Origin of the sequence: Methylobacterium sp. 13MFTsu3.1M2 (assembly GCF_900112625.1) — a bacterium.
GTDB lineage: Bacteria > Pseudomonadota > Alphaproteobacteria > Rhizobiales > Beijerinckiaceae > Methylobacterium.
In genome coordinates this window covers 1-109,709 of record NZ_FOMM01000004.1, presented here as the reverse complement: position 1 = coordinate 109,709, position 109,709 = coordinate 1, and the positions used below count along the sequence as shown (strand labels likewise).

General features: G+C 72.1%; 110 protein-coding genes and 1 tRNA gene. 56 read left to right on the top strand and 55 right to left on the bottom strand.

The genetic code is table 11. The annotated features are described in order from the left end of the window. Positions 1-81: 81 nt before the first annotated feature. On the bottom strand, positions 82-738 hold the full coding sequence (locus BM314_RS03885; RefSeq protein WP_010686946.1) for an alpha/beta hydrolase: 657 nt from the start codon (positions 736-738) through the stop codon (positions 82-84). 273 nt (positions 739-1,011) lie between these two features. Here BM314_RS03885 and BM314_RS03880 point away from each other — a divergent pair, with 273 nt between their 5' ends. The 12 genes from BM314_RS03880 (at position 1,012) to BM314_RS03825 (ending at position 11,570) form a co-directional block, all read left to right on the top strand. Further along, on the top strand, positions 1,012-2,181 hold the full coding sequence (locus BM314_RS03880) for a cysteine desulfurase family protein (RefSeq protein WP_091976990.1): 1,170 nt from the start codon (positions 1,012-1,014) through the stop codon (positions 2,179-2,181). 68 nt (positions 2,182-2,249) lie between these two features. Further along, positions 2,250-3,719, top strand: a complete 1,470-nt coding sequence (gene sufB, locus BM314_RS03875) for a Fe-S cluster assembly protein SufB (protein WP_091976988.1) — start codon at positions 2,250-2,252, stop codon at positions 3,717-3,719. Between the two features lie 25 nt (positions 3,720-3,744). Beyond that, complete coding sequence (locus BM314_RS03870; protein ID WP_020093413.1) at positions 3,745-3,984, top strand: hypothetical protein; 240 nt, start codon at positions 3,745-3,747, stop codon at positions 3,982-3,984. A gap of 15 nt (positions 3,985-3,999) precedes the next feature. Beyond that, the gene (gene sufC, locus BM314_RS03865) at positions 4,000-4,752 is read left to right on the top strand and encodes a Fe-S cluster assembly ATPase SufC (RefSeq protein ID WP_020093412.1); all 753 of its coding nucleotides are present in this window, start codon (positions 4,000-4,002) and stop codon (positions 4,750-4,752) included. Between the two features lie 3 nt (positions 4,753-4,755). Continuing rightward, complete coding sequence (locus BM314_RS03860) at positions 4,756-6,078, top strand: SufB/SufD family protein (RefSeq protein WP_091976986.1); 1,323 nt, start codon at positions 4,756-4,758, stop codon at positions 6,076-6,078. Between the two features lie 199 nt (positions 6,079-6,277). After that, entirely contained in the window at positions 6,278-7,522 is a 1,245-nt protein-coding gene (locus tag BM314_RS03855) for a cysteine desulfurase (protein ID WP_091976985.1), read from the top strand. 50 nt (positions 7,523-7,572) lie between these two features. Continuing rightward, complete coding sequence (locus tag BM314_RS03850) at positions 7,573-7,956, top strand: SUF system Fe-S cluster assembly protein (protein WP_020093409.1); 384 nt, start codon at positions 7,573-7,575, stop codon at positions 7,954-7,956. Positions 7,957-8,217: 261 nt separating this feature from the next. Next, on the top strand, positions 8,218-8,535 hold the full coding sequence (locus BM314_RS03845) for a hypothetical protein (RefSeq protein WP_244539834.1): 318 nt from the start codon (positions 8,218-8,220) through the stop codon (positions 8,533-8,535). A 300-nt stretch (positions 8,536-8,835) separates the two neighbouring features. Further along, positions 8,836-9,162 carry a hypothetical protein gene (locus BM314_RS03840; protein WP_042673770.1) on the top strand — a complete coding sequence of 109 codons (327 nt, stop codon included), beginning with the start codon at positions 8,836-8,838 and terminating at the stop codon, positions 9,160-9,162. A 273-nt stretch (positions 9,163-9,435) separates the two neighbouring features. Continuing rightward, positions 9,436-9,687 (top strand): hypothetical protein, encoded by a 252-nt coding sequence (locus BM314_RS03835; RefSeq protein ID WP_056525243.1) that lies wholly within the window; start codon positions 9,436-9,438, stop codon positions 9,685-9,687. 171 nt (positions 9,688-9,858) lie between these two features. Then, positions 9,859-10,794 carry an ABC transporter ATP-binding protein gene (locus BM314_RS03830; RefSeq protein ID WP_091977141.1) on the top strand — a complete coding sequence of 312 codons (936 nt, stop codon included), beginning with the start codon at positions 9,859-9,861 and terminating at the stop codon, positions 10,792-10,794. Between the two features lie 14 nt (positions 10,795-10,808). Then, entirely contained in the window at positions 10,809-11,570 is a 762-nt protein-coding gene (locus tag BM314_RS03825; RefSeq protein ID WP_091977140.1) for an ABC transporter permease, read from the top strand. Positions 11,571-11,574: 4 nt separating this feature from the next. Here BM314_RS03825 and BM314_RS03820 read toward each other — a convergent pair whose 3' ends face one another. After that, positions 11,575-12,339, bottom strand: a complete 765-nt coding sequence (locus tag BM314_RS03820; protein ID WP_091679936.1) for an alpha/beta fold hydrolase — start codon at positions 12,337-12,339, stop codon at positions 11,575-11,577. A 116-nt stretch (positions 12,340-12,455) separates the two neighbouring features. On the opposite strand from BM314_RS03820, the gene BM314_RS03815 reads away from it, so the two are divergent. Continuing rightward, positions 12,456-13,298, top strand: a complete 843-nt coding sequence (locus BM314_RS03815; protein ID WP_020093401.1) for an FkbM family methyltransferase — start codon at positions 12,456-12,458, stop codon at positions 13,296-13,298. On the opposite strand, the gene sfsA is transcribed toward BM314_RS03815, so the two are convergent. Then, the gene (gene sfsA / locus BM314_RS03810) at positions 13,285-13,998 is read right to left on the bottom strand and encodes a DNA/RNA nuclease SfsA (protein ID WP_091976982.1); all 714 of its coding nucleotides are present in this window, start codon (positions 13,996-13,998) and stop codon (positions 13,285-13,287) included. The two genes, BM314_RS03815 and sfsA, sit on opposite strands and share 14 nt — an antisense overlap. 77 nt (positions 13,999-14,075) lie before the next feature. On the opposite strand from sfsA, the gene BM314_RS03805 reads away from it, so the two are divergent. Together BM314_RS03805 and BM314_RS03800 are read left to right on the top strand one after the other, a co-directional pair. Beyond that, positions 14,076-14,816 (top strand): competence/damage-inducible protein A, encoded by a 741-nt coding sequence (locus BM314_RS03805; RefSeq protein WP_020093399.1) that lies wholly within the window; start codon positions 14,076-14,078, stop codon positions 14,814-14,816. Positions 14,817-14,859: 43 nt separating this feature from the next. After that, a complete protein-coding gene (locus tag BM314_RS03800; RefSeq protein ID WP_091976981.1) occupies positions 14,860-15,729 on the top strand; it encodes a formate/nitrite transporter family protein in 870 nt (289 codons plus the stop codon). Between the two features lie 79 nt (positions 15,730-15,808). On the opposite strand, the gene BM314_RS03795 is transcribed toward BM314_RS03800, so the two are convergent. The 8 genes from BM314_RS03795 to BM314_RS03760 form a co-directional block, all read right to left on the bottom strand. Continuing rightward, positions 15,809-17,089, bottom strand: a complete 1,281-nt coding sequence (locus BM314_RS03795) for an NAD(P)/FAD-dependent oxidoreductase (RefSeq protein WP_091976979.1) — start codon at positions 17,087-17,089, stop codon at positions 15,809-15,811. Positions 17,090-17,303: 214 nt separating this feature from the next. Continuing rightward, positions 17,304-17,789 carry a F0F1 ATP synthase subunit B family protein gene (locus tag BM314_RS03790; RefSeq protein WP_170855147.1) on the bottom strand — a complete coding sequence of 162 codons (486 nt, stop codon included), beginning with the start codon at positions 17,787-17,789 and terminating at the stop codon, positions 17,304-17,306. A gap of 15 nt (positions 17,790-17,804) precedes the next feature. Further along, the gene (locus tag BM314_RS03785) at positions 17,805-18,383 is read right to left on the bottom strand and encodes a F0F1 ATP synthase subunit B family protein (protein ID WP_020093395.1); all 579 of its coding nucleotides are present in this window, start codon (positions 18,381-18,383) and stop codon (positions 17,805-17,807) included. A 144-nt stretch (positions 18,384-18,527) separates the two neighbouring features. Next, positions 18,528-18,755: a F0F1 ATP synthase subunit C gene (locus BM314_RS03780; protein ID WP_007566773.1), complete on the bottom strand. Its 228-nt coding sequence runs from the start codon at positions 18,753-18,755 to the stop codon at positions 18,528-18,530. Between the two features lie 66 nt (positions 18,756-18,821). Next, positions 18,822-19,577, bottom strand: a complete 756-nt coding sequence (locus BM314_RS03775; RefSeq protein ID WP_020093394.1) for a F0F1 ATP synthase subunit A — start codon at positions 19,575-19,577, stop codon at positions 18,822-18,824. Between the two features lie 74 nt (positions 19,578-19,651). After that, positions 19,652-20,026: an AtpZ/AtpI family protein gene (locus BM314_RS03770; RefSeq protein WP_056525259.1), complete on the bottom strand. Its 375-nt coding sequence runs from the start codon at positions 20,024-20,026 to the stop codon at positions 19,652-19,654. Positions 20,027-20,217: 191 nt separating this feature from the next. Further along, complete coding sequence (locus BM314_RS03765) at positions 20,218-20,862, bottom strand: DsbA family protein (protein WP_020093392.1); 645 nt, start codon at positions 20,860-20,862, stop codon at positions 20,218-20,220. A gap of 89 nt (positions 20,863-20,951) precedes the next feature. Further along, positions 20,952-21,434 carry a DUF721 domain-containing protein gene (locus BM314_RS03760; RefSeq protein ID WP_020093391.1) on the bottom strand — a complete coding sequence of 161 codons (483 nt, stop codon included), beginning with the start codon at positions 21,432-21,434 and terminating at the stop codon, positions 20,952-20,954. 133 nt (positions 21,435-21,567) lie between these two features. Between BM314_RS03760 and mutY the strand changes: the two genes are divergently transcribed. Then, positions 21,568-22,911 carry an A/G-specific adenine glycosylase gene (gene mutY, locus BM314_RS03755; RefSeq protein ID WP_091977138.1) on the top strand — a complete coding sequence of 448 codons (1,344 nt, stop codon included), beginning with the start codon at positions 21,568-21,570 and terminating at the stop codon, positions 22,909-22,911. 105 nt (positions 22,912-23,016) lie between these two features. Here the strand turns inward: mutY and BM314_RS03750 are convergent, their stop codons facing one another. Next, a complete protein-coding gene (locus tag BM314_RS03750) occupies positions 23,017-24,207 on the bottom strand; it encodes a site-specific DNA-methyltransferase (RefSeq protein WP_280142531.1) in 1,191 nt (396 codons plus the stop codon). Positions 24,208-24,793: 586 nt separating this feature from the next. Here BM314_RS03750 and BM314_RS03745 point away from each other — a divergent pair. The 5 genes from BM314_RS03745 (at position 24,794) to BM314_RS03725 (ending at position 29,313) form a co-directional block, all read left to right on the top strand. Beyond that, entirely contained in the window at positions 24,794-25,144 is a 351-nt protein-coding gene (locus tag BM314_RS03745; RefSeq protein ID WP_020093388.1) for a septal ring lytic transglycosylase RlpA family protein, read from the top strand. Positions 25,145-25,268: 124 nt separating this feature from the next. Next, positions 25,269-25,583, top strand: coding sequence for a polyhydroxyalkanoic acid system family protein (locus BM314_RS03740; RefSeq protein WP_020093387.1), 315 nt, complete (start codon positions 25,269-25,271; stop codon positions 25,581-25,583). Positions 25,584-25,663: 80 nt separating this feature from the next. Beyond that, the gene (locus tag BM314_RS03735; RefSeq protein ID WP_026604965.1) at positions 25,664-25,900 is read left to right on the top strand and encodes a hypothetical protein; all 237 of its coding nucleotides are present in this window, start codon (positions 25,664-25,666) and stop codon (positions 25,898-25,900) included. 66 nt (positions 25,901-25,966) lie between these two features. Then, a complete protein-coding gene (locus BM314_RS03730; protein WP_091976977.1) occupies positions 25,967-27,769 on the top strand; it encodes an ATP-binding cassette domain-containing protein in 1,803 nt (600 codons plus the stop codon). Positions 27,770-27,813: 44 nt separating this feature from the next. Next, positions 27,814-29,313, top strand: a complete 1,500-nt coding sequence (locus BM314_RS03725; protein ID WP_091976976.1) for a carboxypeptidase M32 — start codon at positions 27,814-27,816, stop codon at positions 29,311-29,313. A gap of 47 nt (positions 29,314-29,360) precedes the next feature. On the opposite strand, the gene BM314_RS03720 is transcribed toward BM314_RS03725, so the two are convergent. Together BM314_RS03720 and BM314_RS03715 are read right to left on the bottom strand one after the other, a co-directional pair. Then, entirely contained in the window at positions 29,361-32,837 is a 3,477-nt protein-coding gene (locus BM314_RS03720) for a YhaN family protein (protein ID WP_091976974.1), read from the bottom strand. 22 nt (positions 32,838-32,859) lie between these two features. Beyond that, positions 32,860-34,098: a metallophosphoesterase family protein gene (locus BM314_RS03715; protein WP_091976973.1), complete on the bottom strand. Its 1,239-nt coding sequence runs from the start codon at positions 34,096-34,098 to the stop codon at positions 32,860-32,862. 263 nt (positions 34,099-34,361) lie between these two features. On the opposite strand from BM314_RS03715, the gene BM314_RS03710 reads away from it, so the two are divergent. Beyond that, positions 34,362-35,147: an endonuclease/exonuclease/phosphatase family protein gene (locus BM314_RS03710; protein ID WP_170862974.1), complete on the top strand. Its 786-nt coding sequence runs from the start codon at positions 34,362-34,364 to the stop codon at positions 35,145-35,147. On the opposite strand, the gene BM314_RS03705 is transcribed toward BM314_RS03710, so the two are convergent. The 4 genes from BM314_RS03705 to BM314_RS03690 form a co-directional block, all read right to left on the bottom strand. Continuing rightward, positions 35,065-36,501 (bottom strand): phospholipase D-like domain-containing protein, encoded by a 1,437-nt coding sequence (locus tag BM314_RS03705; RefSeq protein ID WP_020093380.1) that lies wholly within the window; start codon positions 36,499-36,501, stop codon positions 35,065-35,067. The two genes, BM314_RS03710 and BM314_RS03705, sit on opposite strands and share 83 nt — an antisense overlap. Positions 36,502-36,566: 65 nt before the next feature. Further along, positions 36,567-36,887 carry a hypothetical protein gene (locus BM314_RS03700; RefSeq protein WP_091976971.1) on the bottom strand — a complete coding sequence of 107 codons (321 nt, stop codon included), beginning with the start codon at positions 36,885-36,887 and terminating at the stop codon, positions 36,567-36,569. Between the two features lie 140 nt (positions 36,888-37,027). Then, complete coding sequence (locus BM314_RS03695; protein ID WP_091976970.1) at positions 37,028-37,840, bottom strand: enoyl-CoA hydratase; 813 nt, start codon at positions 37,838-37,840, stop codon at positions 37,028-37,030. A 118-nt stretch (positions 37,841-37,958) separates the two neighbouring features. Next, complete coding sequence (locus BM314_RS03690; protein WP_091976969.1) at positions 37,959-38,429, bottom strand: AMP-dependent synthetase; 471 nt, start codon at positions 38,427-38,429, stop codon at positions 37,959-37,961. Between the two features lie 285 nt (positions 38,430-38,714). Here BM314_RS03690 and BM314_RS03685 point away from each other — a divergent pair, with 285 nt between their 5' ends. Then, positions 38,715-39,128: a hypothetical protein gene (locus BM314_RS03685; protein ID WP_091976968.1), complete on the top strand. Its 414-nt coding sequence runs from the start codon at positions 38,715-38,717 to the stop codon at positions 39,126-39,128. A 25-nt stretch (positions 39,129-39,153) separates the two neighbouring features. On the opposite strand, the gene BM314_RS03680 is transcribed toward BM314_RS03685, so the two are convergent. After that, entirely contained in the window at positions 39,154-39,843 is a 690-nt protein-coding gene (locus BM314_RS03680) for a uracil-DNA glycosylase (RefSeq protein WP_091976967.1), read from the bottom strand. A 292-nt stretch (positions 39,844-40,135) separates the two neighbouring features. Between BM314_RS03680 and hemH the strand changes: the two genes are divergently transcribed. Further along, positions 40,136-41,218 carry a ferrochelatase gene (hemH, locus tag BM314_RS03675; RefSeq protein ID WP_020093374.1) on the top strand — a complete coding sequence of 361 codons (1,083 nt, stop codon included), beginning with the start codon at positions 40,136-40,138 and terminating at the stop codon, positions 41,216-41,218. Positions 41,219-41,311: 93 nt separating this feature from the next. Next, positions 41,312-41,470: a hypothetical protein gene (locus tag BM314_RS30465; RefSeq protein ID WP_020093373.1), complete on the top strand. Its 159-nt coding sequence runs from the start codon at positions 41,312-41,314 to the stop codon at positions 41,468-41,470. Between the two features lie 46 nt (positions 41,471-41,516). On the opposite strand, the gene BM314_RS03670 is transcribed toward BM314_RS30465, so the two are convergent. Beyond that, on the bottom strand, positions 41,517-42,440 hold the full coding sequence (locus BM314_RS03670; RefSeq protein ID WP_091976966.1) for a peptidylprolyl isomerase: 924 nt from the start codon (positions 42,438-42,440) through the stop codon (positions 41,517-41,519). 261 nt (positions 42,441-42,701) lie between these two features. On the opposite strand from BM314_RS03670, the gene secA reads away from it, so the two are divergent. The 7 genes from secA (at position 42,702) to BM314_RS03635 (ending at position 54,852) form a co-directional block, all read left to right on the top strand. Next, positions 42,702-45,593 (top strand): preprotein translocase subunit SecA, encoded by a 2,892-nt coding sequence (gene secA / locus BM314_RS03665; RefSeq protein WP_091977136.1) that lies wholly within the window; start codon positions 42,702-42,704, stop codon positions 45,591-45,593. Positions 45,594-45,600: 7 nt separating this feature from the next. Continuing rightward, entirely contained in the window at positions 45,601-46,272 is a 672-nt protein-coding gene (gene bioD, locus BM314_RS03660; protein ID WP_091976964.1) for a dethiobiotin synthase, read from the top strand. A gap of 114 nt (positions 46,273-46,386) precedes the next feature. Further along, positions 46,387-48,330, top strand: coding sequence for a potassium transporter Kup (locus BM314_RS03655; RefSeq protein ID WP_091976962.1), 1,944 nt, complete (start codon positions 46,387-46,389; stop codon positions 48,328-48,330). Between the two features lie 307 nt (positions 48,331-48,637). Then, entirely contained in the window at positions 48,638-49,042 is a 405-nt protein-coding gene (locus BM314_RS03650) for a hypothetical protein (RefSeq protein ID WP_056525297.1), read from the top strand. 158 nt (positions 49,043-49,200) lie between these two features. Beyond that, positions 49,201-50,601: an adenosylhomocysteinase gene (gene ahcY, locus BM314_RS03645; protein WP_012317745.1), complete on the top strand. Its 1,401-nt coding sequence runs from the start codon at positions 49,201-49,203 to the stop codon at positions 50,599-50,601. A 371-nt stretch (positions 50,602-50,972) separates the two neighbouring features. Continuing rightward, positions 50,973-53,582: a sensor histidine kinase gene (locus tag BM314_RS03640; RefSeq protein ID WP_091976961.1), complete on the top strand. Its 2,610-nt coding sequence runs from the start codon at positions 50,973-50,975 to the stop codon at positions 53,580-53,582. 37 nt (positions 53,583-53,619) lie between these two features. Further along, positions 53,620-54,852, top strand: coding sequence for an MFS transporter (locus BM314_RS03635; protein ID WP_091976959.1), 1,233 nt, complete (start codon positions 53,620-53,622; stop codon positions 54,850-54,852). 219 nt (positions 54,853-55,071) lie between these two features. Here the strand turns inward: BM314_RS03635 and tolB are convergent, their stop codons facing one another. The 4 genes from tolB to tolQ form a co-directional block, all read right to left on the bottom strand. Continuing rightward, entirely contained in the window at positions 55,072-56,409 is a 1,338-nt protein-coding gene (tolB, locus tag BM314_RS03630; RefSeq protein WP_091976958.1) for a Tol-Pal system beta propeller repeat protein TolB, read from the bottom strand. Between the two features lie 66 nt (positions 56,410-56,475). Beyond that, the gene (gene tolA / locus BM314_RS03625) at positions 56,476-57,840 is read right to left on the bottom strand and encodes a cell envelope integrity protein TolA (RefSeq protein WP_091976956.1); all 1,365 of its coding nucleotides are present in this window, start codon (positions 57,838-57,840) and stop codon (positions 56,476-56,478) included. Between the two features lie 9 nt (positions 57,841-57,849). Then, on the bottom strand, positions 57,850-58,296 hold the full coding sequence (locus tag BM314_RS03620) for an ExbD/TolR family protein (RefSeq protein ID WP_020093363.1): 447 nt from the start codon (positions 58,294-58,296) through the stop codon (positions 57,850-57,852). A gap of 27 nt (positions 58,297-58,323) precedes the next feature. Further along, on the bottom strand, positions 58,324-59,040 hold the full coding sequence (gene tolQ / locus BM314_RS03615; protein ID WP_012317751.1) for a protein TolQ: 717 nt from the start codon (positions 59,038-59,040) through the stop codon (positions 58,324-58,326). Positions 59,041-59,348: 308 nt separating this feature from the next. Between tolQ and BM314_RS03610 the strand changes: the two genes are divergently transcribed. Further along, entirely contained in the window at positions 59,349-60,137 is a 789-nt protein-coding gene (locus BM314_RS03610) for an HpcH/HpaI aldolase family protein (protein WP_020093362.1), read from the top strand. Positions 60,138-60,140: 3 nt separating this feature from the next. Here BM314_RS03610 and ybgC read toward each other — a convergent pair whose 3' ends face one another. From ybgC to ruvB, 3 genes are all read right to left on the bottom strand, one after another. Next, a complete protein-coding gene (gene ybgC / locus BM314_RS03605) occupies positions 60,141-60,593 on the bottom strand; it encodes a tol-pal system-associated acyl-CoA thioesterase (RefSeq protein WP_042669272.1) in 453 nt (150 codons plus the stop codon). 90 nt (positions 60,594-60,683) lie between these two features. Continuing rightward, positions 60,684-61,409, bottom strand: a complete 726-nt coding sequence (locus BM314_RS03600) for a DUF4142 domain-containing protein (RefSeq protein ID WP_042669273.1) — start codon at positions 61,407-61,409, stop codon at positions 60,684-60,686. A gap of 366 nt (positions 61,410-61,775) precedes the next feature. After that, positions 61,776-62,831 carry a Holliday junction branch migration DNA helicase RuvB gene (gene ruvB, locus BM314_RS03595; protein WP_091976954.1) on the bottom strand — a complete coding sequence of 352 codons (1,056 nt, stop codon included), beginning with the start codon at positions 62,829-62,831 and terminating at the stop codon, positions 61,776-61,778. A 319-nt stretch (positions 62,832-63,150) separates the two neighbouring features. On the opposite strand from ruvB, the gene BM314_RS03590 reads away from it, so the two are divergent. Next, entirely contained in the window at positions 63,151-63,381 is a 231-nt protein-coding gene (locus tag BM314_RS03590) for a hypothetical protein (RefSeq protein ID WP_026605348.1), read from the top strand. 149 nt (positions 63,382-63,530) lie between these two features. Next, entirely contained in the window at positions 63,531-63,920 is a 390-nt protein-coding gene (locus BM314_RS03585; protein ID WP_091976952.1) for a hypothetical protein, read from the top strand. Here the strand turns inward: BM314_RS03585 and BM314_RS03580 are convergent. After that, positions 63,892-64,248 carry a hypothetical protein gene (locus BM314_RS03580; RefSeq protein ID WP_091976950.1) on the bottom strand — a complete coding sequence of 119 codons (357 nt, stop codon included), beginning with the start codon at positions 64,246-64,248 and terminating at the stop codon, positions 63,892-63,894. The two genes, BM314_RS03585 and BM314_RS03580, sit on opposite strands and share 29 nt — an antisense overlap. A 74-nt stretch (positions 64,249-64,322) precedes the next feature. On the opposite strand from BM314_RS03580, the gene BM314_RS03575 reads away from it, so the two are divergent. Together BM314_RS03575 and BM314_RS03570 are read left to right on the top strand one after the other, a co-directional pair. Beyond that, on the top strand, positions 64,323-65,219 hold the full coding sequence (locus BM314_RS03575) for a GGDEF domain-containing protein (RefSeq protein WP_091976949.1): 897 nt from the start codon (positions 64,323-64,325) through the stop codon (positions 65,217-65,219). 212 nt (positions 65,220-65,431) lie between these two features. Next, positions 65,432-66,118, top strand: a complete 687-nt coding sequence (locus BM314_RS03570) for a LuxR C-terminal-related transcriptional regulator (protein WP_091679872.1) — start codon at positions 65,432-65,434, stop codon at positions 66,116-66,118. 35 nt (positions 66,119-66,153) lie between these two features. Here the strand turns inward: BM314_RS03570 and BM314_RS03565 are convergent, their stop codons facing one another. Further along, positions 66,154-67,365, bottom strand: coding sequence for a DNA topoisomerase IB (locus BM314_RS03565; RefSeq protein ID WP_091976947.1), 1,212 nt, complete (start codon positions 67,363-67,365; stop codon positions 66,154-66,156). 137 nt (positions 67,366-67,502) lie between these two features. Between BM314_RS03565 and BM314_RS03560 the strand changes: the two genes are divergently transcribed. From BM314_RS03560 to BM314_RS03545, 4 genes are all read left to right on the top strand, one after another. Next, positions 67,503-68,666 (top strand): glycosyltransferase, encoded by a 1,164-nt coding sequence (locus tag BM314_RS03560; protein ID WP_091976946.1) that lies wholly within the window; start codon positions 67,503-67,505, stop codon positions 68,664-68,666. 2 nt (positions 68,667-68,668) lie between these two features. Beyond that, entirely contained in the window at positions 68,669-69,328 is a 660-nt protein-coding gene (locus BM314_RS03555; RefSeq protein ID WP_020095846.1) for a class I SAM-dependent methyltransferase, read from the top strand. Between the two features lie 184 nt (positions 69,329-69,512). Continuing rightward, a complete protein-coding gene (locus BM314_RS03550; RefSeq protein ID WP_020095845.1) occupies positions 69,513-70,079 on the top strand; it encodes an NAD(P)H-dependent oxidoreductase in 567 nt (188 codons plus the stop codon). A gap of 67 nt (positions 70,080-70,146) precedes the next feature. Then, positions 70,147-70,761 (top strand): cytochrome b, encoded by a 615-nt coding sequence (locus tag BM314_RS03545; protein ID WP_091976944.1) that lies wholly within the window; start codon positions 70,147-70,149, stop codon positions 70,759-70,761. Positions 70,762-70,803: 42 nt separating this feature from the next. Here BM314_RS03545 and BM314_RS03540 read toward each other — a convergent pair whose 3' ends face one another. Both BM314_RS03540 and BM314_RS03535 read right to left on the bottom strand, forming a co-directional pair. Then, on the bottom strand, positions 70,804-71,715 hold the full coding sequence (locus BM314_RS03540) for an AprI/Inh family metalloprotease inhibitor (protein ID WP_091976943.1): 912 nt from the start codon (positions 71,713-71,715) through the stop codon (positions 70,804-70,806). After that, entirely contained in the window at positions 71,712-72,677 is a 966-nt protein-coding gene (locus tag BM314_RS03535) for a 2-hydroxyacid dehydrogenase (RefSeq protein WP_091976941.1), read from the bottom strand. Before BM314_RS03535 ends, BM314_RS03540 begins: the two co-directional genes overlap by 4 nt. A 244-nt stretch (positions 72,678-72,921) precedes the next feature. On the opposite strand from BM314_RS03535, the gene leuC reads away from it, so the two are divergent. Both leuC and BM314_RS03525 read left to right on the top strand, forming a co-directional pair. After that, positions 72,922-74,334, top strand: coding sequence for a 3-isopropylmalate dehydratase large subunit (leuC, locus tag BM314_RS03530; RefSeq protein ID WP_091976939.1), 1,413 nt, complete (start codon positions 72,922-72,924; stop codon positions 74,332-74,334). Positions 74,335-74,401: 67 nt separating this feature from the next. Continuing rightward, a tRNA-Leu gene (locus BM314_RS03525) sits at positions 74,402-74,486 on the top strand. A 466-nt stretch (positions 74,487-74,952) separates the two neighbouring features. Here BM314_RS03525 and BM314_RS31240 read toward each other — a convergent pair. From BM314_RS31240 to BM314_RS03510, 4 genes are all read right to left on the bottom strand, one after another. Continuing rightward, entirely contained in the window at positions 74,953-75,087 is a 135-nt protein-coding gene (locus BM314_RS31240; RefSeq protein ID WP_267965754.1) for a hypothetical protein, read from the bottom strand. Between the two features lie 158 nt (positions 75,088-75,245). After that, positions 75,246-75,461 carry a hypothetical protein gene (locus BM314_RS03520; protein ID WP_012317770.1) on the bottom strand — a complete coding sequence of 72 codons (216 nt, stop codon included), beginning with the start codon at positions 75,459-75,461 and terminating at the stop codon, positions 75,246-75,248. 4 nt (positions 75,462-75,465) lie between these two features. Continuing rightward, entirely contained in the window at positions 75,466-75,867 is a 402-nt protein-coding gene (locus BM314_RS03515) for a thiol-disulfide oxidoreductase DCC family protein (RefSeq protein ID WP_091976938.1), read from the bottom strand. A 21-nt stretch (positions 75,868-75,888) separates the two neighbouring features. Beyond that, positions 75,889-76,350, bottom strand: coding sequence for a cupredoxin domain-containing protein (locus tag BM314_RS03510; protein ID WP_020095838.1), 462 nt, complete (start codon positions 76,348-76,350; stop codon positions 75,889-75,891). 211 nt (positions 76,351-76,561) lie between these two features. Between BM314_RS03510 and BM314_RS03505 the strand changes: the two genes are divergently transcribed. Next, the gene (locus BM314_RS03505) at positions 76,562-77,617 is read left to right on the top strand and encodes a zinc ribbon domain-containing protein (protein ID WP_056525360.1); all 1,056 of its coding nucleotides are present in this window, start codon (positions 76,562-76,564) and stop codon (positions 77,615-77,617) included. Between the two features lie 25 nt (positions 77,618-77,642). Here the strand turns inward: BM314_RS03505 and BM314_RS03500 are convergent, their stop codons facing one another. Further along, positions 77,643-78,722, bottom strand: coding sequence for a tartrate dehydrogenase (locus tag BM314_RS03500; protein WP_056525363.1), 1,080 nt, complete (start codon positions 78,720-78,722; stop codon positions 77,643-77,645). A 151-nt stretch (positions 78,723-78,873) separates the two neighbouring features. On the opposite strand from BM314_RS03500, the gene BM314_RS03495 reads away from it, so the two are divergent. From BM314_RS03495 to BM314_RS03480, 4 genes are all read left to right on the top strand, one after another. Continuing rightward, a complete protein-coding gene (locus BM314_RS03495) occupies positions 78,874-79,608 on the top strand; it encodes a response regulator (RefSeq protein ID WP_091976936.1) in 735 nt (244 codons plus the stop codon). After that, complete coding sequence (locus BM314_RS03490; protein ID WP_091976935.1) at positions 79,608-80,981, top strand: sensor histidine kinase; 1,374 nt, start codon at positions 79,608-79,610, stop codon at positions 80,979-80,981. The genes BM314_RS03495 and BM314_RS03490 overlap by 1 nt, the downstream gene beginning before the upstream one ends. 181 nt (positions 80,982-81,162) lie before the next feature. After that, a complete protein-coding gene (locus BM314_RS03485) occupies positions 81,163-81,426 on the top strand; it encodes a GCG_CRPN prefix-to-repeats domain-containing protein (RefSeq protein WP_042673859.1) in 264 nt (87 codons plus the stop codon). A gap of 84 nt (positions 81,427-81,510) precedes the next feature. Continuing rightward, on the top strand, positions 81,511-81,864 hold the full coding sequence (locus tag BM314_RS03480) for a GCG_CRPN prefix-to-repeats domain-containing protein (protein ID WP_091976933.1): 354 nt from the start codon (positions 81,511-81,513) through the stop codon (positions 81,862-81,864). Between the two features lie 30 nt (positions 81,865-81,894). Here the strand turns inward: BM314_RS03480 and BM314_RS03475 are convergent, their stop codons facing one another. The 4 genes from BM314_RS03475 to BM314_RS03460 form a co-directional block, all read right to left on the bottom strand. Next, positions 81,895-82,881 carry an inorganic phosphate transporter gene (locus tag BM314_RS03475; protein WP_091976931.1) on the bottom strand — a complete coding sequence of 329 codons (987 nt, stop codon included), beginning with the start codon at positions 82,879-82,881 and terminating at the stop codon, positions 81,895-81,897. A 15-nt stretch (positions 82,882-82,896) separates the two neighbouring features. Further along, positions 82,897-83,538: a DUF47 domain-containing protein gene (locus BM314_RS03470; RefSeq protein ID WP_042673855.1), complete on the bottom strand. Its 642-nt coding sequence runs from the start codon at positions 83,536-83,538 to the stop codon at positions 82,897-82,899. A gap of 133 nt (positions 83,539-83,671) precedes the next feature. Then, entirely contained in the window at positions 83,672-83,929 is a 258-nt protein-coding gene (locus tag BM314_RS03465; protein ID WP_042673854.1) for a hypothetical protein, read from the bottom strand. Positions 83,930-84,035: 106 nt separating this feature from the next. Then, positions 84,036-84,248, bottom strand: coding sequence for a hypothetical protein (locus BM314_RS03460; RefSeq protein WP_020095828.1), 213 nt, complete (start codon positions 84,246-84,248; stop codon positions 84,036-84,038). Between the two features lie 242 nt (positions 84,249-84,490). Here BM314_RS03460 and BM314_RS03455 point away from each other — a divergent pair, with 242 nt between their 5' ends. Further along, positions 84,491-84,703, top strand: coding sequence for a hypothetical protein (locus BM314_RS03455; protein ID WP_091976929.1), 213 nt, complete (start codon positions 84,491-84,493; stop codon positions 84,701-84,703). 425 nt (positions 84,704-85,128) lie between these two features. Beyond that, entirely contained in the window at positions 85,129-85,320 is a 192-nt protein-coding gene (locus tag BM314_RS03450) for a hypothetical protein (protein ID WP_020095826.1), read from the top strand. Positions 85,321-85,380: 60 nt separating this feature from the next. Here the strand turns inward: BM314_RS03450 and BM314_RS03445 are convergent, their stop codons facing one another. Beyond that, on the bottom strand, positions 85,381-86,097 hold the full coding sequence (locus BM314_RS03445; RefSeq protein WP_091976928.1) for a cache domain-containing protein: 717 nt from the start codon (positions 86,095-86,097) through the stop codon (positions 85,381-85,383). Positions 86,098-86,210: 113 nt separating this feature from the next. Further along, complete coding sequence (murI, locus tag BM314_RS03440; protein ID WP_091976926.1) at positions 86,211-87,086, bottom strand: glutamate racemase; 876 nt, start codon at positions 87,084-87,086, stop codon at positions 86,211-86,213. Between the two features lie 294 nt (positions 87,087-87,380). Between murI and egtB the strand changes: the two genes are divergently transcribed. The 3 genes from egtB to BM314_RS03425 are packed head-to-tail and all read left to right on the top strand — an operon-like array spanning position 87,381 to position 90,734. Further along, positions 87,381-88,649 (top strand): ergothioneine biosynthesis protein EgtB, encoded by a 1,269-nt coding sequence (gene egtB / locus BM314_RS03435; protein ID WP_091976924.1) that lies wholly within the window; start codon positions 87,381-87,383, stop codon positions 88,647-88,649. Positions 88,650-88,667: 18 nt separating this feature from the next. Then, entirely contained in the window at positions 88,668-89,642 is a 975-nt protein-coding gene (gene egtD, locus BM314_RS03430) for an L-histidine N(alpha)-methyltransferase (protein WP_091679825.1), read from the top strand. Between the two features lie 27 nt (positions 89,643-89,669). After that, entirely contained in the window at positions 89,670-90,734 is a 1,065-nt protein-coding gene (locus BM314_RS03425) for an adenylate/guanylate cyclase domain-containing protein (protein ID WP_091976922.1), read from the top strand. Between the two features lie 61 nt (positions 90,735-90,795). Here BM314_RS03425 and BM314_RS03420 read toward each other — a convergent pair whose 3' ends face one another. The 5 genes from BM314_RS03420 to BM314_RS03400 all read right to left on the bottom strand — a co-directional run bounded on the left by BM314_RS03420 (position 90,796) and on the right by BM314_RS03400 (position 95,997). Then, the gene (locus BM314_RS03420) at positions 90,796-92,094 is read right to left on the bottom strand and encodes a flavin monoamine oxidase family protein (RefSeq protein WP_091976921.1); all 1,299 of its coding nucleotides are present in this window, start codon (positions 92,092-92,094) and stop codon (positions 90,796-90,798) included. 64 nt (positions 92,095-92,158) lie between these two features. After that, on the bottom strand, positions 92,159-92,443 hold the full coding sequence (locus BM314_RS03415; protein WP_020095819.1) for a hypothetical protein: 285 nt from the start codon (positions 92,441-92,443) through the stop codon (positions 92,159-92,161). Between the two features lie 92 nt (positions 92,444-92,535). Beyond that, positions 92,536-95,022, bottom strand: coding sequence for an ATP-dependent Clp protease ATP-binding subunit ClpA (clpA, locus tag BM314_RS03410; protein WP_091976920.1), 2,487 nt, complete (start codon positions 95,020-95,022; stop codon positions 92,536-92,538). A gap of 38 nt (positions 95,023-95,060) precedes the next feature. Further along, positions 95,061-95,447 carry an ATP-dependent Clp protease adapter ClpS gene (gene clpS, locus BM314_RS03405; protein WP_026605344.1) on the bottom strand — a complete coding sequence of 129 codons (387 nt, stop codon included), beginning with the start codon at positions 95,445-95,447 and terminating at the stop codon, positions 95,061-95,063. Positions 95,448-95,652: 205 nt separating this feature from the next. Continuing rightward, positions 95,653-95,997, bottom strand: a complete 345-nt coding sequence (locus BM314_RS03400) for a phasin family protein (RefSeq protein WP_020095815.1) — start codon at positions 95,995-95,997, stop codon at positions 95,653-95,655. 338 nt (positions 95,998-96,335) lie between these two features. Here BM314_RS03400 and BM314_RS03395 point away from each other — a divergent pair, with 338 nt between their 5' ends. Next, positions 96,336-97,802, top strand: a complete 1,467-nt coding sequence (locus BM314_RS03395; RefSeq protein WP_091976918.1) for a D-alanyl-D-alanine carboxypeptidase — start codon at positions 96,336-96,338, stop codon at positions 97,800-97,802. Positions 97,803-97,940: 138 nt separating this feature from the next. On the opposite strand, the gene BM314_RS03390 is transcribed toward BM314_RS03395, so the two are convergent. Genes BM314_RS03390 through BM314_RS03380 form a run of 3 tightly spaced genes read right to left on the bottom strand, consistent with a single transcriptional unit; the run spans position 97,941 to position 100,081 of the window. Continuing rightward, positions 97,941-98,702: a J domain-containing protein gene (locus tag BM314_RS03390; protein ID WP_091976916.1), complete on the bottom strand. Its 762-nt coding sequence runs from the start codon at positions 98,700-98,702 to the stop codon at positions 97,941-97,943. 3 nt (positions 98,703-98,705) lie between these two features. Continuing rightward, entirely contained in the window at positions 98,706-98,954 is a 249-nt protein-coding gene (locus BM314_RS03385; RefSeq protein ID WP_020095812.1) for a hypothetical protein, read from the bottom strand. Next, complete coding sequence (locus tag BM314_RS03380; RefSeq protein ID WP_026605342.1) at positions 98,951-100,081, bottom strand: S1C family serine protease; 1,131 nt, start codon at positions 100,079-100,081, stop codon at positions 98,951-98,953. Before BM314_RS03380 ends, BM314_RS03385 begins: the two co-directional genes overlap by 4 nt. Positions 100,082-100,492: 411 nt before the next feature. Between BM314_RS03380 and BM314_RS03375 the strand changes: the two genes are divergently transcribed. Further along, positions 100,493-100,708 carry a hypothetical protein gene (locus tag BM314_RS03375; protein WP_020095810.1) on the top strand — a complete coding sequence of 72 codons (216 nt, stop codon included), beginning with the start codon at positions 100,493-100,495 and terminating at the stop codon, positions 100,706-100,708. Positions 100,709-100,778: 70 nt separating this feature from the next. On the opposite strand, the gene BM314_RS03370 is transcribed toward BM314_RS03375, so the two are convergent. Next, positions 100,779-104,216: an SbcC/MukB-like Walker B domain-containing protein gene (locus BM314_RS03370; protein ID WP_091976914.1), complete on the bottom strand. Its 3,438-nt coding sequence runs from the start codon at positions 104,214-104,216 to the stop codon at positions 100,779-100,781. Between the two features lie 176 nt (positions 104,217-104,392). On the opposite strand from BM314_RS03370, the gene BM314_RS03365 reads away from it, so the two are divergent. Next, positions 104,393-106,069, top strand: coding sequence for a methyl-accepting chemotaxis protein (locus BM314_RS03365; RefSeq protein WP_020095808.1), 1,677 nt, complete (start codon positions 104,393-104,395; stop codon positions 106,067-106,069). 169 nt (positions 106,070-106,238) lie between these two features. Here BM314_RS03365 and BM314_RS03360 read toward each other — a convergent pair whose 3' ends face one another. The 4 genes from BM314_RS03360 to BM314_RS30460 form a co-directional block, all read right to left on the bottom strand. Continuing rightward, the gene (locus tag BM314_RS03360) at positions 106,239-106,865 is read right to left on the bottom strand and encodes a DUF4194 domain-containing protein (RefSeq protein ID WP_020095807.1); all 627 of its coding nucleotides are present in this window, start codon (positions 106,863-106,865) and stop codon (positions 106,239-106,241) included. Continuing rightward, positions 106,858-108,228 (bottom strand): Wadjet anti-phage system protein JetA family protein, encoded by a 1,371-nt coding sequence (locus BM314_RS03355; protein WP_091976913.1) that lies wholly within the window; start codon positions 108,226-108,228, stop codon positions 106,858-106,860. The genes BM314_RS03360 and BM314_RS03355 overlap by 8 nt, the downstream gene beginning before the upstream one ends. A gap of 36 nt (positions 108,229-108,264) precedes the next feature. Further along, entirely contained in the window at positions 108,265-108,681 is a 417-nt protein-coding gene (locus tag BM314_RS03350) for an FKBP-type peptidyl-prolyl cis-trans isomerase (RefSeq protein WP_026605341.1), read from the bottom strand. A gap of 143 nt (positions 108,682-108,824) precedes the next feature. Continuing rightward, on the bottom strand, positions 108,825-109,709 hold an 885-nt coding region (locus BM314_RS30460; RefSeq protein ID WP_244539833.1), incomplete at its 5' end, for a methyl-accepting chemotaxis protein.

Genomic DNA, 109,709 nt, shown 5'->3' with positions numbered 1-109,709 from the left:
CCTGCGAAGGTGCGTCTCAATTCCGAAACCCGCGCCCTATTCCTCCGGGGCTCCCCCCGTCAAGGCGCGGGGCCGGATCCGTCAGGCCGCCTCCTCGCGCTTGCCGAGGCGCTTGTCGAGGTAGGTGTCGACCGTCTGGGTCAGTTCCTCGACCTTGCCGTCGAAGAAATGGTTGGCGCCCTCGACCATCTGGTGCTCGATGATGACGCCCTTCTGGGTCTTCACCTTCTCGATCACCGGCATGACCTCGCGGGCGGGCGCGACCCGGTCCTCGGAGCCGTGCACGAACAGGCCGGAGGAGGGGCAGGGGGCCAGGAAGGTGAAGTCGTAGCGGTTCGCCATGGCGGCGATGGAGATGAATCCCTCGATCTCGGGGCGGCGCATCAGGAGCTGCATGCCGATCCACGAGCCGAAGGACACGCCCGCGATCCAGCAGGACTTCGCCTCCGGGTTGACCGACTGAACCCAGTCGAGGGCGGCCGCAGCGTCCGACAGCTCGCCCGAGCCGTGGTCGAACGAGCCCTGGCTGCGCCCGACTCCGCGGAAATTGAAGCGCAGGGCCGCGAAACCGCGATTGGCGAACGTGTAAAACAGGTTGTACACGATCTGATTGTTCATCGTGCCCCCGAACTGGGGGTGCGGGTGCAGGATGATGGCGATCGGCGCGCCGCGCTTCTTGGGGGCTTGGTAACGGCCTTCCAGGCGGCCGGCCGGGCCGGTGAAGATCACTTCGGGCATCGCTCGTCTCTCGCTCCGGAGATCGCCCGCCGGGCGATCGGCCCGGCGGCGCAGCAGCCTTGACTCGTCGCGCGCGCACCATAAAAGCAGTCTTAGAACAGTTCTAGGCGATTAGAACTGTTCTAAACAACCCGTCCGAAGCACCGCGTTGGCTGCCACGCCGACCGTGCCGGGTCGGCGGGATCTCATTGTCTCGGCGCGCCTTAGCACGGCGAGCCGGCGCGCGGGCAAGGAATTGTGACGCGCCGCAGCAGAGGGCTTAACGGAACGCGGATGAGCCGGGCACGCGCCTATCTCGACTACAACGCTACGGCGCCGGTCCGCCCGGACGTCGCGGAGGCGGTCGCGCGCGCGCTCACGCTCCCCGGGAACCCGTCCTCGATCCACGCGGAGGGACGGGCGGCCCGGGCCGCCCTAGAAGCGGCCCGCACCCAGGTGGCGGCGCTCGTGAACGCCCGGCCCGAGCAGGTCGTCTTCACCAGCGGCGGGACCGAGGCGGCGAACGCGGTCCTGTCCGGCGCCCTCCGTCGCGGCGGCGCGGCGGCCCCGTCGCGACTGCTCTACTCCGCCACGGAGCATCCCTGCGTCGCGGTCGGTCACCGGTTCCCGGACGCGGCCGTCGAGGAAGTCCCGGTCACCGCCGACGGCGTGGTCGATCTCGTCGCCCTGGAGGCGCGCCTGGGTGCTCTCGCCGACGAGACCCTGCTCCTCTCGGTCCACGCCGCCAACAACGAGACCGGCGCGGTGCAGCCGCTGGCCGAGATCGTCGGCCTAGCGCGGGCGCACGGCCGGACCCTGGTCCACAGCGACGCCGTGCAGGCCGTCGGCAAGATCCCACTCGACATGGCGGCGCTCGGCCTCGACGCGCTGACCCTCTCGGGCCACAAGTTCGCGGCGCCCAAGGGGGTCGGCGCGCTGGTCCTGGCCGAGGGCGTCAGCCTGGAGAGCGCCTTCCTGCGCGGGGGCGGCCAGGAGCGGCGGCTGCGCTGCGGCACCGAGTGCCTGCCGGCCATCGTCGGCATGGGCGAGGCTGCCCGGATCGCCCGCGCGGCGCTCGACGCGGAGGCCACGCGCCTCTCCGCCCTCCGGGACCGGATCGAGGCCGGCATGCGCACCATGGCGCCGGACGCGGTGGTGTTCGCCGCCGGAGCGCCGCGCCTTCCCAACACCCTGAGTTTCTCGGTCCCGGGGCTCGACGCGCCCTCGGCCCTGATCGCCCTCGACCTCGCCGGCGTGGCGGTGTCGTCGGGCTCGGCCTGCTCGTCGGGCAAGGTCGCCCGCTCGGCGACGCTCGCCGCGATGGGCGTCGGTTCCGACCTCGCCGGGGGGGCGCTGCGCGTCAGCCTCGGCTGGAACACGGTGGACGAGGAGGTGGCATGCTTCCTCGACGCCTTCGAACGGGTCTTGGAGACCCTATATAGACGGCGAGGCCAGGCGGCCTGAGCGCCGCCCCCCCGCTTTCCGACAGACGCTTCCCGGCCCTTGACGCCGGAGATGCCTAGGAGACGCTGATGCCTGCTGTGCAGGAAACCATTGATCGGGTCCGCTCGATCGACCTCGACCAGTACAAGTACGGGTTCGAGACCACGATCGAGATGGAGAAGTCCGAGAAGGGCATCTCCGAGGACGTCGTCCGCTTCATCTCGGCCAAGAAGAACGAGCCCGCGTGGCTGCTGGAGTGGCGCCTCGACGCCTACCGGCGCTGGCTGACCATGAAGGAGCCGGAGTGGGCCCGCGTCTCCTACGACAAGGTCGACTACAACGACATCTACTACTACGCGGCGCCCAAGCGCCCGGCGGCGCTGTCGCTCGACGAGATCGACCCCGAGATCCTCAAGACCTACGAGAAGCTCGGCATCCCGCTGCGCGAGGTCGAGGTGCTGGAGGGCATCGCGCCGGAGCGCCGCGTCGCGGTCGACGCCGTGTTCGACTCGGTCTCGGTGGCCACCACCTTCAAGAAGGAGCTGGAGAAGGCCGGCGTGATCTTCATGCCGATCTCCGAGGCCGTGCGCGAGCACCCCGAGCTGGTGCAGAAGTACCTCGGCTCGGTCGTGCCGGTAACCGACAACTTCTTCGCGACGCTGAACTCGGCCGTCTTCTCCGACGGGTCGTTCGTCTACATCCCCCCGGGCGTGCGCTGCCCGATGGAGCTGTCGACCTACTTCCGCATCAACGAGCGCGACACCGGCCAGTTCGAGCGCACGCTGATCATCGCTGACAAGGGCTCCTACGTCTCGTATCTCGAGGGCTGCACCGCCCCGAAGCGCGACGACAACCAGCTCCACGCCGCGGTGGTCGAGCTCGTCGCCCTGGACGATGCCGAGATCAAGTACTCGACCGTTCAGAACTGGTACCCGGGCGACAACGAGGGCAAGGGCGGCATCTACAACTTCGTGACGAAGCGCGGCGACTGCCGCGGCGCCCGCTCGAAGATCTCGTGGACGCAGGTCGAGACTGGCTCGGCGATCACCTGGAAGTACCCGTCCTGCATCCTGCGCGGCGACGATTCCCGCGGCGAATTCTACTCGATCGCGGTGTCGAACGGCATGCAGCAGGTCGATTCCGGCACCAAGATGATCCATCTCGGCAAGAACACGACGAGCCGGATCATCTCGAAGGGCATCTCGGCCGGCCGGTCGCAGAACACCTACCGGGGCCTCGTCTCGGCACACCGGAAGGCCAAGGGCGCGCGCAACTTCACGAACTGCGACTCCCTGCTGATCGGCGATCAGTGCGGCGCGCACACCGTGCCCTACATCGAGTCGAAGAACGCCTCGGCGGTGTTCGAGCACGAGGCGACGACCTCGAAGATCTCCGAGGAGCAGAAGTTCTACTGCCAGCAGCGCGGCCTCTCCGAGGAGGAGGCGACCGCGCTCATCGTCAACGGCTTCGTGCGGGACGTGCTGCAGCAGCTGCCGATGGAGTTCGCCGTCGAGGCTCAGAAGCTGATCTCGATCAGCCTGGAAGGCTCGGTGGGCTGACCACCTGGGCGGATACGACGACGACGTGCTGCGCGCGGCCCATCGGCACAGCGCGCGACACGCCGACGAGGTCAGGAGCAGCGTTCTGTGCGGATGCTTCTTCTGCCTCGAGGTTTTCGCGCCGGACGAGATCGCGGGCTGGATCGCCGATGAGGGCACCGCCCTCTGTCCCCGGTGCGGCATCGACGCGGTGATCGGCGACCTCTCCGGCTATCCGGCCGGGAGCGCCGCGTTCCTGCGGGCGATGCGGGACGAATGGTTTTGAAGGACTTGGACTGACATGCTGGAAATCAAGAACCTCGTCGTGCAGATCGAGGACAACCGCATCCTGAACGGCCTCAACCTGACCGTGAACGACGGCGAGGTCGCGGCGATCATGGGCCCGAACGGCTCGGGCAAGTCGACCCTCTCCTACGTCATCGCCGGAAAGGAGGATTACGAGGTTCTCGACGGCGAGATCCTGCTCGACGGGCAGAACGTTCTGGAGATGGCCGCCGACGAGCGCGCAGCGGCCGGCATCTTCCTGGCCTTCCAGTACCCGCTGGAGATCCCCGGCGTCGGCACCATGACCTTCCTCAAGGCCTGCCTGAACGCGCAGCGCAAGGCGCGCGGCGAGGCCGAGCTGTCGACCCCGGACTTCATCCGCGCGGTGAACGGCGCGGCCGACAAGCTCGAGATCAACAAGGAGATGCTCAAGCGCGCTCTCAACGTCGGCTTCTCCGGCGGCGAGAAGAAGCGCATGGAGATCCTCCAGATGGCGCTGCTGCAACCGAAGTTCTGCGTGCTCGACGAGACCGATTCCGGCCTCGACATCGACGCCCTGCGCATCGTCTCCGAGGGCGTGAACGCGCTCCGCGACCAGGGCCGCTCGTTCCTGGTGATCACCCACTACCAGCGCCTGCTCAACCACATCGTGCCCGACACCGTGCACGTCATGTCGAAGGGCCAGATCGTGAAGACCGGCGGCAAGGAGCTCGCCCTCGAGCTCGAGGCCTCCGGCTACGCCGAGTACCGCACCGGGGAGGCGGCCTGAGCCATGGCCGACGTCACCAACCTCCGCTCCCCCGCCGAGGCCGGCCTGTCGAAGCTGTTCGAGTCGGCCCGCCAGAGCTTCGCCAGCGAGAAGGCGATCGCCCGCGAGGAGGCCTTCCGCTTCTTCGAGGCGACCGGCCTGCCGAGCCGGCGGGTCGAGGCCTTCAAGTACACGGACCTGCGCGCCACCATCACGGAGGCCGCGCCCCCGGCCGAGGCGCCGAGCCTGGACCTTGCCAAGGCGGCCGTCGCCGGGGCGAAGGGCTTCGCCGGCATCGAGGCCGCGCGCCTGACCTTCGTGAACGGCCATCTCGTCCGCGAGCTGTCGGATCTCGACCGGATCCCCGAGGGGGTCACGGTCGTCCCGATGTCCGAGGCGCTGACGAAGGCGCATGTCGACCTGAAGCAGCTCGCGCCGGTGGCGCAGGCCCGGGAGAACCCGGTCTACCAGCTCAACACCGCCTTCCTGGCGGACGGCGCGCTGATCACGGTGGCGCCCGGCGCGAAGCCGGCGGGGCCGCTGCACCTGCGCTTCGTGGGCGCCGGGAACACGCCGTTCTCGACGGCGACCCGCGTGCTCGTCCAGATCGGCGAGGGCGCGGAGTTCGGTCTCCTGGAGAGCCACGAGGGTCCGGACGGGCTCACCTGCCAGCCGAACGACGCCCTCGACGTGGTGGTCGGCCCCAAGGCCGCCTTCCGGCACACCCGCCTGAACACGGAGGGCGACGCCACCATCGCGCTCTCGACCCTGTCGCTGAAGGTCGAGGCCGAGGGTCAGGTCGAGACCGTCAACCTCGTGACCGGGGCGGTGCTGTCGCGTCACCAGATCTTCGTCCACGTCGCGGGTGAGGACACCAACGTCGTGGTCAACGGCGCTGCCATGCTGCGCAAGGGCCAGCTCGCCGACTCGACGCTGCTCGCCGATCACGCCGCTGTCGGCGGCGTCGGCCGCGAGCAGTTCAAGTGGATCATCGACGGCGACGCCACCGGCGTGTTCCAGGGCAAGATCATCGTCCGTCAGGCTGCCCAGCAGACCGACGGCAAGATGAAGTCCGACTGCCTCCTCCTCACCGACGAGGGGCAGATGATGAACAAGCCGGAGCTGGAGATCTTCGCCGACGACGTCGCCTGCGGCCACGGCGCCACCTGCGGCGCGCCGGACGAGGACCTGCTGTTCTACCTGATGGCCCGCGGCCTGCCGCGCGCGACCGCCGAGAGCCTGCTCGTCCAGGCCTTCGTCGGCGAGGCCGTCGAGGCGGTCACGCACGAGGGCGCCCGCGCGGCGCTCATCGGCGAGATCGAGGCCTGGCTCCAGGCGCGCGGCTGATCGGACCCGGCCGGTCCGCTCCGCGGACCGGCCCTTCTCGATGCCTGATCCCGGCCTGAGGCCACCGCGGCAGCGCGCCTCGGGGCGGGGTCCAGGAATCGCAACGCCAGCCGGAGGCCTTCGAGGCCTCCGCTTCGCTCCGGCACCTCAGGATGAGGGCTGTTCCCGGGATCGGCGAAGTCTTCGGAAGGTCGCGACCATGAACGCACCCGTCCTCACCCCCGCCTACGACGTCGCGGCGATCCGGAAGGATTTCCCGATCCTGGCGCAGCAGGTCTACGGCAAGCCGCTCGTCTACCTCGACAACGCCGCCTCGGCGCAGAAGCCCCGGCAGGTGATCGACGCGATGGTCTCCTGCATGGAGACCGGCTACGCCAACGTCCACCGCGGCCTGCACTACATGGCGAACGCCGCCACCGAGGGCTTCGAGGGCGCGCGCGAGACCACGCGCCAGTTCCTCAACGCCGCCTCGACGGACGAGATCATCTTCACCCGCAACGCCACCGAGGCCTACAACCTCGTGGCCTCGTCGATGGGCTGGGCCGGCCTGATCGGGGAGGGGGACGAGATCATCCTCTCGATCATGGAGCACCACTCCAACATCGTGCCCTGGCACTTCCTGCGCGAGCGCCGGGGCGCCGTGATCAAGTGGGCCCCGGTGGACGACCAGGGCAATTTCCTGGTCGAGGAATACGAGAAGCTGTTCTCGCCGCGGACCAAGATGGTGGCGATCACCCACATGTCGAACGTGCTCGGCACGGTGACGCCCGCCGCCGAGATCGTGCGCATCGCCCATGCCCACGGCGTGCCGGTCCTGCTCGACGGTGCGCAGAGCGCGGTGCACCAGCCCGTCGACGTGCGGGCGCTCGATTGCGACTTCTTCGTCTTCACCGGCCACAAGGTCTACGGCCCGACCGGGATCGGCGTGCTCTACGGCAAGAAGGAATGGCTGGAGCGCCTGCCGCCCTACCAGGGCGGCGGCGAGATGATCCGGACGGTCAGCGAGGACGCGATCACCTACAACGATCCGCCCCACCGGTTCGAGGCCGGCACCCCGGCCATCATCGAGGCGGTCGGTCTCGGCGCCGCGCTCGAGTACATGATGAATCTCGGGCGCGACGCGATCGCCGCCCACGAGGCGAAGCTCACGGCCTACGCGCAGGAGCGCCTCGGCGCGATGAATTCCCTGCGCCTCATCGGCACCGCACCGGGCAAGGGCGGCGTGATCGCCTTCGAGATGAAGGGCGCGCACGCCCACGACATCGCCACGGTGATCGACCGGCAGGGCGTGGCGGTGCGGGCCGGGACCCACTGCGCGATGCCGCTGCTCAACCGCTTCGGCGTCACCTCGACCTGCCGCGCCTCGTTCGGGCTTTACAACACGACCGCCGAGATCGATGCCCTTGCCGAGGCGCTCGGCAGAGCAGAGATGCTGTTCACCTGATACTGGGATGAGGCTGGTCCCGCCCGCGCGGGCCCGGGGAGAGTGAAGCGATGAGCACCGACGCCACCATCACGGGCGGCAAGAACGCCCCCGACGTCGCCGGCGACTCGACGATCCCGCAGGCGGAACTGGACCGCCTGACCGACGACATCGTCGCGGCGCTGAAGACGGTCTACGATCCCGAGATTCCGGCCGACATCTACGAGCTCGGCCTGATCTACAAGGTCGATATCGGCGACGATCGCGTCGTCGCGATCGACATGACCCTCACGGCGCCCGGCTGCCCGGTCGCGGGCGAGATGCCCGGCTGGGTCGAGAACGCGGTGTCCGCCGTGCCGGGGGTCCAGTCCTGCGCGGTGACCATGGTCTTCGACCCGCCGTGGGACCAGAGCCGCATGTCCGACGAGGCCCGCGTCGCCCTCGACATGTGGTAGCGCCCCCGTGGAGCGTCACGGCTTCCCGAAGGGACTCCCGGGCGCGACGCGCGGACCCTGCGCGGCGCCCGATTATCGTTGCACGGGAAAGGCTCGCACCGCGCCCCGGTCGCGGGCGGCGAGTGTCGACGCCGGCGCGATCTGCGGACTTCTACGAAGCCGTTAAGGCCCCGCTAACCATGACCCCGCAGATCGGTGGCGGCCGCCGCGAGGGCGGCCTCTCCTCGATACAGTTGGTGGAAGCGGATGGCTGCGGGCTACGTGGTCGCGGCGTTCTTGGAGGCGGCCGGGCTGGCCGGCCTCGTGATCGCCGTGCTCAAGATGCGGACGGAGCGGCGGGCGCGGGCCGCGGACTTGCGGAGCTTCCTTCGCTCCGGACAGATCCCGATTGTCGAGATCGGGGGGACGCGCCGTCCCGCGGACGCTGCCGCGCGGCTGATCGCCGTCCCGTACACGACCGGCCGGGGCGGTGCTCCGGAGGCTCGTCCGTCGGCCGCCCGCGCGGCGCTCGGACGCGCCTTCACGTCCGGGGGCGCGGTGCCGCGCGCCGGGTTGATTGGCGCGATCAGCGCAGGATGACGTCGAGGCCGCTGCCGAGCAGGACCACGGCGCTGAGCGTCAGCATGAACTTCAGGTCTTCGAGACGGGCGCTCATGATCGATCCTCGATGTTCGGCTGGTTGGCCGCCGTTCCGATGACCGATGATCACCAGATTAACGAATTTTTCGCGAGTCCTTTCAGGATCCGTTAGGGATTTACCGACGGTTTCCCTTTGCTAACGTTACCGATGTGTTAAGGCGCCTTCCGGAGCCGTCGGCTCATTCTGGTCCGGCGGGGCGGCACGATCTGCGCCGGCCGGAACTCACGAAGGTTCGAGCCATGTCTCCACGTCCGCGCACGACCTTCGGGCGGGCCGTCGACTGGATGTTTCGCGACAGGACCACCGGCGCGATCACCGTGGCGCAGTGGCCGAACCTGCCGCTCTGGCTCTTCGCGGGCCTGAGCCTCGCGGCTTGGCTGGCCCGGGACAGGGGAGAGCTGGCCCCCTGGCTGCCGGCCTCCTCTCTGTCCTTCGGGGCCGATATCGCGCTGACATGGTGGGCGATCGACGAGCTCCTGCGCGGCGTGAATCCCTGGCGCCGGATCCTCGGTGCAGCGACCCTGATCGGCCTGGCCGCGCTGATCACGCTTCGGCGAGCGGCCTAGTGACGGAACCATGCTACCGGCAATTGTATTTCTGGATGTTGATTCGGAACGGAGGCTGAACCGACTTCGCCGATTACAGATGAGCGGCACAAGATCTCGGTCCGGGGTGGCTGTCCGCGCGTTCTGGACAGTGCGGCCCTGCCAAGCTGATACCATAACGGTAGGTTGCACCCGCCGAGAAAGTGTGGATGGTCGTGCCGCGCGCCGCGTGAGCAGCGTCTGTGGGCATCCCGTGCATCCGAGCTCGGCCGAAGGACTGGTTTCGAAGAGATCATGACGGACGCGGGCGGATTCGATCTCGACGGCACGGCGAACTCCGCTCACGAGCGGGAAGTGCTGCTTCGCCAGATCGCCCACGCGCTGAACGTCCCGGTCTCGATCTTCCGCGGGCCGCCGGGGTCCCCGGCAGCCGGCGGCCCGAGCGCCGCGGAATGCGCCGCCCTGCTGACCGCCTTCTCGCGCATCGAGGATCCGGAACTCCGCAAGGAGTGCCTCGCGCTGGCGGAGCGCCTCGGCCGCCGGTGAGCCGCGGGCGCCCTCGCGGTGCGGTGGCGCACACGGGCTCGGTCAGCGCCGGTCATTCACCATGCTATAGGGGCGCCCGCCGCCGGAGGCGTCCCGCTCGGCCGGCCCCTCGCGTGTCCGGTGCCTGAGCATGGCTGCCGGACCCGTGCACGCTCCCGCTCGCACCAGGCTCTGATGCCGATCATCTCCATCTCGAAGCTGTCGAAGACCTACACGTCCGGCTTCACAGCCCTGCGTGACATCGACCTCGCCATCGAGCGCGGCGAGATCTTCGCGCTGCTCGGTCCGAACGGAGCGGGCAAATCCACGCTCATCAACATCGTCTGCGGGATCGTCACCGCGAGTGCGGGGACCGTCCTGGTCGACGGCCACGATATCGCGGCGGATTACCGCGCCGCGCGCCGGGCCATCGGGCTCGTCCCGCAGGAACTCACCACCGACGCCTTCGAGACGGTGCTGAATACCGTGAGCTTCTCCCGTGGCCTGTTCGGGCTGCGGCCGGATCCCGGGCATATCGAGCGGATCCTCCGGGCGCTGTCCCTCTGGGACAAGCGCGACAGCCGGCTGATGACCCTGTCGGGCGGCATGAAGCGGCGGGTGCTCATCGCCAAGGCGCTGTCGCACGAGCCCCGGGTGCTGTTCCTCGACGAGCCCACGGCGGGCGTCGACGTGGAGCTGCGCCAGGACATGTGGCGCCTCGTGCGCGACCTGCGCCAGCAGGGCGTCACCGTCATCCTCACCACCCACTATATCGAGGAGGCCGAGGAGATGGCTGACCGCATCGGCGTGATCCGCCGGGGCGAGATCATCCTCGTGGAGGAGAAGGCCGCGCTGATGCGCAAGCTCGGGCGCAAGCAGCTGACGCTCCACCTCCAGCAGCCGATCGCCGCGGTACCGCCGGAACTCGCCGATTACGGCCTGGCGCTCGGCGAGGAGGGGACCGAGCTGGTCTACACCTACGACACCCGCGCCGAGCGCACCGGCATCACGGGGCTCCTGACCGGCCTCGCCGCGGCGGGCATCCGATTCAACGACCTCCACACCGAGCAGAGCTCGCTGGAGGACATCTTCGTCGGCCTCGTGCGCGAGGAGAGGGCACAGCCATGAGCGCGGCGTTCAGCATGAACTGGCCGGCGGTCCGGGCCATCTACCTGTTCGAGATGGGCCGCTTCTGGCGCACCGCCGGGCAGAGCATCCTGGCCCCGGTCATCTCGACGACCCTGTACTTCGTGGTGTTCGGCGCGGCGATCGGCTCCCGGGTCTCGGCGGTCGACGATGTGCCCTACGGGCTCTTCATCGTGCCCGGCCTGATCATGCTCTCGCTGCTGACGCAGAGCATCTCCAACGCCTCGTTCGGCATCTACTTCCCGCGCTTCGCCGGCACGATCTACGAGATCCTGTCGGCGCCGATCTCGCCGCTGGAGGTGGTGCTGGGCTTCGTCGGCGCCGCGGCCTCGAAGTCGATCCTGATCGGGCTGATCATCCTGGCCACCTCGGCCCTGTTCGTGCCGCTGCGGATCGACCACCCGCTCTGGATGATCGGGTTCCTGCTGCTCACCGCGGTGACGTTCAGCCTGTTCGGCTTCGTCATCGGCCTGTGGGCGGACGGGTTCGAGAAGCTGCAGCTGGTCCCGCTCCTCGTCGTGACCCCGCTCACCTTCCTGGGCGGCAGCTTCTACGCGATCAGCATGCTGCCGCCGTTCTGGCACGCGGTGAGCCTGCTGAACCCGGTCGTGTACCTGATCAGCGGGTTCCGCTGGGCGTTCTTCGGCAAGGCGGACGTGAACATCGCGGTCAGCCTCGGCATGACCGCGCTGTTCCTGGTGATCTGCCTCGGCCTCGTGACCTACATCTTCCGCACGGGCTACCGGCTGAAGAGCTGAGGCCTCAGGGCTGCGCGGCCAGGAAGGCCAGCACCCCGTCCCGGTGCGGCTTGGCGCCGACCGCCGTGGAGTGGTCCTTGCCCTCGATCTCGAGGGCCCGGGCGTCCGGGATCAGGGCGGCGAGGGCCGGTCCCGAGCCCGCGACCGTGTCGAGGGTCCCGACCGAGACCAGGACCGGCACCTCGATCTGCGCGAGCTCGCCCCGGCTGAGCGTCTGGCGCGAGCCGCGCATGCAGGCGGCGAGCGCCCGCAGGTCGCTCCGGGTCTGCTCGGCGAACATCCGGAAGGCGGCCGCCGTGGGGTTGGGCGCGGGCGTCCCGGCGGGCGCCTCCAGGGCCTCGGCGATGCCGGAGGGCAGGCCCTTGCCCTCGATCAGGTGCATCCCGAGGCCGCCGATCAGGGCCGAGCGCACCCGGTCCGCGTGGTCGAGCGCGAGATGCGCGGTGATCCGCCCGCCCATCGAGTAGCCCATGACGTGGGCGCGCCCGATCCCGAGGTGGTCGAGGAGCCGGACCGCGTCGCCGGCCATGGCCTCGGAGCTGTAGGCGGCCGGATCGTAGAGCTTCTCGCTCTCGCCGTGGCCGCGGTTGTCCAGCGCGATCGCGCGGTAGCCGGCCTGGGTCAGGGCCTTCACCCACTGGGTGTTGACCCAGTTGACCGCGTGGTTCGACGCGAATCCGTGGATCAGCAGGATCGGCTTGCCCGGACCGTCCGCCGGCGGGACGTCGATATAGGCGATCCGCACGCCGTCGGAATTGAAGGTCTCCATGCCGCGCAACCTGTGTTCATCAAGCTCGGCCACGGCTTAGACCACCCGGGCGCGCGGGAGCAACGCGGATCGATCCGCTTGCGGGTCGGAGCGCCGGCTGGCAAACCGCCCCGGTCATGACGGACACGCAGCCCTACGGCACCTACGAACCGTCCGGCCTCGTGGCGGCGATCACCCGCCGCACGAACCGGATCCCGGCCGAGTCCTGGTACGGGCGGCGCCTCGCGCTGTTCCTGCGCCGGATCGCGATCGCGCGCCTCGGGGGCAAGCCCCTCGACGTGACCCGCTACGGCGCGCGGATGCGGCTGCACCCGTACAACAACAACTGCGAGAAGAAGGTGCTCTTCACCCCGCAATTCTTCGATCCGGAGGAGCGGGCGCTGCTGCAGGAGCGCCTGCCGCGGGACTGCGTGTTCCTCGACATCGGCGCCAATGTCGGCGCCTACGCCCTCTGCGTGGCCGCGTTCTCGGGGCCGGGGGCGCGGATCGTCGCCGTCGAGCCGCAGCCGGACGTGTTCGACCGCCTGACCTACAACATCGCCCAGAACCCGTTCCACACCGTCAAGGCGGTCGCCTGCGCGGTGGCCGACAAGGCCGGCGAGCTGACCCTGTTCATCGATCCGCGCAACCGCGGCGAGTCGAGCCTGCGCATCGTCGGCACCAACGAGGGCGCGCGGATCACCGTGCCGGCGGTGACGCTCCTCGACCTGCTGCGCAGCGAGGGCCTCGACCGCGTCGACGCCATCAAGCTCGACGTCGAGGGCGCCGAGGACCTGATCCTCGAGCCGTTCCTCCGCGAGGCGCCGGACGCGCTGCTGCCACGGATCCTGCTGGTCGAGAACGGCACCGGCCAGTGGCAGCTCGACCTGCTGCGGCATCTGGGACGCTACGGCTACCGCGAGATCGCGCGCTCGCGTCTCAACCTGATGTTCGAGCGCGGCGCCGTCAGGCCGGCGTGATCACCGGGATCTCCTCGGCGATGGCGACGCCCTCCGGCGCGACGGCGCAGCGATAGGCGCGGACCGCGACGCCCGCCGCACGCGCCTCGCGGAACGCCCGGTCGAAGGCGGGATCGATGTCCCGGGCGACGTCGAAGGCCTCGGCCCGCATCTGCACGACGATGACCACCAGCGCGCGACCGCCCTCGGCCACGACCTGCGCCAGGTCGCGCATGTGCCGGGCGCTGCGGGCCGCCTTGCAGTCCGGGAACTCGGCCAGGCCCGCCCGCCGCATCAGGTGGCAGTTCTTGACCTCGACGTGGCATGGCCCCGTAGCCGCGCCGCTCGCGAGGAAGTCGACCCGGCTGGCCGCGGCGTAGCGCACCTCGGGCCTCAGCGCGTCGTGGCCGTCGAGCGCCGCGATCGCGCCGGCCTGGAAGGCCTCGGCCACGAGCGCGTTCGGCCGCATCGTGTTGATGCCGACCCACTGCGCCCCGCCGGGGAGGTCGGCCTCCATTAGCTCCCAGGTGAGCGGCAGCTTGCGCGCGGGGTTGCTCGAGCGCGACAGCAGCACGCGCGCGCCCGGCGTATTGAGCCCGAGCATGGCTCCGGGATTGGGGCAGTGAACGGTGACGCGGCCGTCATCGGTGTCGATATCGGCGAGGAAGCGCTTGTAGCGCTGTACGAGCCGTCCCGGCACCAGCGACGCGGCGAACTGCATGGGATCCTCGGGGTTCACGTAGTCGCGGGCCGCGGTCGCGCTATCTGCCTGCAGGACCCGACCGACGCCAGAGTTCCATGAGCCAGCCTTCCGAATCCGTCACCGCCGCGATCCTCGTCATCGGCGACGAGATCCTCTCGGGTCGCACCAAGGACAAGAACATCGGCACCATCGCCGACTTCCTCACCGCCGCCGGGATCGACCTGCGCGAGGTGCGGATCGTGCCCGACGAGGCGGCCATGATCGTCGAGGCGGTCAACGCCCTGCGCGCCCGCTACACCTACCTGTTCACCACCGGCGGGATCGGCCCGACCCACGACGACATCACCGCCGACTGCGTGGCCGAGGCCTTCGGGGTCGGCATCGACGTCGACGAGCGCGCCCGGGCGATGCTGCTCGAGCGGCACAAACCCGAGGATCTCAACGAGGCCCGCCTGCGCATGGCGCGGATCCCGTTCGGGGCCGACCTGATCGCCAATCCCGTCTCGAAGGCACCGGGCTTCCGCATCGGCAACGTCCACGTGATGGCCGGCGTGCCCAGCATCATGCAGGCCATGCTGGACTCGATCGCCCCGACGCTGACGGGCGGCGCCGCGATGCTGTCCGAGACGATCGAGGCGGCCGGCCTCCCGGAGGGCAGCTACGCGGGCGGCCTCGGCGAGATCGCGAGGGCGCGGCAAGCCGTCTCCATCGGCTCGTACCCGGCGATCACGCCGGAGGGCTTCCGCAACCGGATCGTCGTGCGCAGCCGGGACCCGGAGGCCCTCGCCGAGGCGCGCGGCGCCGTCGAGGCCCTGCTGGCGCGGCTCTCGGCCTGACTCGTCCCGTCCGATCGATCGTGTTGCGTAGCGGAGCTGTCGGATGGTGCGGGATAGGGACAAGCGGGCCGACCCCGAGACGCGCCGGGACGAACTGCTGAAGGAAGTCTCCGAGATCGGCCGGCCCGACGCCTACGTCCTGCACGAGGTCATCCGGCTCGAGGGCGACGAGGAGCTGCGCCGCCACGGCCTCGCGCTGTTCCTCTCGGCCTTCGCGGCCGGGCTCAGCATCGCCCTGTCGCTGATCGTGCCGGGCGTGCTGCGAAGCCATCTCCCGGAGACGGACTGGGCCAAGATCGTCGGCTCGATGGGCTACGCGGTCGGGTTCCTGGTCGTCGTCCTCGGGCGCCAGCAGCTCTTCACCGAGAACACCATCACGCCGATCCTGCCGCTCCTGCACGACCGCTCCGTGAAGACGGCGCTCCGCGTCGTCAGGCTCTGGACGATCGTGCTGTCGGGCAACATCCTGGGCACGCTCGCGATCGCGACGGTGCTGGCCTATTCGGGCGCCTTCGAGCCGCCGGTCCTCAGGGCCTTCGCGGAGATCAGCCACGACGCCATCGCGCACGGGTTCTGGGCGACCTTCGTCAAGGCCGTCTTCGCCGGATGGATGATCGCCCTGATGGTCTGGTTCCTGCCGGCCACCGCCAGCGCGGCGCCGTTCGTGATCCTCCTGATGACGTGGCTGGTCGCGCTCTGCAGCCTCGCCCACATCGTGGCCGGCTCCGTCGAGGCCTTCTACCTCGTGGTCACGGGTGCCGCGTCGCTGCACGATTACGCGGTGAAGTTCTTCCTGCCGACGCTGCTCGGCAACACGTTCGGCGGCGTGGCGCTGGTGGCGGTGCTGAACTACGGGCAGGTCGCCCCCGAGGTCGAGGAGACCAAGGCGGTCGAGGGCGAGCGTCCGGACTGAGACCGAGATCTTGGGCCGAGGACCGGGCAGCCGGGCGGCACCGCGCGTCGCCCGCGACGCCGGATACGCGCCGACCGCCTCAGTCGAGCCGCACCGGCGGGCTGATCAAGTGGTCGAGATCGTCGAGGACCCACGTCATCGTCCCGCGCAGCGGCCCGTAGAGCCCGATCTGGTGCTGCCGGTAGAGGAGGTCGTGCGTCAGCCGCGCCGAGAGCCCGTTCAGGCGCCCGCCGCCGAACGTGTAGCGGCCGAGCGTGCCCCAGCCGTTGAAATCCGCGAGCGAGACGATCGCGCCCTTCTCGGCGTAGTGGAACGGAGGCAGGTCCGCGTCGGGCGCATCCCCGCGGGCCAGCGCGCGGCCGAGATGGCGCGCGAGATGCTGCGCCTGCTGGCGTGCGGCCTGCGCGGTTGCCGGAACGGGGTGGCCGGTCCGGGAGTCGGTGAGGCTGGCGCAGTCGCCGAGGGCGATGATGGCCGGATCCCGGGTCGTTCGCAGGTCCGGGCGGACGACGAGCTGCCCGGCCCGCGAGCGCTCCAGGCCGTCGAGGCCGGCGAGCACGTCCGGCGCCTTGACGCCGGCGGCCCAGACCTTCAGCCCGGCCGGGATGCGGCGGCCGTCCTTCAGGATGAACCCGTCCGCGTCCGCGGCCGTCACCGTCGCGCCGGTCCGGACCTCCACGTCGAGATCCGACAGGGTGCGGGCGGCGGCGCGCGACACCTTTTCGGGGAAGGCCGGCAACAGGCGCGGCCCGCTCTCGATCAGCGTCAGGCGCAGGCGCCCCGGCAGGTCGGGCGAGCCGTAGGCCGCGAAGAGGTTGATGGCGTGCTTGAGCTCGGCGGCCAGCTCGACGCCGGTCGCACCGCCGCCCACGATGGCGATCTCCAGCAGGCCGCCGCCGTCGAGCCGGGCCAGGAGATGGCACCGCAGCTGTTCGTGGAAGTGCTCGGCCTCGGTCAGGTCGTCGATGGTCAGGCAATGCTCGGCCACGCCCGGCGTGCCGAAATCGTTGGCGCGGCTGCCGATGGCGAGCACCAGCAGGTCGTAGGCGCGCTCCACTTCCGGAACCCCCTCCGCGGCCTCGACCGCGAGCCGGACGCGCCTGGCCGCCCGGTCGATGCCCACGAGGGCGCCGGGCTGGAATCGGAAGCCGTTGCGGCGCGCCTGGGCGAAGAGATCCACCTTCTGCCGGTCGGCCCGGGCCGTACCCGCCGCGAAGGTGTGCAGCATCGGCTTCCAGACGTGCGAGAGGCTGCGATCGGCGAGGGTGACGTCGGCCCGGCCGCCGCGTCCGAGGCTGGTCGCCACCTCGATCCCGGCGACGCCGCCGCCGACGATCACGATCCGTGGTCTCTCCGCCATGACGTCTCCGCATCCTCACGGGTCGGGAACGCCGGTCACGGCCTCGATGTTCGCCGCGGCGCGCGCCGATCCCGCCCGGCGTCGGAAGCGCGTCCTGCGCGGCCCGTCCCCCGATCCCGCGCCGGGCGGGATCGCGTCGGCCGACAGGGGCCGTCGACCATGAAAAAAGCCGCCCGGAGGCGGCTTTCGTGAACGTCGCGCTGCCGCGTCCGGATCAGGAGCGCATGCGGGTCCGCACCTCGCCGAGGCTCGCGCGGATCAGGTTCTGGGCGGCGTCACCCTGCATCCGCTCGCGCAGGATCGTCTCCGAGACCTTCACGGCGGCCTCCGCGGCGGCGGCGCGGACCTGAGCCTCGGCCTGGGCTTCCGCCTGGGCGATCTTCGTCTCGGCGGCCTTGGTGCGGCGGGCGAGGAAATCGTCCAGCTTGCGGTGGCCTTCCTCGGCGGCGCGCTGGGCCTCCTCGCGGGCACCGGCGACGATCGACTCGGCCTCCTTCTCGGCCTCGGCGCGGCGGCGCTTGTAGTCGGCCAGCACGGCGGCGGCCTCCTCGCGCAGGCGCTTGGCCTCGTCGAGCTCGTGGCGGACGCGGTTGGCGCGCCCGTCCAGGCCCTTGAGCATCGTCGAGAAGGCGCCGGCCTTCCAGGCGATGCCCATGAAGATGACGAACGCGACGGCGACCCAGAATTCGGCTTCGAGCAGCATCGTGGGATCCCGTCAGTGTGCGGTGGCGTCGAGGGCGCGGTCGAGGCTCGTCCGGTCCGGGGCCTGCCCGGTCAGACGCTCGACGATGGCCGACGCGGCCTCACCCGCGATCGAGCGGACGTTGCCCATGGCGGCCTCGGTCCGCGTGCGGATCGTCGCCTCGGAGGCGGAGAGCTTGGCGTTCAGCTCGTCCTCCAGCGCCTTGCGCTTGGTCTCGGCCTCAGCGGCCAGTTCGTTCCGGGTGGTCTGCGCGATGTCGCGCGCCTTGCCCTGGGCGTCCCGGAGGGCGGTCTCGAAGGCCACGCCGGCGGCATCCGCCTCGGCCTTCATCGCCTGCGCCTGGTCCAGGTCGGCACGCAGGCGCTCGGCGCGGGCGTGCAGGATCGACTGGATCCGCGGCAGCGCGATCTTGTCCATCAGGTAGTAGAGGAGGCCGAAGGCCAGGGCGAGCCAGATCAGCTGCGCCAGGAAGCCCGAGGTCTCGAAGGGCGGGAAGGCGCCGGAATGCGCTTCCGTATGCTCGACATGGCCCGGCACGACCTGCGTGTCGGCGCCCGGGGGCGGCGTGGTGAGGGGATTGGGCTGCGCCATGAGACCGCTACACTGACACCGTTCGCTGAGGCCACCGCCGGCGCGGTGACGGACGAAGGCGGACGCCCCGTCGCGGGAGCGTCCACCCGTTCATCGGGCCGGGGCCCGGGAGGAGACCGCGGGGACCGCGGCCTCCGGCGCCGATCAGACGGCGAAGAGCAGCAGCAGCGCGATCAGCAGCGAGAAGATGCCGAGCGCCTCGGTGAGGGCGAAGCCCAGGAGCAGGGTGGCGCGCTGGCCGTCGGCCGCGGACGGGTTGCGAAGGGCGCCGGCGAGGAACTGACCGAACAGGTTGCCGAGGCCGATGCCCGCACCCGCCATGCCGAGGCAGGCGAGGCCGGCGCCGATGTACTTCGCAGCGACGGGATCCATGGTAACTCCTGAGGTCTCTTCAGATCGAAACGTGCGGTGACGTTTGCGGCGGGTGGAGCCGGCCGATCAGTGGCCGGGGTGAAGGGCGTCGTTGAGGTAGATCGCCGTCAGCGTCGCGAAGACGTAGGCCTGAAGCGCCGCAACGAGGAACTCGAGAGCGGTCAGCGCGATCGTCAGGAACAGCGGGAGCGGCGATAGCACGCTCCAGGCGCCCGCGAGAAGGAGCTGGACCACGAAGAACGCGAAGATCTTCATCGCGATGTGGCCGGCCAGCATGTTGGCGAACAGACGGACCGACAGGCTGATCGGGCGCGAGATGAACGAGATCACCTCGATCGGGACCAGGATCGCGAGGAGCGGCTTCGGCACGCCCGACGGCACGAACAGGCCGAAGAAGTGGGTGCCGTGCTTCATCACGCCGAAGATCACCACGGTGGAGATCACCAGCGCGGCGAGGCCGAAGGTGATGATCAGGTGGCTGGTCACCGCGAAGGCGTAGGGGATCATGCCGAACAGGTTCAGGACGAGCACGAACATGAACAGCGAGAACACGAGCGGCATGAACCGCTTGCCGCCGTCGCCCGTCGCCTGGTGCACGGTGTCGGCGATGAATTCGTAGAAGATCTCGGCCAGCGACTGCATGCGGCCCGGAACGACCGAGCGGGACGCGGTCGCGACGATGGTGATGAGCGCGATCACGCCGACGGCGGCGAACATGTAGAGGGCCGACTGCGTGAACGCGAGCTGCTGGTGGCCGATATGGCCCAGCGACACGAGCGGCTTCAGCTCGAACTGATGGATCGGGTCGATCGTGACCGCCATTCCCGCTTCCGCCCTTCTTGTCCGGCGCGCCGACGGGTGTCGGCCGCCCCACATTCCCCACTGACCGGCGCGCCTTATGGCTCCTGCCGATCGCGCCGTCCCGGACGCGCGCCGGCGAAACCCGACGCCCGCATCACGTTGTAGACCCCCGCGACGAACCCCAGCATCAGGAGGACGATCAGGCCCCAGGGCTTCGTCCCGAAGACATGATCGACGATCCAGCCGAGTATGCCCCCCGCGATCACGCCCGCGACGAACTCCGTGGAGAGCGTCATGGCCTGGCCCAGCGAGGATGGCCCGCCGTCCCGAGGGCGCGTGGAATGACCGGGAGCAGCCTGCGGCCGCTTCCGTTCGATCTGCGTCTCGAGACGTCTGAGCCTCGCGGAGAGTTCGCTGTCCGTCGGCGTCTGCTCGGTCCCTCTCCCGTCCCTCGGATCGTCGCCGTTCACGGCTCAAAACTCATCGGGCGGGAGGCTGTGGAACCGGCTGGACACCCCCAGCAAGCGGGGCGCACCATAGTTTCGCCTATCTTGAGTGTCAAGGCGAACCCCATACACCGTAAGTAATTGATTTTAGTTTGGTATTCCAACTTTGTGCGATGCGCCGGAGCCGCGCCGCGCGCGAGGCCCCGGCGGGTCGATCAGGCGCCGATGATCGGCTTGATCACCTTCTCCATACCCTCGACGGTCATCTCGCCGGTGTAGCGCTCGCCGTTGATGAAGAAGGTCGGGGTCGAATCCACCTTGAAGACGTCGAGGCCGCGCTGCTTCACGGCGTTGACCGCGCTGTAGATCTTCTGGTCCTTCAGGCAGGCCTCGAAGGTCTGCTTGTTGTAGCCCGCCTGCCGGAGCATCTGCTCCAGCGCGTCCACGGGCTTCGGCGTGAAGGCCCAGGCCGCCTGCTGATCGAACAGCAGGTCGGTGATCGGGTAGTACTTGGCATCGCCCTGGCAGCGCGCCAGCATGAAGGCCGCCGTCGCCAGCGGGTCGAGGGGGAATTCGCGGAGCGTGAACCGCACCTTGCCGGTGTCGATGTAGCGCTCCTTCAGGGTCGGCCACGTGGTCCGGTGGAAGGCCGCGCAGTGCGAGCAGGTCATCGAGGCGTACTCGATGATCGTGCACTTGGCGTCCGCCGGGCCGAGCCAGACATCGCCGAGGGGTCCCGGCTGCAGCAGGGCCGCCATCTCGGAATTCTGCGCCCGGGCGGGACGTCCGAGATACGGCAGGGCGAGGCCGGCGCCGAGGGCGAGGCCGGAGAACTTGAGAGCGTCGCGTCGCGTCGTCATCGGGCAGGCTCCGCCGGATTGATCAGTCGTGGCGTCCGGATGCCGGTACTCGGGCGCGACCGTCCTGGCAAGGTGACCGAATCGACCGTTCACCGCTCCGGGCGCGTCGCCACGGCGGCGGTGCCGAGGCGGTCGAGGGCCGCGCGCAGGCCGTCATCGGCGATTCCCGCCACGGCGCGCTGGACCTCGACGGCGGCGGCCGGATCGACCCGCGCGCGGGCGGGCGCCCGGCCGGCGCGCCCGACCCGGTCCTGCTGCAGCACGATCCGGGAGACGCAGGCCCAGCCGTAATGGGCGTTGATCCGCTGGATCACCACCGGCGCGAGATGCTGCAACTCGAGCGCGAAGACACCCTCGACGCGCACGACCAGCGTGCCGGATTCGGGCGCGGCGGACTCGCTCCGGCGGCGCTTCGGCCATTCCAGCTTGGACGGGCGGCAGTAGCGGGCCAGCCGCTCGCCGACGATCTCCGGCCACGCGGCCAGGATGTCGGTCGAGGCGAAGCCCTGCGCCGCGAAGGCCGGCCCGATGCAACTCTCGATCAGTTCGGCCAGCGGTTTGACGCGCGCCATGGTGGTTCCGGCCCCGTGGATCCGCGAAGGTTAGCGCAGGATGGTTGACGAAGGGAGCGCGCGCCGGCGCTTTCGCCGCCCTATGATCGCCGCGGCGCTCCGGCTATGCAGCGCGACCCCTGTCGACCTGCCCATGCCGCCTCGCCCAGCCACGGATCCTGAAGCCGGTCCCGGACCGCGCGCCGACGACCTGCTCGCCTGGTACGACCGGCATCGGCGGGTGCTGCCCTGGCGGGCGCTCGCCGGCGCGGTCCCCGATCCCTACCGGGTCTGGCTGTCCGAGGTGATGCTGCAGCAGACCACCATCGCGGCGGTGCGGCCGTATTTCGAGCGCTTCCTGACGCGCTTCCCCGACATCTTCGCCCTGGCCGAGGCCCCCGAGGAGGCGGTGATGTCGGCCTGGGCCGGCCTCGGCTACTACTCCCGCGCGCGCAATCTGCACGCCTGCGCGAAGGCGGTCGCGGCGGCCGGCGGCCGCTTCCCTGATACCGCCGAGGGCCTGCGCAAGCTCCCGGGAATCGGCGCCTACACGGCCGGCGCGATCGCCGCGATCGCGTTCGACCGGCCGGAGGCCGCCGTCGACGGCAATGTCGAGCGGGTCCTGAGCCGGGCCTACGCGGTGGAGGCCCCGCTCCCGGGCAGCCGGCCGGAGATCCGCCGCCTGACGCAGGCGCTCGTCCCGCAGCAGCGGCCGGGCGACTTCGCCCAGGCGCTCATGGACCTCGGCGCGACGATCTGCACGCCCAAGCGCCCCGCCTGCGCGCTCTGCCCGTGGATGCGGCCCTGCCGGGCGCGGTCGCTGGGCACGCAGGAGACCTTCCCGCGCAAGATCAGGGTCGCCAAGGGTGCGCTCCGCCGCGGCGCCGCCTTCGTGGCGATCCGCAGCGGCGACGAGGCGGTGCTGCTGCGGACCCGCGCCCCCGAGGGGCTGCTCGGCAACATGGCCGAGCCGCCGGTCAGCGCCTGGGAGCCGGATTACGACGTGGCCGCCGCCCTGCTGGACGCGCCCCTCGACGCGCGGTGGAAGCGGCTCCCGGGCCTCGTCCGCCACGGCTTCACGCATTTTCCCCTGGAGCTGACGGTGTTCGTGGCCCGCGTCGCGCTGGCGACGCCGGCTCCGGCCGGCATGCGCTTCACGCCGCGCGGCGCCCTCGCGGACGAACCGCTGCCCGGCCTCATGCGCAAGGTCCTGGCGCACGCCTTCGACCCGAAGCCGGAGCCCGAGAAGAAGCCGCGCGGGCGCCCGAGGAAGGAACCGCCGCCGATGCCGCTGCTGGCGGCGATGGAGCCACCGGTCTCGATGCCGGATCCGGACCCGCGCCCGCGCGTGCGCGCCGTCCCGAAGCCGCAGCCGAAGGCGGCGCCGGTGCCGCCGCAGGAGACGGACGAACTGTTCGACGGGGAGGTCGAGCCATCGCCCGCACCGGCGCGGGCCCGGTCATCGCCGCGGCGGCCGGGGCCGGCCCGGAAGCGGTAGCCGACCGTCATCGCGAGCGCAGCGAAGCGACCCAGGGCAGCGCGACATCTGTCTGCGTGCCGCTGCTGGTCTGCTTCGCTCCGCTCGCAAAGACGGTGTGCTGGCTCAGCCGTTGGCCATCGCCTGCCGGAGACCGGCCCGGTAGCTGTCGATCACCACCGGCTTGCCGCCGCGCTCCACGTGCCAGAACGTCCAGCCGTTGCAGGCCGGCAGGCCCTGCACGAGCGCGCCGATCTTGTGGATCGAGCCGATGACGAGGCCGTTGTCGAGCTGGCCGTCCGGGCGCACCGTGGCGCGGAACCGGCGGCGCTCGTCGGTCACGGTCTCGCCGGGGCGGATGTGGCCCGCCTCGATCACCGACAGGAACGGCACCCGCGGCTCGGCGCGCTTGGTCGGTGCCACCATGAGGGCGGCCCTCGACAGGGTCTCCACGGCGGCGATCCGCTCCCGGGCCGCCTCGGCGTAGGTCGCCTCGCGCTCGATGCCGATGAAGCGGCGGCCGAGGCGCTTGGCGACGGCGCCGGTCGTGCCGGTGCCGAAGAACGGGTCGAGCACCACGTCGCCGGGATTGGTCGCCGCGAGCAGCGTCCGGGCGAGCAGAGCCTCTGGCTTCTGGGTCGGGTGGACCTTGCGGCCCTCCGCATCCTTCAGCCGCTCCTCGCCGGTGCAGAGGGGGATGAACCAGTCCGAGCGCATCTGGAGGTCCTCGTTGCCCCCTTTCAGCGCCTCGTAATGGAAGGTGTAGCCCTTCGAGTCGGCCGAGCGCGAGGCCCAGATCAGGGTCTCGTGGGCGTTGGTGAAGCGCTTGCCGCGGAAGTTCGGCATCGGGTTGGCCTTGCGCCAGACGATGTCGTTGAGGATCCAGTAACCGAGATCCTGCAACGCGCTCCCGACCCGGAAGATGTTGTGGTACGACCCGATCACCCAGAGGGTCGCGTTCGGCTTCATCACGCGGCGGCAGGCGGCGAGCCAGTCCCGGGTGAAGGTGTCGTAGGCCTCGAAGGTCGCGAACTTGTCCCAGTCGTCGTCGACCGCGTCGACGCGGCTCTGGTCCGGGCGCAGGAGGCCGGCGTCGCCGAGCTGAAGGTTGTAGGGCGGGTCGGCGAACACGCAGTCGACGCTCGACGCCGGCAAGGCGTTCATGGCCGCGATGCAGTCCCCGACGAGTACCTGGTCGAGGGGCAGAGAACGCTGGGTGGGTACGAGACCCATCCGTGGCGCCGACGCGGGCCGCCCGGCACGCGAGACCTGTTTCCGGGCGACGGCGTCGGCAGCCACGGTACGCGGGGAAGCCATGGCAAACACCGGTTACGCGACTGACCGGCAGACCATGCGCCGGGTACGGTAAAGGTCACGTTGTCGATTTCGCGTCCGGCGCGTCCCGTTCTGGGGCTGCAGATTTTGCCGACCGGGCGCCCGGACAATCCTCCGACAGATTAAGCAACCGTTACCCGGCCGCGCCGCGCCGCCGGGATCGGGCGACAACACTCTATCCCTGCGGGTCGCGCGCGGCCGCGGCAGCCTGTGCTTGGGAAGCAGCCGCGCACGACAATCATCGTCGTGCCAGGGGCGCCGGGCGGGTCGCGCTTCCACCTCAGCGGGACGCAGGGTCACGCTCCGCGCAAGGCTTAAGAATGATGTCCTATTTTGCATCCTCCCCAACGGAGGCGAGCAGTTCTTGCTGAATACGCAGAACCACACGCCAATGCATCACCCGCAACAAGAGCGGAAATAAACTGAAATAAGCCGCCATGTAATGGGGATGACCAGCGCGAAATCGGCCAAAATGTGACCCCGACAGCCAGAAAAAGCCTGCCATATTCCGGCCCGTTTCGGGCACGACTGGCGCCGCCCCGACAAAAACAATGGGAATGCGTCGAGAATGTCGTTCGGTTTCGGTAAGCTCGTTGTCTCGCTTGGAATGCTGTCCACCGTCGTCGGGACCAGCCTCCCGGCCGCCGCCCAGAGCGGAGCGGCCTCCTGGTACGGGAGCGGCCATCGCACCGCCAACGGCGAGCGTTTCAACCCCAACGGACTGACCGCCGCCCATCGCAGCCTGCCGTTCGGCACCCGGGTCCGCGTCGAGAACAAGCGGACCGGCCGCTCGATCGTCGTGCGCATCAACGACCGCGGTCCGTTCGTGCGCGGCCGCATCATCGACCTGTCGCGCGGCTCCGCCCGCGCCCTCGGCATGGGCGGCGTCAGCTACGTGTCGCTGCAGGTCGTGCACTGACCCTTCACCGGCATCGAGCGCCCCGGCGCGCCTCCGCCCCGCGCGGGCGGGGCGGCCTCCGGGGCGTTGTCTGCCGGACCCGGACGCACCATCTGCTGCCGGGTTCAGCTCGGATCACCCGCCCATGCCCAAGCCCCTCATCGTCGACATCCCGCACGACCTCGGCCGCGACGAGGCCAAACGGCGCCTGGAGCACGGCACGGATCAGGCGCGGGCCCTCCTCGCCAAGAGCGGAATCACGGTGGACCAGCTCGCCTGGACGGGCGACCGGCTCGATTTCGGCGTGTCCGCGGTGGCGCAGAAGATCGCCGGCACGATCGACGTGGGCGCGGAGAGCGTGCGCCTCGAGGTGAAGCTGCCGTTCCTCCTCGCCCTGTTCGCCGAGAAGATCCAGAAGGTGGCGAGCAAGGAGGGCAACCTCCTGCTGACGAAGAAGTAGCCCTCCGGAACCGGATCCGCCGCACTCTGTTTCCGCGGGACCGGTGCCGCTGTGCACCACCGGTCTCGCGGAGGATGACGGTGCCCGATTTCACGCTCGCCGACCCGGGGCAGGTCCCCGAGGTGCCGCCGCAGCCGACGCCGGTGCCGGACCGCCCCTACGATCCGCCGCAGGCGCCGACCCAGCCGCCCGGGCCGGAGATCCCCGGGAACACCCCGGCGGAGGCGCCGGGCATCCAGCCGCCCGAGATCCCCGTCAACGATCCGGGCGTGCCCGAGATCAGCCCGCCGACGGGACCGGCCAACCCGATCGCCTGACCGGGCGCCGACCGACGGGGGCGGCTCTGTTTGAACAGGCCGCCCCGCACTGCCATAAGCCGGCCCATGGCCGCTCCCCCGCTTCTCACCCTCCAGGACGTCGCGCTCACCTTCGGCGGCACGCCGCTGATCACGGGCGCGAGCCTCGCCATCGCGCCGGGCGAGCGCACCTGCCTCGTCGGCCGGAACGGGTCGGGGAAGTCGACGCTCATGAAGATCGCCGCGGGCCTCACGGAGCCCGACCGGGGCCGGCGCTTCGTCCAGCCCGGCACGACGATCCGCTACCTCGCACAGGAGCCCGATTTCACGGGCTTCGCCACCACCCTGGATTTCGTCGAGGCCGGCCTGCCGCCGGGCGAATCGACCCACCGTGCCCGCTACCTGCTGGAGAGCCTCGGCCTGACCGGCGCGGAGGATCCGAGCAAGCTCTCCGGCGGAGAGGGGCGCCGCACCGCGCTGGCGCAGGCGCTCGCCCCCGAGCCCGACGTGCTGCTCCTCGACGAGCCCACCAACCATCTCGACCTGCCGGCGATCGAGTGGCTCGAGACCGAGCTGAAGGGCACCCGCGCGGCCCTCGTGCTGATCAGCCACGACCGGCGATTCCTCTCGGCGCTGTCGCGGGCCACGATCTGGCTCGACCGCGGCGAGACCCGCCGGATCGACCAGGGTTTCTCCAGCTTCGAGGCGTGGCGCGACGCCTTCTTCGAGGAGGAGGAGCGGGACCAGCACAAGCTCGACCGCAAGATCGCCGCCGAGGAGCACTGGCTGCGCTACGGCGTCACCGCGCGGCGCAAGCGCAACGTCCGCCGCCTCGGCAACCTGCACGAACTCCGGCAGAACCGCCGCGAGGTGCGCCGCCCCGTGGGCAGCGTCAGCATGCAGGCCTCGGACGCCGAATCTTCCGGGAGCCTCGTCGTCGAGGCCCGGGACATCGCGAAGAGCTACGGCGAGCGCAGGATCGTCGACGGGCTGTCCCTGCGGGTGATGCGGGGCGACCGGCTCGGCATCGTCGGGGCGAACGGCGCGGGCAAGAGCACCCTGATCAACCTGCTGATGGGCCGGCTCGCGCCGGATGCCGGGCAGGTGGTGCTCGGCACCAACCTGCTGCCGGTGGTGCTCGATCAGGCCCGCGCCGTGCTGGAGCCCGGGATGACCGTCACCGACGTGCTGACCGGCGGCCGCGGCGACAGCGTCACGGTGAACGGCCAGAGCCGCCACGTGATCGGCTATCTCAAGGACTTCCTGTTCACGCCCGAGCAGGCGCGCACGCCGGTCTCGGTGCTGTCCGGCGGCGAGCGCAACCGGCTGCTGATCGCCCGCGCCCTGGCCCAGCCGGCCAACCTCCTCGTCCTCGACGAGCCCACCAACGACCTCGACCTCGAGACCCTCGACCTGCTCCAGGAGATGCTGGGCGACTACCAGGGCACGCTGATCCTGGTGAGCCACGACCGCGACTTCCTCGACCGCGTGGCCGGCAGCGTGCTGGTCTCGGAGGGCGTTGGCCGCTGGGTCGAGTATGCCGGCGGCTACAGCGACATGCTGGTCCAGCGCGGCCAGGGCGTCGAGGCGCGGACCGTCGCGCCGAAGGCGAAGGAGTCGCGCGAGCGCGCCGCCGCGCCGGCCGCCCAGCCGTCGGGCAAGCCCAAGCTCGGCTTCAAGGACCAGCACGAATTGAAGACCCTGCCGGCCCGCATCGAGAAGCTGGAGGCGGCGATCGCCCAGCTCCGCACGATCCTCGCCGACCCCGAGCTCTACGCCCGCGACCCCGCCCGGTTCGACAAAGCCTCGACCATGCTGGCCCAGGCCGAGACCGAGCTGTCGCAGGCGGAGGACCGCTGGCTGGAACTGGAGATGCTTCAGGCGGGATGAGACCCGCCGCATCGCGCCGCGAGACGTACCCGACCGGAGACCGCATGACCGCCTATCAGACCCTCGAACAGCGCTTCGCCCGGCTCGCCGCCTTGGAGGGCGCGGCCGGGATCCTCGGGTGGGACGCGCAGACCCTAATGCCGGACGGCGCCGCCGAGGCCCGCGGCGACCAGCTCGCGATCCTCCGCGGGCTCGCCCACGGGATGCTCACCGCCCCCGAGGCCGCCGAGGAGCTGGCGGCAGCCGAGCAGGGCGGGGGCCTCGAGCCCTGGCCCGCCGCCAACCTGCGGGAGATGCGCCGCGCCCAGGCCCACGCCACAGCGGTCCCCCGCGACCTCGTCGAGGCCAGCTCCCGCGCCGTGTCCCGCTCGGAGATGGTCTGGCGCGAGGCGCGGCGCGACGCCGACTTCGGCCGCCTCGAACCCCACCTCGCCGAGGTGCTGCGGCTCCAGCGGGAGATCGGCCAGGCGAAGGGCGCGGCCCTCGGCCTCGATCCCTACGACGCGCTGCTCGACAGCTACGATCCCGGCATGCGCCGGGCGACGATCGACCCACTCTTCGCGGACCTGACCGACTGGCTGCCGGCCCTGATCGCCCGCGCCCGGGAGATCCAGGCGTCCCGGCCGGCACCGCTCCCGCTCGCCGGCCCGTTCGACGTGGCGGTGCAGCGCGACCTCGGCCTGAAGCTGATGGAGGCAGTCGGCTTCGACTTCACCCGCGGCCGGCTCGACATCAGCCTGCACCCGTTCTGCGGCGGCGCCACCGACGACGTGCGGATCACGACGCGCTACGACGCGGCCGATTTCGGCCGGGCGCTGATGGGCGTTCTCCACGAGACCGGGCACGCCCTCTACGAGCAGGGCCGGCCGGCGGCGTGGCGCAACCAGCCGGTCGGCGCGGCGCGGGGGATGAGCCTGCACGAGAGCCAGTCGCTCATCGTCGAGATGCAGGCCTGCCGGAGCCGGGAGTTTTTCACCTTCCTGGCGCCGCTCCTGCAGGCGGCGTTCGGGCGGTCCGGGCCCGAATGGTCGCCGGAGAACCTGCACGCGCTCAACACCCGGGTCGCGCCCGGCTTCATCCGGGTGGATGCCGACGAGGCGACCTACCCGGCCCATATCCTGCTGCGCTACCGGCTGGAGACCGCGATGATCGCGGGCGACCTCGCGGTGCGCGACCTGCCGGGGGCGTTCAACGAGGGCCTGCGCGACCTCCTCGGGCTCACGGTGCCCGACGACCGGGTCGGCTGCCTCCAGGACATCCACTGGCCGAGCGGCGCCTTCGGCTATTTCCCGACCTACACGCTCGGCGCCCTGGCGGCCGCGCAGCTGTTCCGGGCGGCCCGCGCGGCCGAGCCGGCGCTGCCGGGCTGCCTCGCGCAGGGCGATTTCGGCCCCCTGCGGGACTGGCTCCGCACGCATGTCCACGCGGTGGGGAGCCTGCTCGACACCGACGACCTCCTCACCCGCGCCACCGGGAGGAGGCTCGGCACGGCGGCGTTCCGGGCCCATCTGGAGGCGCGCTACCTCGGGGGCGCGGGCGCCTGAGACGCGGTGGCCGGGGAGGGGACGAACGACCCCTCCGCCGGCGACGCCTAGAGCGTCACCACGTCGACGGCGTCGCCGAGCCGGTCGCGAGCGATGTCCGCGACGTGGCGGTGGTGCGTGAACAGGATCGGCTGGACCCGGGCGCCGATCGCCGCGAGCGCATCGAGGCCGTAGCCGGTCCGGGTCTCGTCGAAGGTCGAGAACAGGTCGTCGCCGATGAAGGGGGCCGGCTCGGCGCGGCCGGCGTAATCCTCCAGATAGGCCAGCCGCAGGGCGAGATAGAGCTGGTCGCGGGTGCCCTCGCTCATGCCCTCGATCGCGACCGTGCCGCCGCCGGCGCGCTGCCCGGCGAGCTTCGGCGTGTCGGCCTCGTCGTAGATCTGCGCCAGACCGGAGAACGCGCCGCCGGTGAGAGCCTGTAACAGCGCGCCCGCCCGGGTGACGAGCGGGTCCTGCTGTCCCGCGCGGTGGCGGGCGACCGCCTGTCCGAGCATCAGCCCGGCGAGCCGCAAGACGGCCCAGGAGCGGGAAGCCGCCTGGAGATCCGCCTCCGCGGCCTTGCGCTCCGCGAGGGCCAGCTCGGCGCCGGTGCCGCCCTCGAGCTCCGCCCGCCGCCGCTCCGCCCGGTCGCGGTCCGCGAAGATGACCTGCCCGCGCTCGGCCTGCTCGTCGGCCTCGAGCGACAGCCGCGCCAGCTCCGCCTCGATCGCCTCCGGCGACACGGTCTCCAGGCCGGCGCGCAGCTCGGCCTCCGGAAGCCCGTCGGCCGCGCCCGCGAGCGTACCGCGGAGCCGCAGGCGCTCGGCGCGCAGCGCCTCCCGCGCGCTGAGGCGGCCGAACAGCCGGTCGATCTCCGGCGTCGGTGCCGCAGCGAGGTCCGGCATCACCTCGGCCACCTGCCGGGCGAGCGTCGCCCGCGCCGCGTCGCGCGAGTCGCAGGCGCCGCGATGGGCGGCCTCGGCCTCGTCGCGGCGGCGGTCGAGCTCGGCGCGGCGCGCCTCGCGGGCCTGCGCGGCGACGAGGCGGCCGTGGAGCGATCGGACCGCGCCGGCGGGCGACACCTCCGCGAGGTCGGGCGCCAGGGCCTCGACCAGGGCGGCGGCGTTGGCTCGGAACGCCTCCATGTCCCGGCGGATCCCTGCCGAGCGGCGCTGTAGGGCGGCCCGCTCCGCCAGCCGGTCGGGCACGCTGCGCCACGCCTCCAGCGCGCCCTCGGCCTCCTCCGGACCGGCCGTGCCGTCGAGGCCGAGGGGCAGCAGCGCCGCCTCCCAGTCGGCCCGCCAGGCGGCCCGGCGGGCGGCGGTCTCCGCGAGGCTCGCCTCCAGCCGCGCGACGGACAGTCCGGCCGCGCGCAGCAGGCCGGCGGTCTGCAGGTTGGCCTCCCAGCGGCTCGCCAGGGCGGCGATCCGCGCTTCGAGACCGTCCAGCGCGGCGGCGATCTCGAGGTCCGGCGCGGCGTCGAGACCGGCGCGGGCGCGCAGGTCGGACAACGGCGCCCGCGCGGCCTCGATCCGCGCCAGGAGGCGGTCCGCCTCGATCCGCTGCGCGGCGAGGCGCTGCTCGGCCTCGATCAGGCTCTCCACCTCGGCGAGCCAGGCCGCCATCTCGGCCGGAGGACCGGGCACGAGACCGGCGGGCCGCCACGCCTCGCGCCACGCCGCCTCGCCCGCCGCGATCTCCGCGGCGAGACCGGCGAGGACGTCGTCGGCTCGCGCGGCCTCCGCCTCCTCGGCGGCGAGCCGTTCCAGGTCGGCCGCGTGGGCGGCGACCCGGGCGGCGTCGGACGCGCGCTCGTCCGCGACGCGGTCGGCCTCGAGGAGCGCGCGCTCGAAGGCCGCGACCTCGGCGACGGCGGCCGCCCGGCCGGCCGCGAGGGCGTCGCGCAGCGGCGCGAACGCCGCGTCGCGGGTTGACCGCAGGGCGTCGAGCCGCTCCCGGGTGGCGACGGGCCGGCCGGCCTCGCGCTCGCGCAGCCGCGCCCGGGTGACCGCGACCTGCCGGCGGGCCGCGTCGCACCGGTCGGCGGCCCGTTCGTGCTCGCGGGTCTTCGCCTCGAGGCCCTGACGGTAGCGCGCCACCGTGTCGGGGGCGGGCAGGGGCGTCCGCACGAGGGCGGCGAGGTCGGGCACCGGCGGCGACAGCCGCTCGGCCTGGTTGCGCAGCAGCGCCGCCTCCCGGCGGATCGCGCCGTCGAGGGTGTCGCGGGCGGCGATCCACTCGTGCAGTCGGGCGAGGGGCTTCAGCGCCTCCCGGAGCGGGGTCGGGTCCCGGGCCGCGTCGGCCGCCTCCACCTCGCGGGCGAGGCGTTCCCGCTCGGCGCGGGCGGCGGCGAGGTCGCGGGCGATCTGCTCCTCGGCGGCCGCCAGGGTCCGACCGTCGCGGATCAGCCGCTCGGTCCGCGCCCGCGCGGCGTCCGGGGGCTGGCGGGCCTCGAGCGCGGCGAGGTCGGGCACGCCGATCCGGGCGCGCAGCCGCTCTAGATCCAGGCCGACCTTGTGGGCGTCGCCCTCGATGCGGGGCAGGTCGGTGCCGCCCTTCTCGAACTCCCGGGTGCCGCTGAACGCCGCCAGGATCTCGTCCGCCCGATGGGTCAGCCCCGGCTCGACCGGCACCGATTCGGCCTCGCCGCGGGCCCGGTCGCGCGCGGTTTCGGCCCGCTCCGCCTCGGCGTCCGCGGCGCGGCACGCGTCCAGGGCCGCCCCGAGGCGGGCGATCCAGGCGGGATCCGCGTCGACGAGGTCGGTCTCGGCGGCGATGCGCCGCTCCAGCGCGTCGATCTCGGCGATGATCGGGCGGACGCGCTTGAACCGTTCCAGCCGGGCGCGCGCGACCGCCCCGGCCTTCTGCTCGGACCGGAGCGCCTCGAGCTGCGCGGCCGCCGCGGCGATCTCGTCGTTCAGGGCGCGCCAGTCGCCGGCGCGCAGGCCCCGCTCGCGGATCGCCCGCCGGGCCGTCTCGTGGCGCTCCAGCGCCTGGTAGAAGGTCCGGTGCTTGGCCTGGCGCGGGGCGAAGATGGCGTCGGCCTCCGCGTCGAGCGTCGTCTGCAGCTCCGTGAGGCCGCGCAGGCCCGAGCCCGCCGCGAACAGGCTTGCGCCGACCTCGCCCTCCACGTCGACCATCTCGCGGCCCCCGGCCCGGAGGCTCGCCGCGTCGAGTCCGAAGGCCCGGCAGAACACCGTCCGGGACAGGCCACCGAGGCACGGGGCCAGCGCGTCGTCGGCGAGCGGCGCGTCGTCGGCGTCGATGAGGGTGCGGCTGTTGCCCTTCCGGCGGCGGAAGGACAGCCGGCGTCCGTCGGCGGCGGCGATCTCCGCGCCGAGGCGCAGCTGCGGCATGTCGTGCAGGAAGGCGTAGGGCGTCGTCTTCCCGAAGCCGAACAGCAGGTCGGTGACCGCCGCCAGCGCGGTGCTCTTGCCGGCCTCGTTGGCGCCCAGCACCACGTGCAGGCGCGCGTCGGGCCGGAACGCGACGGTGCGGTCCGTGAAGGCGCCGTAGCGCTCCAGGGCGAGGCGGATCAGGCGCATCGGGGGTCCATGGGTGCGCGCCTCAGCAGTGCCGGCCGCCGAGGCGTCCGAGGACGAGGGCCTCGGCCTCGGCGCAGAGCGCGTCGAACTCCGCGTCGAGGTCGGCCTCGGCGGCGGCCGTCCCCGGCATCCGGGCGCCGATCTCGGCCAGCGCCGCCTTCGCCCGGGCGCGGAACTCGGGGTCGCGGTCGAGGTCGGCGAGCAGGGCCGCGGGGTCGATGGCGGCGCCGGTCGGCTCCGCCGCGGCGCGCGGGCGGCGGGTCTCGATCTTCAGGCGCTCCAGCCAGATGTCCTCGTGCAGCCGGTGCGCGGCCGCCTGGATCTCGGCCGTCAGGGACTCGCGATCGGCCGCGAGGGCGTCGTGGGCCCGGGTCGTCCCGGCGAGGTGGACGCGGACCAGGAGCAGCCGGCGCGCCGCGATCCCGGCCAGGGGCCTCAGCGCCGCCTCGACGGCCTCGACGGCGCCGCGCGCGTCGGCCACCGCCGCGAGGTCGACCGTTATCTGCTCGAATCGCGCCCGGTCGAGGGGCAGGCGGCTGACGCCGGTCACCCGCCCGTCGGCGACGTCGACCACGACGGCGCCCTTCTCGCCGCACTCGCGCACGCTCCGGCCCTGGAGATTGCCGGGGAACACGATCCAGGGATCCCGGGACAGCTCCGCGTACTCGTGGATGTGGCCCAGCGCCCAGTACTCGTAGCCCCGGGCCGCGAGGTCGGCGACCGAGCAGGGGGCGTAGGTCTCGTGGGCGGCGTGGCCGGTGCAGGAGGTGTGCAGGACCCCGAGGTTGAACCAGCCCGGCACGGCGGCCGGGTAGGTGAGCGCGAGGTTCTCCTCCACGGCCCGGCCCTGGAAGCTGCGGCCGTGGACCGCGACGCGGAGCGCGTCGAGGCGCAGGGTGCCGGCGCGGGCGGTCGGGAAGACGTGGACGGAGGCCGGCAGCGTGATCGAGCGCGTGATGACGCTCTCGGCGTCGTGGTTGCCGCGCACGAGGATCGTCGGGATGCCGGCGCGGTCGAGGCGCGCGACCTGCCGGGCGAAGAACAGGCCGATCGTGGTGTCGGCCCAGTCGCCGTCGTAGACGTCGCCCGCGACAACCACGAAGGCGACCGACCGCTCGATCGCCTGGGTCACCAGATCCTCGAAGGCCTGCCGGCTCGCCGCGGCGAGGCGCCGGGCCAGATCCGCGTCGCGCGCAGCGAGGCCCGACAGCGGGCTGCCGAGGTGCAGGTCGGCGGCATGGATGAAGCTGAACGCCGTCATGGCCTCCGGACGGGATCGGTGGGATGGCGGTGCGCGGCGGTTCTCGGAGCGGCCGGCGTCGCCATGCCGGCTCTTAGGCCGCCGACCGGGTCGGCCTCAAGCGTCGCCCGGCGATGGGCTGTGGGGCGCCCAGGTCGGACCGCGCCGGCGCCGACCGCGGCGCGCCCGGGCCCGGCGCGAAAGCGGTCGAACGTCCCGGCTCCGGGCGCGTTAGAGCGTGGCGGTGGCGGGAGCGCCGCGCGTTGAGGTACGAGACCGGCCCGATGAATCCTGCTGCACGCCCGGCCCGCTCCACCCCCGCACCGTCGCCCGTCACGCCGATCCGCCCCGCCGAGCGGCCGCACCAGCCCTTCAAGATCGTGAGCTGGAACCTGCTGCGGCGCACCGGCGCGGCGGTGGACGACGTCGCCGCCCTCGTCGCGCAGGAGAAGCCCGACCTGCTGCTGATGCAGGAGGCGACCCGCGCCATCGGCTTCCTGCTGGACCGGATCGGCGGCCACTACGCCTGGGCGCCCCTACCGGGCCGGATTCACGGGCTCGCCATGTGGAGCCCGAAGCCCTGGGCGGCGCCGCCCCGGGTCATCGCGCTCCCCTCCGGCGCCCTCGTGCACCGGGTCTGCCAGATCCTCGATCTCGGCGAGTTCGGCGTGGCCAACGTCCACCTGTCGCACGGACAGATGCTGAACCGGCGCCAGCTGCGGCGCATCGTCAGCGAGCTGCCGCCGCGGGCGGCCGTGCTCGGCGACTACAATATCGTCGGCCCGGCGCTGATCCCGGGCTTCCGCGACGTCGGACCGCGGCAATCGACCCACGCGATGGTCGAGGTGCTGCCGCTGCGGCTCGACCGCTGCCTCGCCCGCGGGCTCGTCTGCCACGCGCACGCGGTGCTGCCGCGGGGACGCTCCGATCACCGGCCGATCGTCGTCCATCTCGGCCCGGCGCCGGAGGCGCACGCCCCCGCCCGGTTCAAAGGTATGGCAGCAGCAGTCGCACGCCTGCGTCGCGCAGACGGATCGGCAGGCCGCGCGCGGCGAGATCCTCCCGGCTGAGCCGCGCCTCCATCTTGCCGCGCATGAACCGGTCGAGGTCGGCGGCGAGGTCGGCGTCGATGATCTCGACGTTCAGCTCGAAATTGAGCCGGAAGCTGCGCATGTCCCAGTTGGCGCTGCCGACGAAGCACCAGATGTCGTCGACCACCATCGCCTTGGAATGGTCGAAAGGCGGCTCGTCAAGCCAGACGTTCACGCCGGCCCGCAGCAGCGGGTCGAGATGCGCCCGGGTCGCCCAGTCGATGTAGGGGTGGTCGCTGACCCGCGGGATGATCACGTCGACGGTGATGCCCCGGGTCGCGGCCTGGGCGAGGGCGCCGGTCACCAGCTCGTCGGGCAGGAAGTAGGGCGTCACGAAGCGCACCGACCGGCGCGCGCAGGCGAGCGCCTGGAGGATGACCTGCTCGATCTTCTCGACGTCCGCGTCCGGGCCGGAGGTCACCGCCCGGGCGACGCTCGGTCCGCAGGGCTCGAGGTCGACGAACCACGGGGGGCCGTCGAGGATCTCGCCGTCCACGAAGGCCCAGTCGGCCGCGAACGCGGCGGCGAGCTGCTCGACCACGGGGCCGGTCAGGCGGAAATGCGTGTCCCGGATCGGGTGCTCGGGCTTCAGGGCGACGCGGTTCGGGTGCGAGATGTTGAGGCCGCCCGTGAAGGCGATCCGGCCGTCGACGATCAGCAGCTTCTTGTGCGAGCGCAGATTGAGGAACGGCATCCGCCAGGGGAGGGCGGAGTGCATGAACAGGGCGGCCGGCACCCCGGCGGCCGTCAGGCGGTGGTAGACCGGCGCGCGGAAATAGCCGCCGCCGATCCCGTCGATGATGACGCGGACCTGCACGCCCCGGGCCTTCGCCTCCACGAGGGCGTCGCAGAATTCGCGGCCGGTGGCGTCGTCCCGGAAGATGTAGCTCGACAGGCCGATGCTGGACCGCGCCTCGCGGATCGCCGCCAGCATCTGCGGATAGCCGGCGTCGCCGTTGCGGAACATCTGCACGGTGTTGCCCGCGAAGGCCGGCAGGCTCGTGATCCGCCGGATCGCCCGGTCGAGGGGCCAGAGCGCCTCCGGCACCACGGCGTCGTCGGTGTCGGGCAGCTGCGTCGCGTCGGACGGCTTGGTCCGCAGCCGCCGCGCGCGGCGCGAGACCCGGTTGATGCCGAAGGTCAGGTACAGGGCGGTGCCGAAGATCGGCGACAGCCACGCGAGCCCGATCCAGCCCACCGCCACGCTGACCCGGCGCTTGCGCAGCAGGGCGTGCAGGGTGACGCCGATCGCCAGCGCGAAGCCGATCAGGGCCTCGACATCCGACCGCATCAGGGCGGTCGACTGGACCCAGCGGGTGATCGCGTTTTCCAAGGTGAGGCTATCCGGGTTCGCGTCGGGAGGCGCCGGATCGACCTGAAGCGCATGCGGCGGGCGGATTAATCCGCCGGCTTGGCCGGATGCGCAATGGGCGCGGCGGCCTTGGCGGCCGCGGGCCGCTCGCAGCGATAGGGTCCGCTGCCGTCGAGGGCCCCGTACAGGACCCGGCCGCCGGAGGCGATGCAGCGCGCCTTGGCCTCGGCATAGGGCCGGTGGAAGCTCCAGATGGTGATCATCGGCCCGATCGTCGCGAGGCAGACGCCGCCGAAAATCACGGCGGCCGCCCAGGTCGCGCCGTTGCGATTGGGCCGCGGGGGCCGCGGCGGCGGCATCGTGCCGTAGAAGGACAGCGTCAGACCGAGCAGGTCGAGGGTGCTCATCAGCCGTTCCGCGTGGCGGCGCCGAGCCCGGCAGGGTCGGACAGGCCCCTCATCCTAGGGCAGGGCGGCGCCATCACCTATGCGCGTCGCGCCGGAGGGCCTGCGTCGTATCGCGCCAGTGCGCGGACCGGGACGCCGGCTCACGGCTCCCAGCGGGGCGGCCGCTTGCCCAGGAAGGCGTCGATCCCCTCCTGCGCGTCGGCCATCATCATGTTCCGGGTCATGACCTCGGCGGTGTAGCCGTAGGCGTCCTCCAGGCCCATCTCGATCTGCCGGCCGAACGCCTCCTTGCCGATCGCCAGGACGCGCCGGGCCTTCCCGGCGATCCGGGCCGCCAGGGCGCCCACCGCCGCGTCGAGCTCCGCCTCCGGCACGACGCGGTTGACCAGCCCGATCCGCAGGGCCTCCGCGGCGTCGATCGGCTCGCCGACCAGCAGCATCTCCAGGGCGGCCTTGCGCGATACGGCGCGTGACAGGGCGACCATCGGGGTCGAGCAGAACAGGCCGATCTGCACCCCCGGCGTGGCGAAGCGGGCGGTCTCGGCGCACACGGCGAGATCGCAGGTGGCCACGAGTTGGCACCCGGCGGCGGTGGCGATCCCGTGGACGCGGGCGATCACCGGCTGCGGAAGGCGCGTGAGGCTCAGCATCAGCCGGGCGCAGGTGCGGAACACCGCCTCGGTCGCCTCGCGGGACGGATCGGCGCGCATCTCCTTGAGATCGTGCCCGGCGCAGAAGGCGGGGCCGGCCCCCTGCAGAATCACCACCCGCACGGACGGATCCGCGCGGATCGCGTCGAGCTGCTCCTGGAGCGCGCCCATCAGGGCCATCGACAGGGCGTTGCGGGCCTGCGGCCGGTTCAGCGTCAGCGTCGCGACCCCGTCGGCATCGCTGCGCAACAGCACCGGCGCCTCCGGGCTGGCGGCGTGGGCCGTGGCAAGGGCTGCGGTCATGGCGGCGTCTCCCGGCGCCGGCCTCCCTGGCACGGGGCCGGTCGCGTCGCCGGACGGTAGCACGCAGGGTTCAGGTCCGCGACGGTGCCGCGGCCCGCGATCCGCGATGCGGCGGTTGTCAGGCGTGCTCGGCCAGGGCGAGGTCGAGGCTCGCGTAGTCGGCGCCCGGACCGTTCCACCACACCGCCGGATAGGCGGTGAGCCGGCCCATCACGCCGGCATAGGCGTCGGCGAGCGCGGTATCGACCACGACCAGCCCGGCGCCCGACTGCGCGAGGCTTTCCGCCAGCGCCGCGTCGCGGCCGGCGCAGTCGAGGCAGACCACGCGCAGCCCGAGGCGGGTGAGGCCGAGGCGCATGGCCTCGACCTGCCCGAGATCCTGCACCAGGAGCGCCACGGCCTGCCCGGCCCGCAGGCCCTCGCCCCAGGCCCAGCGCGAGACGCGGTGCGGACAGACCGCCGCGACCGGCACCGCCGGCGCGCCGCGCCGCTCCGCGCTGGCGGCTCCTTGCGCGCCTGGCCGGGCGCGCCGGTCGGCGTCGCGAGCCGGGAGTGGGATGGAGGCCGCCGGGTGATGGACGCCGTACATGCGATGCGGACCGCCTGAATCTGGACACACTGCAGGTCCTGGCGTGACGCGAGCAGGTTAACACTCTCTCTCACCCGGGCGTTCCGTCGAAAAACGACCGTCTTTTCGTCGGCGCGCGGGCCGGCGACTGGACCTATGGCGAACGGGCCGTGAACCGGGACGGGTGAATTGCCGACATCTCGGGTCGCATCTTCGGTCGCATTGGCGCGCGCGCGGGTCCGGCCTATGTCCCGCCCGCCAGAGGCGGCCCGCGAGAGGCCGCCCCCGATCGAGGAACCGCCGCGCATGCGCCCCACTACGACCCGGATCACACTCCTCGCCGCCGTCACGCTCGCGGCCCTGCCGGCGAAGGCGCAGATCCGGAACGCCCCGTCGCCGCGGGCCCTGGAATTCGCCGCCTACATCTTCGCGGCCTCGAACGTCTGCGGCTACCGGATCGGCAGCGACCAGTTCGAGGCCCTGCTGGCGAAGCAGAACGTGCAGATCGGCGACGTCCAGCCGCGCGGACCGTTCGGCAACCGGGTGCAGACCATGTTCACGCTGATGTCGAACCAGATGGCGCAGAACCGCGACCAGGCCTGCCTCGCGGTGGCCGGCGAGTACGGGCCCGAGGGCACGGTGGCCAAGAACGTGCTCCTGCCCGCCGGCCAGGACCCCGCCGCGCCGGCGAAACCCGCCGAGCCCGCCAAGCCGCAATAGCCCATTCGCGGGATCGCCGCCGGCCTCAGCCGAGGCGCCAGTCGATCGGCGGGCGCCCGTGCGCGGCGAGCCACCGGTTGGCCCGGCCGAACGGGTCGGAGCCGGGGAAATCCCGCGCCCGGTTGAGCGGCGACGGGTGTCCGCTCTCGAACACGCCGTGGCGGGTCGCGTCGACGAGCGCGGCCCTGGCCCGCGCCTGGGCGCCCCAGAGCAGGAACACGGCGGGCTCCGCGCGGGCCGAGACGGCGCTCACGGCCTGATCGGTCAGCGCGGCCCAGCCGTAGCGCAGGTGCGCCCCGGCCTTGCCGGACTCGACGGTGAGTGCGCTGTTGAGCAGGAGCACGCCCTGCCGCGCCCAGGGCGTCAGGTCGCCGCCGGCGGCGCGGTCGGATCCCGCCTCCGCCAGGATCACCTTCAGCGAGGCGGGCAGGCGACCGGAGCCGACGAACGAGAAGGCGAGGCCGTTGGCGTCGCCCGGCGTCGGGTAGGGATCCTGCCCGAGGATCACGGCTCGCACGTCCTGCAGCGGGGTCTCGGCCAAGGCGCGGAAGATCCGGTCCGGTGCGGGCAGGACGCGGGCGCCCGCGGCGATTCGGGCATCGACCCGCGCCGCCACGGCGTCGGCCTCCCCGCCGGCGAAGAACGGCAGGCTCAGCCAGGGCGAACCGGAGGCGCGGAAGGCCGTGAGGGCGTCGGCGACGGGTGTGGCGGCCATGGTCTCTCGCGATCGGTTTCCACGCCGAGATAGGAGGCGGACGCGCACCGTCATCGGCGCGGCGGTTGCGGCCGGGAGCCGCCCGTGTTTAGGGACGGGGGTCGAGCGCGCGGCCTGTCGCGGTGCGGCATGTCGCGTCCGCCCTTCGCCGGGCGGCTTCGCACCCTACATGGAAGCGCACCCGACGGGGTTTAAGCGCCGGCCAAGCCGAGGCGTACCAGGGCGTACGCGCCGGCCGCCGGATATCGGAAGCCAGAGGAAGGATCTCGGCGCGCGGCGCCGGAACGCTGCCATGAACGAACGCGTCGAACCCGCCGCGCTGGCGAATGGCCGGCCCCTCGCACCGCTGCAGCCCGCGGCGAACACCCTTCCGGCCGACCACCCGAAAGTGGCCTGGGGCCGCGTCGGCGTGCTCCTGATGAATCTCGGGACGCCCGAGGGCACGTCCTACTGGCCGATGCGCCGGTATCTCAAGGAGTTCCTATCGGACCGCCGGGTGATCGAGGTGCCGCGGCTGATCTGGTGGCCGCTCCTCAACCTGATCATCCTGACGAAGCGCCCCGGGCCGAAGGGTCGCGACTACGCCAGCGTCTGGAACAACGCGCTCAACGAGGGGCCGCTGAAGACGATCACGCGCGGCCAGAGCGAGCGCCTCCAGGCGGCCATGGGCGAGTCGGTGGTCGTCGACTGGGCGATGCGCTACGGCAAGCCCGAGGTCGCCGGCCGGATCCAGGCGCTGCTCGACCAGGGCTGCGACCGGATCCTGCTGGTGCCGCTCTACCCGCAATACGCCGCCGCGACCTCGGCCACGGCCTGCGATCAGGCCTTCCGGGCGCTGATGGACATGCGCTGGCAGCCCACGGTGCGGGTCTCGCCGCCCTATCACGACGACCCGGTCTACATCGCCGCCATGGCCGATTCGATCCGCGAGGGCCTGGCCAAGCTCGACTTCGAGCCGGAGGTGATCCTCACCTCGTTCCACGGCGTGCCGCGGAGCTACCTGCTCAAGGGCGACCCGTACCATTGTCAGTGCCACAAGACCGGGCGCCTGATCCGCGAGGCGCTCGGCCTGTCTCCGGAGAAGATGCGGGTCACCTTCCAGTCGCGCTTCGGCAACGAGGAGTGGCTGAAGCCCTACACCGACGAGACGGTGATGGAACTCGCGAAGTCGGGCGTGAAGCGGATGGCGATCGTCGCCCCGGGCTTCACGGCGGACTGCCTGGAAACCCTCGAGGAGCTCGACGGCGAGAACCGGCACTATTTCGAGGAGAACGGCGGCGAGCGCTTCGCCTACATCCCCTGCCTGAACGACAGCGACCTCGGCATGCGGGTGATCGAGCACGTCGTGCGCCGCGAGCTCCAGGGCTGGATCTGAGATCCCGGCCGGGATGCCGCTTGCGGCGCGGCCCGGCCCGCCTATTATTTTCCTAAGCCGAACGGGCCCATCGGTTCGGCGCGGGAGGATCACATGGCGTTCTTCATCGGCATCGCGTGTCCGTGGCTGCTGATCGCGGTGCTCGACAGGATCGCCGAGGGGCGCCGCGGCGCCGAGCTCTCGGCCCTCGGCATCACGCCCCAGCCGGCCCCGGCGCGATCCAGCTACCTCGTCCCGGATCGGCCGTACTGACGACACGGCGCGGCCCCGCAGGGCCGCGCCGGTCAGCCCCGGACCGTCACTTCTTCGGCTCGGGCGCGGCCTGAGCCGCCGGCGGCGCGTCGGCGCGGTCGATCTTGGCCTCCGAGCGGAGCTTCAGGATCATGTCCTGCTGCGCCTTGCGGATCAGGTGCTGGTCGATCTGCTCCTTGAGCTCGTCGAAGGTCGGCTGCGGCTTGGTCCGCTTCTCCTCGACCTTGATCACGTGCCAGCCGAACTGGGTCTTGATCGGGTCGGAGACCTGGCCGGGCTTCATCGCGAAGGCGGCGTTGGCGAAGTCGGGCACCATCCGCTCCTTGGTGAACCAGCCGAGATCGCCGCCCTCGGCCTTCGAGCCCGGGTCCTTGGACGCCTCGGCGGCGACCTTGGCGAAGTCCTCGCCGCCCTTGATGCGCGCGGCGATCTTCTTCGCCTCGGCCTCGTTGTCGACCAGGATGTGGCGCGCGTGCACCTCCTCCTCGGGCTTCATCAGCTTGACGGTCTGATCGTAGATCGCGTGCTCCGCCTCGGGCGTGACCGCGCGCTTGGCCTCCTGCTCCAGGTAGTCGTCGAGCAGGAGCTTGTCGCGGAAGTAGGCGAGCTTGCGCTTGAACTCGGGCGTGTCGCCGACCTTGGCGGCCTCGGCGGCCTGCGCGCCGACGCGGAGGTCGACCATGTAGTCGACGAGCAGGCTCTTCTTCTGGGCCTCGTCGACGCCGGGCAGCGACAGGGCCGGGTCATCGGCCGCGATGGCGAGGTCGCCCTGCGTGATCGGCTTGCCGTTCACGCTCGCCACGACCGCGTCGGCGCTCGGCGCCGCGGCCGGCGCGGCGGGCGAGGCGGCGGCCGGCGTATTGGCGGCCGGCGTCGGGGCCTTCTGGGGTGCCTGGGCCAGCGCCAGTCCCGGCATCGCGACCATGACGGCGAGCGCGCTGACGCGCCGGAGAAGGGCGGTGTTCGGCATACGGGCGAAGTCCTCGGCTCACGTCTCGGCGCCGCGCCGGATCGGCCGGGCGTCGCGCCGCGGCACAGGTGGCCCGCGTCGGGCGAGAAGGCAAGCGCGGCCATTTCACCGGTGCCGGAACCGTGACCGTACCGGCATGCGTTGAGGGCTGCCCCTTCCAGGTGCGCCGGGCGATGTTTACCTCTATAAGCCCGGCCAACTCCGTCCAGGCCGGCCCGCCACGCTTACCCGTGGGCGGGCTCGCGCGTCCGCAGGTCTATGATGCTCGGCTCCATCGCCAAGAAGATTTTCGGCTCCTCGAACGACCGCCGCGTCAAGGGCTACCGCCCGCGCGTCGCGCAGATCAATGCGCTGGAACCGGAGATCCAGGCCCTCTCGGACGAGGCCCTGCGCGCCCGCACCGACATGCTGAAGGCCGAACTCGCCAACGGCAAGAGTCTCGACGACATCCTCGTGCCGGCCTTCGCCACGGTGCGCGAGGCGGCCAAGCGCGTCTTCGGCCAGCGCCACTTCGACGTGCAGCTCATCGGCGGCATGGTGCTCCACGAGGGCGGCATCGCCGAGATGAAGACCGGCGAGGGCAAGACCCTGGTGGCGACGCTGCCGGTCTACCTCAACGCCCTGGAGGGCAAGGGCGTCCACGTCGTCACCGTGAACGACTACCTCGCCTCGCGCGACGCCGAGTGGATGGGTCAGGTCTACCGGTTCCTGGGCCTCTCCGTCGGCACGATCGTGCACGGGCTCGACGATGCGCAGCGCAAGGAGGCCTACGCCTGCGACATCACCTACGGCACCAACAACGAGTACGGCTTCGACTACCTGCGCGACAACATGAAGTACGAGCTGTCCCAGCTGGCACAGCGCGGGCACAACTTCGCGATCGTCGACGAGGTCGATTCTATCCTGATCGACGAGGCGCGCACGCCGCTGATCATTTCCGGCCCGGTGGATGACCGGTCGGAACTCTACGTGTCGGTCGACGCGCTGATGCCGCGCCTGCGCAAGGAGTTCTACGACCTCGACGAGAAGCAGCGCACGGTCTCGCTGACCGAGGAGGGCAACGAGTTCATCGAGGAGGCGATGCGCGAGGCGGGCCTCCTGAAGGAGGGCGACCTCTACGACGCCCACAACGTCACGCTGGTCCACCACGTGAACCAGGCCCTGCGCGCCCACACGCTGTTCACCCGCGACAAGGACTACATCGTCAAGAACGACGAAGTGGTGATCATCGACGAGTTCACCGGCCGCATGATGCAGGGCCGGCGCTACTCGGAAGGCCTGCACCAGGCGCTGGAGGCCAAGGAGCGGGTCACGATCCAGCCCGAGAACCAGACGCTCGCCTCGATCACCTTCCAGAACTACTTCCGCCTCTACAAGAAGCTCGCCGGCATGACCGGCACGGCCTCGACCGAGGCCGACGAGTTCGCCGAGATCTACAAGCTCGACGTGGTCGACATCCCGACCAACAAGGAGGTCGAGCGCGTCGACGAGGACGACGAGGTCTACCGGACCGTCGGCGAGAAGTACGAGGGCATCATCGCCGAGATCGACAAGGCGCATGCGCGCCACCAGCCGATCCTGGTCGGCACCGGCTCGATCGAGAAGTCGGAGCACCTCGCCGAGATGCTCAAGAAGGCCGGCTACAGCCTGCTCGACTACTCCGACCCGAACGCGCTGACCGACGTCTACGCCGCCGCCCGCGAGGGCCGGGTGACCAAGCGCTTCGCCGTGCTCAACGCCCGCTTCCACGAGCAGGAGGCCTACATCGTGGCCGAGGCCGGCGTGCCGGGCGCGATCACCATCGCCACCAACATGGCCGGCCGCGGCACCGACATCAAACTCGGCGGCAACCTCGAGATGCGGATCGAGAAGGAGCTGGGCCACCTCGCCGACGGTCCGGAGCGCGACGCCGCCATCGCGGCGATCAAGGCGGAGATCGCCGAGAACCGCACCAAGGTGCTGGCCTCGGGCGAGCCGGCCGATCCGGAGGCGGGCCGCAAGAAGGCGCTGCCCGGCGGCCTCTACATCATCGGCACCGAGCGTCACGAATCGCGGCGCATCGACAACCAGCTCCGCGGCCGCTCCGGGCGCCAGGGCGATCCCGGCCGCTCGAAGTTCTACCTGTCGCTTCAGGACGACTTGATGCGCATCTTCGGCTCCGACCGCATGGACGGGATGCTGCAGAAGCTCGGCCTGGAGCAGGGCGAGGCGATCATCCACCCCTGGATCAACAAAGCCATCGAGAAGGCGCAGCAGAAGGTCGAGGCGCGCAACTTCGACATGCGCAAGAACGTGCTCAAGTACGACAACGTCATGAACGACCAGCGCAAGGTCGTGTTCGAGCAGCGCCGCGACTTCATGGGCCAGGACAGCGTCCGCGAGACCGTGGACGAGATGCGCGAGGGCGTGATCGACGACCTCGTCGCCCGCCACATCCCGGAAAACGCCTACGCCGAGCAGTGGGACGTCGCCGGCCTGCGCGAGCAGGTGAAGGAGATCCTCAACCTCGACGTGCCGGTCGAGGACTGGGCCAAGGAGGAGGGCATCGCCGACGAGGAGATGCGCGAGCGCCTGCTCAAGGCGGCCGAGACCGCCTACGCCGAGCGGACCGAGAAGAACGGCGCCGAGGTCACGGCCTATATCGAGAAGCAGGTCCTCCTGCAGACGCTCGACCATCTCTGGCGCGAGCACCTCGTGACGCTGGACCACCTCCGGCAGGTGATCGGCTGGCGCGGCTTCGCCCAGCGGGACCCGCTGAACGAGTACAAGTCCGAGGCCTTCGACCTGTTCAACGGTCTCGTGACCGCCCTGCGCGAGCAGGTGACCGCGCAGCTCTCGCGGGTCGAGATCATGATGCAGGAGCCGCAGGAGGAGTACCCGCCCGGCAGTCCGGCGCTGCCGCCGATGTTCGCCCAGCATCTCGACCCGGTCACCGGCGAGAACGAGATGGACTACGCCGGTCTCGGCTCGGGCAGCGACGGCGGCGGGGGACCGGCCTACGGCTTCGCGGCGCAGGGCCTCGCGGCGGACGGCGCCGTGCTGGAGCGCGACCCGACCGACGCCGCCACCTGGGGCCGCGTCGGCCGCAACGAGCCGTGCCCGTGCGGCTCGGGCAAGAAGTACAAGCACTGCCACGGCAGCCTCCAGGCCTGAGGCGGGGATGCCCGCGCGGGCGCTGTTCATCGCCGGGGCCGGGACCGAGATCGGCAAGACCTACGTCACCGCCGCCCTGACGCGCCGCCTGCGGGCTCAGGGCCGGACGGTGCGGACGGTGAAACCGCTCGCGAGCGGTGTCCCGCCGCTGAGCGATCCCGGCTTCGTCGAGAGCGACACCGCCCGGCTGCTGGACGCGCAGGGGCTCGCCCTGGACGAGGAGGCCGTGGAGGCCTGCTCGCCCTGGCGATTCGCGGCACCGCTCTCGCCGGATCAGGCCGCCGTGCTGGAGGGGCGCTCCCTGGACCTCGCCGACCTTGTCGGCTGGTGCCGGGCTGAGATCGCCTGCACCCAGGACATGCTGCTGATCGAGGGTGTCGGCGGGCTCATGAGCCCGGTCACGGAGGCCGCCACTGGCCTGGACTGGCTCCGCGCGCTTGGCGTCCCGGCGCTCCTCGTCTCGGGGAGCTATCTCGGGGCGATCAGCCACGCGCTCACGGCCTGCGAGACCCTGCGGCTCCACGATGTGTCGCTGCGCGCGGTGGTGGTCAGCGAGAGCCTGGGCGCGCCGGCGCCCGCCGCGACCGTGGCCGCGGCCATCGCCCGTCATGCCGGCGCGCCCGTATTCTGTCTGCGCCGTGGCGACGCCTGCCCGGAGGAGCTGACCGGCTCGATCTGAGCGCCGCGACAGCGTCGCTGGACGGCGCGGCCGTGGCCCCTAGCTTTACCGCCACGGCGTCGCGCCCGGCGCCCGGATGGTCGAGGCCGGGTGGCGCCGTGGGGGAATCCTGCGGTGAGCCAGACCCTTGCCCCGGCGGCGAGTCCCAGATCCGAGACCGGCGCGGTCGACGCGGAAGCGGCGCGTGACAGGCTCCGGCCGGCCCTCGTCTTCGGCGCGCTGGGTGTCGTGTACGGCGATATCGGCACGAGCCCGCTCTACGCGTTCAAGGAGGCCGTGAAGGCCGCGACCGCCGGCGGCGCCTCGGTTGCTGCGGCGGCCACCGGCGCGGTGTCGCTGATCCTGTGGTCGCTGATCCTGATCGTGTCGCTGAAATACGCGGTGCTGATCCTGCGCGCCGACAACCGGGGTGAGGGCGGCATCGTCGCCATGCTGGCGCTGCTCGGCGCCCGTCAGGCCCGGCCTGGCACGTGGAAGGCGCTGCTCCTGGTGGTCGGGCTGGTGGGCGCGGCGCTGCTCTACGGTGACGGCGCGATCACGCCGGCGATCTCGGTGCTCTCGGCGATCGAGGGCCTGAAGGTCGACGCGCCGTCACTCGGGCCGTACGTCGTGCCGATCACGCTGGTGATCCTGGTCGGTCTGTTCCTGGTCCAGCACAAGGGCGTCGCCGCCATCGGCCGGGTGTTCGGACCGGTCATGCTCGTCTGGTTCGTTGTCCTCGGGCTCCTCGGGATCGCCGGGATCGTCGCCAAGCCCGAGATTCTGGCGGCGGCCAACCCGTTCCGGGCCGTCGATTTCATGCTCCATGCCGGCTGGCACGTCAGCTTCGCGATGCTCGGCGCGGCCTTCCTGGCGGTGACCGGCGGCGAGGCGATGTACGCCGATCTCGGCCATTTCGGCGCCCTGCCGATCCGCATCGCGTGGTTCGCGCTGGTCCTGCCGGCGCTGGTGCTCAACTATTTCGGCCAGGGCGCCCTGCTGATCGCCGCGCCCGACGCCCTGGAGAACCCGTTCTTCCGCCTCAGCCCCGACTGGGGCCATCTGCCCCTGGTGGCGCTCGCCACGATGGCGACCATCATCGCCTCGCAGGCGATCATCTCGGGCGTGTTCTCCCTGACCCAGCAATCGGTCCAGCTCGGCTTCCTGCCGGCCATGCGCATCGTCCAGACGGCGCACGAGGAGCGCGGCCAGATCTACGTGCCGGCGGTGAACTGGCTGCTCGCCGTGGCGACCCTGACGGCCGTGGTGGTCTTCGGCTCCTCCGACGCCCTGGCCGGCGCCTACGGCATCGCGGTCTCGATGCTGATGGGCATCACCACGCTGCTCGCCGCGCTGATCGCGCTCCGCTGGGGCTACAACCCGATCCTGGTCTTCGCGGTCAACGGCTTCTTCCTCGCCATCGACCTCGTGTTCTTCGCCGCCAACAGCGTGAAGATCCTCGAGGGCGGCTGGTTTCCCCTGGTGCTCGCCGGGCTCGTCGCCGCGATGATGCTGACCTGGAAGAAGGGAAACGAGCTGGTCGAGGAGGCGAGGGCCGCCCTGCGCCTGCCGGAGGACGTCTTCCTCGGCGGTCTCCAGCACCGTGACCTGCTGCGGCTGCCGGGCACGGCCGCGTTCCTCTCGGCGGCCGAGCACGGCATCCCGCTGCATCTCTCGCGCTTCGTCGAGCGCAACCACGCCCTGATGGAGCGCATCCTGATCATCACGGCGCTCTACGAGGAGACGCCCACCGTCCCGCGGGACCGGCGCGCCCACGTGACGATCCTGGCGCCGGATTTCTACCGGGTGATCCTCCGCTACGGCTTCATGGAGGAGGCCTCGATCCCCGAGGGGCTGGCCTGCGCGGTGGAATCGCGCCACCTGCCGCCACACGTCCTCGACGACATGACCGTCTTCGTCGGGCACGAGACGATCATCCCGCGACGGGACAAGCGGGGCATGGCGCCCTGGCGGGAGAACCTGTTCGCCTTCATGCAGCGCAACGCCGAGCGCACCGGCGCCTTCTTCGGCGTGCCGACCCGGCAGGTCGTCGAGGTCGGCACCGAGATTGAGATCTAGGCCCCGGCCCGAGACATTCCCGCAGCTCGGCAAGTCACCGCGGCGGCGCGGTCCAGAACAGGCGGAGTCGTGCGCAGAGATCGGAGCACCCGCCCGGCCGCGATGTGCCTCGATCTGATCCCGGCAATTGACGCCGCGCCCCTCCTGGACGCTGCGCCGGTCCGGACCTGTTTCCAGCGCCGGCTCACCGATGCACGGAAACTTGAGGCCGTTCCGCCGCTCCTCAGGGAACCGTAGCCTTCCGCCGTCGTTCCGCCCCGACGCAGGCGTCGCGCCCCCGGGGCGCGCGCCGGAATGGAGAGACAGCATGAACAGGGATCATCTCGAGGGCGGCGTTCGCCATCTGCGCGGCCGGATCAAGACGGCGGCGGGCGCGGTGCGCGGCCGGGCCGTCGACCAGCTCGACGGCGCCTACGATCAGGCCGCCGGCGCTGCCCAGTACGCCTACGGCGAGGCCCGGGATACGGTCCGCGACCTGCGCGACGGCGGCGAGCACCTCGTCGAGGAGGGGCGCGCCCGGTTCCGCGACGCCAGCGAGCGCGGGCACGCCCTGGCAGACGAGGCGCTCGAGCGCGGCCAGCACTACCGCGACCGCGCCGTGCGCCACGGGCGCACCCTCGCGGCGCGCGCGGACGAGAACCGCGGCACGACCCTCGCCCTGGTGGCCGCCGTCGCGTTCGGCCTCGGGTGGCTGGCGCGGCCGACCCGCTGAGCGGCGGACGGGACCTGATCCGGAGCGGGGCGGGCGTTCGCGCGGCCGCCCCGCCGATCAGAACGCATAAAGACATCTTTATGTCTTGATTGCTTCGTAGACCGCGCGGTGGTAGGGGGTTGCCCCGACCCGCAACGCGAACACGGAGCCATCGACTCATGGCCAAGGATTACATCGTCAAGGATATCGGGCTGGCCGATTACGGCCGGAAGGAGATCTCGATCGCCGAGACGGAGATGCCGGGCCTGATGGCGGTCCGCGAGGAGTACGGCGCTGCGCAGCCCCTGAAGGGCGCCAAGATCGCCGGCTCGCTCCACATGACGATCCAGACCGCCGTGCTGATCGAGACCCTGAAGGCGCTCGGCGCCGACATCCGCTGGGTCTCGTGCAACATCTACTCGACCCAGGACCACGCCGCCGCCGCCATCGCGGCCGCCGGCATCCCGGTCTTCGCCGTGAAGGGCGAGACCCTGGAGGAGTACTGGGACTACACCTCGCGCCTGTTCGACTGGCACGACGGCGGCATGCCGAACATGATCCTCGACGACGGCGGCGACGCGACCATGTTCGTCCATCTCGGCCTGCGCGCCGAGAACGGCGACACCGCGTTCCTCGACAAGCCGGCCAGCGAGGAGGAGGAGGTCTTCTTCGCGCTCCTCAAGCGCAAGCTCGCCGAGAAGCCGAAGGGCTGGTTCGCCGGTCTCGCCGACAGCATCAAGGGCGTCTCCGAGGAGACCACCACGGGCGTCCATCGCCTCTACGTGCTGGCCAAGGAGGGCAAGCTGCTCTTCCCGGCGATCAACGTGAACGACTCGGTCACCAAGTCGAAGTTCGACAACCTGTACGGCTGCAAGGAGTCGCTGGTCGACGGCATCCGCCGCGGCACCGACGTGATGATGGCCGGCAAGGTCGCGATGGTCGCGGGCTTCGGCGACGTGGGCAAGGGTTCGGCCGCGTCCCTGCGCAACGCCGGCTGCCGCGTGCTCGTGTCGGAGATCGACCCGATCTGCGCGCTCCAGGCCGCCATGGAGGGCTACGAGGTCGTGACCATGGAGGATGCGGCCCCGCGCGCCGACATCTTCGTCACCGCCACGGGCAACAAGGACATCATCACCATCGACCACATGCGGGCGATGAAGGACCGGGCGATCGTCTGCAACATCGGCCACTTCGACAACGAGATTCAGGTCGCCGGCCTGAAGAACCTCAAGTGGTCGAACATCAAGCCGCAGGTGGACGAGATCACCTTCGCGGACGGCCACCGCATCATCCTCCTGTCGGAGGGTCGCTTGGTGAACCTCGGCAACGCCACCGGTCACCCGTCCTTCGTGATGTCGGCCTCGTTCACCAACCAGACGCTGGCCCAGATCGAGCTCTGGTCCAACCCGGGCAAGTACCAGAAGCAGGTCTACACCCTGCCGAAGACCCTCGACGAGAAGGTCGCCGCCCTGCATCTGGAGAAGATCGGCGTGAAGCTCTCGAAGCTCCGCCCCGATCAGGCCGCCTATATCGGCGTCTCCGAGAGCGGCCCGTTCAAGCCCGAGCACTACCGCTACTGAGCCCGCATCGCCGGTGGCGCGGACGGCCTCGTTTCCGGGGCCGGCACCGTGCGGCCGCGATCCGGCGGCGCGGCCCGGTGGACAGATTTGGAGGCCCGGCGCGCTGCGCCGGGCCTTCTCGTTTGTCAAGCGCAGACGGCCGAATCGAACTGTGTCTTCTGTGTGTCGTTAACGGCTGATTATGCCGACTTTGCCCAAAGCCACGCTTCGTTCCCCTTCCGGGGCGATTCCGCCGCACCTAGAGTGCGGGCGAATCTTAGATCGATGGGGCTGCGGCGGTTCGGGAGAATCGCCGCGGGAACGGTGCCTTCTGCGCCGCGCGGCGACGCGCGCCGGTCGGACAGCCATCGGGTACGGGGGCGGGGCAAACCATGGGTGTCGGTCGTGCGACACACGTTCGGATCGGCGTGGGCGCGCTCGCGCTGACGACGGCGAGCGCGGCCTTCGCCGAGCTGCCGGAGGCCGCCGCCGCGCATCCCGCGCGGGAGATCCACAGCGTGGCCGCCCTGGCGATCTTCGGCGGCCTCGTCGCCTTCGCGGTGATCCTGTCGCTCCTCCACCTCTACGAGCGCGGCCGGTGGACCCGCCGCGAGCGCGAGCTCGCCGCGACCCTCGACGTCCTGCGCGGCGCCCATGACCGGGCCGAGATGCTCCTCAACGCCGAGCGGCAGATCATCGTCACCTGGGATCATCGCAGCGAGCCGGTGGTCGAGGGCGACATCAGCCTCGCGATCCACGGCGAGCGGCCGACCTCCGGCTACGCCCGCCGCGTCCTGGCCTTCGGCACGTGGCTCGTCGCCGCGGACGCGGCCGCCGTCGAGACCGCCGTCGAGACCCTGCGGGCGCGCGGCACCAGCTTCGCGCTGAGCCTGCGGACCCAGACCGGCCGCAACATCGAGGCCCACGGGCAGGCCGTGGCGGGGCGGGCGCTCCTGCGCCTGCGCGAGACCAGCCAGGAGCGCTGCGAGATCGCCGACCTGCGCGCGACCCTGGACGAGACCCGCCGGGGACTCTCGGCCCTGTCGGGGCTCCTCGACGCGATCCCCCAGCCGGTCTGGCGGCGCAACCGCGACGGTGGTCTGAGCTGGATCAACGCCGCCTACGTGGCGGCGGTCGAGGCGGAGAGCCGCGAGGCCGCCCTCGATGCCGGCCTGGAGCTGTTCGACCGGCCGGCCCGCGAGACAATCGCCCGCGAGGAGGCGGCCCGGTTCGCCGGCCTGACCCGGAGCGTCCCGCGCCTCTCGGCCATCGTGGCCGGGAACCGGCGGATGCTCGACGTATTCGAGACCGGGCTGGAGACCGGCCGCGTCGGCATCGCCATCGACGTGTCGGAACTCGAGAGCGTCCGGGCCGACCTGCAGCGGCAGATGAACGCCAACGTGCGGACCCTGGACCAGCTGCCGACCGCGGTCGCGATGTTCGACGTCTCGCAGCGGCTGATCTTCCACAACGCCGCCTACCGGCAGCTCTGGGATCTCGATCAGGCCTTCCTCGACGGGCGTCCCTCCGACGGCGAGATCCTCGACCACCTGCGGGCGGAGCGGAAGCTCGAGGAGCACGCGGATTTCCGCGGCTGGAAGCAGGGCGTGCTGTCCGCCTACCGGGCCGCGGAGGCGAACCAGACCTGGTGGTACCTGCCCGACGGCCGAACCCTGCGCGTGGTCGCGGACCCGAACCCGCAGGGCGGCCTGACCTACCTGTTCGACGACGTCTCCGACCGCCTGAACGCCGAGTCCCGCTACAACGCCCTGCGCCGCCTGCAGGCCGAGACCCTGGACACGCTGGCCGAGCCGGTGGCCGTGTTCGGCGCGGACGGGCGCCTGTCCCTCGCCAACCGCGCCTTCTTCACCGTGTGGCGGCTCGACCCGGAGATGATCGAGGAGCGCCCGCACGTGGACGCGGTGATCGCTGCCTGCCGGGCGCTCGCCCCCGTCGAGGAGCCGTGGCTCGACATCCGCGACGCGGTGGTCGGCCTCGAATCGCGCACGGCCCGGACGTGCCGCCTCGAGGTGGTCGACGGCACCGTGCTCGACTGCGCCGCGCAGCCGCTCCCGGAGGGCGCGACGCTCCTGACCCTGATCGACGTCACGGCGAGTGTGAACGTCGAGCGGGCGCTCACCGAGAAGAACGATGCCCTGGAGAAGGCCGCGCAGCTGCGCGACACCTTCGTGCACCACGTCTCCTACGAGCTGCGCTCCCCGCTCACCAACATCATCGGCTTCACCCAGCTTCTCGGCGACGAGACCGTTGGCGCGCTCAACGAGCGCCAGCGCGAGTATTCCGACCACATCATGCGCTCCTCGGCGGCGCTGCTCGTCATCATCAACGACATCCTCGACCTCGCCTCGATCGACGCCGGCTCGCTGGAGCTGCAGCGGGAGGAGGTCGACGTCCAGGCCACCGTCGAGGCCGCCGTCCGCGGCATCGAGGACCGGCTCGCCGAATCGCACATCACCCTCGCCCTCGACGTGCCGGAGGATATCGGCAGCGTCCACGCCGACGGGAAGCGGGTGCGCCAGATCTTGTTCAACCTGCTCTCGAACGCCGTCGGCTTCTCGGATGCCGGCCAGCGCGTGGAGGTCCATGCCCGCCGGACCGCGCAGGAGCTTCTCCTCAGCGTGCGCGACCACGGCCGGGGCATGCCGCCCGAGATCGCCGATTCGGTGTTCAACCGCTTCGAGAGCCACACCCTCGGAACCCGCCACCGGGGCGTCGGCCTCGGCCTGTCGATCGTGCGCTCCTTCGTCGAGCTGCACGGGGGACGGGTGCAGCTGGAGACCGCGCCGGGCAGCGGCACCCGCGTCACCTGCACGTTCCCCACCGACCTCGCGGGCGAGGGCCGGCGCGCGCCGCCGCTCGAACCCGAGCCGCCCGTCCTGTCGCCGCCTCCTCCGCCCCCGCCGCCGCCGCGCAAGCCGACCCTGACACTGCAGTCGAGCAGGCCGGAGCCGCCGACATCCGACCGGCGAACGTCACCGTAGCGCTTGATTCCGCGGCCGGTCCCGCGCAGCAGGAGGCATGTCCGCGCATGATCGTTCCGGCTGGGCCGTCTTCGGCATCGGCGACTTCCGCCTGTTCGGCTCGGCCCGGTTCCTCACGGGCCTCGCCTACCAGATGCAGGCGGTGGCGATCGGCTGGTACGTCTACGACCTGACCCATTCCGCCCTGGCGCTGGGCCTCGTGGGCCTCGCGGGCTTCCTGCCGGCGGTGCTGTGCGCGCTGATCACCGGCCACGTCGCCGACGCCTACGACCGGCGCCTCGTCGGCGCCGCCGCCTTCGCGCTCCAGAGCGCGGCGAGCCTCGGCCTGCTCGCCTGCGCCCTCGCGGGCGTGCACTCCGTCTGGCCGATCTACGCCCTGGTCATCGTCGTCGGCACGGCCCGGGCCTTCGCCAACCCGGCCCTGCAGGCGCTGCTCCCGACCCTGGTGCCCGGGCCGCTTTTCGGCTCGGCGATCGCGTGGAACGCGTCCCTCTGGCAGAGCGCGTCGGTGATGGGGCCGGCGCTCGGCGGCTTCCTCTACGCCCTCGGACCCGCCGTCGTGTTCGGTGGGGCAGGGGGCAGCTTCGCCCTGGCCAGCGCCCTGACCCTGCTCATCCGCTACCGGCCGGCAGCGGTGAGCGAGCGGCCGCCGATCACCTGGGCGGCGCTCTCGGCCGGGATCGACTACATCCGCTCCCAGCCGGTGGTGCTCGGGGCGATCAGCCTCGACCTGTTCACGGTGCTGCTCGGCGGCGCCACGGCGCTGCTGCCGATCTACGCCGCGGAGGTCTTGCACGTCGGCCCGCTCGGCCTCGGCGCGCTCCGGAGCATGCCGGCCTTCGGGGCTGTCGCCATGGCGGTGCTGCTGGCGAACTACCCCCTGCGGCGCCACGCGGGCGTGCGCATGCTCCGCGCCGCCGCGGTGTTCGGGGCCGCCACGGTCGCGTTCGGGCTGTCGACGTCGCTGCCGCTGTCGATGGTCTGCCTGTTCGTCACGGGCGCCGCCGACATGATCTCGGTCTACGTGCGCCAGACCTTTGTGCAGGGCGAGACGCCGGACGCGATGCGCGGCCGCGTCTCGGCGGTGAACACGGTGTTCATCGGCGCCTCGAACGAGCTCGGCGAGTTCGAATCGGGGCTGCTCGCCGCCGCGATCGGCGCGGTCCCGGCGGTGGTGGTCGGCGGGGCCGCGACGGTCGGGGTCGCGCTGCTCTGGGGCAGGCTCTTCCCGGCGTTGAAGGCGCGCGACCGGCTGATGGTGCAGGGATAGCGCGCCTTCGCGCGGCTCGGGACGCGACGCGTCCCGGATGACGGCCGTGGCGATCGTGGCGCCGCGAGCCGGCGCCGCACGAAACGCGGGTCCCCTCTCCCGTATGGGGGAGGGGTAAGGCGCAGCTCTCTCGACCGGAGCTGCCGTCCTGCCGAACCGTTGCACCAGAATCGGGAACGGCCCCGGAGCCCGCCCCGTGAGCCGGGCTCCGCGACGCGCTCAGCGGCCCGACAGCAGCGGCGACCAGGTCGGGTCGGACGCGTAGGCGGGCGTCGGGACCGGCTGCTCCACCTTGCCGGTGATGTCGACCATGAACAGCTTGCCACCGCCCTGGCCGCCCGGATCGCGGAAGAACAGCACGTACTGGCCGTTCGGCGCGAAGGTCGGGCCCTCGTTGTGGAAGCCCTCGGTGAGCACGCGCTCGCCGGAGCCGTCGGGCTTCGAGACGCAGATGGCGAAGCCGCCGTTGCGCTGGCGGGTGTAGGCGATCAGGTCGCCCCGGGGCGAGAAGGCCGGCTGCGAGGCCGAGCCGGGGCCGAAGGTGATCCGGTGCGGGTTCGAGCCGTCCGCCCCCATCACGTAGACCTGCTGGGAGCCGCCGCGGTCGGACTCGAAGGCGATCTGCGACCCGTCCGGCGAGTAGGTCGGCGAGGTGTCGATCGCCATGCCGTTGGTGATCGAGCGCTGTGCCTTCGAGGCGAGGTCCATCGTGACGATGTCGGCGTTGCCGCCCTGCTGGACGCTCATCACGATCTTGCGGCCGTCCGGGGAGAAGCGCGGGCTCGCGCTCATCGAATCGACGTTGCCGAGCGCCTGGCGGGAGCCGGTCTCCAAGTTGATCATCTGCACCCGCGGCTGGTGGCCGGTGGCCTGGGCCATGAAGGCGATGTCCTGCGTGGCCGGCGAGTAGCGCGGGGCCACGATCGACATCTCGCCGGTGGTGATCGCCCGGACATTGGCGCCGTCCTGGTCCATGACCATCAGGCGCTTGCGGCGGTTCTCCTTGGGGCCGGTCTCGTCCACGAAGGCGATGCGGCTGTCGAACCAGGGCCCGAGGCCGGTGATCTTGGTGTAGACCCCGTCGGCGATCAGGTGACCGGTGCGCCGGACGTTGGCGGCGTCGGTGCCGTATTGCTGGCCGGTCATCTGCTGGCCGTTGGTCACGTCCCAGAGCCGGAACTCGACCTTGACCCGGCCGCCCTCGCGGACGACCCGGCCGGTGACGAGGCCCTGCACGCCGGTGGCGCGCCACTTCTCGAAGTTCGGCGCGGCGTCGAAGTTCGGCTGCTCGGGGAAGCGGGCGTGGTCGAGCGGCGTGAAGTAGCCGGAGCGGCGCAGGTCGTTGGTGACCACGCCGGAGACGAGGCCCGCGAGGCTCGGGTCGCCGCCGAAATCCGCGATGGCGATGGGCATCGGCTGGAAGTTGCCGCCGCCGATGCGCAGCTGCAGCTGCGCCTGGGCCGGCCCCGCCAGGAGGCCCGTCAGCATCACGAGGAGCGCGAGCAGGCGCGCGGCATAGGACGTCGGGAGGCGCCCGACGGAGGGGAGGTGCAGCATGGTGGGTCGGATCCGAGTGACGATCAGACGGGAACGCGGGGACGGCGGGACACTGGCTGGAAGACCTCAGGTCGCCGTGAACTCGAACTCCGCGTTGATGGCCTTCCAGTCGTTGTAGTACGGCGCGTAGGTGGCCGGAATGTTGTACGGCGCGCAGCGGCGCACCGCCCGGAGCGCGGCCTGCGCGATCGACTGGTCGACCGCGCTCGCCCCGCCGCGCATGATCCGCGGCTCCGTGCTGAGCGAGCCGTTCGGGTTTAGGCGGATGTCGAGAACCGGCAAGACCACGCCCTGGGCCGCGCCGGGGGGCGCCGAGTAGCACCGCTCGATCTGCTGCTGGAGCAGGCCGACCAGGGCGTCGCGCAGCGACGGCGACAGGCGCTGCGCGTTGCCGGTCGCGGCGCCGAGCGCCGCCACCTTCTGCACCGCGTGGCCTGTGGCGCCGGTCGACTGCGACGGCGCCTTCGAGGCGAGCATCGAGCGGATGTCGCCGGCGTTGAACTTGTCGGCGAGTTCAGCCTGCTTGCGCGCCTTGGCCTCGGCATCGGCCTTGGCCTTCGCGTCCGCCATGGCCTTCGCCTTCGCCTTGGCGGCGGCCTCGGCTTTGGCGGCCGCCTCGGCCTTCGCGGCCTCAGCTTTCGCCTTGGCGGCGGCCTCCGCCTTCTCGCGCTCGGCTTCGGCCTTGGCCTCCGCGATCTCCTTCTGACGCTCGGCTTCGGCCTCGGCCTTGGCCTTCGCGTCGGCGGCCTTCTTGGCCGCTTCCTTTGCGGCTTCGGCCTTCTTCGCGGCGGCGGCCTTCTGGGCGGCCGCCGCGGCCTCGGCCTCCTGCTTCTCGATCAGCTTCTCGAGCTGCTCGCGCTTCTCGGCCTCGGCCTTCGCGACCGCCTCGGCCTTGGCCTTCGCCTCGGCCTTGGCGGCGGCAGCCTTCTCCGCAGCGGCCTTCTCGGCCGCCTTCTCGGCCGCCTTCTCGGCCGCCTTCTCGGCCGCCTTCTCGGCCGCCTTGGCGGCGGCCTTCTCGGCGTCGCGCTTCTCCTGCGCGGCCTTCTCCGCCGCCTTGGCGGCCTGGGCCGCCTCCTGCGGATCGGGCTCGGCGCGCAGCGGCATCTCGTCCGCGTTGGCGAGCTTCATCTCGGCCGTGCGGGTCGGCGCGGTCGGCGCGTCCTGCTTGGAATTCTCGGGCTCGCGGTCCTCGAACTTCTCGGCCTTGCGGTCGGCCCGCGAGGTGGCGTTCGGCATCGGCTTGTCGGCCTGACGCTCGCCCTTGGTGATCTCGGAGAACTGGTTCTCGGTGATCACCTCGACGGGCACGCCCTCCTGGGCCTCCGGCAAGGCCGGGGCCGCGACGCTGACCAGCGCCAGCGCGAGGAGCGCGACGTGGGTGCCGGCGGAGATCCAGACACCCGGTTCCTTGCGGTCGAAGCGGAACTCCACGGGACGGCCCTACTGATGCTCAGGCTCGGTGACGAGGGCGACCTTCTTGAAGCCGCCGCCGGTCACGATCGCCATCACCTGCGCCACGCGACCGTAATCGACCCGCTTGTCGCCGCGGACGAAGACGCGCTCCTCGGTCCCGGTCTTGGCGGTCTCCATCAGCTTCGGCACGATCGAGTCGTCGGTGAGCTCGTCCTCGCCGAGGAAGACCTGGCCGGTCTGGCGGATCGACAGGGTGATCGGCTTCACGTCGGAATTGAGCGGCGAGGCCTTGGATTGCGGCAGGTCGAGGGGGACGCCGACGGTCATCATCGGCGCCGCGACCATGAAGATGATCAGGAGCACGAGCACGACGTCGATGAACGGCGTCATGTTGATCTCGTTGATGGGTCCGCCGCGGCGGCCCCGGCGCCGGCGGCGCTTGCCGCCCTGCGATGCGCCCGCTGCCATGCCCATGAATCGGTCTCCTCTGGATCAGCCGGTTCAGGCGGCGAGCGGCAGCCGCTCGTCGATCTGGCGGGAGAGGATGGCGGAGAACTCGTCGGCGAAGCTCTCCAGCCGCGACTGCGCCTTGGAGACTTCGGCCTGGAGCTTGTTGTAGGCGAGCACCGCCGGGATCGCGGCGAACAGGCCGATGGCGGTGGCGAACAGCGCCTCGGCGATGCCGGGGGCGACGACCGCGAGCGAGGTGTTCTTCGAGGCCGCGATCGAGGTGAACGCGGTCATGATGCCCCAGACGGTGCCGAACAGGCCGATATACGGGCCGGCCGAGCCGATCGAGGCGAGGAACAGCAGGCGCGACTCGAGCCGCTCGACCTCGCGGTGGATGGTGACGTCGAGCTGCTTCTCGATGCGCTGCGACAGCGACTGGATCTGCCGGCCGGAGCCCTCGAACGAGCGCTTCCACTCGCGCATGGCGGCGACGAAGACGGCGGCGAGGCCCGTGGCCGGCCGGTCGTTGAACGAGCGGAACAGCTCCTCCAGGGAGCGGCCGGACCAGAACGCGTCCTCGAACGCGTCCATCTCGGCCTTGGTCCGGCGGAACAGCAGCGTCTTGTCGACGATGATCGACCAGCACCAGATCGAGGCGCTGAGCAGCCCGATCATCACGATCTTCACGACGAAGTGGGCCTGCAGGAACAGGCCGAGCAGCGTCATGTCGGCGACAGGCGCGGCCTGCATCGCGTCGGCTGGGTTCATCCGTCGAGGTCTCCTGCTCCGGATCGCGATGCGCCGGGCGAGGCCCGCGTCCGCCGGATCCGTGAGCGATATCAACGCTGTCGCCCGCGAATCTGTCGAAAGTAAGGGCCGTCGACGGCCCCCGCGCCCCGCCGTGGCATCGCCTCCGTTAAGGGCGCGGCAGGGTTAAGGATCGGTTTCGATCCGGGCGATCCTGAGGCATGTGCCGCCGTCCGACGGGCCGTCCGGGCTGGACCTGCCGAAAGCGCCTCCCGTATGGTCGCGGCCCACGGCGCCGAGTCGACAGCCCTGAGATACGCAGGACGCGCATGACCCTCCCCGTTCCCAGCCTGCCCGATCTGCTGCCCACCGGCCCGGCCCGGTTCCTGGGCTGGTCCATGATCGCCGACCCGATGTTGGCCGGCTTCCTGGCGCGCGCCGGATTCGACGCCGTCTTGCTGGATCAGCAGCACGGCACCTACGACTACAAGACGTCGTGTGCGGCGATCACCGAGGTCGCCCTGGCCGGCAAATCGACCCTGGTGCGCGTGCCGGTGGGCGACTTCGCCATGGTCTCGCGGATGCTCGACGCGGGCGCCGCCGGCGTCGTGGCGCCGATGATCAACACCGTCGCGGATGCCGAGGCCCTGGCGGCGGCCGCGAAATTCCCGCCGGTTGGGCAGCGGAGTTGGGGACCGGATCGGGCCATGTGGCTCTCGGGGCTCCGGAACGGCGCGGACTACCTCGCGGGCGCCAACGATCGGGCGCTCACGATCGCCATGTGCGAGACCGAGGCGGGGATCGCCGACCTGGAGGCGATCCTCGCCGTGCCGGGCATCGACGGCGTCCTGGTCGGCCCTGCCGACCTGTCGATCGCCCTGTCCAAGGGGGCGGCCATCGACCCGCTGGGATCGGCGGTCACGGCGGCCCTCGGGGAGATCGCGCGCAAGACCCGGGCGGCGGGCAAGATTCCCTGCGCCTTCGCGCCGTCGCCGGCGCGCGCCCGGGAGATGGTCGGGATGGGCTACCAGCTGGTCTCGGTCGAGTACGACGCGCTGACCATCGTCAACGCCTTCGCGCGGGTGCTCTGCGAGGCCGACCCGGCGCGGGCCGGCTGAGGTCTAGGCGGCCTCGCCGGGCGCGAGCCGCCGCCGCAGCGCGTCCGGGAGGCGGACGGCGCGGCCGTCCCGCACGCAGGCGACCGTGACCTCCGCGGAGACCAGCACTTCGTCGCCCCGTCGGACGTCCTGGGCGAGCTGCATCGACGCGCCGCGCAGGGCGCGCGTGCGGGTCACGACGGTGAGCAGGTCGTCCATCCGGGCCGGCCGGAGGAAATCGAGGCTCATGCGCCGCACCACGAAGACGAGGCCGCGTGCGTCGCGGTGCAGGTCCGACTGGTCGCCGGCGAGTTCCCGCAGCAATTCGGTGCGGCCGCGCTCGAGGAAGCGCAGGTAGCTGGCGTGGTAGACGAAGCCGGAGAAGTCTGTGTCCTCGTAGTAGACGCGCACGCCCATCCGGTGGGGCGGGGCACCGTCCTCCGCGGGTCCGTCACTGGCGGGCTCGATCGCGCTCATGCGCCCCTTTAGCGACGGGCGGTGCGACGGCGCAACACGACGAGGGCCGCCCTGGGGCGGCCCTCGCGCAGATCACGCCATGCGCGGCGCTCAGCCGCCGATGCGGGCCGCGAGGCTCGCCGAGTGGGCGTGCTCGTCGGCGATGTAGGGCAGGGCCTCGGTGGCGAACTTGCGGCCCTGGGCGTTGTCGCCCTGCTTGGCGTAGGCGTCGTAGAGCGCCAGGGTGCGGGCGTCCGAGCGGGCCTGCTGGTCGATGTAGGTCCGGTCGAAGGCCCGGCCGTTCGGGGCCGCCTGGAGCTGCGCCAGACGCGCTTGTCCGCGCTCGCCGAGGGCCACGCGGCGGCCCGGCTCGGCCGGGCTGTTGTCGACGATGCCGACCGCGCCGAGGGCGCCGCCGACGATGCCGGTGCCGATGTTGGCGGCCACCGTCACCGGCGCGAGCACCAGGCCGACCGGGTTGCTCAGGTCGGTGCGGATGCCCTGGTTGTCGGAGACCACCGAGCCGTTGCGGGTGAGGGAGGTGTTCGGCGGCAGCAGCGCGTCGGTGGTCGCCTTGCGCTCGACGAGGACGCGGTTGGCGTAGTTGCGGACCCGGGGGTTGCGCGACCGCTGGAGGGCGATCCGGCTCGCCTCGATGCTGGCGGCGTCCGAACGCAGCGCCTCGGCCCGGAAGGCGGGCGTCTCGGTCGCGGCGGCGCCGACGCCGTCCTGATTGGCGAAGGGCAGCACGCGGATCGGCAGGGCGTCCTGCGCGAAGGCGGGCGCCGAGATGGCGGCGACGGACAGGCCGAGCACGGCGAGCGTGAGTTTCTTCATGGCGGAAGTTTATCCCTGACGTTGTTCTTGAGATCGCGAAGATCTGCCGCGATCGGAGGGCAGGACCCTGATCGGGACAGCCTTGCCGGCGCCGAGCGGACCCGGCGCGGTCGCCTCCCCAACTGTCGCGTTTCGGCGCTGTTCCACGCGATCCGGCAGTTTTTACACGTACGTGATCGATGAGATCCACGCCTAAGCTTGGCAATATTGTTCTGAGACGATCACAAAATGGCTGTTACGGCAGCGACTTGCCGAGATCGCGACGCGGAACTCACCCGGCTGCCGCGCGCAGCACTGTGCGTCCCGCGCATGTGCCCGGTGAAATGCTGGTCCGAATTCAATGCATGGAGACGCGTTGATCGGTCCTCAGGGCTCTCCGTCACCGAAGACGCCGAACTGCCCGGGCGTCTCGCGCTTCGGTTCCGGCATCTGCATGTGCCGGTAGGCGTGTCGGGTGAGGACGCGTCCGCGGGGTGTGCGCTGCACGAAGCCGCGCTGGATCAGGTAGGGCTCGATGATGTCCTCGATCGCGTCCCGCGGCTCCGACAGCGCCGCCCCGATCGTCTCGATCCCCACCGGCCCGCCCCCGAACGCGCGCGCGATCAGGCTCAGGTACTTGCGGTCCATCACGTCGAGACCCGCCCCGTCCACGTCCAAGAGCTGCAGCGCCCGGTCGGCGATCGCCCGCGTCACCGTCTCGGCCTCCGCCACCACCGCGAAGTCCCGCACCCGCCGCAAGAGCCGCCCGGCGATCCGCGGCGTGCCCCGCGCCCGACGGGCGATCTCGTTGGCGCCCTCCGCCGACATGCCCAGGCCCAGCACCCGCGCGCCGCGCGCCACGATCTGCTCCAGCTCGTCGATCTCGTAGAACTCCAGCCGGATCGGGATCCCGAACCGGTCGCGCAGCGGCGTCGTCAGCAGCCCCGCCCGCGTCGTGGCGCCGACGAGCGTGAACTTCGGCAGCTCGATCTTGACCGAGCGCGCCGCCGGGCCCTCGCCGATGATCAGGTCGAGCTGGTAATCCTCCATGGCCGGGTAGAGGATCTCCTCGACCGCCGGGTTGAGCCGGTGGATCTCGTCGATGAACAGGACGTCGCGCTCCTCCAGGTTGGTGAGCTGGGCGGCCAGATCCCCGGCTTTGGCGATGACCGGCCCGGAGGTCGAGCGGAAGTTCACGCCGAGCTCGCGCGCCACGATCTGGGCGAGCGTGGTCTTGCCGAGCCCGGGCGGCCCGACGAACAGCACGTGGTCGAGCGCCTGCCCGGTCTTCCTCGCCGCCTCGATGAACACCTGCATGTTCGCCCGCGCCGCGCGCTGACCGATGAACTCGGACAGGCTCAGGGGGCGGATCGTCTGATCGACGTCCTCGGTGCGCTTCTCCGGTGTCAGGAGCGCGTTGGTCGGAGGCTTCGACTTGCTCATGAACCCTGCTTCGTGGACCGTGCCGCGGCCCGCGATGGGCGGTCTCGCAGGACGGCTGGGCACCGGCGCGTCCGGTTTTGTTCTTCCTTACCCGTGAAAGCCGGGAAGTCTAAGCGCCGCGGCCGGGCAAGGTGGCCAAGTGTCGTGGCCAAGTGTCGTGGCCAGGTGTCGTGGCCGGGCGTCAGCCCGTGTGGCGCCACCGGCGATGTGAGCGAGCGCACGGGCCGTCGCGATCGACGCAACCGGGATGCAACCGAACCGCCGGCCCGCGCATTCCTGGACCAAACCTCCAAGCATGGCCGCAGGGCGCTTCTCCCCGATGAAACTCCGTACGATCGCTGCCGCCGCAGCCGGCACCGTCATGCTCGCCGTTCCGCTCGCGGCCCAGGCCGCCAACGGCCCGGCCGAGACCAAGGTCGCCGAGGCCAACCCGCAGGTTCATCCCGTCTCGGCGGAGCGGGAGGACGATGTCACATGCAGCCGGGCGCGCCGCCGTCTGTGGATCGAGGGCGAGGGCTGGGTGGTCCGGCGGATCACCACCTGCCGCTGACCGGTGCGCACCCGGGGGCCGATCGGCTGGGCATGACGGGACCGTTACGCACTCTGCGCGACTGGAGACGCGGAACGGCCAATGATCCGGTCTGTTGGCCCCGCACCCGGCGCGCACCGCGCCCGCCGACACCCCTCGGAGCCGGACCCATGGCCAACCGGACGATCGTGACCCTGCTCGCTCTGGCGGCGGCGGCGCCCGCGTCGGCGCAGACCTTCCGGAGCACCGATCCCTACGCTCCGGTCGCCTACGCGCCCGGTTACGCCGCCGATCCGGGCTTTGCCGGCGAGTTCGTGCGGGGCACCTATATCGGCGCCCCGCTGACCCGCGTGCCGCGCCCGACCCAGATCGTGCCCACGCCCTGGAGCTACGGCACCTACGGCGTCCCGACGGTGACCGGCATCCAGGCCGCTCCAGCGGCCGAGCCGACCCTGACGGTGATCAACGCCGCCCCCTACGGCCGCCGCGGCGCGCGCGCCGTCGGGGCCGACCCGGTCGCGGGGGCCCGGGTCATCGCGGTTCAGGTTCCCCGGCGCTGAGCGCCGCGAACCACGCCGCGTAGGGCGTGTTGCGGACGAGGTGCCGGTTGAGGTCGGGCGCGCCGTCCGTCCACCAGACCGGCCCGCGCTCGCCGAGTCCGACCTTCGCCGCATCGACCTCGGCCCTGGCGGCGGCGAGCGCCTCCGCGGCGCCCGGCTCGCCCGAGCGCTCGGCCCGCTTGGCCTCCTTCACGCCCCGGCGCGCCGCCATCAGGCGCTGCACCAGCGCGGCCCGACAGGTGTCCGACAGATCGGGATTCGCGCGGCGCCACAGACGCGCTCGGACAACGATATAGCGCCGATCCGGAGTGGTAATGGCCACGCTCATACCGGGGTTCAGCTCCGTTGGGGGGCGGTTAAGCCTTCCAGCTTACACCGCGGATATCGGGTGCGGGTCACGCCATGCAGATCGTCATCGTCGACTCGAGCCGCGTCGTGCTGCAGATCATCGCGTCCCTGATCGAGCCGCGCGGCCACGCGGTGCACCCGTTCACGGATTCGGAGCGGGCGCTGGAATTCCTGGCGGCGACGCCCGCGGTCCGGGTCCTCATCACCAGCCTGGAAGTGCGGCCGCTCTGCGGGCTCGAACTCTGCTGGTCGGCCCGGCTCCTCGCCGAATCCCGCGGGCCGCTGCACGTCATCACCATGTCGTCGGCCCGCAACGTCCGCAGCCTGGCCGAGGCCCTCGACAGCGGCGCCGACGACTTCATCGAGAAGCCGCCGAGCGCCGAGGAGCTGAACGCGCGCCTGCGCGCGGCCGAGCGCCTGACCACCATGCAGGAGGAGCTGATCCGCCTCGCCGAGACGGACCCGCTGACCGGCTCCTACAACCGGCGTGCCTTCTTCAAGCGCGCGCGGGCCGCCGCGGCACGGGACCCGAGGCCGGGCGCCGTCTCGGCGATCCTCCTCGACATCGATCACTTCAAGCGCATCAACGACGAGCACGGGCACGATGTCGGCGACGTGGCGATCAAGGCCGTGGCCGAGCTGATCGCCGGTGCCGGGATCGCGGGACGCCTCGGCGGCGAGGAATTCGCCGTCATCCTGCCCGGCCGCGGGCTCGCGGAGGCCGTGGCGCAGGCCGAGCGCCTGCGCGCCGACGTCCAGGGCCTGCGGATCCGCGGGGCGCGGGGTCCGATCGCGCTGAGCTGCAGCTTCGGCGTCAGCACGTGGCGCGACGGCGACAGCGTCGAGGCCCTGGTCAAGCGGGCCGATGTCGCGCTCTACGCGGCGAAGGGCGGCGGCCGGAACCGGGTGGTGCCCGATCAGAGCGAGGGTATCCGCGCCGTCGCGGGCTGAACCGGACCGCCCGTCCCGGATCGGCACAGTCCGTCGAGCGGTGTCCCACCGTCGTCCCAGATCGGCGCATTGATTCGCCGAGTATCCGTTTCTGGGGAGCGATTCGGCCAATATAAAGCTTAATATTCGCGAGTTGTTGCTGGAACGGATCTTGGAACTTCGCCTTCGATCCCGGCCGCCTGTATCAAGCCGGGAGAGAGAGGTGCGAGGTCATGAGTACGGCCGTTGGCGTCCTGATCCTGGATGAGCCGGAGGACCTGAGCGCGACGGTTCGCGCCACCCTCGAGCACATGCCCGAATTCCACACCATCGGCGAGGCCGATCTCGATCGCGCCGACGCCGGCAGCAGCGTCGCCCTGGTCTTCCTCGACGAGATCCGGCTGGCCGACGGGATCGCCCGCATCGTCGCCCTGAAGGAGCGCCAGCCGGCGCTGCGCACGCTGGTCGCCTTCGGCGCGCTGACGGCGGACGACCTCCGCGCCCTGCTGGCGGCGGGCGCCGACGCCTTCGTGGCGCGCTCCAAGTCGCCGCGGGACCTCGGCGCGGCGCTGCTGGCGCTGGCGGAGGGCTCGGACGTGCTGGTCCCGCCGGAGCAGCCGGTGGCGATGCCGCCGGAGGCCGGCGAGAGCCTCGGGCTGACGCCCCGCGAGGCCGAGGTGCTGCGCTTCCTGAGTTCCGGGTTCAGCAACAAGGAGGTCGCGCGGCGGCTGGCGCTCAGCGTGCGAACGGTGGAGACCCACCGGCTCAATCTCCGGCGCAAGACCCAGACCGGCCGGCTCAAGGACTTGGTCTCGCTGGCCCGCCAGCTCGGCCTGGCCCCCGTGGTCGATTCCGGCGATCAGGTTCGGCGCGGCACCGACAACCGGTCCTCGGGCAACGACAACCAGTCCCGGCACTGAGAGGGGGATCGGGCGGTCTCGGCGAGACCGCCCCCCTAAGCGGCCGCGGCCGCCTTCCGGGCTCCGGACGCGCGCTTGGCCGCCGTCCCGCTCTTGGACCGCTCTGGCGCCTTCGCCCCGCGTTTCCGCGCGCCCGCCGGCTTGACCCGACCTCCGGCCTTGACGGCGTCCTCGGCGGCGGAGAGGCGCGCCTGCAGGAGTCCCAGCACCGCCGCCTCCTCGGGCCGCAGGCTCGACAGGTCCTCGCTCAGCTCCGATTCGACCGCGTCCTTCACCTGCAGGAGCAGGCCGCCCTCTAGGTAGCAGTCGAGGATCTGCGGGTGGATGTAGCACTTGCGGCAGATCGTCGGCGTGTTGCCGAGGCGGCCCGCGACGTTCTCGATGGCCGCGCGGATGTTGCGCTTGGCTCCGGCCTCGCTGTCGAAGCTCTCGAACTCCCGCAGAGCCAGCGCCGCCAGCACCGTGCCGGCCCAGGTCCGAAAATCCTTGGCGGTGAAGTCCTCGCCGGTGATCTCCCGCAGGTACGCGTTCACGTCCGAGGAGGTGACGTCGCGCTGGGTGCCGTCCGGGTCGAGATACTGGAACAGCTCCTGGCCCGGCAGGTCCTGGCAGGCCTTGACGATCCGGGCGACCCGCCGGTCCTTCAGCGACACGTCCCAGGTCTTGCCGCTCTTGCCCTTGAAGCGGAACGACAGGGCCGAACCCTCGATCCGGACATGGGGATCGCGCAGGGTCGTCAGGCCGTAGCTCTTGTTGGTCCGCGCGTAATCGTCGTTGCCGACGCGGATCAGCGTGGTCTCGAGCAGGTGGACCACGGTGGCCAGCACCTTGTCGCGGGGCAGGCCCGGCCGCTTCATGTCGGCGTCGACGCGCCGGCGGATCCCGGGCAGCGCGTCCGCGAAGGCCATGATCCGCGAGAACTTGTTGGCCTCCCGCGCCTGCCGGAAGTCCGGGTGGTAGCGGTACTGCTTGCGCCCCTTCGCGTCGCGGCCGGTCGCCTGGATGTGGCCGTTCCGGCGCGGGCAGATCCAAACGTCCGTGTAGGCCGGCGGGATCGCGAGGCCGCGGATGCGGGCCAGCACCCCCTTGTCGCGCACCGGCGCACCCTTCGCGTCGCAGTAGCGGAAGCCGGTCCCGCTCCGGCGGCGGGTCAGCCCGGGCCGGCCGTCATCGACGTAGACGAGCCCGGCTTCCTCGGCCGCGGCGCGGAGGTCTCCGCCGCTCTCCGCCGTCTCGACGCACGCCATGAACAGCCCCTCCCATCGACGCCGCCGGGCTGCCTCGCCCGGCGAGAAGGCCTTGGACAACCGGCGGCACGGGATCGCCGTTCCGGGCCTGCACATCCGTCGCAGGACGGGCCCCGCCGCCGTGCTAGAGGGGACGGATGCAGTCCGATGCCGAACCCGGGAACCTGCCCGTTCCGATGCGCCGCCTGGTCTTCGTGGTGACCGAGGACTGGTTCTTCGCCTCGCATTTCCTGCCGATGGCCCGCGCCGCCGTCGGCATGGGTCTCTCGGTCGCGGTGGTGACGCGGGTCCGCCTCCACCGGGCCGCCATCGAGGCGAGCGGCGCGCAGGTCGTCAACCTGGAGGCCGAGCGGGCGAGCCTCAACCCGATGGCCGCGGGCTACGCGGCCGGGCAGCTCGCCGCGATCCTGAAGGCGCTGAAGGCCGACATCGTCCACTGCATCGCCCTGCGCGGCATCCTGGTCGGCGGCACGGCCGCCGCCATGGCGGGAATCCCGTCCCGCGTCTTCGCCCTGACCGGCCTCGGCCTCGTCGGCGCCCGGAGCGACCGCCTCGGCCGGGCGGCGCGCCTCGCCCTGCGGGCGCTGATCCGGGGGCCGCTGGCCTCGTCGCGGACGCGCTTCCTCTTCGAGAACCCCGACGACGCCCTGGCCCTCGGCCTGGACCCGCTCGACCGGTCGGTGACCGTGGTGGGCGGCGCCGGCGTCGATCCCGCGATCCTCGTCCCGCAGCCGCTGCCGCCGATGCCGCCGCTGCGGGTGGCCGTCGTCGCCCGGATGCTGTGGTCGAAGGGGATCGACGTCGCCGTCGAGGCCGTCCGCCTCGCTCGGAGCCAGGGCGCGCCGGTGGAGCTGGCGCTGTACGGCGCGCCGGACCCGTCGAACCGGCGGGCGATCGGCGCCGACACCCTGCGCGCCTGGAGCCGCGACGGCATCGTCTGGCACGGGCCGACGACCGACGTCGCGGGGGTCTGGGCCGGCCACCACGTCGCCTGCCTGCCCTCGCGCGGCGGGGAGGGCCTGCCGCGGACGCTGCTGGAGGCCGCCGCCTGCGGCCGGGCGCTGGTCGCGTCCGACGTCCCGGGCTGCCGCAGCCTCGTGCGCGACGGCGTCGAGGGCCTGCTCGTTCCCCCGGACGACGCGCCCGCCCTGGCCGCCGCGCTGGCGCGCCTGAGCGGCGATGCCGGTCTCGTCGCCGGCCTGAGCGCGGCCGCGCGGGCGCGGATCGAGACCGGGGGCTTCACCGAGACCGCGGTGACCGACCAGGTCCGCGCCGTGTGGCGCGACCTGCTGGAGGCCTGACCGTGCGCGCACCGGACGATCCCGCCGGCTTCATCCGCGCCAACACCCGCCTGCTGCCCGTCCCCCACGCGCCCGAGATCCGCCTGCACGTCGCCGACGAGGCGACCGATCTCTGGCAGCGGACCGAGGAGGAGTTGCAGGCGATCGGGCTGCCGCCGCCGTTCTGGGCGTTCGCCTGGGCGGGCGGCCAGGCGCTCGCCCGCTACGTCCTCGACAACCCGGACGTCGCGGACGGCGCGCGCGCGGTGGATTTCGCCTCGGGGTCCGGCCTCGTCGCGATCGCGGCGGCCCGCGCCGGGGCGCGCCACGTCGTCGCCAGCGACCTCGACCCCTTCGCCGTCGCGGCGATCGGGCTGAACGCCGCGGCCAACGGCGTCGGCGACCGCGTCGCCGCGATCGCCGACGATCTCCTCGCCACGGATCCCCGGGCCGATCTCGTCTTGGCGGCCGACGTGTTCTACGAGCGCGACCTCGCCGAGGCCGTGACCGCCTGGCTCGTTCGCCTGCAGGCGCGCGGCGTCACCGTGCTGATCGGCGATCCGGGCCGCACCTACCTTCCGCGGGACCGCCTCGACTGCCTCGCGACCTACGAGGTTCCGGTCTCGCGCGCGCTGGAGGATTCCGAGATCAAGCGCAGCCACGTCTGGCGGCTCCGCGGATGACGGATCCGCCGAGACGGTCCCGCCGGACCGCCGCCCGCGCGGCCGCGCCGAGGCTTTATCCGGCGCGGGAATGCGTTACCGTCGAATCGACCCGCGTCGCGTGCCGCGCATGCGCCAGGGTGTTCGGAGTCCCGGATCAGGGCGTGCTGCGGCGGAAGGTTTCGTGGTGAGTGTCGAGTCGAGTGTGAAGCCTAGCCGTGCCCGCGTCGTCGCCTTCTCGGGCAGCGCCAAGCGACCCTCGCGCACCCGCATCCTGGTCGAGGCCCTCGGCGCCGAACTCGGTCGCCTGCGCGGGATCGACCTCGCCGTGTACGACCTGATGGATGCCGGCCCGGGCCTCGGCGCGACGCAGCGGGACGACCTCTCGGCGCCCGCCGCGCGCCTCGTCGAGGCGATCGAGGCGGCGGACGCGCTGATCGTCGGGACGCCTGTCTACCAGGGCGGCTATGCCGGGCTGTTCAAGCACGTCTTCGACTTCGTCGACCCGGCCCGGATGATCGGCATGCCGGTGGCGCTGACCGCGACGGGCGGGGGCCTGCGCCACGCCCTGGTGGTCGAGCACGGGCTCCGGCCCCTGTTCGGCTTCTTCGCGGCCCATGTCGCGCCGACCTCGGTCTATGCCGGGTCCGACGACCTGGTGGACGGCCGCATCGTCGACGAGACCGTGGCGATCCGGCTGCGCGCCGCGGCCGCGGAACTCGCAGCCCTGCTCGACGTGTCGCGGACGGCCTCGTCCGGCGCATCCGGCTGACGGGAGACTCCCCCGGCCTGAGGCGGGCCCTAGATCGGAGGGGGACCACGCTCTTCCGCGAGGGATCATGTCAGGCTCTCCGCTCACGGCCGGCAAGGCGCCGACCGCGCTGCCCGCCACCTACGTCACGGCATCCGGACTGCCGCGCTACCACCCGGTCTCGCAGGCGCTGCACTGGCTGAACGCCGCCCTCGTCCTGGCGGTGCTGCCGCTCGCCTGGGTCGCGATCAGCCTGCCGCCGACACCCGCCAAGGGCAGCATGTTCGTGCTGCACAAGTCGGTCGGCCTGACGATCCTGGCAATCGTGGTCGTGCGGATCCTCTGGCGGATGATCCGGCCGGCGCCGCCGGACCCGCAGGCGCCCCGGCTCCTGACGCTGATCGGGCGCATCAACCATTTCCTGCTCTACGCGATCTTCCTGATCATGCCGATCAGCGGCTACCTGCTCAGCGCGCTGTCCGGGCGCGACACGCCGTATTTCTGGCTGTTCACGATCCCGGGACTGCCGAAGGACGACGCGACGCAGAAGATCTTCGAGTCGATCCACGTGTTCGGCCAGTGGCTCGTCTACGCCCTGGTCCTGCTGCATATCGCCGGCACGGCGTGGCACTTGGTCATCCGCCGCGACGGTCTGCTGGAGCGGATGCTGCCGGTCCAGGACGGGCGCGGCTCGTCGCGCTGACGCACCCGTCATCGAGCGCGCGGCCGTCGCCGCGCGGTGCGCTCAATCGACGCGGCGCAGGACGAAGGTGGTGCCGACCTCGGGATCGCGCCGCCACCGGCCGTCGCCGCTCGGCACGAGGTCGATGCTGTGGCCCCGCTTGGCGGTCAGCGTCATCCGGCCCTTCGCGTAGCGCCAGCGCACCGGGTCGAGCACCTCCAGGCCGCTGTCGTGGCAGCCGGGGACGATGCGCACGCCGCCGCCGGTGCCGTCGAGGTTGATCCGGCAGGTGTCGCGCTGCTGGAAGCGGTCGAGGGCGTAGAGGCCCGGCGCCGGCCCCGCCGAGGCGGTCGCGGTCGAGGCGGTCGGCGGCGGCTGCAGCTCGGCCGGCACCGGGGCCGCGGTCTGGAGCGGGGAGAGGGCCGGGCTCGCCGGATCCGTCGGCGCGGTCTCGGGCGCGGCGGCCGCGTCGGCCGGCCGCATCGCGACGATGTCGAGGGGAACGAGACTGTAGCGCTCGCCGCCCTCGGCCTGGGCGACGAGGCTGCGCTGGTCCGGCCGCTTGGCGAAATCGAGGACCGGGCGGACGTTGCGGTCGACGAGGCGGACGGCCCCGTCGACGAAGAGCCAGCCGGCGACGCTGTTCAGGACCGGCAGGGCCCGTCGGCATCCGGCCGGGAAGCGCAGCCGCTGCCCCGCCTCGCCGCTGTCGAGCACCAGCGTCATGACGCAGCGGCGGTTGGTGCCGTCCCGCGACAGGTCCCAGGTTCCAGGCACCTGCCCGAGCTTCTCGGGGAGGCTCGGCGGCGCGGTCGGAGCCGGGGGCGCTGCGAGCGTCTCCGCGGCCGGAGGAGGGGACGGCGGTGCGGCCTCCTCGGTGGCGGCGGGCACGTCCTGGGCGGCGGCCGGCCGGACGATCGCGGCGGTCGCGATCAGCGCCGATGCGGCCAGCAGGGCGGCCCGAGCCTGTCTCACGCGGTCGGTCTCCAGGGTGTCTCGGCGACGGGCGTCAGCGGACCCCGTCCCTCGAACCACGAGACGACGTTGTCGACGACGAGCTGGGCCATCGCCGCGCGGGTGTGCTCGGAGGCCGACCCGACATGCGGCAGCAGCACCGTGTTGTCGAGGGCGGCGAGGTCCGCGGGCACGTGCGGCTCGTTCTCGAACACGTCGAGGCCGGCGCCGAGGATCGTGCCCGCCTTCAGCGCCGCGGTCAGCGTCGCCTCGTCGACCAGGGTGCCCCGGGCGACGTTGATCAGGATGCCCTCGGGGCCGAGCGCCTCCAGCACGGCCGCGTCCACGAGGTTGCGCGTGTCGGCGCCGCCGGGCGCCACCACGATCAGGATGTGGACCGCGCGGGCGAGGCCGATCAACGTATCGTGATATGTGTAGGGTATGTCGGCCTGCCGGCTGCGGCCGTGATAGTCGATCGCGACGCCGAAGCTCTCCAGGCGGTGGGCGATCGCCCGCCCGATCCGGCCGAGACCGAGGATGCCGACCCGCCGCCCGCGCAGCGATGCCGTCAGCGGGAAGGGCGCCTTGGGCCAGTGGCCGTCCCGCAGGTAGCGGTCGGCCTGGGGGATCCGCCGCAGGGTGGCGAGGGTGAGGCCGAGGGCGAGGTCGGCGACCTCGTCGGTGAGGACGTCCGGCGTGTTGGTGACGACGATCCCGCGCCGCTGCGCCCCGGCGGCGTCGACGGCGTCGTAGCCCACGCCGAAATTCGCGATCAGCTCGAGGTTCGGCAGCCGGTCCATCAGCGCCCCGTCCACCCCGCCGCCGACGCAGAGCGCCCGGATCCGCGGGCCGATCTCGGCGAGCAGGGCCTCCGGGTCCGCGGCCTCAGCCAGCCGGTGGACCCCGTACCGCCCCGCGAAGGCCTTCTCCACCAACGGGTGCATCTTCCGGAGCAACAGGATCTCGACCGGGGCCTCAGCCATCGTTCACTCCCACGTTCGGCCGCACGTCGGTGTCGGCCGCCTCCCCCGTCCCGGCATAGAGCCTGTGCGGGGTGGGGCGCCAGCGCGCAGGAGTGGCCGGCGGTGACAACCGCGCGGATCAGCCGGGCGGCCGTTCGGCCGGCACAGGGCTCGCCTCTTTCGAAAACCGCGCGCGATGCCTACTAAGGACCACGCATCATCGCGAGAGTTCTGCACCGACCCCAATCGCCGAAGACGAAGACCGATGACCAGCCCGCGCACCCTCTACGACAAGATCTGGGACGACCACGTCGTCGATGTCCAGCCGGACGGCTCCAGCCTCCTCTACATCGACCGGCACCTCGTCCACGAAGTGACGAGCCCGCAGGCCTTCGAGGGTCTTCGCGTGGCCGGCCGCAAGGTGCGCCATCCGGAGAAGACGCTGGCCGTCGTGGACCACAACGTCCAGACCTCGGACCGCTCGCAGGGCATCGAGGATCCCGAGAGCCGCACGCAGCTCGAAGCGCTCGCCGAGAACGTGCGCGACTTCGGCATCGAGTTCTACGACGCCCTCGACCGCCGCCAGGGCATCGTCCACATCATCGGCCCGGAGCAGGGCTTCACGCTGCCCGGCCAGACGATCGTGTGCGGCGATTCGCACACCTCGACGCACGGCGCCTTCGGGGCGCTGGCCCACGGCATCGGCACCTCGGAGGTCGAGCACGTGCTCGCCACCCAGACCCTGGTGCAGCGCAAGGCCCGGAACATGCGCGTCTCCGTCGATGGCACGCTGCCGCCCGGCGTGACCGCGAAGGACATCATCCTGGCGATCATCGGCGAGATCGGGACCGCCGGCGGCACCGGCCACGTCATCGAGTATGCCGGCGAGGCGATCCGCGCGCTCTCGATGGAGGGCCGGATGACGATCTGCAACATGTCGATCGAGGGCGGTGCCCGCGCCGGCATGGTCGCCCCCGACGCGACGACCTTCGCCTACGTGAAGGACCGCCCGAAGGCGCCGAAGGGCGCGGCCTTCGACGCAGCCCGCCGCTACTGGGAGAGCCTCGTCACCGACGCCGGCGCGCATTTCGACCGCGAGGTGCGTCTCGACGCGGCCAACCTGCCGCCGATCGTCAGCTGGGGCACGAGCCCCGAGGACGTGATCTCGATCCAGGGCCGCATCCCGGACCCGTCCGAGATCGCCGACGAGAACAAGCGGCAGTCGAAGGAGAAGGCGCTCACCTACATGGGCCTGACGCCGGGCACCCGGATCACCGACATCACCCTGGACCGGATCTTCATCGGCTCCTGCACCAACGGCCGCATCGAGGATCTGCGCGAGGTCGCGCGGGTCGTCGGCGACCGGAAGGTGCACGAGGGCGTCTCGGCGATGATCGTGCCGGGCTCCGGCCTCGTGAAGGCGCAGGCCGAGGCCGAGGGTCTCGACAAGATCCTGAAGGCGGCGGGCTTCGACTGGCGCGAGCCGGGCTGCTCGATGTGTCTCGGCATGAACCCGGACAAGCTGCGTCCGGGCGAGCGCTGCGCCTCGACGTCGAACCGCAATTTCGAGGGCCGCCAGGGTCCCCGCGGACGCACGCACCTCGTCTCTCCGGCCATGGCTGCGGCCGCGGCGGTCACCGGACACTTCGTCGACATCCGGGAGTGGCCGCAGGGCTGAAATCGCGATTGACGCCGGCGGCTCCGTTGCCTAAACGGAGCCGTCGCCGGCCGATGGCCGACGGCGAGCCCAGGTGGCGGAATTGGTAGACGCGCTGGTTTCAGGTACCAGTCTCGCGAGAGGTGAAGGTTCGAGTCCTTTCCTGGGCACCAAATGCCTGACAGCAGCCCGCCAACGTATTGGCGGGCTTTGTTGTTTCTGGGGTGCGGGATCTGCGGACCGAGGATGCGGGCGCCCGTCCCGCCTCTCGGGCCGTCAAAGCCCGACCCACTGTCCGCGTATCGGTCGCCCCGTTCGACCGACCAGCCCCGGCGCTGTGCCGCCGTTTCCTCGGCTGTGGCGAGCCATGCGATCACGGGGCGGCGAGGAGGCACGGCGGTAGGAGTGGTCGTCCGGGTCTCAGGGGGCACCGTTCGACCTGGAGACCGGAACCGCGGTGCCATCCCGCGCGTAGACGAGGTCTCGACATTCCCCAGCGAGATCACCTCGAACCGCCCGGCTCCGGCCGTGGCGGTTTTTTCGTGCCCCGCGCTGCGACAGTGCCGTGCGCGCGGCGGCGTGACGTCCCTCCGGGGATCCACGCAAACCCGCCGGCACGGCCGCGCCGGCTTCTCCCGATCACGCTGCGGTGACGCGCCGGTAGCTTGCCGCGAAAGCCTGGGCTTCCTCGTGCGTCAGATCGGTGACCACCAGCCCCGGCGCGTAGACCGTCCAGCGGCCGTCGTTGTCCTCCGATATACGGATCTCGACCACCGCGGACCTCCTCGATTGCGAGTGGAAGCTCACCGCTACTCTCGCGAATTGTTGTGGGGGTGCAATACCTCTTAAGGTGCTGGGGTTTCCTCCGGCACGGAGACGCGGCGGCATCCGCGGGAGCCCATTTCCCGGCAGGGGCACGCCCCGCGTGACCGCTACAGCCAGCGCTCGTCGAGGTCCGTGGCGTTCCTGTCCGCGACAGGCTGCGTCTCGTCACCCTCGGCGAACACCACCACGTCGTCCGGTCCGACGTCGCGGGTCGCGTAGAAATCCCAGCGCCGGTGGATCACGCGCGGACCGCCGAAGATCCGGTAGGCGTTCCAGTACCGGTCGTCCCGGAAGCCGACATAGTGGACGCAGCGGGTCGCCATCGGCTCACCGGAGGCGGGCCATCAGCCGGGCCAGGCGCGGCCGCAGCGGCAGCGACAGCCGGTAGGCCAGCTCGGCGACCGGCACAATCGGCCGGACACCGAGGACGCGCAGGTCGACCAGGCGGCCGAGCCAGCGCCAGCCGGGCAGTGTCTGCCAGAGGCGCGCGAACGCGGCGGCGCCGGAGATCAGCTGCCCGTCCGCGGTCCGGACATGGAAGCGGCGCAGGGTTCGGGCTCGGTCGAGATCCGCGCCGAGCGCCGGCTCGGGCGCCCCGGAGCCGACGTCGACGAAGGCGAGCCGGTCCGCGCCGGCGCACCGGCGATACTGGTCGATCTCGGCGCGGCACAGTGGGCAGCCGCCGTCGTAGTAGACGCTGAGCCGCCCGTCGGAGCGATCCTCGGCCATGGCCCGCCGGTGCTCAGGGGCTCAGTTCGCGGGCGGGCTCAGGACGAGCTTGCCCTTGAAGGGCGCGTCGGCGTTGCGCGTGCTGGTGCAGGCGTACTCCTCCTGCCCGGCCTTCATCGTCCGCAGGCGCAGCGTGCCCTTGCCGTTCTGCTTGACCGTGTAGCCCTTCTCGCTGGCGACATGCACGAGGTCTCCGTCGGCGTGCAGCACGAGGCCGTTCTCGAACTGCCCGGGCGCGGTGATCGTCACCGGCGCGTCGGCGCTGCTCACGATCTTCAGCGCGACGTTGGTGTCGGCCGGAAGCTTGAGCTCGGCCGGGTCGCAGACCGGCTTGCCGTCCTTCAGGCTGATCGTCAGCTCCACGGGCGGCATCGCGTCAGTGGCGGGCGGCGGCAGGGGCTTGCCCTGAGCCAGGGCCGGCCCTGCGGCCAGGACAGCAGAGAGAGCCAGGAGCGTCGCCGATCCGCGCGCGAGTGTCAGCATGTGGGTTCAGTTCCGATTGGAGGGGCAGCGCGCTCCGCCGAGCACACCGCCGGGAAAGGCGGCGCGGTCAGCGACGTTCCCGGGCGCAACGCCGCACCCGGGTGGATGCCAGCGATCGCGCCCGCGGGTCCCGCCGCCGGATCAGCCGGCATATCCCGGGGGCGTCACGCGGTATAAGGACCCGCTTCGGTTTTGAGTGAGGTCGATTCGCGTGCGGTCCGGTTCAAGGCTCTCCGAGCGCTGGTTCACGCTGGCGCTCTGGCTCGTCGCGCTGGTCTTCGCGTGGTTCCTGATCGGGCTCGGCTCGCTGGTCGTCGGCGATCTGCCGCAGGTTGAGCACCGCTACACTCTCGACCAGTTCCTCGACACCGACCAGGGCACGGCGTCGGCCGAGGCCCTCAAGCAGATCCGCCGGGAGCAGGACGACAACCGCCGGACGGTCGAGCAGGACCAGCTCGCCCTCGAGGCTGCGCAGGCCGCCTCCGAGGGCGCGCGCGAGACCTTCGCCAACTGGCTGAAGACCCGCGACGCCACGCAGCGGGTCGACCAGGATCCCGGGCTCATCGCGCGCACGCAGCAGCTCGACGCGCTGAAGGCCGCCGAGCGCACCATCGAGGAGCGGCTCGCGGCCCTGGCGCGGACGGGGCTCGACCTGTCGGAGCGCGAGGCGGCGCAGCTGCGCGTGGACACCGATCTGCGGGCCGCCGCGCAGACACGCCTCGACGCGGCCGAGCGCGGCCAGGAGCTGCGCGTCTTCGGCTATCGCCTCGCCCTGACGCTGCCGCTGCTGGCCCTCGCCGGATGGCTCCTGCTCAAGCGCCGCCGCACCCGCAACTGGCCCTTCGTGTGGGGTTTCGCCTTCGCGGCGGCCTTCGCGTTCTTCGTCGAGCTCGTGCCCTACATGCCGAGCTACGGCGGCTACGTGCAGTACGGCGTCGGCGTGATCGTCACCCTGGTCGCGGGCCGGGCGGCGATCAACGCGCTGCACGCCTACCGCGCCCGGCAGGCCGTGGTGGAGGCGCGCCCGGACGCCGAGCGGCGGACCGAGATCGCCACCGACCAGGCCCTGGCGCGCCTCGCCAAGAAGGCGTGCCCGGGCTGCGAGCGGCCGATCGCCCTCGACGACGCGAGCACGAATTTCTGCCCCCATTGCGGGCTCGGCATCTTCGCGCACTGCCCGTCCTGCGCGCAGCGCAAGAGCACCTTCGAGCGCTTCTGCCGGGCCTGCGGCACCCGGAGCCCGGATCTCGCGAGCGAGGCGCCCTGACGCCGCCCGGGCACCCGGGCACGCCTCAGGCGTTGTCGCCCCGGATCGCCGCGATGACCGCGTCGGTGACCTGACGGGTCGTCGCCGTGCCACCGAGGTCCGGCGTGTGCAGGTTCGGATCCGCGGTGACCCGCTCGACCGCGCGCATCAGCCGGTCGGCCGCCGGCTTCTCGCCGAGGTGCTCCAGCATCTGGCACGCCGTCCAGAAGGTCGCGACCGGGTTGGCGATGCCCTTGCCGGCGATGTCGAAGGCCGAGCCGTGGATCGGCTCGAACATCGACGGGTAGGTCCGCTCCGGGTTGATGTTGGCGGTCGGCGCGATGCCGAGCGACCCGGCGAGCGCCGCCGCGAGGTCCGACAGGATGTCCGCGTGCAGGTTCGTCGCCACGATCGTGTCGAGGGTCTCGGGCTTCGTCACCATGCGCATCGTCATGGCGTCGACCAGCATCTTGTCCCAGGTCACGTCCGGGAAGTCCTTCGCGACCGCGGCGGCGATCTCGTCCCACATCACCATGGCGTGGCGCTGGGCGTTGGACTTGGTGACCACGGTGAGCAGCTTGCGCGGACGGGAGCGGGCGAGCTCGAACGCGTAGCGGATGATCCGGTCGACCCCCGAGCGGGTCATCATCGAGACGTCGGTGGCGACCTCGTTGGGATGGCCCTGGTGGACCCGTCCGCCGACGCCGGCATACTCGCCCTCCGAGTTCTCCCGCACGATCACCCAGTCGAGCTCCGGACCCGAGACGTTGCGCAGCGGACTGGTGATGCCCGGCAGGATCCGAGTCGGGCGGACGTTGGCGTACTGGTCGAAGGGCTGGCAGATCGCGAGCCGCAGGCCCCAGAGGGTGATGTGGTCGGGCACGTCCGGCGCCCCAACCGCGCCGAAGAAGATCGCGTCGTGGTTCCGGATCTGGTCACGGCCGTCGGCCGGCATCATCGCGCCGTGCCTCTTGTAGTAGTCCGATCCCCAATCGAAATGGTCGAACTGGAAAGCGAAGGAGCCGGTCTTCTCGGCCAGCGCGTCGAGCACCTCGATGCCGGCGGCGATGACCTCGACGCCGATGCCGTCCGCGGGGATGGCCGCGATGGTGTAGGTCTTCGTCATGGGTGTCTTCCCGTGTGTCTTCGGGGGCGAGACGAGAAAGCGAGCGCGTGACGGTGGGCGCGCGCTCGGCGTCCGGATCGGGACGTGTAACGTTTTGTGACACCGTGCAGTTTCGCGTTGCCGTGCCGCCGGCCGCCCCTATGCTCGCCCCATGCACGAGGGCACCACCATCGCCATCGTCGAGGACGATCCCGACATCCGCGCCCTGCTCGCCGGCTACCTGGAGGGCGAGGGGTTCCGCGCCGTCGCCCTCGACGGCGGCGCGGCCCTCGACCGCCTGATCGCGGCGGGCCCCGCGCCCGACCTCGTCGTCCTCGACTGGATGCTGCCCGGCGAGGACGGCCTCTCCATCTGCCGCCGCCTCCGCGACGCCGGTGGCCCGCCCGTCGTGATGCTGACCGCCAAGGACGAGGACATCGACCGAGTCCTCGGCCTGGAGATGGGCGCCGACGACTACGTCTCGAAGCCGTTCAACCCGCGGGTCCTGCTGGCCCGGATCCGCGCGGTCCTGCGACGGGCCCACGTCGCCGGCGGCCAGCCCGCCGCGGCCGCCTCCGAGCGTCTCAGTGTTGCCGACCTCGTCGTCGATCTCGCGGCCCGCACGGTGATCACCGGCGATCCCGCCGCCGAGATCCCGCTGACCAGCGCCGAGTACGACCTGCTCCACTGCTTCGTCACCCGGCCACAGCGGGTGCTCTCGCGCGACCAGCTCCTGGACTGGACCCGGGGCCGGACCGCCGACGCCTTCGACCGCACCATCGACGTCCAGGTCAGCCGCCTGCGGCACAAGCTCGACGCCTCGGGCAGTCAGGCCGCGTCCCTGCTCAGGACCGTGCGCAATGCCGGCTACATCCTGGCCGCCCCGGTCCGCTCCGGAACACCGTGATGGGCCGCGTCGGGCTCCTCGGGCGCATCATGCTGCTCCTGCTCGGCGCCCTCTCCCTGCTCGTCCTCGCCACCGTGGCCCTGGATCACTGGCAGCGCCGGGAGGAGCGGCTGCCCGCGGGCTCGCGCTTCCCGCGGGTCGACCAGGCCGCCGGCATCATGACGCTGCTGCGCGACGCGGATCCCGCCCAGAGGCCGGCCATCCTGAAGGCGGTCAGCGGCGAGGTGCTGCGGGCCGAGATCGTCGACGCGCCGCCCGACACCGTCGACCTGATCCGCGAGCCCCGCCTGGAAACCCGGATCCGGCGGATGACGGCCGAGCCGGCCGACCGCGTCCAGGCCTACACCGACGCCGCCCTGCTGCGCCGCGGCGTCGATCCGGCCAACATCGCGCAGGCCGAGCGCGCCGGGCCGATCGGACGCCTCGCGCTGGCGACCTACCGGCTGCCCGACGGCCGGTACGCCGTGATCAGCGCGGCCGAGCATCATCGCTCGCTCATGCCGTGGCTGTTCGGCCAGCCGCTGAGCCTCTGGGTCGCGGTGCTCGGCGCCGCGGCGGCCGGTCTCGTCCTGGTCGGCACGCGCCACGAACTCGCGCCGCTGCGCCGCCTGACCGACGCGGTCTCCCGGTTCGACGGCCGCGCCCCGGAGCGGGTGAGCGCGCCCCGAGGGGCGCCCGAGATCCGGCGTCTCGCCCAGGCGGTGCAGGGCATGCAGGAGCGGATCGCCGGCCTCATGGCCGAGCGCTCGCTGCTGATCGGCGCCATCTCGCACGACCTCAAGACCTACCTGACGCGGCTGCGCCTCCGCGCCGAGGTGGTGGCGGAGCCGCTGCTCCGGGACAAGCTCGTGGCGGATCTCGACGCCATGACCGAGCTGATCGAGGCGTCCCTGGGGTTCGCCCGCGGCACCGCCGTCGAGGCGACCCGGGCGCCGGTGGATCTCGCCGATCTCGTCGCCGTCGAGGTGGCCGAGCACGCCGCCCAGGGCGCCACGATCAGCCTGACCGGCGAGGAGGTGCGGGACGCCACCGTGGCCGGCGACGCGGTCGCCCTGCGCCGGGTCGTGGCCAACCTGATCGGGAACGCCGTCAAGTTCGGACGCTCCTCGGTGGGGGTGGCGGTCAGCCGGGCCGGGACGGTGTGCCGGATCGTCGTCGAGGATGACGGGCCGGGCATTCCCGAGGCGGAGCGGACGGCGGTGTTCAGCCCGTACTACCGGGTCGAGCGCTCGCGCAGCCGGCAGACCGGCGGGACAGGCCTGGGCCTCGCCATCAGCCGGCAGATCGCCGAGGCCCACGGCGGCACGGTGGTGGCCGAGGCGGGCGCGGGCGGCGGCGCGCGGCTCGTCGTGACCCTGCCGAGCCTGTCCTGACGGCGGGCCGCAACGGGCCCGCAACCGGCCGTTACACATCGTTACAGGACGGCGCTCCCCGGTCACATCCTGGCAGCGCGCGCGGACGAACCTTCGCTCACACGCCGCGGCGGATCCTCCGTCCCGGCGGCGGCAGCCGGCCCCGGGCCGCGCTGACCGATCGAGCAGAAGGAGATCACCGATGCTGAAGGTTCTCGCTCCCGCCGCCCTCCTCGTGAGCCTCGCGGTGCCCGCCTCGGCGCTGCCGCTGGTGCAGGACGCCGTCTCCGACGGCGCCGACGGCGCCCGGATCATCCAGGTCTACGGCGGCTGCGGCCCCTACGGCCATCGCGGCCCGTACGGCGGCTGCCGCACCGGAGGCCAGTGGGGCGGCTACATCCGCGGCCGCTCGTGCCCGGCGGGCTTCCACATCGGCCCCTACGGCCGCCGCTGCTGGCCGAACTGAGCCGCCGGGACGCTCGATCGCGTCCCCCGTTCCGCGTCCGGCCCCGCGGCCGGACTCCCGTGGAGACACTCCCGGAGTTGAGTCATGATCCGCACTCTCGTCCTGCCCGTGGCGCTCGCCGCGGGGGTCCTGTTGGCCGGCTCGAGCGCCGAGGCGCGCGACGGCTGCGGGCCCGGCTTCCACCGCAACGTCTACGGCTGGTGCCGGCCGAATCTGGGCTACAGGCCGTTCGTCTACGTCCCGGTCTATCCGCGCGTCGGCTACCGGTGGCACTACGGCTACCGCTGGCACCGACGCTTCGCGTGGGGCGGCGGCTATCGCTGGGGCGGCTTCCGCCATGCCGGCTGGCATGGGGGATGGCGCGGCGGCTGGCATCGGGGCTGGCACGGGGGCTGGCACGGTGGCTGGCACCACGGCGGCTGGCACCATCGCTGGTGACCCCGTGCCGGATCCGGCCGCGCCCGTCCCCTACGGCAGGACGAGCCCCGACGCCGCGTAGGTCAGGGCCGCGACCAGGGCCGCGGCCGGCATCGTGATCACCCAGGCGATCACGATGCCCTGCGCGACGTTCCAGCGGACCGCCGAGACCCGGCGGGCGGCGCCGACGCCGACGATGGCGCCCGTGATCGTGTGGGTGGTCGAGACCGGGATGCCGAAGGCCGTCGCGGCGGACAGCGTCGCGGCGCCGCCGGTCTCGGCGCAGAACCCCTGCATGGGCGACAGCCGCGTGATCTTCGACCCCATCGTGTGGACGATGCGCCAGCCGCCCATCAGGGTGCCGAGGGCCATGGCGGTCTGGCAGGACAGCACCACCCAGAGGGGCACGTGGAAAGCCCCGCTCTCGCCGTGGGCGTAGAGCAGGGCCGCGATGATGCCCATGGTCTTCTGGGCGTCGTTGCCGCCGTGGCCGAGCGAGTAGAGCGAGGCCGAGACGAACTGGAGGCCCCGGAACAGGCGGTCCACCGCGTGCGGCGTCGAGCGGACGAAGATCCACGAGACCGCCAGCATCAGCAGCAGCCCGAGGGCGAAGCCCAGGGCCGGCGAGAGGACGATGGCGGCGCTGGTGGCGATGACGCCGGGCCAGACGATCACGCCGACCCCTGCCTTTGCGATGCCGGCGCCGAGCAGGCCCCCGATCAGGGCGTGGGAGCTGGAGGACGGGATGCCGGCGTACCACGTGACCAGGTTCCACGTGATGGCGCCGCCGAGCGCGCCCATGATGACCCGGTCGTCCACCGTCGCAACGTCGATGATGCCCGAGCCGACCGTGCCGGCGACGTGCAGGCCGAAGACCAGGAAGGCCACGAAGTTGAAGAACGCCGCCCAGAACACGGCGTAGCGGGGCGCCAGCACCCGCGTCGACACGATCGTGGCGATGGAGTTCGCGGCGTCGTGCAGCCCGTTCAGGAAGTCGAAGACCAGGGCGAGGACGATGAGGACGACGAGGAGCGTCACGCGGCGACCTGCGGCTCAGACATGTTCGACGACGATGCTGCTGATCTGGTTCGCCACGTCCTCGAACCGGTCCATGACCTTCTCCAGGTGGCCGTACAGCTCGGACCCGACGAGGAAGGCCATGGGGTCCCGCCCCGAGGCCTTGAACAGGGCCTTCAGCCCGTCATTGTGCAGGTCGTCGGCCCGCCCCTCCAGCTCGATGACGCGCTCGGTCAGGCTGTTCAGCGCGGCGGCGTTCTCGCCGAGGGCCCGCAGCTTCGGCAGCGCCTCGGCGGTGACCTGCGCGGCCTCCTGGATGACCGCGCCCATCTCGCGCATCGCCGGCTCGAAGGTGGTCACCTCGAAGAGCTGGACCGCCTTGGCGGTCTTGAGCATCTGGTCGATGGCGTCGTCGAGGGAGCCGACCAGGGCCTGGATGTCGCCGCGGTCGAACGGCGTGATGAAGGTCCGGCGGACCGCCAGCAGCGCCTCGCGGGTGATCCCGTCGGCCGCGTCCTCGTGGGCCGCGATCGCCGCGTAGGCCGCCGGGACGGCCTGAGTCCCGTCGAGAAGTCCTCGCAGGGCAGCCGCGCCGTCCTCGAGCGTCCGCGCGTGACGCTCGAAGAGATCGAAGAACCGGTCCTCCCGCGGCATCAGGGCGCGAAACCAAGCCAGCATGGCGTGTCCGGATCGAGAGGTCGGCGCGGCGGCCGGGTGCGGCGGCACCCGGCAAGCACAACGGGCGAGAGCGCCGACCCGATCCGGGAGCCGGCAAACAATCTGCCGGCGGGGCGGCGCCGGCCGGCGCCGCTCAGCGGACCGGGCTGGCGGCGGCGTGGAGCCAGCCGAAATCCACCGGGTAGCCGAGCCCGTGCAGCATCTTGACCCGCTTCCAGGAGGCCGACCGCGCCGCGGCCGCGTCCTGCCCGGCGTCGATCTCGGCGCTCTCCATTTCCTGGAGCTCGCGGGTCAGCGACTCGCGCAGGCCTGCGGCCTTCATGTTGCCGAGCGCGGCGGTGAAGGCCTGCTCGGCGATCCGAACCTGATCACAAATCTGACGCACGCTCATCAGTACCGATCCCTCCAGCCCGGCGTGAACACTGCATTTCCGCAGTGAACAGGTAGCTATCACGCGCGCCGGCGGCGGGAGATGTACGTCTTTGGTGCAGCGCTAGTCACCGCATGGGGAGCAGGCCGGGGCGCCGCATCGTCCGCGGCGGACGCGCCCAGCGCCGCTTGCGTCCGAAAGTGCGGCGCGGATCGGCGAGGCGCGCGTCCATCTCCATCTTGCGACCCAACCGCGGCTGGACGCTGGCGCCGATCGCCACCAGCGCGGCCGAACCGATCAGCGCGACGAGTACCGCACCCCAGAACACGCTCTCGAACATCAGGCACTCCCGGTCTGGAGCCCCGCCGCCGACCGTTCCGGACTGCGGACGATTGCTGATGAAGCTAGACCATTCCCGCGAATGTAATCAACGCCCTGTATCGCCCGGTATTCAACTGTCGACAACTGATTGCGCCCACCCGCGACGCCCGCGCGCGTGGCGGGCGTCCCGTCCTTGCGCGGGATCAATGCGCGCGCCGCCCCGGTCTCCCACGATCCCCGCGCCCAACCGGAGCCCGGACCATGCACCTCTATCGCGTCACCTTCTACAAGACCGTCGCGGACGATACCGGCCACGAGCACCGGGTGCGGCAGCGCGCGATCCTGGTCCGGGCGCCGTCGGAGGTGTCGGCCGTCTGGCAGGCCAAGGCGCTGCTCTGCGCGGGGGCCCGGGTGGTCGACTGGCGCCTGCGCGCCGACAGCTGCGAGGTCGCCGCCCTGCCGGCCGCCGCGTAGGTCGACCGGACCTGCGGGCACCGGGACCGGCCCGGATCCGCACCGGCCATCGACCTCTCACCCGAGCCCGTCCCTCTCGCTTCCGGGACGTGCGGGTGGATCCGAGACGACGGGGTGAGGCCTCCGCGCTCGGCCTGGTGACCGGGACCGCGCCCCGGCCGCAACGTCAGCGGGTGCGGCACCGCACGCCGCGGGACCGGGCCCGTCCCGCTGCGGCCCCATTCCGCTGCGACACGGCCCCGGTCGGCGAGGCGATCGCCAGCGCCCGCTCCCTCTGCCTCGCGGTGGCGGCGACGATCCCGACGCCGGCCCCCCGCTCCCCGCCGAGCCCGCCTCGGCGGGCCGGGCCGATCGGGGCGGATTTTACCAAGCGTTCATCCTCCGGGTGTCCGATCCGGAGGGTCACAGGCGGGAAAGCGGAAGCGATGCCGAGCGAGACGAACCGAGCGATTCAGGATGCCCCGGCGCAGGAGCCGATCCTGGAACTGTGGCGCATCCTCGCCCTCGCGCTGATCGTCGCGGCCGGCATGCTGTTCGTCCATCTGGTCGTGCCCGCCGAGGCCGACGCGGCCCCGGTCGCCACGGCGCAGATCGCGGGCGCCCAGATCCTGCGGTGACGGGCACGGCCTGACAGGCGACCCCGACGCGGCGCCCGAGCCGTCCCCCGGCCGCCCCGCCTACTCGCCGCGCGCCGCGCCGAGCCCGGCCTGATCCAGCGCACTCGCGGCCGCCCTCAGCTCGCGCCGGGCTTCGGCGATCGCCGTCGCCTTCTCGTCGCCCTGCGCGTTCAGGGCCTCCAGAAAGGCGGTCCAGTCCGCGCGGGCACTGCTCGGGATCTGGCCGTCGAGCTTCTGGCGCAGCAGGGCGACGCGGCCCTCGGGCGTCGCGACCGTCGGGGCCGCGGCGTCGGCGTCGTACACGCCGACCGCGCAGGTCTGGTCCCCGGCCCGGGTGTAGTAGGTGGTCTTGGGCTCCTCGACGGTGCTGCCCGGCTTGGGGAACAGGTAGCGGATCACCGAGATCTGGCCGGGCCTGGCCGTGTCCAGCATCGTGCGGATGAAGTGGTGGCCGGTCCGGTCGTGCAGGTCGCGGACGTCGTGCCCCTTCAGGATCGGGTTCGGGTGGGCGGTCATGACGCCGTCCGCATCGATACAGAACACGTAGGTGTCGGCGGTGCGGAACCCGCGCGTGCCGTCGGTGAAGTCCTGGAGCGCCCGGGTCCGGTCGGCTTTCAGGGCCCGATCGACGCGGCCGAGCATCCAGGAGGCGAAGCCATTCGGGCTCGGATCGTCGCAGGATACCGGAGCCTCACCGTCACCGCAGGCCCGGGCCGGCGCGACCGCTCCCAGTCCGAGCAGCGCGAGGATCGCCAGTCTCGAAGCCCTGGACGCCATCGGCCTCTCCCGCTTTCAACATGACGTGTCGAACCGGTGGAATGAGAGACCTGTCAGCCTGAACCGGTCATCACCCGAACAAGGGATGACAGGGCGAGAGACGCCGCACTGCCTCACTGCATCGGCAGCGGCACCGCCTCCACGGCGACGTCGCCGATGCCCCGGGCGGCGAGGGCCGCGCGCAGGGCGTCGGTCAGGCAGGTGCCGGCCGTGAAGGCGCCGAGCGCCGAGCCGTGCCGGTCCGCCTCGCGGGGGAGGGGGCCGATCAGCTGCACGACGCGCCGGGCGATGGCGGGCGCCGGGTCGATCCAGGTCACCGGCCAGGGCGCGAGCGCCTGGAGGCGCGGCAGCAGCAGCGGATAGTGGGTGCAGGCGAGGCAGACCACGTCGGTGCGCCGCCCGTCCGCCTCGGTGACGAAGCAGGGGGCGATCTCGGCGGCGAGGGTGGCGTCGTCCACCGGCGCGCCCGCGAGCTCGGTCTCCGCGAAGCCGGCAAGGTTCTGCGAGCCGACCAGCGTCACCGCGCAGGAGCCCGCGTAGGTCGCGATCAGGTCGTGGGTGTAGGAGCGCGCCACCGTGCCGGGCGTCGCCAGCAGGGTCACGAGCCGCGAGCGCGTCGCCTCGGCGGCGGGCTTGATCGGCGGGACCACCCCCACGAAGGGCGTCGTGAAGCGCTGGCGCAGAGCCGGGAGCACCAGCGTCGAGGCGGTGTTGCAGGCGATGACCACGAGGTCGGGCCGGTGGGTCGCGACCAGCCGCTCCATCACGGCGAGGACGCGGGCGACGAGGGTCGCCTCCGAGAGCCGGCCGTACGGGAAGGCGGCGTCGTCGCCGACATAGACGTAGCGGGCATCCGGGCGGGCGCGCCGCACCGCGTCGAGGACGGTCAGGCCGCCGAGGCCGGAATCGAACACCAGGATGGTCGGCTCTGCGGCGCAGCGCAGAGCGGCGGCGGACAGGCTGGCCCCGGCCATCAGATCGATCCGCATGAGAACCCCGGACTCCTCGAAGAGCGTCCCAAAATCTCGGCAGCGAGGGTTAAGGCGGTGTCACTGCGGCGAGAGAAAGACCCGTGATCCCCAACCCGTTCCGTTAACCGCCGTGCCGACGCGGCGAAGAGGCCCGGTGGGCCGAGCGGCGACCGCGCGTCGACCAGGCGCACGCGAAGCCGCCGCGTTCGCTCTTGCAGAGGTTGTCGGAACACGGCCGGAACATATCTTCTGCGCGCCGGCCGGGGTCGAGAAGACGGTTCTCGGTCAGGCCCGAAAAAAGGGATCATCGTCATGGCAGCGACAGCCGCACTGCGCCCGGACGAGAGACGCGAGCCCGCGGCACCGGCCTTCCCGCCGCCGCACGTCACGGCCAGGCCGATCGACCGGGCCGCCTGGATCGCCGCCTACCGGCAGGTCCGGAGCGAGACCGAGCGCCGCGCCGCGCCGCTCTCGCCGGAAGATCAGCAGGTCCAGTCGATGGCCGATGCCAGCCCGACCAAGTGGCACCGGGCGCACGTCACGTGGTTCTTCGAGCAGTTCCTGCTGCGGGAGCACCTGCCGGGCTACGCGATCTACGACGCGCGGCTGCACTATCTGTTCAACTCGTACTACGTGGCGGCCGGTCCCCGTCAGCCGCGCATCCAGCGCGGCATGATCACCCGCCCGACCATGGCGGAGGTCGCGGCCTACCGCGCCCATATCGATCGGGCGGTCGAGGCCCTGCTGGGCCAGGCCTCCGAGCGCGCGCTCGAGGCGGTGCTGCCGATCCTGGAGATCGGCCTCTACCACGAGCAGCAGCACCAGGAGCTCCTCCTCACCGACATCCTGCACGCCTTCGCGCAGAACCCGCTGAACCCGGCCTACGACCCGGACTGGCGCTTCCCGAAGGCGGCGGCGCAGGCCGGCCAGGTCACCCTCGACCGCGCGATCGCGTGGATCGGGCATGCGGGCGAGGGGTTCTCGTTCGACAACGAGTCGCCCCGGCACGAGACGCTCATCCCGGCCGGCCGCCTCGACCGGGCGCTGGTGACGAACCGCCAGTGGCTCGCCTTCATGGAGGATGGCGGCTACGCCAAGCCGGAGCTGTGGCTCTCGGATGGCTGGTATGCCGGGCCGGCGGAGGGCTGGGAGGCCCCCGGCTACTGGCGCCGGGACGGGGAGGGGTGGGCGACCATGACGCTGGGCGGCGAGCGCCCGGTGGATCTCGACGCCCCCGTCACCCACGTCAGCTACTACGAGGCCGACGCCTACGCCCGCTGGGCCGGCCGCTTCCTGCCGACCGAGTTCGAGTGGGAGGTCGCGGCCCGCGACGGCAGTCTGCCGGACGCCTTCGGCCTCGTCTGGCAATGGACCCGCAGCGCCTACGTCCCCTACCCGGGGTACCGGCCGCTCCCGGGGGCGCTCGGCGAGTACAACGGCAAGTTCATGGCCAACCAGTTCGTGCTGCGGGGCTCGTCGGTGGCGACCCCCGAGGGCCATGCCCGGCTGCCGTACCGCAACTTCTTCTATCCGCACCAGCGCTGGCAGTTCACCGGCCTGCGCCTCGCCGACGCCGCCTGACGCGCCCCGGAGCCGCCCTTGACCATCAAGCCCACCTTCGCCGACGCGACGCCGGTCACGCTGGACGCGCCGCCGCTGAGCTTCCTCGACGACGTCCGCGCAGGCCTGTCCAAGCCCCAGAAGGCCCTGTCGCCGAAATACTTCTACGACGAGGCCGGGTCCGCGCTGTTCGAGGCGATCACGCGGCTCCCGGAATACTACCCGACCCGGACCGAGATCGGCATCCTCGACGCCTGCGGGCCCGAGATCGCCGCGCTGCTGCCGGCCCACGCGGCGCTGGTGGAGTTCGGCAGCGGCTCGACCGTGAAGCTGCGCCGTCTCCTGCGCCACCTCGACACCCTCGCGGCCTACGTGCCGGTGGACGTCTCCGGCGAGTTCCTGCGCGGGCAGGCGGAGGTCCTGCGGGGCGACTTCCCGGACCTGCGGGTCGAGCCGGTGGTGGCCGACTTCACCCGCGACTTCGACCTGCCGGACAGCCTGAACGGCCTGCCGCGCGCCGGGTTCTTCCCGGGCTCGACCATCGGCAACTTCGACCCGCACGAGGCCGAGGCGCTGCTGCGCCGGTTCGGGCGGATCCTGGGGCCGGGCGCCCACATGATCGTCGGCGTCGACCTCGTGAAGGACGCGGCGGTGCTGGAGACCGCCTACGACGACGCGCAGGGCGTGACGGCGGCCTTCAACCTCAACCTCCTGACCCGGATCAACCGGGAGCTCGCCGGCCGCTTCGAGCCGGGCGCGTTCAGCCACCGGGCGGTGTTCAACACCGACGCCTCGCGGATCGAGATGCATCTCGTCGCCCGCGACGCCCAGGCGGTGCGGGTCGGCGCCGACACCTTCGCGTTCGCGGCGGGCGAGACGATCCATACCGAGAGCAGCTACAAGTACACGCCGGCCACGTTCCGCGCGCTGACCGAGCGGGCGGGCTGGACGTGGCTGACGGTCTGGACCGACCCGGACCAGCTGTTCTCGGTCCATGCGCTCCGGCTGGACTGAGCGGGGCCGGGCGGGGCACGCGGATCCATGCGCTTCGGCCCACGCTGGTTCCTGCTGGTGGCGCCGTGCCTCGGCGCCCTGGCGGGGCTCCTCTACGGGGTGATCTTCGGGATCGCCCCGCTGACCGGGACGGCGATCCGCGGCGCGATCATCGGCACGCCGATCCTGCTCTACGAGCGCCAGCTGCTGGCGCCGCGCCTGCGCGACCGCATCCGCGGCCTCGCGACGCCGCTGTTCCTGCTCGCCACCGTGGCGCTCTACATCGCGCTGATCGTGGTCGGGAACGCGGTCGCCAGCACGGTGCTGAACCAGCTGTTCCGCTTCATGTACAGCGAGCGGAACGCGATGCTGATGTCGCAGTCCGGCCTGCTCTACGCGCTCGGCATCTCGGCCCTGGTGGTGTTCGTGTTCCGGGTCCGCGACCTGATCGGCCCCGGCGTCTTCGCCAACCTGCTGATCGGGCGCTACCACCGGCCGATCAGCGAGGAGCGGATCTTCCTCTTCCTCGACGTGACCGGGTCGACGCGCTTCGCCGACCGCCACGGCGACCGGGCGGCGCAGGCCTATCTCGGGCAGGTGTTCAACGCCCTGGCGCTGCCGGTGGCGCGCGCCCGCGGCTCCATCGACGACTACGTCGGCGACCTCGCGCTGGTGACCTGGACGATGGAGCGGGGCCTGCGCGACGCCGCCTGCCTGCGCTGCGTCTTCGCGTTCCAGGAGCGGCTCGCCACCGAGGCGGAGAGCTGGCGGGATCGCTTCGGGCAGGTGCCGCAGTTCCGCGCCGCGCTGCATTGCGGCCCGGTCGTGACCGCCGAGATCGGGCTGGAGCGGCACAAGATCGCGTATTTCGGCGACGTCGTGAACACGACGGCCCGGCTCGAGGCCCTGTCGAAGACCTTGGGGGTCGACGTCCTCGTCTCGGCCGACCTCCTCGCCCGGCTCGGCCCTTTGCCGGACGACCTCGTGGCGGAGGATCTCGGGGCCCACGCCCTGCGCGGCCGCGCCGAGCCCCTGGCGGTGGCGGCGATCCGGCGCCGGGCCGCCGTCGCGGCACCCGCGCGGCCGCTGCCGAGCCGCGCCGCGACCGCCTGAGCGGGCCGCCGAGACGGATGGCCAACACGGATAGCCAAGACGGATAGCCGAGACGGGCAGCTCAGGCGCCGAGCGCCTTCAGCACCGCCCGGGCCGCGCGCTCGCCGTCGAGGGTCGCCCCGCCCACCGTCATGGCGCCGCCGCCCGCCAGCGCCTCCCCGGCGAAGAACACGCGCCCGCCGACCGGCGCGCGCAGGCGGTCGCGGGCCTCCGCGTGGCCGGGGGCGGCGATCGAGTAGGAGCCCCGGGCGTGCGGGTCCGTCCACCAGCCGGCGAGGCGCCCGGCCTGGACGGCGCTGCGGGCGCCGCCGCCGAGGACCGCGACCAGGCGCTCGGTGGCGAGCGCCACCGCCTCCGCCTCACCGGCCCGGCACAGGTCGCGCGCGAGGTCGCCGCCGAGATTGGCCACCGCCAGGGACCGGCCGAAGGGCTGCATCTCGAAGTAGATCGTCGGGCCGCCCGTCGCCACCGAGACCGCGTCGCCGAGGTCGGCACCGTCGAGGCGCGCGGGGTCGAGGCGCAGGCCGATCTTGGTGTAGGCGCCCATCGACAGGCCGTCGAGCGCCGTCCGGGCGGCGTCCGGCAGGTCCGGCGCGAACGCCACGGCTCCGGCCTTCAGCACGCCGACCGGCACCGTGACGATGGCGGCGGCGGCCGCGATCGTGCCCCGCGCCGTCTCGACCCGGACCCCGCGGCCCGACCAGTCGATCGCCCGCACGGGGCAGCCGAGGCTGACCGGCAGGTCGGCGAAGTGCCGCGCCACGAGGTCGCCGTAGCCGTCGATCCAGAGGTCGGAGCCGGACCAGAGCCGGTCGTAGTCCACGGCCGAGACCCGCTCGGGATCCTCGCCGAGGGAGAGCCGGCTCAGGCCGGCCGCCGCCAGGGCGGCGTCGGGGCCGCCGGCCCGGGCCGCCTCCGCCAGGGACGGGTCGCCGCCCTTCGGGGCGAGCAGCGCGTCGAGGCCGGAGAAGCCGGCGCGCCGCTGCGCCGCCTCGGCGACGGTGGCGGGACGGCCGTCGACGACGAGCCGGCGCGCCCAGCCGTCCTCGCGGGCGACGTGCGCCCCGGCCGCCCGGGCGATGGGCGCCCAGGGATTGCGCTCGGCCCAGTGGATGTACTCGGCGCCGGCGTCGAACCGGCACGCGGCGCCGAGCGCCCGTTCGGTGAAGGCGCGGCCGCCGATCCGGTCCCGGGCCTCGACGAGGGTGAAACTCTGCCCGGCCGCCCGCAGGAGGGCGGCGGCCGCGAGCCCCGCGGCCCCGGCGCCGACGACGACCACGGATCCGCCGCCGGCGCGGGCCCGGAGGGCCGGCATCGCCAGGAGGGGGGCGGCGAGCAGCGATCGACGGGTCGGTGTCATGGGCGCGCCCGCTCGGAACCGTCTCCGGAGGCGTCGCCTCCCGCGTCCGGACAGGGGCGGCGCGCTAGCCGCGCGCGCCCTGGGGACCCGAACGCTTCTCCATCATGGCCTTGACCTGCATCAGCTGGTCCCAGACCTGGCCCGGCGAGGTGCCGAAGAAGTCGAAGCCGGCGGCGATGCCCCAGTAGATGCCGAAGCAGATGAACGGCACGAGCACCCAGGCCAGCACCTCCTCGCCGCGGCGGCGCCGCTGGCGACGCCGGCGGCGCTCCTCGCGCCGGGTGAGCTTCTTGGGGGGCGCCGGCTGCGCGACGGGGGACAGGGGTCCCTCGTGCAGGTTGTCAGTCATCGGGCGCCTCCTCGCCGCGGCGCATGCGCGTCGCGGCGGTCATAGACCGGCGGCCCCCGAGTCCGGAAGGCCGCCGGCCGGCCTGCACACCATTAGGCGCGCACGAGTGGCACCTTCGGCACGGTCCGGACGCCGCCGCCCGAACCGCCGCCGCCGCCCTTGTTGTCCTTCGGCGTCTTCTTCCGGGCCGCGGTGCGGGGCTTGGCGCGCTTGTGGCGCTTGGCGGCGTTGGTCACGTCCTTCTCGGGCTTGGGCGTCACGGGACCCGCCGGGAAGTCGAAGCCCAGGCTGTCCTTGGCGCCGGCCTTGGCCTCGCCGTCCTCCGGCTTGCGGACGACCACGCGGACCGCGCCGCCGTCCTTGAGCTTGCCGAACAGGACCTCGTCGGCGAGCGGCGTCTTGATGGTCGACTGGATCAGCCGGGCCATCGGGCGCGCGCCCATCGCGTCGTCGTAGCCGTGCTCCACCAGCCAGTCCCGGGCCTCGTCGGAGAGCTCGATCGTGACGTTGCGGTCGGCGAGCTGCGCCTCGAGCTGGAGGACGAACTTGTCCACCACCTTCGCCACCACGTCCTTCGGCAGGTGGCCGAACGAGATGATCGCGTCGAGCCGGTTGCGGAATTCCGGCGCGAACAGCCGGTTGATCGCCTCGACGTCGTCGCCGGAGCGCTTCGACTGGGTGAAGCCGTAGGCCGCCTTGGCCAGGTCCGAGGCGCCCGCGTTCGACGTCATGATGATGATGACGTTGCGGAAATCGACCTGCTTGCCGTTGTGGTCGGTCAGCTTCCCGTGATCCATCACCTGCAGCAGGATGTTGAACAGGTCCGGATGCGCCTTCTCGATCTCGTCGAGGAGGAGCACGCAGTGCGGGTGCTGGTCGATCCCGTCGGTGAGCAGGCCGCCCTGGTCGAAGCCCACGTAGCCGGGGGGCGCGCCGATCAGGCGGCTCACCGTGTGGCGCTCCATGTACTCCGACATGTCGAAGCGCAGCATCTCGACGCCGAGCGAGGCGGCGAGCTGCTTGGCGGCCTCGGTCTTGCCGACGCCGGTCGGGCCCGCGAACAGGTACGAGCCGATCGGCTTGTCCGGGTCGCGCAGGCCGGCCCGGGCCAGCTTGATCGCCGAGGTCAGGGCCTCGATGGCGTTCGGCTGTCCGTAGACCACGCGCTTCAGGTTCTCGGTCAGGTGCTGGAGCACCACCGCGTCGTCCTTGGAGACGGTCTTCGGCGGGATCCGGGCCATCGTGGCGATGGTCGCCTCGATCTCCTTGATGCCGATGGTGCGCTTGCGGCGCGCCTCCGGCACCAGCATCTGCGAGGCGCCCGTCTCGTCGATCACGTCGATCGCCTTGTCGGGCAGCTTGCGGTCGTTGATGTAGCGGGCCGACAGCTCCACCGCGGCCTTCACGGCCTCGGTCGTGTACTTGAGCTTGTGGAACTCCTCGAAGTACGGCCGCAGGCCCTTCACGATCTCGATCGTGTCGGGGATCGACGGCTCGTTGACGTCGATCTTCTGGAAGCGCCGCACCAGGGCGCGGTCCTTCTCGAAGTACTGGCGGTACTCCTTGTAGGTGGTCGAGCCGATGCAGCGCAGCGTGCCGGAGGCGAGCGCCGGCTTGAGCAGGTTCGACGCGTCCATGGCCCCGCCCGAGGTCGCGCCGGCGCCGATCACCGTGTGGATCTCGTCGATGAACATGATCGCGTTCGGGTGCGCCTCGATCTCCTTCATGACCTGCTTGAGGCGCTCCTCGAAGTCGCCCCGGTAGCGGGTGCCGGCGAGCAGCGTGCCCATGTCGAGGGAGAAGACGGTCGCGTCGGCGAGCACCTCCGGCACCTCGTGCTGGATGATCTTGCGCGCCAGACCTTCGGCGATCGCGGTCTTGCCGACGCCGGGATCGCCGACCAGCAGCGGGTTGTTCTTCTGCCGGCGGCAGAGGACCTGGATCGTCCGCTGGACCTCGCTCTCGCGGCCGATCAGCGGGTCGATCTTGCCGTCGCGGGCCTTCTTGTTGAGGTTGACGCAGTAGGCGTCGAGCGCGTCGCCCTTCTTCTTGGCGCCGCGGGGATCGCCCTCGTCGCTCGGACGCTCGGACGCGCCCTCCTCGTCGGCGCCGCGCACGGGCTTCGCCTCGGAGGCGCCGGGCCGCTTGGCGATGCCGTGGCTGATGTAGTTGACCGCGTCGTAGCGGGTCATGTCCTGCTCCTGCAGGAAGTAGGCGGCGTGGCTCTCGCGCTCGGCGAAGATCGCCACCAGCACGTTGGCGCCGGTCACCTCCTCGCGGCCCGACGACTGGACGTGGATCACGGCGCGCTGGATCACGCGCTGGAACCCGGCCGTGGGCTTGGCGTCCTGCCGGCCATCGCCGGTGAGGTTGGAGAGCTCGGTGTCGACGTAGTCGACCAAGCTGCGCTTGAGCGTGTCGATCTCGACGTTGCAGGCGCGCATGACCGCGGCCGCATCTTGGTCATCCACCAGGGCGAGCAGGAGATGCTCCAGCGTCGCGTATTCGTGCCGGCGCTCCCCGGCGAGCGCCAGGGCGCGGTGGAGGGCTTGTTCTAGGCTGCGTGAGAAGCTTGGCAAAGCTGGCCTCTGTCCTTCGTGCCTACCGCGAGCGGCGCCTATTTCTTTTCCATAACGCACTGGAGAGGATGTTGGTGTTTGCGTGCGAAGTCCATGACCTGCGTCACCTTGGTCTCCGCCACCTCGTAGGTGAAGACCCCGCACTCGCCGACCCCGTTCTGATGCACGTGCATCATGATCTGGTAGGCGTCCTCGTGGCTCTTGTTGAAGAACCGCTCGACCACCAGGACCACGAACTCCATCGGCGTATAGTCGTCGTTCAGAAGGAGTACCCGGTACAGACTCGGCCGCTTGGTCCGCGGCTTCGTGCGCGTGATGATCGCGGTGTTGGACCGGTCGTCGCCCCCGGGCGTGCGCGAACCGGATGCCGTGACCGCGATACGCGCCGGCCGGTGCTCCCTGGTCGAACTCGCGGTGCCCTGCATAGGGACCTGTCTCATGTGCGTCGAACCGATCCCTTGCTCGGAGCGGGCGCCGCCGGCCCTCACGGCCGATCCTGATCCTGGCCTGCCGGGAGCAGCGCTCAGCTCCACGCCGTTTAATCTACAGACGGTGAGCCGACTTCGCCAGACGCCTGTGCGCACTTGTCCGCCCTGCACCGCGTGTCCCCGGCGCATGATGGCCGACCCGCTAGCGCGCCGGGCCGGGACGGGCCGCGGCCGGTGCCAGCGCCTTCGGCCGCAGGAACGCGCCGGTCAGGCCCAGCATCGCGTCGCCGGCGGCGGCCGAGCGAGCCGCGGCGCGCTCCCCGGCCCGCTGCAGGTACGCGGCCTGCACCGCCAGGATCTCGGTCGGGCTGCGCGCCACCGCCAGCGCCCCCCAGGTCGCCCCGAGGTCGTCGAGGGCCTTCTTGACCGAGTCGAGATACTCGATGCCGAGGGTCTGGGCCGCGCGGCTCGCGATCCCGAACCGCCGCAGGGGCGTCCCGAAGCCGGAGGCGACCGGGCTCAGGGGGAGGGCAGGGGGTTTCTGCATCGCCGATCTCCGGTCCGCCGCCGAGCCGGCCCGCCATCCGCGACCGACAGTTTCGGATCGCCGGGAGAGTGTGCGGCACGACAGCCAGCGTCAAGCTCGGGCCTGTAAGAGCGGCCGGCCGCAACCGGCACGGCATGGCCGACCGGCAACAGCGGGTCGGGAACGGTCGGTAAGCGGATGCCGGACCGGCACGATCCGGCACTCGCCGCGATCGCATTAACGGGCCTGTAACTGCACTTGCCTAACTCTCCACTGATGCAGCGGGGCCACGTGATCGGCGGAAGGCTCTGCAGGGGATACGACCGGCCAGATCCGGTCTCGCGAGGCAATCAGGCGTGATGCGTAGCGTAGTAGGCCGCTCCCGGACGATTCCAGCGCTCCCGGCCGCGATCCTGGCCGCCGCCGTCCTGACGGCCATGGCCTCACCGGCCGACGCCCGGCGCGGTCGGCACCACCACGCCCGCGCCGGCGGCGGCTACAACCCGCCCTACGCGGCGATGGTCGTGGACGTGAAGAGCGGCAAGACCTTGCACGCGGTGAACGAGGACGCCCTGCGGCACCCGGCCTCGATCACCAAGGTGATGACGCTCTACATGCTGTTCGAGCAGATGGAGCGGGGCAAGTTCGCCCTCGATTCCGACCTGACCATCTCGGCCCACGCCGCCGCCCAGGCGCCGTCCAAGCTCGGCCTGCGCCCCGGCCAGACCATCTCGGTCGAGGACGCCATCAAGGCGATCGTGACGAAGTCGGCGAACGACGTGGCCTGCGCCATCGGCGAGAACATCGCCGGCTCCGAGGAGCGCTTCGCCCAGATGATGACCGCGAAGGCCCACGCCCTCGGCATGAGCCGCACGCACTACGCCAACGCCTCGGGCCTGCCCGATCCGGACCAGCTGACCACCGCGCGTGACCTGACCGTGCTGGCCCGGGCGATCCAGGACCGGTTCCCGCACTACTACCGCTACTTCCAGACCCGGTCCTTCGCGTTCCGCGGCCGGGTGATCGGCAACCACAACCGCCTCCTGGGCAACGTCCAGGGCGTCGACGGGATCAAGACCGGCTACACGCGGGATTCCGGCTTCAACCTGATGACCGCGGCGAAGTCCGAGGGGCGCCAGATCGTGGCGATCGTGCTGGGCGGCAAGTCCGGCGCGAGCCGCGACCGGATCATGGCCGACCTCGTCCGCGCCAGCCTGCCGCGCGCCTATGCCGGCGCCCGGATCTCGGCGCCGGTCACCGAGGTCGCCGAGCGCGCCCGCCCGGCGGTCGTCGCCGACGCGGTCTCGCGGACCCGCACGCAGGTCGCCTCGGCGGACGACGAGGACGTCGAGACGACCGGCACCACCGGCGAGCCCCTCGACCTGTCCCCCGCCAAGACGACGACGCCGGGCGGCACCTGGAAGCCCGGCCCGCAGGGGATCCCGAAGGCGGCCCAGGCCTATGCCGGCGGCGGCAACGCCCAGCCGCCCTTCCCGGGCGCGTCCAAGTCCACGGCCCGGGTGGCCTCCCTCGAGCGCGACGAGCCGCCGAAGGCGGTCTCCGGCGCCCGCGTCGTCCCGACCGCCTGGGTGATCCAGCTCGGCGCCATGGACGACGAGTCCAAGGCCCGGACGATGCTCTCGGAAGCGCGCGCCAAGGTCGGCGGCAGCCTGTCGAAGGCCGCGCCCTACACGGTCAAGGTCGAGCACGGCGGCACCACGCTGTTCCGCGCCCGCTTCTCGGGCTTCTCCGAGCAGGATTCCGCCCAGGAGGCCTGCTCGGCCCTGAAGCGAAGCGGCTTCAGCTGCTTCGCCACCCGGAGCTGAGACCCGCGAGACCCGCCGGCGCGCCCGCGCGCCGCGTTTCGCGAGCCACCGGCGCGCCCGCGCGCCGGTTACGGAACGGCCGCGACCGAGTTCGTCCGCGGCCGACGATCGGTAACTCTCTGACAACGCGCGTGGAGTTCAGCGATGTCGGTTCAGAAGCCTGTCCCGGGCCGCGTTGACGCGCGCCGCGCCCTCGGCGCTGCCCCCCTGGTCGGGGTGGGCGCGCTTCATGAGAGACCGGTGGGCCGACCGGATCTCCTCAGCGGTCGCCCCGCGCTGAAGCCCCAGGATCTCGTACGCCTGCTCCTGCGTCATCGCCCCTGGATGCGGCGGACGGCGCGGCCGCGGGTCGCGATCGCCCTCAGCGTCTACACGCCATCCGGGCGACCGGCGGTCGAGATACGGCTCTAGCAGGGCGGCGCCGGCGGCGTCGCGGATCCGGCAGAGCCGCAGCAGCTCGACCACGGCCCCGGTGGGCATGCTGTCGAGCCACGCGCCGGCGCCCGGCCCCGCGATGACGCGGCCCGTGCGCAGGCTGCCGTCCGGGCGCACGAGGGCGTCGATCAGGACCGTGCGGAAGCGGCGGTCCTCCGGGTCGCGCGGGCCCTCGCCGGATCCCGGCCGGATCAGCCGGCGCAGCCGCGCGGTCATGGCGGCCTGGCCCTCGATCATCCAGACGCCGCTCAGCCCGAGCAGTGCCGCGAGGACGAAGTTCCCGCGCAGGAGTAGGAACCCGGCCGCGAGCAGCGCGAAGGCGCCGAAGGTCGGCAGACGCGCCCGCCCGAGGGCGGCACCGAGGCCAGCCCGGAGACCGCCGCGGAGCCTCCGGCCGAGGCCGCCCGAGTTCTTCGACAGCCACCACAGGGTCAGGCAGGCGAGCAGGCCGGCGAACAGCACCATCGCTCAGCGCCGCACGCCGTAGAGGGCGGACGCGCTCCCGCCGATCTGGATGCTCGTCCCGTCCCCGAGATCGAAGTGGCCCGGCCGGCGCGGCGTCGGCGGGCGCACGCTCGCGTCGCAGCCGGGCTGCGGCGGGAGACGCACGCCCTCGGGCAGGTTCTCCGGGCAGAGGCGCGCGCGCGTCGGCGCCTCGCCGGCCCGCGCGGCGGCGGCGAGGAGGATCAGGGTCAGGAGGAGGGCCGCGCGCGTCATCGCCGGTTCTCCGCGACCTCGGCGGTGGTGACGCGGACCTGCCGGATCCGGCCGTCGCGCTCCACCTTGAGGGTCACGCCGGCGCCGAGGCCGGCCTCCTCGATGGCCGCGGTCAGGTCCGCGAGGCGGTGGACCGGGCGATCGTTGGCCTCGACGATCACGTCGCCGAGGTCGCCGGTCTGCGGGTCGACGCCGCGCAGACCGGCCTGCGCGGCCGGGGAGCCGGGCAGCACCCGCACGATGACCACGCCGTCGATGCCGAGCCGCGCGGTGGCCGCCTCCTGGGCGGCGATGATGCCGATGCCGGGATTGCGCACGCGGCCGGCCTTGATCAGCTCCGGCACGATCCGGTTCACCACGTCGACGGGGATCGCGAAGCCGATGCCGGCGCTGGCGCCGGACGGTGACACGATGGCGGTGTTGACGCCGATCAGCCGGCCGGCGGAATCGAGGAGCGGGCCGCCGGAATTGCCCGGGTTGATCGCCGCGTCCGTCTGGATGACGCCGGACACTTCGCGGCCCTCGCTCGTCGGCATGCGGCGGCGCACGGCGCTGATGACCCCGGTGGTCAGCGTGTGGTCGAGGCCGAACGGGTTGCCGATGGCGAAGGCCGACTGCCCGACCTTGAGATCGGCCGAGGTGCCGATCGCCAGCGGCGGCGGCATGGTCCGCACCCGCCCCAATTGCAGGACCGCGAGGTCGTAGGACGGCGCCATCCCGACGAGGGTGGCGGGCACGACCTCGCCGTCGCTCATCCGGACCGAGACCGAGCCGCCGCTCCGCGCGGCGTTCTGCACGACGTGGGTGTTGGTGACGATGTGACCGGCGCCGTCCCACACGAAGCCGGTGCCGGTCTGCGTCCCGCCCTGCTCGCCGCCCTGGTCGTCGAGGTCGAGCAGGTCGCGGTTCTGCGCGGCGCCCTGCGCGAAAACGTGAACGACGGACGGGCTCGCGCGCTCGAACAGCGCGACCGTCGAGGACTCGGCCGGCGCCAGATCGCCGCGGGCCGTGATCGCCCGGGGCGTGTCGGCCGCGTAGAGCAGCGGCTGCAGGTAGGGCTGGGCGACGTAGAGCGCCAGCAGGACCAGGACCGCGGCGAGGACGATGCGCACGGTACGATCCGGCACGGGTGACTCCGAGAGAAGCGTAGGCAGGCCCCGACAGGCCGAGCCTTAAGTGCGCGTTCAGGATCGGGGCGTCAACACAGAGAGGCGCCGCCGCCGACAGGCCCCTGACGTGTTCTGGCGCACGTCGGCGACCGGCGCAGACTGGCTAACGGAATGGTCATCATTCAGGAGCCACAATTCTCGCAAGTCCAGGGCAGCTCAGTCGCGCTCAATACGGACATGGAACACCGAACCGCGCCCGAACTTGTGCCTCGGCACCGGATGCTGGTTTCGAGAACCGCCCGAATTGATCGCAAAGCTGCCGCAGAGATGCTTGCATTGACGCCCAGACCATCGATCGCCGCAGCCCCTCGGCAGAGCCCGGCGGCGGCGATCTGAACGGTCCAAAACGGTTCGGAAGGACGAGTACCCATGGAAACCGAAGCTCTGGAACGGCCCGCGGATCTGACGATCTGGCGCACCGCCCCGGCGACCGCCCCGCTGGCGCAGCCCGAGCGCTACCGGACCCTGCGGGAGGCGATCGCCGCCGCGGCCGGCGCCCTGGCCGACCCGGCCAAGCAGCCCTGGATCATCACCGAAGAGGGCGAGATCCTCTCGCCGAACTGGATCCGCACCTACCTGAACTGACGATCGATCTCCCGGAGAACGGGGATACCGGGGACGGCGGCGCGAAGCCCCGCCCCGGTGCCCCGCGGGCTCACTCCGCGGCGTCCGACTGGCGGAAGCCCTCGATCCCGACCTGATCGGGGTTGATCGCGTGCAGCGCCCGCCGGGCCGCCTCGAGCGGGTGCTCGGCCTCGATCCGGACCGAGGTCAGATCCGGGCTCTTGTAGACCGTCACGATCGTGTCCATCACCTCGGTCAGCGTCGTGCGCTTGTCCTCGGGGGCGGCGATCAGCAGCTGCAGCCCCCAGGCGCGGTAGAGATCGACCAGCGCCTGGCTGTTGCGCACGTCGAGCTTCGAGAACGCCTCGTCGAGCAGGCACAGGCCGAGCCCCGGATTCTCGTCGCCCGGCCGGTCGCCCGGGTAGTAGGCGCTGGCGAGCGACGCGGCGATCGCCACGTAGAACGGCGCCTGCGCCTCGCCGCCGGAGCCGCGCAGCGCCCGGGCCGACATCGTGGTGCGGTTGCCCGCCCGGTCGCGCATGCCGATCTCGTAGACGAAGTAGTTGCGGTAATCGGCGAGCCGCGCCGCGTCGTCCGCGCCGGCGATCAGCGCGGTGATCTCCTCGAGCGCGGCCGCCATCGGCCCCTCCGCCTCGCCGGCGAGCAGCGCCTGCGCGGCCTCGGGCGAGCGGGCGGTCTCGGTGGCCAGCGCGTGGACGGCGGCGTAGCGGCGGTCCACCGCCGCCTCGAACGCGTAGGTCTGGCCGGTGAAGCTGCGCGCCGAGAGCCGCTCGTTCAGGGCCGCGAGCCGGGCATGGACCCGCTCGAACCGGTCGGCGAGGCGCGTCAGCAGGTCCTCGGTCATGAGGCGGCGCATCTCGGACTCGGCCCGCTCGGCCTGCGCCCGGTAGCGGCGCAGCTCGTGCCCCTCGACCGCCTCGTATTCCCGGCGCACCCAGGCGAAGCCGTCGATCGCCGGGGCGTCGCCCGAGGCGAGGGGGTTCTCGACCCGCCAGGCGGCGCAGGCCTCCGCCAGCTCGCGCTCGGCGATGCGCCCGTGCGAGCGGGCGGCCTCGGCGGAATCCCGGGCGAGGCCGCGCTCGGCGCTCACCCGCGCCCCGGCCGCCTTGGCGTCGAGGCCGGCGAGCGCCCGCCGCGCCTCGGCGACCGCGCCGAGGTCGAAGGGCTCGGCGCGGGCGAGGCGCACCCGCGCCGCGTCGCCCGCGCTCAGCTGGCGCAGGGCCGCGCGGCGGGCCGACAGGGCGGCGCGGACGGCCTCGCGCACCGGCCCCAGACGGGCGCGCAGGGCCGCCTCGTCGGCGAGCAGGCGGTCGAGCTTCGGCTCCAGCTCCTCCGACAATTCCCGCAGGTAGCCGACCCGCTCGGTGGTCAGCGCGGCGATCTCGGCGGCGAGCCCGGCCGTGTCGCGCTTCTCGATGCCCTCCCGCTCGGTCTGGAGCGTGCGCCGCCGCCCCTCCAGCCCGTCGAGCTCGGCCCGCAGCGCATCCACCGCGTCGAGGCCCCGGGCGACGCGGGCCCGGATCGCGGCGGCCGTCCGGGCGGCCTCGCGCAGGACCGCGGCCTCGCCGCGCAGGCGCCGCGCCTCCGCGACGGCGATCTCGTGGGCGCGGCGGCTGTCGGCGGTCGGCCCGCGATGGCCGCGGGTCATCAGCAGGTCGACGCTGCGGGTGACCGTGTAGGCCATGCCGGCCGTGGTCCGGCCGCTCGGCGCCACGGCCCGGGACAGGCGCGCCAGTTCGGCATCGTCCCGGGCGAGGTCGTAGCCGCCGAGCCGCACGCCGAGGAACGCCTCGGCGTGGGGGTCGCTGGTCTCGATCACGGTGAGCGGACCGTCGTCGTAGCGGCGGGCGCGCTGCTTGGCGGTGTCGGTGGTCTTGACCAGGATGCAGCGGCTGAAGCGGTCGCGGCCGGATTGCAGCACGCCGAGCGCCTCGCTCAGCCGGTCCGGGGCGACCACCAGGGCCTCGCGGGCGCGCCCGAGCAGCCCTTCGAGCGCCGGCCCCCAGGTCGGGTCGACGATCTCGGCCAATTCGCAGATCGGCAGCGCGTCGATCCCGCGCCGCTCCAGCTCGCCGCGGAACGCCACCGTGTCGGAGGACAGCCGCGCCGCCGGGCCGCCGCCGGTGCGCGGCGCCGTGCGCTCGGCCTCGCTCTCCTGCGCGCGGGCCTTGAGCGCCGCGTCCTCGGCGGCCCGCTCCAGGGCCTCGTCGAAGTCGGGCAGGCGCGCCAGCCCGTCGGCCAGCTCGGCCAGCGTGCCGTCGGGGCGCAGGATCTCCTCGGGCGAGGCGTCGCGGCGCAGGCCCGCCCGGGCGCAGGCCTCGGCGAGGCGGGCCGCCTGCGGGCAGCTCTGCCGCAGGATCGGGGCGACCGGCTGGAGCTTGGCCATCTGCCCGACGAGGGCGACGAGGTCGCCGATCCGGCCGATCAGCTCCTTGCGGTCGCGCTCCAACATGGACAGGCCGAGCGTCGAGGCCGCGAGCCGGCCCTCGGCGGCGCCCGCCGCGGCCAGCGCCTTCTTCTCGGCGATCTCGCCGTCGATCTCGCGGACGTAGCCGCGGCTCGCCGCGACGCGCTCGCGGGCGATGCGCAGGGTGTCGGCGCCCTCGCGGAGGCGGCCCCGGACGGCGATGAGGTCGAGGCTGCGGCGGCGCAGGTCGGCGCTGGCCGCCCGCAGCTCGTGCGTCGCGGCGGCGAGGACCGCTTCGCCCCAGGCCTCGTAGCGGTCGCGCAGGCGCCGCAGGCGCCCGAGCCGGGTCTCCAGCTCGGCGATGGTCTCCCGGAGGCGCCGCCAGTTGGCGATGGAGTGGCGCACGCGCTCGACGTCGAGGGGCTCCGGCTCGAGCACGAAGGCGCGCACGAAGGCGCTGGTGTCGAAGATCGGCTTGAACGCCACCGCGTTGGCGAAGCTGCGCAGGAAGTGGCGCGGCTCCGGCGCCGGCGCGCCCTCGCGCAGGGTCGCCAGCACGTCGGCCGTGAAGCGCTCGCCGGAGGTGCGGTACTCGGTGAAGCTCGACGCGCGGGCGCGCAGCTCCGCGGCGATCTCGCTCCAGGGCGCCGTGTAGGTGCCGCCGGGGGCGGTGCGGGCGTAGTCGGAGACCTCGAACCTGTGCCCGACCGCGATGAAGCGCGACAGCACGGTCTCCTTCGGCTCGGCGGCCCGGGCCGCCAGGGCGAGGCCGACCGAGACCACGCGGCCGGAATCGGGGTTCTCGAAGACCAGCACCAGCACGGTCTCGCAGGATTCCCGCGTCGGGCGGCCGCCCTCCGCCGGGTCGCTGATCCAGCCCAGGCAGTAGTCGCGCACGGTGCGGGCGCTGCGGCCGGAGGCCGAGGCGTTGAGGGCGAGGCGGCTGGCGTTGTTGCCGGCCAGCACCGTGCCGACCGCGTCGAAGATCGTCGACTTCCCGGCGCCGGTCGGCCCGACCAGCGCCGCGGCGCCGCGCAGGCGGATCTGCTCGCGGCGGATCAGGTACCAGTTCGAGATGGCGATGTCGGTGAGGACGTACACGGTGTCGGTGGGTCGGGTCGGTGGCGAGGAATGAGCGGCCCAGTTGGCCGGACTCGGCCGCGTATGCAAGCCGACACACGCGAACCCGTGAAGCCTGATCCTACCTCAGGTTATAACCCTGTTAGCACAAACTGTTCATGTCCTGCGGGTCTCGCCCGCACGACCGGAACCGACCGATGCGTCTCAGTCTCAAAGCAAAACTCAGCGGCCTCTTCGCCCTCCTGCTCCTGGCGGCGATCGTTCAGGGCGGCGTGACCCTCTACAAGATGCAGGCGGTCGACCAGCGGCTCGCGGAGCTGATCGACAACGCCGTGCCGTCGATCAACGAGGCCCAGGCGATCAACGCCCTCGTGATGCGCTCGCGACTGTGGCAGTTCCGCTACGTGACGGCGGATACCGACGCCGAGCGCGAGACCAGCCTGAAGAACGCCGACGAGATGATGCGGAACCGCCAGGCGAAGGCCGAGGCGTACCGCAGCCTGGTGGCGTCGAAGGAGGAGCAGGGGATCTACGACGACCTGCTCGCCAAGCTGGCGGTGCAGCAGGCCGACTGGACGCGTCTGCGCGCCTTCCCGGCCGACCAGCACGACCAGGCACTCGCCTATTTCCGCGGGCCGATGAACGCCAACTACCTCGCGGCCTCCAGCGCGACCCGCGCCCTCGCCGACCTGAACATCCGGAACGGCGAGGCGGCCGGGCGCGCGGCCCGCGACAGCCAGGCCGACGCGGTCCGGACGACCGTCGTGAGCCTGCTCGTCAGCCTCGTCATCGCGCTCGGCGCCATGCTGTACGCCTTCACGGGCGTGTCGCGGCCGCTTTCCGGGATGACGCTGTCCATGCGGCGGCTCGCCGACGGCGACACCCAGGCCGAGATCCCCTACGCGGCGCGGCGGGACGAGATCGGCGCCATGTCGGCGACCGTCGCGGTGTTCCGGGAGAACCTGCTGCACGCCCGCGCCCTCGAGGCCGAGACCGCGCAGGCCCGTGCCGGCGCCGAGGCGCAGCGCCGGCAGGCGACGCGCGAACTCGCCGACCGGTTCGAATCCGCCATCGGCGGCATCGTCGGCTCGGTGACGTCGGCGGCGACGCAGCTCCAGTCCACGGCCCAGAGCCTCACCGCGACGGCGACGCAGACGGCCGGCCAGTCCACCAGCGCGGCGGCCGCCGCCGAGGAGGCCTCCTCCAACGTCACCACGGTCGCGGCGGCGGCCGAGGAGCTGGGCTCCTCGGTCAACGAGATCGGACGCCAGGTCGGCTCCTCGGCGGACCTGGCGCAGGCCGCCGTCCGCGAGGCGGCCGCCACGGCCGACCTCGTCCAGGCCCTGAGCACCGGCGCGCGCCGGGTCGGCGAAGTGGTCGACCTGATCTCGGCGATCGCCAGCCAGACCAACCTGCTGGCGCTGAACGCCACGATCGAGGCGGCCCGGGCCGGCGTCGCCGGCCGCGGCTTCGCGGTCGTCGCCACCGAGGTGAAGGCGCTGGCCGACCAGACCGCCAAGGCGACGGCCGAGATCTCGGCCCAGATCGCGCAGATCCAGGGCTCGACCGGCCAGGCCGTCCAGGCCATCGACGGCATCGCCGGCCGCATCCGCGAGATCAGCGGCATGGCCAACTCCATCGCGGCGGCGGTGGAGGAGCAGGGCGCGGCCACGCAGGAGATCGTCCGCAACGTCGCCGAGGCCGCGACCGGGACCGAGTCGGTGACCGTCAATGTCAGCGGCGTCGCCGGCGCCGCGGAGGAGACCGGCGCGGCCGCCGCGCAGGTCCTGGCCTCGGCCTCCGAGATGGCCCGCCAGGCGGCCCATCTCGGCAGCGAGGTCGAGCACTTCCTGGCGACGGTCCGGGCGGCCTGAGCGCGGTCACGTGGGTTCGGCCGCACGTCGCGGTTGACGTATCTCACGCCGTCATCGCGAGCGCAGCGAAGTGACCCAGGGCAGCGCGACGCCGGCAATCGTGGCGCCGGCTGGATTGCTTCGCTCCGCTCGCAAAGACGGCGCCGAACTGGTCGACCGGACGGCGGAATCAGGCCTCGCCGGCCTCGGACCACGCCCGCAGGCGCTCCATCCAGGCGTCGGAGGCCAGCACCGTCAGCCCCGGCAGGAGCGACAGCGGCGTGACCCGCTCGACCCGGTCGCGCTCGCCGAGGCGCAGGCCGCCGCGCTTGGCGTAGAGGCGCAGGATGTCGGCGAGCCGGCCCTCCTCGGGGGGCTCGTTGCGCGCCACGGCGCGGATCTTCTCGACGATCTCGTCGGTGGTGCAGTCGACGATCCCGTCCGTTCCGGCCCGGTGGTCGCGCAGGCCCTCCTCGTAGAGGAGCCGGAGCGCCAGCAGCACCAGGGTCTCGTCCTTGCGCAGGCGCTCCGAGACGATGTCGTGGCGCGGGGCGTCGGCGGCCGGGCTCAGCGAGACCATCTGGTCGCGGTGCGACACGGTCAGCGCGTAGCCGAGGCAGGCGAAGTAGTCGGTGAAGAACGGCGCGTAGTGCCGGGCGAGCTCGTAGGAGCGGCCGATGCCCTGCGTCTCGGCGTAGATCACCTGCCCCTTCAGCAGCACCTGGAGGGCGCGGCACAGCTCCTCGGCGTCCGGCGCCCGGGCGCCGGGCGGCGGCGGCTCGTCGCCGTCGATGATCGCGCGGAAGCCCTCAAGCACGGGGACGGCGCTCCAGCAGGAAATCCGGGCAGTCCAGCCAGCCGTTGACCACGCGCTCGGGCAGCCGGGTCAGGGCGTAGCGCGCGCCGAGCTTGGCGTCGAACAGCACGTCGATCTCGCGCAGGCGCTGGAACACGATGAAGTCGTCGACGCCCGCGATGGCGATCTGCGACCCGCGCAGCCGCACCGCCTTGCCGAGCCGGGCCTCCACGAAGGCGCTCATGCTCTCGGGCGTCACGGTGGTGCGGCGCCGGAACTCCGCCTTGGCGGCCGCGAAGGCGTCGACCACGGGGTCGTCCTCGATGTCGGGCAGCGGCTCCATGTCGATGGCCGACTTGCGGGCGCGCGGCGCCTGGAGATGCGCGTGCCCGATCGGCGGCCGCAGCAGCGAGACGTCGCCCGGCACCTCGGGGGCGATCTCCGCTTCCCCGACGGCGCGCAGCATCGCGGCGACGCGCTCGACGCCGCTCGGGTCCGGGCGGTCCATCACGTGCAGCGCGGAGGCGATCCGGCGCTCCAGGCGCGCCACCACGGCGTCGACGGCGTCGAGGTGGTTGTCGAGGCCCTCGAAGACCGCGAGGATCTGGGCGAGATCCGCCCGGACGGCCCGCTGCGCCGTGTCGAGATCGGCGCTCCGCCCCTCGCGGATCAGGCCCTCGGCCAGGGCCCGGACCGTGAGGGCGTCGCGCAGCGCCCGGCCGGCCTCGCGCACCACGCTGGCGCGGAAGCGGAACGGGTTGAAGCGGGTGTGCAGCGTCCGGTAGTCGCTGATCAGGTGGCGCTCGACGAAATCCTCGAAGAACAGCCGGAAGGTCTTGGCGCGGTCGGGCTCGCGCAGGATGCGCTCCTCGACCTTGCGCATGCCGGCCGCGAGGCCGCGCACGTGGGACAGGAAGGCGGCCGCGCCCCGCGCGGCGTTGGACAGCGCCTCGGATCGGTTCGCCGGGTCCGACAGGGCGCTCTCAAGCCCGCCCAGCACCTCCAGGACGGCGCCCCCGTAGGAGCGGGTCTCGCCCCGTTCCAGCCGCGACAGCTCCTCCAGGAGGAGGCGGGCCTCGGGGTCGAACTCCGCGACCGGGACGTAGCGCTCGCGGCGCTCGATCAGCCAGCCGGTGTCGAGGAGGCGCCGGTAGAGCGCCGTGCGGCGCTCGGCCGGGTCGGCCGAGATCGGCTCGTCGCCGCTGACCTCGGGGTCGCTCCAGCCGGCGGCGAAGTCGCCGATCTCGGCCAGGAGCTCGGCCTTGCGCACCGGCTCGGCCCCGAGGACGCGCCGGTGCAGGTGCAGGAGCAGGGCCGCGTTGAAGCCGCGGCTCGGCGAGGCCAGCGGCTTGAACAGCTCGTCGGACAGCTGCGCGAACAGCATCGTGTCGAAATTCCTGCCGTCGCGCAGCCGTGCCGCTTACTTCGCGCCGAGGAGCTCGACGTCGAAGATCAGCGTGGCGTTCGGCGGGATCACGCCGCCGGCGCCGCGGGCGCCGTAGCCGAGCTGCGGCGGGATGATCAGGGTGCGCTTGCCGCCGGTCTTCATGGTGGCGACGCCCTCGTCCCAGCCCTTGATCACCTGGCCGGCGCCGAGGGGGAAGCTGAAGGGCTGGTTGCGGTCGCGGGACGAGTCGAACTTCTTGCCCTTCTTGCCGCCCTCGTCGAGCCAGCCGGTGTACTGGACGGTGACCGTCTGGCCGGCCTTCGGCTCGGGCCCGGTGCCGACGACCTCGTCCTGATACTTGAGGCCCGACGGGGTGGTCACGGTCTCGGCATTGGCGGCTGTGGTCATGGCGATCAACGCGGCTCCGAAGAGGGGGGACAGGCGAGGCATGGTTTCTCCCTGGAGCCGGCGCCGTGCGCGCCGGCCGTCGGGAGGCCTTCTATCGCCTCGGACCCGTCCAGGCCAGGGAGGCGGCCGGCGGCGCCCCCAAAGGGCGCCCCACGGCGCGTTTGGAGGCGCGCTTGGGGGCGCGCTCAGGCGGCCCGGACGCCGTCGAGGAAGCGGCCGACCTCTTCGGTCAGGTGCGCGGCCTGGGCCGACAGGGCGGCGGCGGCACCCAGAACCTCGCCCGCCGCCGCCTCGGTCGCGCCGGAGGCCGCGGCGACGCCGGCGACGTGGCCGGTGACCGCAGCCGCGCCCTGCGCCGCCTGGCCGACGTTGCGGACGATCTCGCGGGTCGCCGCGCCCTGCTGCTCCACCGCCGCCGCGATCGTGGTCGCCACGCCGTCGATGTCCCGGATCCGGGCCGTGATCGTCCCGATCGCCGCGACGGCCTGGCCGGTCGAGGCCTGCACCCGCCCGATCTGGCCCGCGATCTCTTCCGTGGCCCGGGCGGTCTGCTCGGCCAGCGCCTTCACCTCCGTGGCCACCACCGCGAAGCCGCGCCCGGCCGCGCCCGCGCGCGCCGCCTCGATCGTGGCGTTGAGCGCCAGCAGGTTGGTCTGGCCCGCGATGGTCGAGATCAGCCCGACCACGTCGCCGATCCGCGCCACGGCCTCGCTCAGGTCCCGGACCAGCGCGCCGGTCCGGTCGGCCTCCGCGACCGCCGCCCGCGCGAGGCCGGCCGAGCCGTCGACCTGCCGGCCGATCTCCTGCACGGAGGCGCCGAGTTCCTCGGCCGCCGCCGCCACGGTGCCGACGTTGCTGGCCGCCTCCTCGGCCGCGGCCGCGACGGTGGTCGACTGCCCCGCGGTCTCGGCCGCGGTCTCCGTCATGCCGCGGGCCGTGGCCTGCAGGCCGGCCGCCGCGGTCGAGACCTGCGCGACGATCCCGCCGACGGCGTCGGCGAACCGGTCGGCGACCTGCCGCATCGCGAGGCCGCGCTGACGCGCCGCGTCCTGCCGGGCCGCCTCGGCCTC

Excerpts from the sequence above, each read along its gene's own strand:
- BM314_RS03700 (WP_091976971.1), bottom strand. The coding sequence starts at position 36,887 with ATGAGCACCCTCGACCTGCTCGGTCTGACGCTGTCCTTCTACGGCACG.
- BM314_RS03495 (WP_091976936.1), top strand. The coding sequence starts at position 78,874 with ATGCACGAGGGCACCACCATCGCCATCGTCGAGGACGATCCCGACATC.
- BM314_RS03565 (WP_091976947.1), bottom strand. The coding sequence starts at position 67,365 with ATGGCGTGCGTCGAGACGGCGGAGAGCGGCGGAGACCTCCGCGCCGCG.
- BM314_RS03385 (WP_020095812.1), bottom strand. The coding sequence starts at position 98,954 with ATGACGCGCGCGGCCCTCCTCCTGACCCTGATCCTCCTCGCCGCCGCC.
- BM314_RS03575 (WP_091976949.1), top strand. The coding sequence starts at position 64,323 with ATGCAGATCGTCATCGTCGACTCGAGCCGCGTCGTGCTGCAGATCATC.
- BM314_RS03780 (WP_007566773.1), bottom strand. The coding sequence starts at position 18,755 with ATGGATCCCGTCGCTGCGAAGTACATCGGCGCCGGCCTCGCCTGCCTC.
- BM314_RS03425 (WP_091976922.1), top strand. The coding sequence starts at position 89,670 with ATGCGCTTCGGCCCACGCTGGTTCCTGCTGGTGGCGCCGTGCCTCGGC.
- mutY (WP_091977138.1), top strand. The coding sequence starts at position 21,568 with ATGCCGCCTCGCCCAGCCACGGATCCTGAAGCCGGTCCCGGACCGCGC.
- BM314_RS03560 (WP_091976946.1), top strand. The coding sequence starts at position 67,503 with ATGCAGTCCGATGCCGAACCCGGGAACCTGCCCGTTCCGATGCGCCGC.
- BM314_RS03500 (WP_056525363.1), bottom strand. The coding sequence starts at position 78,722 with ATGACGAAGACCTACACCATCGCGGCCATCCCCGCGGACGGCATCGGC.
- secA (WP_091977136.1), top strand. The coding sequence starts at position 42,702 with ATGCTCGGCTCCATCGCCAAGAAGATTTTCGGCTCCTCGAACGACCGC.
- bioD (WP_091976964.1), top strand. The coding sequence starts at position 45,601 with ATGCCCGCGCGGGCGCTGTTCATCGCCGGGGCCGGGACCGAGATCGGC.
- BM314_RS03840 (WP_042673770.1), top strand. The coding sequence starts at position 8,836 with ATGTCTCCACGTCCGCGCACGACCTTCGGGCGGGCCGTCGACTGGATG.
- BM314_RS03805 (WP_020093399.1), top strand. The coding sequence starts at position 14,076 with ATGAGCCAGCCTTCCGAATCCGTCACCGCCGCGATCCTCGTCATCGGC.
- BM314_RS03680 (WP_091976967.1), bottom strand. The coding sequence starts at position 39,843 with ATGGCCGCCACACCCGTCGCCGACGCCCTCACGGCCTTCCGCGCCTCC.
- BM314_RS03730 (WP_091976977.1), top strand. The coding sequence starts at position 25,967 with ATGGCCGCTCCCCCGCTTCTCACCCTCCAGGACGTCGCGCTCACCTTC.
- BM314_RS03775 (WP_020093394.1), bottom strand. The coding sequence starts at position 19,577 with ATGGCGGTCACGATCGACCCGATCCATCAGTTCGAGCTGAAGCCGCTC.
- BM314_RS03745 (WP_020093388.1), top strand. The coding sequence starts at position 24,794 with ATGTCGTTCGGTTTCGGTAAGCTCGTTGTCTCGCTTGGAATGCTGTCC.
- egtB (WP_091976924.1), top strand. The coding sequence starts at position 87,381 with ATGGCAGCGACAGCCGCACTGCGCCCGGACGAGAGACGCGAGCCCGCG.
- sufC (WP_020093412.1), top strand. The coding sequence starts at position 4,000 with ATGCTGGAAATCAAGAACCTCGTCGTGCAGATCGAGGACAACCGCATC.
- BM314_RS03580 (WP_091976950.1), bottom strand. The coding sequence starts at position 64,248 with ATGAGCGTGGCCATTACCACTCCGGATCGGCGCTATATCGTTGTCCGA.
- clpS (WP_026605344.1), bottom strand. The coding sequence starts at position 95,447 with ATGCAGGGCACCGCGAGTTCGACCAGGGAGCACCGGCCGGCGCGTATC.
- BM314_RS03490 (WP_091976935.1), top strand. The coding sequence starts at position 79,608 with ATGGGCCGCGTCGGGCTCCTCGGGCGCATCATGCTGCTCCTGCTCGGC.
- BM314_RS03465 (WP_042673854.1), bottom strand. The coding sequence starts at position 83,929 with ATGAGCGTGCGTCAGATTTGTGATCAGGTTCGGATCGCCGAGCAGGCC.
- BM314_RS03880 (WP_091976990.1), top strand. The coding sequence starts at position 1,012 with ATGAGCCGGGCACGCGCCTATCTCGACTACAACGCTACGGCGCCGGTC.
- BM314_RS03800 (WP_091976981.1), top strand. The coding sequence starts at position 14,860 with ATGGTGCGGGATAGGGACAAGCGGGCCGACCCCGAGACGCGCCGGGAC.
- BM314_RS03855 (WP_091976985.1), top strand. The coding sequence starts at position 6,278 with ATGAACGCACCCGTCCTCACCCCCGCCTACGACGTCGCGGCGATCCGG.
- BM314_RS03725 (WP_091976976.1), top strand. The coding sequence starts at position 27,814 with ATGACCGCCTATCAGACCCTCGAACAGCGCTTCGCCCGGCTCGCCGCC.
- BM314_RS03860 (WP_091976986.1), top strand. The coding sequence starts at position 4,756 with ATGGCCGACGTCACCAACCTCCGCTCCCCCGCCGAGGCCGGCCTGTCG.
- BM314_RS03390 (WP_091976916.1), bottom strand. The coding sequence starts at position 98,702 with ATGGTGCTGTTCGCCGGCCTGCTCGCCTGCCTGACCCTGTGGTGGCTG.
- BM314_RS03590 (WP_026605348.1), top strand. The coding sequence starts at position 63,151 with ATGAAACTCCGTACGATCGCTGCCGCCGCAGCCGGCACCGTCATGCTC.
- BM314_RS03445 (WP_091976928.1), bottom strand. The coding sequence starts at position 86,097 with ATGGCGTCCAGGGCTTCGAGACTGGCGATCCTCGCGCTGCTCGGACTG.
- BM314_RS03470 (WP_042673855.1), bottom strand. The coding sequence starts at position 83,538 with ATGCTGGCTTGGTTTCGCGCCCTGATGCCGCGGGAGGACCGGTTCTTC.
- BM314_RS03545 (WP_091976944.1), top strand. The coding sequence starts at position 70,147 with ATGTCAGGCTCTCCGCTCACGGCCGGCAAGGCGCCGACCGCGCTGCCC.
- BM314_RS03415 (WP_020095819.1), bottom strand. The coding sequence starts at position 92,443 with ATGACTGACAACCTGCACGAGGGACCCCTGTCCCCCGTCGCGCAGCCG.
- BM314_RS03635 (WP_091976959.1), top strand. The coding sequence starts at position 53,620 with ATGTCCGCGCATGATCGTTCCGGCTGGGCCGTCTTCGGCATCGGCGAC.
- BM314_RS03535 (WP_091976941.1), bottom strand. The coding sequence starts at position 72,677 with ATGGCTGAGGCCCCGGTCGAGATCCTGTTGCTCCGGAAGATGCACCCG.
- BM314_RS03710 (WP_170862974.1), top strand. The coding sequence starts at position 34,362 with ATGAATCCTGCTGCACGCCCGGCCCGCTCCACCCCCGCACCGTCGCCC.
- hemH (WP_020093374.1), top strand. The coding sequence starts at position 40,136 with ATGAACGAACGCGTCGAACCCGCCGCGCTGGCGAATGGCCGGCCCCTC.
- BM314_RS03715 (WP_091976973.1), bottom strand. The coding sequence starts at position 34,098 with ATGACGGCGTTCAGCTTCATCCATGCCGCCGACCTGCACCTCGGCAGC.
- BM314_RS03720 (WP_091976974.1), bottom strand. The coding sequence starts at position 32,837 with ATGCGCCTGATCCGCCTCGCCCTGGAGCGCTACGGCGCCTTCACGGAC.
- BM314_RS03820 (WP_091679936.1), bottom strand. The coding sequence starts at position 12,339 with ATGGAGACCTTCAATTCCGACGGCGTGCGGATCGCCTATATCGACGTC.
- sfsA (WP_091976982.1), bottom strand. The coding sequence starts at position 13,998 with ATGCAGTTCGCCGCGTCGCTGGTGCCGGGACGGCTCGTACAGCGCTAC.
- ahcY (WP_012317745.1), top strand. The coding sequence starts at position 49,201 with ATGGCCAAGGATTACATCGTCAAGGATATCGGGCTGGCCGATTACGGC.
- tolQ (WP_012317751.1), bottom strand. The coding sequence starts at position 59,040 with ATGAACCCAGCCGACGCGATGCAGGCCGCGCCTGTCGCCGACATGACG.
- BM314_RS03455 (WP_091976929.1), top strand. The coding sequence starts at position 84,491 with ATGCACCTCTATCGCGTCACCTTCTACAAGACCGTCGCGGACGATACC.
- sufB (WP_091976988.1), top strand. The coding sequence starts at position 2,250 with ATGCCTGCTGTGCAGGAAACCATTGATCGGGTCCGCTCGATCGACCTC.
- ruvB (WP_091976954.1), bottom strand. The coding sequence starts at position 62,831 with ATGAGCAAGTCGAAGCCTCCGACCAACGCGCTCCTGACACCGGAGAAG.
- BM314_RS03690 (WP_091976969.1), bottom strand. The coding sequence starts at position 38,429 with ATGTACGGCGTCCATCACCCGGCGGCCTCCATCCCACTCCCGGCTCGC.
- leuC (WP_091976939.1), top strand. The coding sequence starts at position 72,922 with ATGACCAGCCCGCGCACCCTCTACGACAAGATCTGGGACGACCACGTC.
- BM314_RS03760 (WP_020093391.1), bottom strand. The coding sequence starts at position 21,434 with ATGGCGCGCGTCAAACCGCTGGCCGAACTGATCGAGAGTTGCATCGGG.
- BM314_RS03570 (WP_091679872.1), top strand. The coding sequence starts at position 65,432 with ATGAGTACGGCCGTTGGCGTCCTGATCCTGGATGAGCCGGAGGACCTG.
- BM314_RS03395 (WP_091976918.1), top strand. The coding sequence starts at position 96,336 with ATGCGTAGCGTAGTAGGCCGCTCCCGGACGATTCCAGCGCTCCCGGCC.
- BM314_RS03400 (WP_020095815.1), bottom strand. The coding sequence starts at position 95,997 with ATGCAGAAACCCCCTGCCCTCCCCCTGAGCCCGGTCGCCTCCGGCTTC.
- BM314_RS03670 (WP_091976966.1), bottom strand. The coding sequence starts at position 42,440 with ATGCCGAACACCGCCCTTCTCCGGCGCGTCAGCGCGCTCGCCGTCATG.
- BM314_RS03885 (WP_010686946.1), bottom strand. The coding sequence starts at position 738 with ATGCCCGAAGTGATCTTCACCGGCCCGGCCGGCCGCCTGGAAGGCCGT.
- BM314_RS03350 (WP_026605341.1), bottom strand. The coding sequence starts at position 108,681 with ATGCCTCGCCTGTCCCCCCTCTTCGGAGCCGCGTTGATCGCCATGACC.
- BM314_RS03815 (WP_020093401.1), top strand. The coding sequence starts at position 12,456 with ATGACGGACACGCAGCCCTACGGCACCTACGAACCGTCCGGCCTCGTG.
- BM314_RS03585 (WP_091976952.1), top strand. The coding sequence starts at position 63,531 with ATGGCCAACCGGACGATCGTGACCCTGCTCGCTCTGGCGGCGGCGGCG.
- BM314_RS03450 (WP_020095826.1), top strand. The coding sequence starts at position 85,129 with ATGCCGAGCGAGACGAACCGAGCGATTCAGGATGCCCCGGCGCAGGAG.
- BM314_RS03600 (WP_042669273.1), bottom strand. The coding sequence starts at position 61,409 with ATGAAGAAACTCACGCTCGCCGTGCTCGGCCTGTCCGTCGCCGCCATC.
- BM314_RS03515 (WP_091976938.1), bottom strand. The coding sequence starts at position 75,867 with ATGGCCGAGGATCGCTCCGACGGGCGGCTCAGCGTCTACTACGACGGC.
- BM314_RS03610 (WP_020093362.1), top strand. The coding sequence starts at position 59,349 with ATGACCCTCCCCGTTCCCAGCCTGCCCGATCTGCTGCCCACCGGCCCG.
- BM314_RS03640 (WP_091976961.1), top strand. The coding sequence starts at position 50,973 with ATGGGTGTCGGTCGTGCGACACACGTTCGGATCGGCGTGGGCGCGCTC.
- BM314_RS03520 (WP_012317770.1), bottom strand. The coding sequence starts at position 75,461 with ATGGCGACCCGCTGCGTCCACTATGTCGGCTTCCGGGACGACCGGTAC.
- BM314_RS03695 (WP_091976970.1), bottom strand. The coding sequence starts at position 37,840 with ATGACCGCAGCCCTTGCCACGGCCCACGCCGCCAGCCCGGAGGCGCCG.
- BM314_RS03480 (WP_091976933.1), top strand. The coding sequence starts at position 81,511 with ATGATCCGCACTCTCGTCCTGCCCGTGGCGCTCGCCGCGGGGGTCCTG.
- BM314_RS03785 (WP_020093395.1), bottom strand. The coding sequence starts at position 18,383 with ATGGCGCAGCCCAATCCCCTCACCACGCCGCCCCCGGGCGCCGACACG.
- BM314_RS03850 (WP_020093409.1), top strand. The coding sequence starts at position 7,573 with ATGAGCACCGACGCCACCATCACGGGCGGCAAGAACGCCCCCGACGTC.
- ybgC (WP_042669272.1), bottom strand. The coding sequence starts at position 60,593 with ATGAGCGCGATCGAGCCCGCCAGTGACGGACCCGCGGAGGACGGTGCC.
- BM314_RS03765 (WP_020093392.1), bottom strand. The coding sequence starts at position 20,862 with ATGACGACGCGACGCGACGCTCTCAAGTTCTCCGGCCTCGCCCTCGGC.
- BM314_RS03420 (WP_091976921.1), bottom strand. The coding sequence starts at position 92,094 with ATGACACCGACCCGTCGATCGCTGCTCGCCGCCCCCCTCCTGGCGATG.
- BM314_RS03740 (WP_020093387.1), top strand. The coding sequence starts at position 25,269 with ATGCCCAAGCCCCTCATCGTCGACATCCCGCACGACCTCGGCCGCGAC.
- BM314_RS03365 (WP_020095808.1), top strand. The coding sequence starts at position 104,393 with ATGCGTCTCAGTCTCAAAGCAAAACTCAGCGGCCTCTTCGCCCTCCTG.
- BM314_RS30465 (WP_020093373.1), top strand. The coding sequence starts at position 41,312 with ATGGCGTTCTTCATCGGCATCGCGTGTCCGTGGCTGCTGATCGCGGTG.
- BM314_RS03835 (WP_056525243.1), top strand. The coding sequence starts at position 9,436 with ATGACGGACGCGGGCGGATTCGATCTCGACGGCACGGCGAACTCCGCT.
- murI (WP_091976926.1), bottom strand. The coding sequence starts at position 87,086 with ATGCGGATCGATCTGATGGCCGGGGCCAGCCTGTCCGCCGCCGCTCTG.
- BM314_RS03795 (WP_091976979.1), bottom strand. The coding sequence starts at position 17,089 with ATGGCGGAGAGACCACGGATCGTGATCGTCGGCGGCGGCGTCGCCGGG.
- BM314_RS03650 (WP_056525297.1), top strand. The coding sequence starts at position 48,638 with ATGAACAGGGATCATCTCGAGGGCGGCGTTCGCCATCTGCGCGGCCGG.
- BM314_RS03825 (WP_091977140.1), top strand. The coding sequence starts at position 10,809 with ATGAACTGGCCGGCGGTCCGGGCCATCTACCTGTTCGAGATGGGCCGC.
- BM314_RS03620 (WP_020093363.1), bottom strand. The coding sequence starts at position 58,296 with ATGGGCATGGCAGCGGGCGCATCGCAGGGCGGCAAGCGCCGCCGGCGC.
- BM314_RS03375 (WP_020095810.1), top strand. The coding sequence starts at position 100,493 with ATGGAAACCGAAGCTCTGGAACGGCCCGCGGATCTGACGATCTGGCGC.
- BM314_RS03685 (WP_091976968.1), top strand. The coding sequence starts at position 38,715 with ATGCGCCCCACTACGACCCGGATCACACTCCTCGCCGCCGTCACGCTC.
- tolB (WP_091976958.1), bottom strand. The coding sequence starts at position 56,409 with ATGCTGCACCTCCCCTCCGTCGGGCGCCTCCCGACGTCCTATGCCGCG.
- BM314_RS03460 (WP_020095828.1), bottom strand. The coding sequence starts at position 84,248 with ATGTTCGAGAGCGTGTTCTGGGGTGCGGTACTCGTCGCGCTGATCGGT.
- BM314_RS03355 (WP_091976913.1), bottom strand. The coding sequence starts at position 108,228 with ATGCTGTTCGCGCAGCTGTCCGACGAGCTGTTCAAGCCGCTGGCCTCG.
- BM314_RS03485 (WP_042673859.1), top strand. The coding sequence starts at position 81,163 with ATGCTGAAGGTTCTCGCTCCCGCCGCCCTCCTCGTGAGCCTCGCGGTG.
- BM314_RS03510 (WP_020095838.1), bottom strand. The coding sequence starts at position 76,350 with ATGCTGACACTCGCGCGCGGATCGGCGACGCTCCTGGCTCTCTCTGCT.
- BM314_RS03750 (WP_280142531.1), bottom strand. The coding sequence starts at position 24,207 with ATGGCTTCCCCGCGTACCGTGGCTGCCGACGCCGTCGCCCGGAAACAG.